This is a genomic window from Shewanella sp. 3_MG-2023, assembly GCF_030548765.1.
Lineage (GTDB): Bacteria > Pseudomonadota > Gammaproteobacteria > Enterobacterales > Shewanellaceae > Shewanella.
In genome coordinates, this window is sequence record NZ_JAUOSH010000001.1 from 57,672 (window position 1) to 173,014 (window position 115,343).

Below are 115,343 nucleotides of genomic sequence, written 5' to 3' on the forward strand. Positions count from 1 at the left end.
GTGGAGCAATTAGCATCAACAGCTTACATGTTTCTGTATTATTGGATTAAAACACAAGACTTGGGTTTATTTAATCAGCTCTGAAAATAGGGCTTTGCCTATAAGTGCGGCCTTAAATCTGGATATGAGTGTCAAACTTAGAAAGATATTTGGAGCCAGTGATGACAAGCAGTATAAACGTTGGCAGCAAACATGGTTTCAATGACGTTGAACCGCTGCATAGAATGGAGTTGGTGAACAAAAATCGTTCAAAACTGGGAGGTAAGCTAGGTTGTTATCCATTCAAATATGCGCCTATTTAGATTGAGTTTCAAGACTTTTTAAGCGGTTTTTTAGCTAAATTGTCTAAGCGATCAAATATGAATCAAACAGTCTAAAAAGGCCTACAAAACGTGATTTAGATCACGATTTTTCTTTCAGAGCTTGGTAATCTGAACTTAAGCAAACAACAGAAGGTTCGAAATATGCTGAAAATCACTAGCAAGCAACTTGAAGTAACTGCACCGATTCTTGAACGTATCGAAGGACAAATTGAAAAACTCGCAAGACATGATCTACAACTCATTAACCCGCATGTAATTATCACTCAGGAAAAGCAGCTCTTTAAGATAGAAGCGTCAGTAGGCTTGCCAAGTGGAGAACTATTCGCCCAGGCGAAAAATGAAAACCTTTACGCAGCAATAACTGCAATGGGTAAAAAGCTGGAAAAACAGCTAAATCGCCTGACTCATAAACCCCAGGCTCAACGTCACGTTTCACCAACAACTGAAACCGATAATGATTTTGAGTATGTCTATAAGGAGGAAACCGCAGCTTGATGTTTTTTATTACTCTTAAACCAAAGCGCGCCCTCGGGTGCGCTTTTTTATGCAAACCATAAACAATGGGCAAACTTGATCATTATTTGATTGACACTGATAGCTTAGCGCTTTAATTTTACAGTATGAAAAATATCACTAGCCGCAATTTTATTTTCTTTTTTATTCAGCCCCCATATTGAGGCCGATTTTTTGTGTAAAAACGAAAATGAAATTTAGAGCCTCCCAACTGGGGGGCTTTTTATTATTAAATATTTAATGCTCGCTGTTCAACACCACGTCAGCTAAGCAGTCGTCATTGAGGCTATTATGAAAAAAGCGCCAGAATTGAGTCAGACCAGAGAACAAATTACCTCACTAGATAAGGACTTATTAGCCTTACTAGCCAAAAGGCGTGAATTAAGCCTTGATGTCGCCAGAAGTAAAGAAGTCGATGTTAGGCCCATCAGAGATACGCAGCGGGAAAAAGAATTATTAGAACGCTTAGTTCAACAAGGTAGAGAGCAAGGTTTAGATGCTCACTTTGTTATCTCACTTTATCAAAGCATTATTGAAGATTCAGTCTTGAATCAACAAGCCTTTTTACATGGCCGTGCTAACCCTGAAATCCAGCAACAACAATCGACCATCGCCTACCTAGGTGCTAGAGGCTCATACTCTTATCTCGCCGCCAGCCGTTTTTGTCAGCGCCGCCAAGTAGAAATGATTGATTTAGGCTGCCAAAGTTTTGATGAAATTATCAGTTCAGTTGAACTCGGCCATGCTGACTTAGGTTTTTTACCTATTGAAAATACCTCATCGGGTTCAATTAATGAAGTGTATGACGTGCTGCAACACACCTCTCTTTCAATTGTCGGAGAAACAACCATTGAAGTGGGCCATTGCTTACTCACCAAAAATAATGCTGAATTAGAACAAATCAAAACCGTATTTGCTCACCCACAGCCCATTAGCCAATGCAGTCAGTGGTTATCACAACATCCAAACTTAACGCTGGCCTATTGCTCAAGCAGTGCTGAAGCCATGCAGCAAGTCATTGACGCAGATGATGACAGTGTTGCCGCTATTGGCAGTGCTGAAGGCGGCGCCTTATATCAATTAAGTGCCACAGAAAAAGGGTTAGCCAACCAAAAAATTAATCAAAGCCGCTTTATTGTGGTTGCACGCAAAGCTGTAGCAGTGCCGTCACAACTGCCGGCAAAAACCACCTTGATTATGGCTACAGGACAAAAGCCCGGCGCGCTAGTTGAGGCGCTACTCGTATTAAAAGCCCATAACATTAATATGAGTAAGTTAGAGTCTCGCCCAATCCCTGGCACCCCGTGGGAAGAAATGTTCTACCTTGATGTTGATGAAAATCTTGCAAACCATGATATGCAGCAAGCCTTAAAAGAATTAGAAAGACTGACACGCTTTATAAAAGTGCTGGGCTGTTACCCTTGTGAAACCGTCAAACCAACTCAACTTAATAGTAGTCAGCTAGTGATTGAGCCAAATAGCTCTAAAGCCCCCAATAAAACTGCCAGTGACAATCTTGATGCCCCTAAGCATTCGAAGTTGTATCGACAAGAGCAGACCATTATTGAAACCAAACAGTGTGCCATTGGTGAAAAGGACTTAGTTGCGCTGCAACAAATGACCCTTACAGACACCGATGACTTATTTGCCGCTAAGGTGAAGCAGGTGAAAGAGTCTGGTTATCAAGGGGTATTGCTACAAGCTTCATCTACAGATAACTTATCGCCGTTAAACCTTAAAAACTATTGTCATATCGTTGAGCAAGCAGGCTTGTTCAGTGCCATTGAAGTTGACTCAGTAAGCAGCTTCGATATCGCAGTAAAGTCGGCCGATATGGTTTATCTTGCCGGTAAGGCGATGTTTGATAAAGAACTGTTAGATGCAGCTGGCGCTATCAGTAAACCGGTATTGCTTGAGCGCAATACTATGGCAAGTACCTCTGACTGGCTTACTGCTGCAGATAGAGTTTTAACCACGGGTAATCAACAACTGATCTTGGTTGAAGCAGGCATTAGAAGCTTTACTAATCCTGAGCAACTGTCATTGGATTTAGCCGGATTAATTGCAATAAAGCATCAATGCCACTTGCCAGTTATTGTTAATACCAGTTACGCGGTTAACAGCCCACTTTTACATCAGCAAGCCATAGCGGTTAAGCAACTACAGGCCAACGGGCTGATTCTGAATGAGCAACAACTGGCAGAGGCAGATGACCAACATCACTTGCTACACGAGCTTCATCAATAAAACCAGCAACCAACCGCATCGTTTATCCAAACCATGCGGTTGCTTTTAGCCCAATAAAAAACCGAACTTTAAGTTCGGTTTTTTATTGGTTAATCAACAATTAATACATGCTGACATTATCATTTAACCCAAGCCATCCTTTAAAAATACGATAACTAAACCAGCCTAAAGCTAATACAAATATCGGGACACTAAGCCATAATTGAGGAGTAAAATAGCCTAAGATCAATAATGGCATCAAACCTGTCATGCTATTACGTTGCCATCTTAAATGAGAGCCCAGCAAAGAGCTTGCTGGAATACGGTTTTGAGAAATATTAATTAATAAACTGAAAAACACTGGTAAAAAAAAGAGTGGAAAGGCGCTCATTAGTGCATATAAAAAATGCCCAAGCGATAAATCTTCTGCGGTGTAAACCTCAGTATTTGTCATTAGATTATCACTCCTATTAGTCCGAAAAAAAGAGCTGCTTAAAAGCAGCTCCCTTTAACCTTAATCCCTGTTTGATGATTTCGCAATATTATTCAGCGTTAACTCGGATTAATTGGTCTTCATATCATTGACAGACTGTAGCATAGCGCGGCTTTCTTGCTGAAATTGTGGCGCAAAATCCCCAAACCATTTTGCAACTTGCTCAAATTGAGACACGAATTCATCTCGATTGCCGGTCTTAAGTAGTTGAAGCGCTTGACCATAGTTATCGAGATAATCACTAATGGCGACTTGGCTACCTTCTTGGGCAAAAATAATATCAGCATACAGCTTTGGATCTTGAGCAAACAAACGCCCCACCATAGCCAACTCTAAACGATAAATAGGCGAACTAAATTGTAAAAGAGTCTCAATATCGGCCTGCTCTTTACATAAGTTCAAACCATAAACAAAAGTTGAAAAGTGACGCATGGCTTGCACTAGTTGCATGGCTTTATCATGCTTTTGTGCATCTTCGTTAACAATGCGTGCACCCCAAATAATAATTTGATCGAGCAACCATTGATAAGCTTGGGGTTCACGGCCATCACACACCACCACAACCTGTTTTGCTAAACTGCCCACATCAGGGCCAAACATTGGGTGTAAACCCACTACAGGGCCATTGTGAGCGGCAAGCATGGCATTTAAAGGCTCAGTTTTAATTGAGGTCAAATCAGCAAGAATACAATCATCAGCTAAATTGTTTAATTGATTGCTGATCACCTCGCAAGTGACATTAATTGGCACGGTAACGATCACCATGCCAGCGCCATCAAATAACTCGTCTGCGCGATGCCAGTCGTTTTTATCAAGGCTTTTTACAGTATAGCCAGACAGCGTCAGCATTTGACTAAATAAACCACCAAGTTGGCCTTCACCACCAACAATGACAATATGACCAAGATCCGTTTTTACTTGCTTAAATCCGACATCTTTTTCATTCAAATAGGACTCACGCATTAAACGACGTAAAATATCTTCAATAAGTTGCGGTGAAACATCCATCTCACTGGCTTCTTTACGGCGTTTCGCCAACATTGACGCTTCACGCTGCGGTGCGTAAATCGGCACCCCAGCAGCATGCTTAACCGCCCCGACTTGAGCAACAAGATCTAATCGCTTACGTAATAAATGCAGTAGTTGCTGATCAACGCCGTCAATGAGCTCACGCAAATTGTCTAAATCTAAAGTGGTTTTTTCATTCATCGCTTAAATCCATCCATCGCCGCGTTTATGCTGCGAATCGATTAGGTAATACTGTTTTAAGTAAATTAGCATTGCTACGCAACAATGTCTCAGTAGTTTGCCAATTTATACAAGAATCGGTTACCGATACCCCATAAGCCAGTTCTGACAGAGGCTTATTGCTGGATTGATTACCTTCATTTAAGTGACTTTCAAGCATCACCCCAATAATTGAACGGTTACCTGCATGTATTTGTTTAAATACATCCTCGCAAACTAGTGTCTGTCTTGTATAGTCTTTTGATGAATTGCCATGACTACAATCAATAATCAATCTGGCATTTAATTTGGCTTGATGTAACTGCGCTTCACACTCTGCCACACTGTCAGCATCATAATTAGGTGTTTTGCCACCACGTAAAATCACATGGCCATCGGGGTTACCTGCAGTTTGCAGTAATGACACTTGCCCTTGCTGGTTAATGCCCATAAAGCGGTGGCTGCTTGCCGCAGATTGCAGTGCATTAATCGCCACTCCAAGTTTACCGTCAGTGCCGTTTTTAAATCCTACTGGCATGGATAAGCCAGATGCCATTTCACGGTGAGTTTGCGACTCTGTGGTTCTGGCACCAATGGCCGACCAAGTCACCAGCTCTGACATATATTGTGGGCTAATGGGGTCTAACGCTTCAGTCGCTACCGGCAGCTCGAGCTCTGCAAGCCAAATCATCAACTCACGCGCCATTCTCAGTCCCTTTTCAACATCGAATGACTCGTCCATATCAGGATCGTTGATAAGGCCTTTCCAACCTACTGTCGTGCGTGGTTTTTCAAAGTAAACCCTCATCAAGATATAAAACTCATCACTGAGATCATCATGTAATTTTTTAAGCTTTAGGGCGTATTCTTTGGCAGCATCGATATCGTGAATAGAACATGGGCCAGTAACGATTAATACTCGATTGTCACGTTTGTGGACAATATCGGCAACGGTTTTACGTGCGTCAAGAATGTACTGATAAGCGTGATCAGACAGCGGCAATGCTTTTTTTAATTCTGCTGGGGTGACCAGTACTTTCTCTGAACTAATATGAACGTTATTAATCGTATCTTGCTGCATGATATTTCTCACTTCTTAAAAAATTATTTCTGTCTTGGGGCTATCGCGTAAACCATGACTGCACTAACTGACCTTACCAAAAAAGTAACACCGTACCGCTACACCATTACAAGGTTGGGCTAACTATGCCTTGGATTAAGCCACTAATCAACCACTAAATTTAATTTTCTCCAAAAACACAAAAACCCGCCATAAAGGCGGGCTATTGTGCGAACACTGCATCTAATTTTTTTAAGCGGGTAACTAGTCTTACTTAGTTGCCAACTTTTCACGGATACGTGCAGATTTACCTGAACGATCACGTAAGTAGTAAAGCTTAGCACGACGAACACGACCGCGACGCTTAACTTCGATGCTAGCTACTAGTTTACTGTGCGTTTGGAAACCACGCTCAACACCTTCGCCATTAGAGATTTTACGTACTGTAAATGCAGAATGAAGACCACGGTTACGCTTAGCGATAACCACACCTTCAAACGCTTGAAGACGTTCTTTGTTGCCTTCAACTACACGTACCTTAACTACTACTGTATCACCAGCACCAAATTCAGGTACATCTGTTTTCATTTGCTCTTCGTTGAGCATTTTAATGATGTTGTTCATAACTTACTCCGTTCTAGAAATAACTGGGCTTATGACTACACAGGTTTGTCTAAATTTTTGACAAACTCCGCTAAAAGAGTCTTTTGTTCGCCAGTCAGAGCTAGATTTTCAAATAATTCTGGTCGTCTTAAAAAAGTCCTACCAAGACTTTGTTGCAACCGCCAGAGTCTAATTTTTTTGTGGTCACCGCTTAAAAGCACTGCTGGTACACCGACACCATCTAAAGTTTCAGGGCGTGTATAGTGTGGACAATCCAATAAGCCATCAGAGAAAGAGTCTTGCTCTGCTGACGCTTGCTTACCTAGTACACCAGGTACTAACCTTGCAACTGAATCAATTAAGGTCATCGCCGGTAATTCTCCGCCCGAAAGCACATAATCACCAATTGACCACTCTTCATCAATTTCAGATTGAATAATACGTTCGTCAACACCTTCGTATCGACCACATACCAACACTAAACTTGTTGATTTACTTAACTCAGAAACGCCTTGCTGATCCAGCTTACGTCCCTGAGGTGATAAATAAATCACCTTTGCACCGTCACCTGCCGCAGCTTTCGCTGCATGAATAGCATCGCGTAACGGTTGCACCATCATCAACATGCCTGGACCACCACCGTAAGGTCGGTCATCAACAGTGTTATGTCGATCATGGGTGAAATCACGAGGATTCCACGTTTGCAACTCTAACAGGCCGTTTTTAACGGCTCGACCCGTGACTCCAAAGTCTGTAACGGCACGAAACATCTCAGGAAACAGGGTTACTACCCCTAACCGCATATGATGTACCTCGACTTAAAAGTCTGGATCCCAATCCACTAATATCTGTTTGCTTTGCAAGTTCACCTCAAGGACGAACTGCTCAGGGACAAAGGGAATCATTCGTTCCGCTTTGCCAAAAGCATCTTTTACGTTAGCTTTAACAAGGAGTACGTCGTTCGATCCTGTTTCCACGATCTGCTCGACTTCACCCATGTTGTAACCTTTGGTGTTAGTCACAGTACAACCAATCAAATCTCGCCAGTAGAATTCATCTTCTGACAAGTTTTTCATTTGGTCTGACTGAATGGCAATCTCACAATTTGTAAGTGCTTGCGCATCCTCTCGTGTATTTACGCCTTCTAAGCAAGCCACGAGTGCTTTACCTTGAAAACGCCACTGAGAGACCTTAACCTCACGCCATTCACCTTGTTCTTTTATGTACCAAGGGGAATATTCAAAAATACCTTCAACAGAATCGGTATAAGAGGTGATTTTCATCCAACCTTTAATACCATGACTAGAACCTATTTTGCCTAGTACGATGGGTTGTTGATTACTACTCATCTTTATACCTTAACGCTATTAAGCAACAGCTTTACGAGCGTCTTTGATCAATTTTGCTACGCGATCTGAAGTTGCAGCACCAGTTGCAACCCAATGATCAACACGATCTAAATCTAAACGTAAAGTTTCTTCTTGACCTTTAGCTAAAGGGTTGAAAAAACCAACACGTTCGATGAAACGACCGTCACGTGCATTGCGGCTATCTGCTACAACGATACTGTAAAATGGACGCTTTTTTGCGCCGCCACGAGCTAAACGAATGGTAACCATGCGTTTTATTCCTCTAATGATTTGCTAGAAGCAAAAATAAAAAACTGGGACTCCGTGTTCGCGAAGGGCCCCAGTAGAAAGCCGGAAGATTTTACCTGACTTTTCAACTATTGCAACCAAATCCGACGATTTTTACATCGAAGGCTAATGCCTGCAATAGGTCAAAATAAATCTAACCGGCGGTATTTGAATAGATATCCATGAAAAACTTAGGCATTAACGTCCTGGAAACTTCATTCCCGGAGGCATCATACCGCCCATACTGCGCATCATTTTTTTCATGCCACCTTTACCTGACATTTTTTTCATCATTTTTTGCATTTGAGTAAACTGCTTCAAAAGACGATTAACATCCTGAATTTGAGTGCCAGAACCTAAGGCAATACGACGTTTTCGTGAACCTTTAATGATATCAGGACGCTTGCGCTCACCTGGTGTCATTGAATTAATAATAGCTTCCATTTGGCCGGTCATCTTGCCATCTTGAACTTGGGCTAACGCTTCGGGTGGTAATTGGCCTACACCTGGCAGCTTTTCAATCATGTTCATCATGCCGCCCATATTCTTCATTTGCAGCAGTTGTTCGCGAAAATCCTCTAAATCAAAGCCGCCACCTGATTTCACTTTTGAAGCAAGCTTCATGGCTTTGTCTTTATCAACGCCACGTTCTACTTCTTCAATGAGTGAAAGCACATCGCCCATACCAAGAATACGTGAAGCAATACGCTCAGGGTGGAATGGCTCAAGGGCATCAATTTTTTCACCGACACCTAAGAATTTAATCGGTTTTCCAGTAATATTACGAATCGATAACGCCGCGCCGCCACGTGCATCACCATCAATCTTTGTCAGGATCACACCGGTTAACGGTAATGCTTCATTAAATGATTTTGCAGTATTAGCTGCATCTTGGCCAGTCATAGCATCGACAACAAAGAGCGTCTCTACAGGATTAACGGCTGCATGAAGGTCTTTAATTTCATCCATCATCGCTTCATCAACATGCAAGCGACCTGCGGTATCGACAATCACAACATCAATGAACTTAAGCTTGGCATGGGCAATCGCGGCAGTAGCAATATCTACTGGCTTTTGGCTCACATCCGATGGGAAAAACTCAACTTCTACTTCGGTGGCTAAGGTTTCTAGCTGTTTGATCGCTGCAGGGCGATAAACATCGGCACTCACTACCAGTACTGATTTCTTTTCGCGTTCACGTAAAAATTTAGCCAGTTTGGCAACACTGGTGGTTTTACCCGCACCTTGTAAACCTGCCATCATTAATACTGCTGGCGGTTGACTAGCGAGGTCTAAGGCTTCATTGGCCTCACCCATTGCAATTTCAAGTTCGTTTTGGACAATTTTAATGAATGCTTGTCCTGGACTTAAACTTTTTGACACCTCTTGACCAACAGCGCGTTCTTTTACACTGTTAACAAATTGGCGTACCACTGGCAAAGCAACATCAGCCTCAAGCAGCGCCATGCGCACTTCACGTAAGGTATCTTTAATGTTGTCTTCGGTTAAGCGACCACGACCACTAATATTCTTGAGGGTGCGTGACAGTCTGTCAGATAGATTCTCAAACATGCGCTGCTGTATACCTTAAACGATTCCATAATTGGCGCCCATTATACCCAAACTACTTCAATATGCGACATCAGCCTGCGCTATCAGATTTGATATTCATCATCTTTCGTAAAGAATTTGCAGTTAAATGATGGAAACTGTTAAATTTTGAGTCTTAGGTCACTCCACTATTGGGGGGCGTTCGTGTTAATCTTAACTAACTAAAGATGTGCTGATTTTATATTGTAAAAAACAACGGCACTCATAACTTGATAGGTTTATTCCAGATGGTCATTTTCCCAGCTTCGGCGATGTTGTTTTATTGCATTGCACTTATTTTAGTGACAAGCCGACTTTTCCACGCAGAAGGTCCCAATCGCAAGCTCGTTGCTATCTTTGCATCTATTGCCGTTGTGCTTCATGGCATTGCATTATCACAAACCATTTTTACCGCTGATGGGCAAAACTTTAGTTTAACCAATGTGATTTCACTGGTTAATTGGATTATTGCCTTTAGCTTTACCATTATCATGCACCGCTTAAAAGTGATTGTTGTGGTGCCTGTGGTTTATGCTTGCTCAGTTATTTCGGTTGCTGTGCTGTGGCTCATTCCCCCTCAATACATCATCCACTTTGATGTTCACCCAGAAATCCTAGCACATATTGTATTATCGCTTATGGCCTACAGTGCCTTGATGATTGCAGCTTTGTACGCTATTCAGTTGTGGCTAATCCAAAATAAATTGAAAAACAAGAAAACCATGATGAGCCCCGGCATGCCGCCATTAATGACAGTTGAAAAACAGCTGTACCATTTGGTGACTATCGGAGTGATGCTACTAACATTATCACTGGCGACAGGGTTTATCTTCTTGGAAGATATGTTTGAAGATGGCAAAGGTCACAAGGCTATTTTATCAATTATGGCCTGGGTGGTTTACTGTGTGATGCTTTGGCAGCATTACAGCATCGGTTGTCGTGTTCGTACAGCTGTAATATATACCTTATCTGGGGCAACGTTACTTTCTCTGGCTTATTTTGGCGCACGAATCGTTACTGAAATTATTTTACGATAACCGTATATTTGGTTGAATAGTATGAACCAAGCTTGACACTCATGACGAATGATTGATACTCATCATTCGTCTTTTTTTTACTACAATAACTGGAGCCATTTTTGGACGCTATTTCTACCAGCGCACTCCTCTTCTCTCTGTTGGTGTTAATTTGTATCTCAGCCTATTTTTCGGGTAGTGAGACCGCCATGATGACCTTAAATCGCTATCGCTTACGTCATTTAGCAGCTAGCGGCCACAAAGGTGCTATTCGTGCACTAAAAATGTTAGAGCGACCCGACCGCTTAATTGGCCTGATTTTAATTGGTAATAATCTGGTTAATATCTTAGCCTCAGCTATAGCAACCATTATTGGCATGCGCTTATTTGGTGACATGGGCGTAGCTATTGCCACAGGTGTTTTGACTTTGGTGGTTCTCATCTTTGCCGAGGTCACCCCAAAAACCATTGCCGCCTTACACCCTGAACGTATTGCCTTTCCGTCAAGCTTGCTATTAAAAGCCTTACTGTCGATATTATGGCCGCTAGTTAAAGTAATTAACTTAATCACTTCTGGTTTTTTACGGGTATTAGGAATTAAAAATGTCAGTGTTAATGATGCCCTTAGCCAAGAAGAATTACGCACGGTTGTTCATGAAGCTGGGGCATTGATCCCGCAGCGACATCAAGAAATGCTTTTGTCGATTCTAGATTTAGAAAAAGTCACGGTTGAAGACATTATGATCCCGCGCTCAGACATTTATGCCATTAACGTTAATGACGAATTCAAACTGATTAATAAACAGGTGACTCAAAGCCCGCACACACGAGTGTTGGTGTATCGCGATAATATCGATGATGCCGTCGGTTTTATCCACCTGCGTGATGCCTTAAGACTGCAGTCAAAAGAAGAATTTAGTAAGTCGACATTATTAAGAGCCGTAAAAGAATTGTACTTCATTCCAGAAGGCACGCCGTTAACGGTACAACTGTCTAACTTTCAGCAGAATAAAGAACGTTTTGGCTTAGTAGTGGATGAATATGGTGATATTCAAGGTTTGGTGACGTTAGAAGATATTCTTGAAGAAATTGTCGGTGATTTCACCACTTCAATGATCACCACTGCCAGTGAAGATATTGATATTCAACAAGATGGCAGTTTCATTATCGAAGCCAGCATCACCATACGTGACTTAAATAAAGAAATGAAATGGGATTTTGCCATCGATGGACCTAAAACCTTAAATGGGTTGATCATCGAACACCTTGAAGAGATACCATCAGCCAGTACTCGCCTTAAAATAGGCCGCTATGACATTGAGGTTTTAGAGGTATCAGATAACATGATTAAAACGGTAAAAGTCATACCGGATGCTGCGCTTACTGAAGTTGAGCAGGATGACTAACATTAGTTAGTTTTAAGCTATTAAAAAGCTAAAAAGGCGCATTGAGCGCCTTTTTTAATACCAAAAATTCAATCAAACTTATGCGGTTTGACGCTTTTTAGCCTCTAACGCTCTGCGTTTATCCCGCGCTATTGGGGTGATTTCTTCTTCAAGTTCTTTGCCAAAGCCAAGCATAAAATACAACTCTGCCATTAAAAAAAACGGCCCTATCAAAAGTTGATTTAAATCGTCAATAAAAGCTGGTTTGGCTTTTTCGTATTTATGGCCGATAAACTGAATCGCCCAACCAACAACAAATACAGCAATGGCCACAAGCCAGCCCGCCCCATGCTGCGCTGCCAGCGTAGTGGTGATAAGCACTGGAACAATAAAAATCGTTAATCCTAACGCTAAACCTTTATGCAAGATGAAGTAGTAAATTAAAGTACCGATAGCAAACGCGGATGCCACATTCACATTGATATACAAATTTGGCAAAGACAGCAAATTCACCGGTATAAAATTTAACATCAAAAATACTGACCAGATAATCAGCGGTACGCCGATGAAATGGGTGCGAATATTATTCGGGTTTAAGTGCACACTTTTATAAGTTGCTAACTGCTCGACCGCTGATTTCATATCACCACCTTTAGTTGTTAGTTTTTGTGAGTAATGGTTAACTCACGTTAACTTACCCTATCGATATCAGCAAACTCAAGTTTCGCCCTAAAAAGACTCAACCACAAAAAAGCGCATTAAGCGCCTTTAGATATTTAATATTAACAATTTCAGTCACTAAGACTCAATAATCACAGTTGCAACGGCATAATGCTGCTCATCAGCAATAGTAATATGGCCGCGGGTCGCGCCTAGTTGCTCAAGCCTTGCTAATGCACCATCAGTAAAGCTAATTAGTGGCGCACCATTGTCATCATTACTGATATGAATATGCTGAAATGAAACTCCGCGGCCAATACCAGTGCCTAAGGCTTTCGCTGCGGCTTCTTTTGCAGCAAAACGTTTTGCTAGGTATCGATGGGCTATTTTTGAAGATTGGTAAATTTCAAGCTCTGTAGGCGTGAGTACACGTTTAGCTAACTTATCCCCTAAACGGGCATATTGCAGCTCAATGCGGTTTATCTCAATAATGTCTGTACCAATACCCACAATGGCCATTATTCGCCTCTACGCCCTTCTAGCATTAATGTTTTCATATCTTTTACTGCAGTCGCTAAACCGTCAATGGCTGCTCTAGCGATAACAGCATGCCCAATATTTAACTCATACAACTCAGGGATAGCTGCAATAGCTTTGACGTTATGGTAATGCAATCCATGTCCTGCATTAACAATCAAGCCTTTACTGTGAGCATATTTGGCCATTTCAGTAATGCGCGCCAACTCTATAGCCTGCTCAGCATCCGTTTCAGCATCGGCATAACAACCGGTATGGATTTCAATATAAGGTGCGCCCGATGCTACAGCAGCATCTATTTGGCTTTTGTCGGCATCAATAAATAAAGATACCTTGATGCCTTCTGCAGCTAACGTCGTGACAGCTTGAGTGATTTTATCAAGTTGACCTGCCACATCTAAGCCACCTTCTGTGGTCAGCTCTTCACGCTTTTCTGGCACTAGGCAGGCATAGGCGGGCTTGACTTCACAGGCTATCGCAATCATTCCATCGGTAACGGCAAACTCAAAATTCATCCGCGTTTTAAGGGTTTTAGCCAACAAATACACATCACGGTCTTGAATATGGCGGCGATCTTCTCGTAAATGAATAGTGATGCCATCTGCGCCAGCATGTTCTGCAACCGCTGCGGCATGGATAGGATCAGGGTAACTGGTTCCACGAGCTTGACGAAGAGTGGCAATGTGATCGATGTTAATTCCTAATAAAATTCCACTCATTGTGGCTCCTTAATTGGCAAAACTGACTCGCTAACTAGCAAATCTAAAAAGTAATATTTCAAACTAGTGGGCCTATTCTAATGTAAACCACTGGCTGCTCATATATTAAAAAGTTATTGTTTAATAAATAACTTACGGCTAAGTAATGGCTTACCGCCTAATAGCGGCGTTAACAGATAGCGCATGAGCCCTTTGGCTTGATTTAGGTGCTCTGGGGTTAATTGTTTTTGCTTGAGCTGAATGAGCATCTCACCAGCGAGCAAGTTACGACTGCTTGTAAAATGCTCTGATGCGGCTTGATTTACGACAGCAAAACCGGCATCAGTAACAAAACGATAGCTGCAACCTGCCATGATCATCTCACCTAAGGTGTCGTAGTCCAGTGATGGCAAAGCACCTAATTCTAAAAGTAGCTCCATCTCAAAATAGCGTAAATGACTGGAACTAAATTGCTGCGCCAAGCCCATTAAACTGCGGTGATAATGCAGGAATAACCCTTCAGCATGTTGGCCTGAATTAAGTACCCTAACCAGCAGCTCATTAAGATACATAGCAGAATATAAACTTTCAGCTTTAAGGGGTAATGCCGGCGCTGCGGGTTCAACTTGGGTAATAAATTTAAGCGAAGAATCAGTAGAGCCTGATTTGCTATTGAACTGGAATATCAGCGGCTGAAATGGCTGAATGATACTTTTAAGGGATTTTTTTCCGCTACCTACTCTGACTAAGGCATCGACCCTTCCTACATCATCAACTAACAGGTTAACGATCACACTGGATTCTCTGTATGGTCGATGATGTAGTATGTACCCCCTTAACATAGCAGGGTTACACAGTCGCTAAAGTCGGTATTAAGTAAAGCATCGGCTTAGTCTTCACCATAGCCTAAGCTTCGTAAAGCACGTTCGTCATCTGCCCAGCCTGACTTAACCTTAACCCAAACTTCTAAGAAAACTTTATTATCAAACAAGGTTTCCATATCAAGTCGAGCTTGGGTGGCGATAGTGCGGATACGCTCACCTTTATTACCGATAACCATACGTTTTTGGCCCGTACGCTCGACCAAAATCAAAGCGTTGATTTGATAAACGCCGTTTTCCATCATTTTGAACTGTTCAATCTCAACGGTGGCATCATAAGGCAATTCATCACCTAAGAAGCGCATTAGCTTTTCACGGACAATTTCTGATGCCATAAAGCGTTGCGAACGGTCAGTGACGTAATCTTCTGGGAAATAAAATCCAGCTTCAGGTAACGACTCACTGGCTAAATCTAAAATTCGTTGAATATTCGTGCCTTTAGTAGCCGAGATAGGCAGAATTTCATCAAATTTAAACTTAGCAGATAACTTTTCAAGATAAGGGAATAAAGACTCTTTATCTTTAATATTATCGACTTTATTGATAGCTAAAACCGTTTTACGCTGACCACTGCCTTGCTCTAATTTCTTGAGCACCATCTCATCATCTTCAGTCCACGTCATGCCATCAACCACAAACACAACCATGCAGACATCAGCAAGCGAACTTGCTGCAGCACGGTTCATGAGGCGGTTAATCGCACGCTTTTCTTCAATATGTAAGCCTGGAGTATCAACAAAAACAATTTGCCTAGCTTCATCGGTATGGATACCCATAATGCGATGACGAGTGGTTTGCGGTTTTTTAGAGGTAATACTGACCTTCTGCCCAAGTAACTTGTTCAGTAAGGTCGATTTACCCACATTAGGGCGGCCGACAATAGCAACCATGCCACAATAGGTGATCTCGTATTTTGCTGTAGCGGCTGGCGCAGCGCCATTCATCCTTGCCAATAATTCATCTAAACTCGGCTCAACTGGTGAGTTCTCTGGCAAGTCTGTTTTTTTGGTCATTTATTAATAAGCTCCAATACCTGAGCGGCAGCTAGCTGCTCAGCTTTTCTTCTTGAAGTACTGACGCCTGTCACTACTTTATTGATTTCTGCTACGCGACATTCAACTGTAAATGTCTGGTCATGGGCCTCACCTTTTACATCAACAACATGGTATTCAGGTAAGGGCTTTTTATAACCTTGCAGATATTCTTGTAAAATCGTTTTCGGATCTTTTTGATTGATGCCAGGTTTGATTTCAGCCAAACGCTGCTGGTACCAGGTCAGTAATAACTTACGACATGTCTCTATGTCAGCATCTAAATAAATCGCCCCGATAATTGCTTCAACCGCATCAGCTAAAATAGACTCACGTCTAAATCCACCACTTTTAAGCTCGCCAGGGCCTAAGTAGAGGTAATCGCCTAGCTTAAATTCTTTTGCGATAACCGTTAAGGTTTCACCTTTGACTAAGGTGGAACGCATACGGCTTAAATCACCTTCAGTAGCCTTAGGGAACTGATGATAAAGGGCATCAGAAATAATGATTGATAAAATCGAGTCACCTAGAAACTCTAGGCGCTCATTATGTTTTGATGCAGCACTACGATGAGTTAATGCCTGAGTTAATAAATCAACATTAGTAAACTCATAACCCAGCGTACGACACAGTCGCGGTAAGTTTTTAATTGGTTCCATTACTTGATCGCACCTACTCTGTCAAAACGCACCCCGGTTGGTACCCATGTTGGTAACCAACTACTTGCAGGTCGTTCAAATTCAAAACTAATCCAAATCGCTACCGCTTTACCTACTAAGTTAGCTTCAGGGACAAAGCCCCAAAAGCGGCTATCAGTGCTGTTGTCACGGTTATCACCAATGGCAAAGTACTGACCTTCTGGCACAATAAATTCACCCACTGCCGTACCCGGTTGCTCAAAGAAATGTGAGCTAAAATCAGGGCGAGATGGGTTGATTAAAATATCATGTTCGACATCAGTTAACTGCTCGGTATAGCGAGATAACGACACACCTTCATGGGTAAACTCACCACGATTAACTGGCGTTAGCTTAATTGCTTTTGCTGGCGGACAATTTGTTGCTGCATCACATTTAGGCTGAATAAGAAATTGCTTATTTTGGTAAATAATACGGTCACCGGGTAAACCAACCACTCTTTTAATATAGTCTATTTCAGGCTGCTGAGGATATTTGAACACAAACACATCGCCACGCTCAGGCTCACCTGTTTCAATTAGCTTGCTGCGAAAAACGGGGTCACGTAAACCATAACTGAATTTTTCTACCAGAATAAAATCACCTACCAGTAAAGTCGGTTTCATTGAGCCTGATGGTATTTGAAATGGCTCATAAATAAATGAACGCAATATCAATACAAATGCGATAACCGGAAAAATTGAATGGGCAAATTCAACCAAGGTTGATTCACGCGTAATGCTGTATTTTGCATCATCACTCAAATTAGGTTGCTTTGCTTCTGCAAGGGCTAAGCTTTCACGACGTTTAGGGGCAAATATCGTTGCATCGATTAACCAAATTAACCCACTCACAAGGGTTATTATGGTTAAAATAAGAGAAAAATGGGCTGCCATTGAAATTTAAGCTCCTGCCTTTAACACTTTCAAATAATAGTTTAATGAATAAACCGCTGAATAATGAGTATCCTATGGAATACATCGTTAAGCACTAACTGTAATGTTACAAATTATACGAATAAACCGTTGTTGCAAAATTAACTTTTGCTAATGACAACGCCGCAAACTGCGGCGTTATCTGAACTCTAATGAAACCTATGCAGGATTAATCATTAAGTTTCAATACAGCTAAGAACGCTTCTTGAGGCACTTCAACGTTACCAACTTGCTTCATGCGCTTCTTACCTTCTTTTTGCTTATTTAGTAGTTTCTTCTTACGCGAGACATCACCACCATAACATTTAGCGGTAACGTCTTTACGCATTGCTTTAATGTTTGAGCGGGCAATAATCTGACTACCCACCGCAGCTTGAATCGCGATATCAAACATCTGTCTTGGGATCAGCTCTTTCATTTTATCAACTAAAGCTAAGCCGCGATGACGAATGTTTGAACGATGAATAACCATTGCTAGCGCATCAACTCTGTCACCATTGATCAAGATATCTAAACGCACCATATCCGCTTCTTCAAAACGAATAAAGTTATACTCTAATGAGGCATAACCACGACTGGTTGATTTCAATCTATCAAAGAAATCCATGACGACTTCAGCCATTGGCAATTCGTAAGTCACAGAAACTTGATTACCGTGATAAACCATATTGGTTTGTACGCCACGCTTCTCGACACATAAAGTGATAACGTTACCCAAGTACTCTTTAGGCACCAACATGTTTGCTTCAACAATAGGTTCACGGATCATGTCGATGTTATTGATTGGCGGTAAATCTGATGGGTTATCTACATACACCACCTCACCATTGTTCAATTGAACTTCATAAACAACCGTCGGTGCTGTGGTAATCAAATCAAGGTTGTATTCACGCTCAAGACGCTCTTGAATGATTTCCATGTGCAATAAGCCAAGGTAACCAATACGGAAACCAAAACCTAATGCTGAAGATGATTCAGGCTCGAAAAACAGCGATGCATCGTTCAAGCTTAGCTTGTTTAATGCATCACGGAAGCTTTCAAACTCATCTGTCGAAATTGGGAATACACCGGCATAAACTTGCGGTGTAACCTTTTTAAACCCAGGTAAAGGCTCTTCGGCACCATGTTTAGCGTGAGTTAAGGTATCACCTACTGGTGCGCCGTGAATTTCTTTAATGCCCGAAATAACAAAGCCAACTTCACCGGCTTTAAGCTCAGGTGTATCTGTTTGTTTAGGCGTAAAGATACCAACACGGTCAGCATTGTAGTTTTGACCGGTAGACATAACTTTAAACTTGTCACCTTTTTTCAAGACGCCATGCTTAATACGTACTAACGAGACAACACCAAGGTAACTATCAAACCATGAATCAATAATCAGCGCTTGAAGTGGTGCATCGATATCACCTTCTGGTGGTGGGATATCCGATACGATGACTTCTAGTACATCTTTAATACCGATACCCGTTTTAGCTGAGCAGCGCACAGCTTCCATAGCATCGATACCAACAATATCTTCGATTTCTGCAGCGACACGCTCAGGATCGGCTTGAGGTAAATCGATTTTATTTAAAATCGGTACCACATCAAGATCCATTTCTAAGGCGGTGTAACAGTTTGCAAGTGTCTGTGCTTCAACGCCTTGACCGGCATCAACTACTAGCAATGCACCTTCACACGCAGCAAGTGAACGGGATACTTCATAAGAGAAGTCAACGTGGCCGGGTGTATCAATGAAGTTCAGCTGATAAGTTTCACCATCATCGGCTTTATAGTCGAGGGTAACACTCTGCGCTTTAATGGTAATGCCGCGCTCACGTTCGATATCCATAGAATCGAGAACTTGAACGTCCATTTCACGGTCTGATAAACCACCACAAAATTGGATAAGGCGATCAGACAATGTTGATTTGCCATGGTCGATATGGGCAATAATTGAGAAGTTTCTAATGTGTTTCATGTGGGTGAAATGGCTACTACTAAAATGGTGGATATAATGAGGTCGAATTGTACCTGATAAAGGGGTTAATACCAATCACAATCAATAACTGGACAAAAAACAATAATAAAATCACCCTTCATATCTGATAAATAATGCTATCTACCCCCGCGAAAGGCTGATCCCTTGGCCTAAATACGCTGTAATGATGGGCGTCGAGGCTTTTTCAAGCGTTAGCGCTTTGCTTTTACCGGCTTTCCAAGCCATGAAACTGCCTATCGCTGCAAGCATCATTGCGCCATGGTCAGTGTTGATATCCAAAAGACCAGCTAAGCCCTGCCCCATAATAGCGCCTAAAAATAACCCAACTAAAGGAGTGATATAAACCAGCATTGCTGCTTTTAATATCACGGATTCAGGCAGAGCAAGTTTCAGTAAATCACCCGCTTCGCAGGCTTGTTCTGCCATCAGAGAGAATTGCTGCTTTTTAATCGAAAAGGCTTTAGCAACCGTTGAGGTGCCACAATTGTCACTGCTTGAACAATGATTACAAGCACTCTTAAGTTCAATCTCAACGGTGACCCACCCTTTGGGATCGTAAGCGATTACCGTCGCCACCTCCTCCAACATCGATTGCGATAATGCTGGAGGTGATTGAGGTTTTTGCGCTGATGTTGAGTCTACTTGTTGAGTCATAGCGAAAGGCGCCCTGTAGGTTAAGTGCTAGTGATTCTAGCACTTATTTTAACGCTTGTTTTATGGCCAGTTACTTTAATACTCGTTATTTCAAGACCATTTATTTCAAGAATCTTTATTTCAACACTAGGCTTTTAGCAATACGATTAAGCGTATCTGCAGGCACTTTACCCACAGCAACTACTTCAACATTGCCCACTTGCTCAACCACCATTGAAAGGCCGTTGCGGGTAATTAGCTCATCAGGCATTGGACTATCACCCATTCTGGCCACATACACTGAAATGTTAACTAAGCCATCGGTTAAAGCGATATATTCAACTGATTCATCACTTCCAAGTAAGCGGTGATGATCTTTTACTACTAAATGAAACCCTGCAGGTAACCAAGTAAATTGCCAATTCTGTCCTTCAATCCGTTCAGCTGGGTTCATCACAGGCGGCAGTTCTTGCTTTTCAGCTTCGACTAAAATGCTCGCTGGCTCACCAAGCTCTATTAGCTCAATGACCATCATTTGCTCAATAAGCTGTTTGTCTTGGTTAATCATGTCATAACGCAGTGGTAAATGGGTTTCCATGTCCACCCAAACTTGTGACATAAAGCGGTGTTCATCTACCGGAATAATGCGGATCATTTGCCCAGGGCGCCCAGCTATACGGCTTCTTCCACCTAAAACAAATTGATACCCCTGCTCTAAAGAATTGATATTAGATGCAAAAATAGCAGGCCAAAGACCTTGAATACGGGGAGCGCTGATGCTGTATGCCGGTTGGTCATGCTCAATAAATGTTACCGTATCAGCAACTCTGACCGCATTTTTAGGGGGGCCATTGAGGTACTCTAGAAAAGCGACTTCTTTATCATTGACCGTACCATGCAGATAAACCAGTGGTCGTATGTGGTCGGCTTGCAGTTGAATAATAGAAGATTTGAATTGTTTGGTTTGTAATGCTTGGCTCATACTTTCAAGCCAAGCTTTCGCTGATTTTTCTTCTTCGGCAATACTAGGGAAAGCCAATACAGCAAGTACTAACAGGATTAGACGCAAGCTAACTCCGAATTAATGATTAAAATCGTTTAGTTCAATTTCGCTATTGTTGTCCACAACCGCACCTGAATTCAACCTTTGTTGTAGCATATGGTCTTGGATATAAGAATTTATACGGCGACGTTGCTCAACCATATTATCGTTACTGATATTAGATTGATTTTGTACAGCCCCAGTTTGGAGACTAACAGGTGACGCAGTCCCAATTAAAGGACGAGTATTTAACACAGGTAATGGTGAGTCGACACTTGGGTCTTGCTCATAATTTTGCACACCAACAATTGCTACCATAGCCACAGTTGCAGCAATTGCATATTGACCAAACTGTTTGAAAAACGGTACCACATTATCTTTCTTAGTCTCGTTCACGGTTTCAGTATCATGTACTGAAGTTGTTTGAGTCTGAGGTGCAATAATGGCTGGCTCTAATTCTATTGCCGCTGCAATATTAGCAGAAAGATCCAAATCAATTGTCTGTGGTAACTCGCCGCGCATTGCATCGCCTATCATGTGATAGTTTTGCCATTTGCTATGTGAGCCTTCGTCTGCTGACAATTCCGCTAATGTTTTTGCATCAACTTCGCCGTCAACTGCTGATGAAACCCATTCTTGACCTGATTTAAGCATTTTTCACCCATGTCATAAAGACTGTTACTGTTCCAGCAAAGGCTGGAGTTTTTTATCGATTGATTCCCGTGCGCGGAAGATCCTTGATCTCACCGTCCCAACAGGACAATCCATGATATTGGCAATATCCTCGTAACTCATACCATCGAGTTCTCGTAATGATATTGCAATTTTCAATTCTTCTGGCAACGTTTCTAACGTTTCAAAAATCACCCGATTAATTTCATCTGATAACACCAAGCGTTCTGGTGAAGCAAATTCCTTTAATGCATCGCTGCCTTCGTAGTATTCAGCTTCTTCGGCGTCAACACTGTTAGCCGGTGTTTTTCTGCTCTGAGAAACCAAATGATTTTTTGCAGTGTTTACTGCAATGCGGTAAAGCCAAGTATAAAAAGCACTTTCACCCCGAAAGTTGGGTAATGCACGGTAAGCTTTAATAAAGGCTTCTTGTGCAACATCTGCTATGTCCGCTTGGTTTCGTATGTATCTCGAAATTAAGCTCATTACCTTATTTTGGTATTTTTGGACTAGCAAATTGAAGGCGTTTTTATCACCACGCTGAACACGTTCAACTAACTGTTGATCACTTATTTGTCCACTCATCCGAGCCGACTACTCCTAAATCTATAATACTGATTTCTCAGTCGCTCGAATCATATTCACATTAAAGTAGACTCGCATGCTTTGAAAAAGTTCGATATTGAATGAAAAAAAATTAATTTAATTAAAAAATTAGCGATTACCCCATCTAATAGTAATGTCTAAGTACCCAAAAAAGCGTAATTGATTTACCATTGAGGAACATATTAAGTACTCCATGATACCTTATGAAACAAGCAGTTGAACACCAGTCTGATATTTTGGTTATAGGTAGCGGTGCAGCAGGATTAACACTTGCCCTGCATCTAGCTGAAAAGTCTAAAGTTATTTTACTTTCTAAAGGCCCTTTGGCGGAAGGTTCGACTTATTATGCCCAAGGTGGAATCGCATCTGTATTCGATGAATCGGACACTATTGAATCACATGTTAACGACACGCTCATTGCTGGCGCAGGACTTTGTGACAAAGAAGTGGTGACTTACACGGCTGAAAATGCCAAAAAGTCGATGCAATGGTTAATTCAATGCGGTGTGGCATTTGATAAAGAAGAAACTGACGGCGATCAAAGCGCAGCACCTTATCATTTGACCCGTGAAGGTGGTCACAGCCATCGACGTATTTTGCACTCTGCCGATGCAACCGGTAAAGCAGTACAATCAACCTTGCAAGAACGCGCAATCGCGCACCCGAATATTAAAGTACTTGAGCGATATAACGCCATTGACCTAATCACCACTCGCAAATTAAACCGCCCCGGTAATCGTGTAGTGGGTGCTTATATTTGGAACCGCGATGCTGAGCACGTTGAAACGGTAACAGCCAAATTTGTTGCTATCGCGACAGGTGGCTGTTCAAAGGTATATCAATATACTTCTAATCCGGATATTGCTAGTGGTGACGGAATCGCCATGGCTTGGCGAGCGGGTTGCCGTATTGCCAACATGGAGTTTAATCAATTTCATCCAACTTGCTTGTATCATGCTGATGCTAGAAATTATCTGCTCACTGAAGCATTACGTGGTGAGGGCGCATATTTAAAACGACCTGATGGTAGCCGTTTTATGCCTGAATTTGATGAACGCGCGGAACTTGCTCCCCGTGATATTGTGGCAAGGGCAATCGATTATGAAATGAAGCGCTTGGGTGCTGATTGTCTGTATTTAGATATCAGCCATAAACCCGCTGAATTTGTCATCAAACATTTTCCCACGATTTACAGTCGCTGTTTAGAATTTGGTATTGATATCACCACCGATCCCATCCCTGTGGTGCCTGCAGCCCATTACACCTGCGGCGGCGTCATGACAGATTTGCATGGTCAAACTGATATCAATGGCCTATATGCCATTGGTGAAGTAGCCTACACCGGCTTACATGGTGCCAACCGACTGGCCAGTAACTCCTTATTAGAGTGCTTGGTTTTTGCTAGAGCTGCTGCTCAAGATATTGAAAGCTTGCTTGAAAAAGTGCCGACACCCGGGCCTGTGCCACTCTGGGATGAAAGTCAGGTTAGTAACTCAGATGAAGAAGTGGTCATTGCCCATAACTGGCATGAACTGCGTTTATTCATGTGGGATTATGTAGGAATTGTTAGAACCGATAAACGCTTGGAGCGCGCGCTACGCCGCTGCGCATTGTTACAACAAGAAATTCAAGAATATTATACTAACTTCAGAGTCAGTAACAATTTACTGGAATTGAGAAACTTGGTTCAAGTAGCTGAGTTAATCATTCGCTGCGCCATGGAAAGAAAAGAAAGTCGTGGCCTACACTATAATGCCGATTACCCAGAGCAAGTCGATAATCCAAAGCCAACTATTTTACAACCTGAACGATAGCGTTAAGATTATTAACGCTTTTGATATGCGATTAATTGACGACACAGGTTTCGGTAACTGCTGTCGTCAAGCATGTCGCTCCAGACAATTAATAACTGCCTTTTTCCCCGAGTTGCAACTCCCCGCTCATCTAAAACGTCAAGTTCAATAAACATCACTGCAGCAAATACAGTGACTATTGAACTGCGCCATAATTGAAATTCTTGCCCTTGGGATAACTTACCTTTACTTGCATCAAGTAAAGAAAATTGGCAACGCCAATGCCTTAACGCCAACAGATGAGCGACAAAAAAAGCCAGATACGAGATAAGAATAAAATAGAATGCCAGTTGATAAGCCCAGTGGCGATAATCTGGCCAAAGAATAAAGCTGCTTAAACACACACAGAGCAATACAATATGTGATAAAAATTGATTAAATGAAGCGCTTAAGCTGAAATGCATCAGTTAAGCACCTTCATCTTTTGCAGTAAGCTCATATCGCTATAAACTAGCTTATGGTTGAGGGCGACCACGAACCGTAACTATCATGTCAGCCATAGCAGCATCAGGGCAAACTTCATGCCCCATAAACCAAGCAAATAACTCAGGGTCTTCACAGGCTAATAAATCAATGAAGGTTTGCTTATCTTTATCAGCTAAAGCTTGGTAATGTTGCTCTACAAAAGGTTGAAAAAGAACATCTAACTCAAGCATCCCTCTTCGACAAGCCCAGCGCACTCTTGCTATATTCATTAATTCCAATGTACTTCTCCTAACATCTCTTCGGATACTTTATAGATGTTGCAAACTTCGATGCTCAACATCTTGAACTTGTGGATCAACACCAGCAAACAAATCATTAAAGTCTGTTTCTAACAAGCGTTGAACCGCAGGGTGTTGAATCATCCTCTCAGCAAACATGACATGATACTCTTCTTTAATATCAGTGGTTTCACCCAGTAATACCATGCCTTGGGAGAGTATATCATGACGATAAATAGAGGGAGCAACAAATATACCGCGCTTAAACAAACCAAATGCTTTCATCATAGCTGCATCATCAAACTCACCTAAAATACTCACATTAAGATTTTTTTCAGCAAACCAGCGATGTAACTGTTGCCCAAGGGAAGTACGCTTGCCTGGGATCAGTAATTTCTCTTGCTCAAGACATGCTGGAAAGTCAGCAGAGGGCTTTGATGAAGAGAAAAAGCTAATACCGCACTCGCCTAACTTTTTGGATAAGATTTCAGGGTATTTAAGTGATACGCCAGCACAATCAGATAAAATCATATCTAATTTATGTTCACGTAACCTTGCTATCAGGCTTTCATGGGTTGATTCATAACAGCTCAAATGCATTGAACCGTCACTTGGGATCACTGTCAGTAAAACGCGACTGGCTAAGGCTTTAGACAGGGCATCAGCAATACCCACTTCAAATAACACTGAGTCATCTTTTTGATAAGAGAGTAAATCGATCATTTCGTAGCTTAGACTAAACATCTTATCAGCATAACGAAATACGATTTCACCAAGTTCGGTGGATTCAAGGTTGCGGCCGACACGTTTAAATAGACTGCCATTGAGGCGTTCTTCTAAAGCGCGAATTTGACCTGTGATAGTTTGCGGGGCTAAACATAAAGCGACGGCAGCCTTGGCTACCGTCCCTTTCTTTCTAACCATCCAAAAATAATATAGATGGTTATAATTTAAATGTTGCATTCATATAAGCCAGCTAATGAAAGATGACTTATTTTAGTCTCTGACAGTTCAACAAGCTATCAATTAATATCGACAACTCATTTAGGTCATTGATGTTTTTATTGGCCGTTTGTTCTTGAATGGCCAAAACAATATCTGCCTTGTCAGGGACTCTTTCTGCACAAAAACTGCGGTTAGCCTCTTGATAGCGTTTACCTGCGCGGTATTTAAGCGCTCGAGACTCATAGCCACTATCAGCGTCTAATCGGCTAGCAGAAGCGTCGTCGTGGTACATCAATGCACCATCAACCACACCATCTAAGTAACTTTTACACTCGCTTGATTCAACATCCTTTTGACAAACATTGAATGACGTTGCTTGGGCAGGAACAACGGCCCCAATAGCAAAGGCTAACATTAGCAGTTTAAGTTTCATTTAATCACTCCAGCTTATTTTGCTTCAGTTTTAGGAAGCACCTTGTTTAACCAGAAATAACCCACTAATGCAGCTAGCATTGAACCGGTTAAAATACCTAATCTTGCAAAATCACCATATTGATCAGGTGCACCATCAAAGGCAAGCGACGAAATAAATACTGACATAGTGAAACCAATACCAGTCATCACTGCCACAGGGATAATTTGACTCCAGCCAATTCCTGGTGGTAATTCAGCTAATTTTAGTTTTACCGCAACATAACTAAACAGTAATACACCTACAGGCTTACCTAATAGTAGGCCTAAGATAATACCGATAGTTACTGGCTCAACTAACGAGGTTACGCTCATACCTGCAAGTGATAAGCCTGCATTGGCAAAGGCGAATACGGGTAGAATGAAGAAGGTGCTCCAAGGGTGTAGGCTATGCTCTAAATGCTCAGATGGTGATGAGCCGTCTTTAGCGCGCAATGGAATACAGAACGCAATAATCACACCTGCTAATGTGGCATGTACGCCAGATTTAAGCACTGCAACCCATAAGATCAGACCAAGTAAACCGTAAGGGATCAGTGAGCTGACACCTTTGCGGTTCAGAGCAACCATTAATACAATTGAAATAGCTGCAACAATCAAGCTTACCATCGATAAATCAGCACTGTAAAATAGTGCGATAATGACGATTACGCCCAAGTCATCGATAATGGCTAATGCAAGTAAAAAGACTTTCAATGCCACCGGAACACGGCTACCAAGTAGCGCCATGATACCGAGTGCAAAGGCAATATCAGTCGCAGCTGGAATTGCCCAGCCCACTTGAGTCACAGGATCTGAGTAGTTGAACGCTAAATAAAATAACGCTGGGAACAACATACCACCAATAGCAGCAAAGGTAGGTAATGATGCTTTTGAAACGCTTGAAAGCGCACCTTCTAGCAGTTCACGTTTAACTTCTAAACCAATTAGTAGGAAGAATAACGCCATAAGACCATCATTAATCCACAACAGTAATGGCTTATCTATATCCAGTGAACCGATACGTACTTGGACTTCTGTATCAAGAAAACCACTGTATAAACCCGCTAATGGCGAATTTGCCATTAACATCGCCAGCACTACAGAGATCATCAAAATGATACCCCCTGCAGATTCTTGACTTAAGAAATTCTTAATTGCACGTTCCATAATTTTCTCCACAAAAAACAATTAATTCGAGTCTAGCGGAATTATTCAAACAATCATAATCGTTAGTTTGGGTCTTATATGTCGGGATTTCCGAGGTATTAAACAAAATAACACGAACAAGATCACATTTAAGTGTATTAACGTGAGCCCAAATTGCCAACATATCGCTTTTTTAAGCTAATCAATTACCAACAAGCTTCTTGAAAAAAATATCAACTGCTGAATAAAAATACAATCAGCTAAATTAATTAATCTTTTATTTACAATACTCTGCAAAATTATTATCACAAGCATTATTAACTAACATTGTCTTTTTAGTCTTAAAAAGCAACTTAGCAATGAGGCTGTTTTGCATACACTGTCCCCATAAAATCATTAAAGGTTAGCTGTTATTTTCATTATCGGGTTTAAAAATCGTCGATACTTTACGCAGTAGAAGACAATGGCTTTGGTTTAGATGTAAACCAAAGCCATTGGGTGAAATGATGGCTGAAATGTGATTTATACGGAGAAGGGATACTTAATTGCTTCGTGATGTTGGTAACCAATCACTTCAAAGTCATCCATGGTGACCCAAGTTTCCAAGTCACGTAAACTTTTTATATCAGGATTAATATTCAACTGTGGCGATGGGAATGGATCACGGACAAGTTGCTCAGTTTTCATCAATTCAAGTTGATCTTCATAAATGTGCGCATTAATGATCTTGTGATAAGCCAGACCTGGCTTATTTCCAGTGATCTGCGCCATTAGTGCTAAAAAGGTGTACACCTGAATTTGATTAAAGTTAAGCCCCAAAGGCACATCACATGAACGCTGATAGCTTGTTAGGTAAAGGGTATCACCGAGAAGCGAAAAAGTATGAGTATGCATACAAGGTCTTAAGCAGCCCATGTCAAACTCACCAGGATTATAGAAAGTGATAATCTCACCACGATCGTCAACCCCTTTAGATAAGTTATCGACAATTTTAGCAAGCTGATCAACGCTTCCACCACAAGGTTTTTGCCAGCGTCTTCCTTGCACTCCGTATACTCGGCCCATATCATCCTCACCTTTGCGGTGTGGATTGTTTAACCAACTTTGGTTGTCATTGGCGTTCATATCCCAGGTTTTAGTGCCGATGGCGCGAAAATCTGCGGCATTATCGTAACCACGAATGTAGCCAATAAGCTCAGCAATTGCAGCCTTCCAGAAGCTTTTACGAGTCGTAATAATGGGAAATTGATTATTAGCAACATCGTATTGTAAATCTGCATTGATCACCGTTAAACAGCGCTTACCTGTACGTTTATTTTCAATCCAGTGGCCGTTTTCAACGATGTGGTTGCAGAGATCTAAATACTGACGCATTTTATTGTCCTATTATTAAAACGTTTATTATTTGCAGAATATTAATTATCAAAACTCGTGGCTAGTGTAATTTTTTTAAGCAGAAAGCGCGAGCTTTAAACCTATTACCATCAGCAAAACTGCGAATATCTTTTTCAGTATCGGCGTTGGCCAAATACTGGCGGCCTTTACCCCTAAAGGTGCAATAAGCATAGAGGTAATGATGATCCCCACTAATGCGGGAATATAAATATAACCGACTGTCCAAGTGGGTAAGTCAGTGGCATTTAATCCGGCAATAACATAGCCCGCAGTACCCGCTATCGCGATTAAAAAACCTGTTACCGACGCAAAGCCAACCGCTTGACGCATTTGTAAACCGCAATAGCACAAGAAAGGCACCAGCAGTACCCCGCCGCCAATGCCCATTAAGCCGGCAACAACAGCTATTAGCATTGAAACGATAAACATCAGCTTAAAACTTGGCACTTTCGCTACGGCTTTGGGTTTTAATGGAAATGCCATTTGTATTGCCATCACTGTGACAAATATCGAGAAAGCCTGCTGTAATACATTGGCTGCTATTTGTTCTGAGATAAAAGCCGATGCTAACGCACCAACCACAATACCCGGCAACATGGGCTTAAAAAGCTCCCAAGGGATATTACCGTGTCTATGATGGGCAATAGCAGAGCTAAACGAGGTCATAATAATTGAGGCTAACGAGGTGGCAATGGCTACATGGGTGAGCTGGCTGGACTCAATGCCTATCCAGGGCAGTAAATAAATCAGTGCCGGTACAATAATAAGCCCGCCACCTATGCCTAACAAACCAGCAAAAAATCCAACCACTGCGCCTAATAACAAGCAAAGTGAAAAAACTAACAATATATTGTCCAACGTACAGCCCTAACAATGAAAAATGTGTAAATTGACTTAGCCAAGTTGCTTTTATCAACTTGTTTAATTAACTAACTTTGCTTCAGTATTTTTATTTCAACTTGCTGATTTTAAATTGCTGATTTGAAATTACTGCAATAAGCGTCACGTTGGCCTGTCATTAGTCTAAAATCGACAGCAAATTACGCTGTTGCAAATATTGATTCAATAATTGCCTGACTTGCTCACCATTAGACAAGCTTAATACCTGGTCTAGTAATCGCTCAAGTTCAGCTTTGTTAATCCGTCTAAGTAGATAGTTTATCCGCGCAATACTGCCTTGGTTCATACTGAGTTTTTCGTAGCCCATAGCCACTAACAATAAGGCGCCCATGGGCTCGCCAGCAAGTTCACCGCAAATACTGGCATCAAGCTGAAAACGGTTACAGTCAGTAATAGTCCATTTTAGCGCCCTTAATACGCCAGGGTGAAAACTATCAAATAATGAACTGACACTGGGGTTATTTCTATCCACCGCAAGCAAATACTGGGTTAAGTCATTACTACCTACAGAAACAAAATCAACTCTTTTAGCCACATCTTCTAATTGGAAAAGCAAAGATGGGACTTCAAGCATTACCCCTATTTTAGGTTTGGGTATTTCTCTTGCGAGCTCTTCAGTCAGCTCTGAATATGCCTGTTCTAGGTAAAGTAATGTTCGATCGATTTCGTCTAAATTACTGACCATAGGCAACAATATCTGCAATTGTGAAGAGTCAGCATTGGCTGTCAACATCGCGCGTAATTGCATTAAAAACAGTTCTGGATGATCTAAAGATAAGCGGATGCCACGCCAGCCTAAAAAAGGATTATCTTCTGTGATAGGAAAATAAGGCAATGGTTTATCACCGCCCACATCAAGGGTGCGCATCACCACAGGTCTGTCTCGCGCTGCCGATAGCACTTGTTTATAAACTTGAACTTGCTCAAGTTCACTGGGAAAGCGTTGATGCAGCATAAAGGGAATTTCAGTGCGGTACAGTCCAATACCATCAGCGCCTTCTGCCATATCGGTGCTTAAACCACTTAATAAACCGGCATTCAAATAAAGCTGTATTCTTTGACCGTCTAAGGTTTCAGCGGGTAAGGATATTTCAGCAGAAAATTGTCGTTGCTGGGCTTTACTCTCAGAAATTAAGCAAAGATATTCATGAATAATGGCATCAGATGGCGAAATTAATAATTGGCCGCTATTGGCATTTAGCACTAACTTTTTATTGTCAACATCTGCAGATAAAACCTGATCAACACCAACAATTGCTGGCACACCCAAGGCTCTTGCCAATATTGCTGCGTGGGCATTTACCCCGCCAAGTTCTGTGACTATTCCTGCAAGTTTTCCTCGAGGAAACTCTGCTAATAATGTGGCATCAACCTCTTTCGCCACCAGTATGACCGGTTTATCAGGTGCGAGTTCTATTTTGTCTGGTTCGATTAATTGGCGTAAAACTTTTTGGCCTAATTCACGAATATCACTGGCCCGCTCTTTTAAATACGGGTCTTCCATCGCGAGAAACTGCTCAATATAGCGTTTAGACACCCGGCTAACGGCAGATTCGGCTTGCCAACCTAAATTCACTTCCCGTAGATACTCGCCACCAAGACTGGCTTCACCTAACAGTAATTGTAAAGCAGAAAAAATAGAGGCCACATCATCTACATTTTCACGATCAAAACGTTGGGATAAAGTGCTGATAATATCACTACAGCGTTGCATAGCAGCTTTTAGACGCTGAATTTCTGTTGCTAAGTCTGTGGCTTGTTCTTCGGGCTGATCGAGAGAGATAGCACCACCAAGCACAAAGCCATCAGCAATGGCGATACCTTTTGACGCTGAAGTACCTTTGAAGACGACTTGTTGTTGAACATTACTGATCGCAGCTTTGTTTTTCAAATTACGTACCACAACCGCTAGTTGGGCCGCCAAAGTCATCAAAAAGGCTTCTTCATTTTCACTAAACTGTCTCGGCTGCGGTTGCTGCACCACAATGACGCCGACAACCTGTTTTTGAAAGATTATAGGTACTGCCAGAAATGCGCGGTACTCTTCTTCTTCAACTTCAGGAAATAGTTTAAATCTGGGGTGTGATTTTGCATCGGCAAGGTTAACAGCTTCTTCTTTTTCTGCCGCTAAGCCCACTAAGCCTTCAGATAAAGGCATTTTGACACGATTGATGGAATTAGGTGCAAGGCCCTCTGTAGCAGAAAGCACCAATTGTTGCTGTTCAAGAATATAAATAGAACAGCAGTGCGTTTGCATTGCCAACTTGGTTTGGGAAACCAATAATGACAATGCCGTCTCTAAGCTATTAGCACTGGCGACAGACTGTGTAATATCCCTAAGCGTATTTAGCACTGCTTCACATCCTTTTTTGATCAGCTAATTTCTATAACGGCCTCTTTTTCGGCTAGGCTCGCGGCCTTGAAATGCCAATGTAATAGAGGAAAACTCCTTCATAACTTTACGGTAAACATCACGCTTAAAAGAAACGACTTGTCTGACTGGATACCAATAATTCACCCAACGCCAATCATCAAACTCTGGATGACCACAGGAATTCAAATTAATCGTGTCGTCACTGCCTTTCAGTTGTAATAGATACCACTTTTGTTTTTGACCAATACAAACTGGTTTACTTTCTTGCCTAATTAACCTCTTAGGCAAACGATATCTCAGCCATGAACGTGTTGACGTTAAAATTTGCACATTTTCAGGTTTAAGACCGACTTCTTCATACAATTCTCGGTACATGGCTTGTTCTGGGGTTTCACCATCATCTACACCGCCTTGAGGAAATTGCCATGAATGTTGTCCAAACCGTCTGGCCCACATTACTTGACCATATTTGTTACAGATAATAATGCCCACATTTGCGCGAAAGCCGTCGCTATCAATCACATGGACTCCAATTTCACTACAAATTAATGACTAGATTGTTTCATAAAGCTCGCCTACGGGCAAACGACTATTTCAATAGAACACTTGGATAAAATAAGCCCTTAGCAACTTTTATCAACAGATGATGACCTTAGTTATCATTATTATCCACAAAATCTGTGGATATCTCTGTTTGAAACTCTAAAATAACTCTAAACAGGCCAAATTACAGTGACAACCACTGTCGTTAACAAAACCAAATCAACAGTAAAAAAACAAACCAATACAACAACTTGACCTTTTGCAGCATTGTTAACTTATAATTAAACCACACAAGAGGTCACTTTTTAAACAGCAAAGGTAATTATTAATTGTGGCCATACAGGCGAAATAAGTTATACACAAAAAACAACATATTTATTTTATAAATATCAAAATAAAGCTATTTTTCACCATTGACTGTCAAAAAAATATCCGCTAAGCATAAACAAATTAAAGTTATTCATTCATTCTGTGGATAAGTGTGTGTGAAATAGTGGAGCAAAAGGAGTGTAACTTTATAAAATGGTCAAACAAACTCACCAACATTCATAAAAGTCGTTAATAAACAGAGCGATATATTACTGCAAAACCTTGGATAACTTTAACCTGCCAAGGCGCTCAAAAAACAACCAGTAGTTGTCATTTTAAAATAATCGATAAAACAGTACACTTTAATACACGCGAACTTTTAAAAGTAAGACATTGCTCCATGATGAATACCCCACCAAACTCAATCGATGAATTGATGCAAAGAGCCTATGACATGGCTGGTGTCAGTTTAGGTGACATAGCAAAAGAGCATGGCGTAAACGTGCCAGAAAACTTAAGAAGAGACAAAGGCTGGGTAGGACAACTGATTGAAATGGAGCTAGGGGCAACGGCAGGCTCAAAACCACAGCAAGACTTTCTTCATTTGGGGATTGAGTTAAAAACCATTCCAATTGATAAACAGGGTAAACCAATAGAAACAACCTATGTCACCGTTGCCCCACTGACCAATATTCAAGGGCTCACTTGGGAAGACAGTGTGGTTTATCATAAATTACAACACGTGCTGTGGATCCCCATTCAGGGTGAAAGAAGTATCCCTGTCGCTGAGCGAAAAATAGGCTCACCAGTATTATGGCAACCCAATCAACAACAATATGTCCAGTTAAAGCAAGACTGGGAAGAGATAATGGAATTAATCGCCATAGGAAAAGTAGAGCAAATCACCGCTCGTCATGGTGAAGTATTACAACTAAGACCAAAGGCAGCCAATAGCCAAGCATTAACTGAGTCAATTGCCGAAGACGGTCTGATTAAGCTCTCTAATCCCCGAGGTTTCTATTTAAAGATCAACTTTACCCACCAAATACTAACAAATGCATTTAGTTAGCGTTACAAACTGTAAATATAAAGGCTTTTTATTAAAACTATTGTAAATACCACTATGACAAGTATGGGAATTTTCTATAAACTAGCCTGTCTTAAAATATCAACGGACTCGATATAATCCTGTGAAAGTACGTCGTCAGACAAGAAAGCTATTATTTGCGATTTTAGCATGGTGTATTGCCATGAGCGCATTTGTCTTTTTCCGATATTCACAAACTCCTGATTTACCTCAATGGGCCATCGGAAAAATAGACTTAGCAACGCTAGCTATTTTTATGGGCTTCGTATTCGGCTGCCTGCATTGGATGTCTAACCTTATTGCCGATTTTAGCGCCATCAGCCGCCTGCCCTATATTTTTTCAGTCATATTTAAAGGCCTATTTTTACTACTCGGTGCCATGACGCTGGCTTATGTCACCCAATTTTTAAACATGTGGGCCATAGAAAACCATTTAGTATCACTAAGGCAAATGCTTACTGCGCATATTTTATACAGCCCAGCATTTCAGGCCTTAGTGATTTATCTCGCCGTGGTACGCGTCGGCTTAGCCTTTATTGAACAAATGGCGCTACTTGTAGGCCCAAGAGTGTTACTTAACATAGGTTTAGGTAAATACCACCAGCCACGTTATGAACACCGACTATTTTTATTTGTGGATATGGTGTCATCTACCGCTCATGCAGAAACATTAGGTGATTACCGTTTCAGTCGTCTAATCCAAGATAGTTTTAGCATGCTGGCAGATACAGTAACCAATAATGAAGCTGAAATTTACCGTTATATGGGTGATGCCGTATTAATTCATTGGCCGTTAGATGAAGGTGTTAAAGAAGATCGCTGTATGAATATCTATTATGAATTCAGCCAACAGTTAAACTGGCATCGCGCTTACTTTGAAGAACATTATGGTTTTGTACCCAAATTTAAAGCTGCTGCCCATTGTGGTCAGGTTGTCGCTGCCGTAGTTGGCGTTCATAAGCAAGAAATTAGCTACTTTAGCGATGTACTCAATACCCTCGCAAGGCTTCAAGATCAGTGTAACCCTTTAGGTCAGAGAATGTTGATCTCCGGTGAAGTCGCCCACCGTTTAGAACGTCAAACCAGCCAATACGATTTAACTGATTTAGGTGCAATGATGCTAAAAGGTAAAAAACACGAAATTGAAGTATTTGGTGTAGCTCCGAAAATAACCCCTTAATGAAACAACACCAAACAAGATAAACCGTTGCCAGCTTGATTACTGCTTTTGCAATAAGCCTTCTAGCATCAAGCCTAAGGTTCTAAAGGTTGAAATACGACTAGTGGTTTGTCGCCAAACCAATCCAATATCACGATATGGCGCTTCACCAGGCGGTGTCATAATCTGAAGTTCAGTGTCATTCAAAATACCAGCATCAATGGCCATTTGCGGTAAAAAGGTCGTTCCTAACTTACTATCCACCATTTGCACCAGAGTATGTAAACTCGTGGCGGCAAAGGGGTTAATCTTAGCACTATTGCCTAATTGGCAAGCCGTAATCGCATGGCCAGTAATACAATGCTCACTTTGCAGTAAGAAAATACTTTCATCGGGCATTTGTTGATAATCAATAGGCACATGGATCCCATTAGATAGTTCCTGATGAACCACCATTTTGAACGGGTCAATGCCCACTTTCATACTATGAAAACCTGTAGTATCCACAGGCAAAGCTAAAATAAGTAAATCCAGCTCACCTTTTCCCAGTGATGCTAACAAACTTTCTGTGGTGTCTTCCCTTAGCAATAAACTCAATTGGGGATAATCAGCTTGGCACTGTTTTACCACTCGACTCAATAAAAAAGGCGCTATGGTCGGAATACAACCTAAGCGGATTTCACCTGTCATTGGTTCACCTTGGTTTTTGACTAATTCGACAAGATCATCAACATCCGTCAATAATTTTCTCGCTCTATCAACCACCTCTTCACCAATGGCTGTGAACATAAATGATTTATGATCACGCTCGATAAGCTGATATCCCAATTGCTCTTCAAGGTTTTGAATCCCACTTGAAAGAGTCGACTGACTAACAAAGCAAGACTTTGCCGCTCGGTTAAAGTTTTGCTCTTGATGCAAATTCACTAAATAAAATAGATTTTTAAGGCTTGGCAGGTTTTTCATTTAATCGATTACCATAAGATGATGTCATTCAAATAATGAATTAACTAAACATAAATAACAATAAATTAAGCTGGATCTAGTCCGCATAATCAGCAAATTTAATGCTGTTACTTTTTTAAAGGCAAAAAAAAGCCCCTTGCGGGGCTTTTAAAAGTCAAAAGCAATTAAGCTTTTGCTTCTAAAAATTCTTTTAATTGCTGTAGATCTGAACCTGCATGCTCAACGATTTGACCTAACCATTTATCATGCTCAGTATCCCAAGCTGGCTCTTCGCCATGTTGAACAAGCTGTGCAAATTGCTGAATACGCTTTAATCCAACAGAACCTGCAGCACCTTTAAATTTATGCGCTTCAGCACAAAGGGTATCTTTGTCATTCGCTTCATTCGCTTTAATGAGGCTTCCTAAATATTCAGGCATTAGCTGCTCAAATAACACGACACTTTTTAATAAAGTTCCAGCACCAATAGCACTACAATATTGCTCTAACGTATTGAGATCCAATACAGACTCTAACTCAACTGTGGCCATCTCGGCACCTCTTAATCAATTCATAACTTTAAAATTGAATTTATAATACTCGCTAAAATCCCCTATGCAACTAAACAAGGCTTTTCAAGTCTAATTTCTGGCAAATGAGCACAGTATTTTAACAAGCTGTTAAAAAAACTTTATAAAGTAAGTGAATAAACTTTCATAAATTGCAGTTAAAGATTGAGTTTTAGTTTTTTTGGGCTGACAAATAGTGCCCTTGTCCACCGTTAGCCGCTAAATTTTGCACGATAGCCACTAAGCCTTCCCATCGATAACCGCACCAATCAGGCGCCAGTAATAGCGGTTTTTTAGCATAAGCTGTGACTCTGTGAAAAATAATATCTTTAGGTGTATGACGAATAAGTTCACTGGCATAGTTGGCGTAGTCTTCTTTTGTGAGTAATGCCATCCCTTTATGACGCCATGCCTTAGCCATTACACTCCCTTCTACTATATGTAATGGATGCAGTTTAATGCCATCAACTCCGGTTTCAATGACACTGATCAAACTGCGCAAGTAATCACTATAGTCTTCACCGGGCAAGCCAAGGATCAAATGAGCACAGACTTTAATGCCACGTTTTCGAGCGCGCTGCACTGTATCTTGATAACAAGCAAAGTCATGACCACGGTTAATGCGCTTTAAGGTGTCATTGTTTGAAGTTTGTAAGCCAAGCTCAAGCCAGACTTCAGTCCCCTTATCTTGATAACTGACTAACAAATCTAAAATATCATCTGGTACACAATCCGGGCGGGTACCAATATGTAAGCCAACAATATCTGAATCTTTAATGGCCTCATCATACTTCGTCTTTAGCACCTGATACTCATCATAGGTACTCGTATAAGCCTGAAAATAAGCAATATATTTGGCACTATCATTTAGCGAGCGCTGCTTACCTTGCTTTAATTGCTCAGAGATACTGGCTTCAGTGCCTTGCTCATAACTAAATGACGACACATTACAGAAAGTGCAGCCGCCTTTACCTAAGGTTCCATCTCGATTTGGGCAAGTGAACTTAGCATCAATTGTCAGCTTTTTAATTCTGCCGCCATATTGCTGCTTACATACTGCACCGAAGGTATTTACAAAATCATCTAAACCCACAATTGCTCCTGACGGCAAAAAGTGGCAGACAATACAGGCTCTGACAGATAAAAACTTAGTGCCACATCAAAAAAACAGTAAATAAATCGATTAATTTATATTCACACAGTGACAAAGGGCACATTTTTGAACTTGGCAGTTACAACTCTTAGTCAAATTAATTGAATAAATAATCATTTAAGGCAATTTACCTGTTCAAACTGTACTTGAAAATAAATTCACTATCCATAAATCAATATCAATCAACAGCAAATGTTAACCAAAAGTAAAAGTGACAATTTTGTAATTTTAAAATTCTTTTTATTCATAAGGTTATACGAACAAAAAAACATCTTACGTTAACGTAAGGTAGCTTTTTTATAACATTTGTAATAACAGTAACAATTCATTTTGTTGAGTAATTTAAGTTTGACCTTTATCCATTATCAAGCTAATTTGGGTGGTTCGGGTGCATATCTATGAGAACTTCTCCGCATTATCCGAGTCGTATTAAGTTAGGTTTAGGGAGTTTTTGTATGAGCTTATATCATCCCAGTTTTGAGCGGGACAATTGTGGATTTGGTTTAATAGCCCAAATGGATGGCGATGCTAGCCATCGTATTGTCCGTACTGCTATTCACGGTTTGGATAGAATGAAACACCGTGGTGGGATAGCATCAGACGGTCGCACAGGTGATGGCTGTGGACTATTAATGTCGATGCCGAAAGACTTTTTTGCAGCCATTGCAACTGAAAATGATTGGCACCTTAGCCGCAAGTTTGCAGTGGGCATGCTATTTCTCAGCCAAGATCCAGTCAAAGCTGAAACCGCAAAAGCCATTTTAGAAAAAGAACTCCAGCGTGAAACCTTAAGTGTTGCCGGTTGGAGAAAGGTGCCTGTAAACCCTGATGTACTGGGTGAGATTGGCCGCAAAAGCCTGCCACAAATTTACCAAGTGTTAATTAATGCCCCTGTGGGCTGGCGTGAAAAAGATTTAGAACGTCGGCTTTATATGGCCAGACGCCGTCTTGAACAGCAAATCATCGATGATAGCGACTTCTATGTTGCCAGCTTATCGGGTGAGGTTATTGTCTATAAAGGCTTAATGATGCCTGCAGACTTGCCAGCATTTTATTCTGACTTAGCCGATATTCGTCTCAAAAGCACCATTTGCTTATTCCATCAGCGCTTTTCAACTAACACCTCGCCGAAGTGGCCATTAGCGCAGCCATTTAGATTTTTAGCACATAATGGTGAAATCAATACCATTACCGGTAACCGCCAATGGGCCAGAGCCCGTGCTTATAAATTTAATTCACCGCTATTGCCTGATTTACAACAAGCCGCGCCTTTTGTTAATGAAACTGGCTCTGATTCATCATCATTGGATAATATGCTGGAAATGCTATTAGCCGGTGGCATGGATTTATACCGTGCTATGCGCTTACTTATACCACCAGCCTGGCAAAGTAATCCTGAAATGGATGATGAGTTGAAAGCATTTTATGATTTCAACTCGATGCATATGGAGCCGTGGGACGGCCCTGCTGGCATCGTAATGAGCAATGGCCGCCATGCTGCCTGCGCCGTAGACCGTAACGGCCTACGCCCTTCTCGCTACGTTATAACCAAGGATCGCATCCTAACACTGGCATCAGAAGTGGGTATTTGGGATTATTCTGCCGATGAAGTGGTAGAAAAAGGCCGTGTTGGCCCTGGCGAATTATTAGTACTCGATACCATGAATGGCCGTTTGTATTCGTCATTTGAAATCGATAATGACTTAAAACGTCGCCACCCATACAAAGAATGGATGGCTAAAAATAGCCGCACCTTAAAACCTGCGACCAAAATTGATGCCGCTCAACAAGGCGCCAGTAATTTTAGTGCTGATGTGTTACTTCAGTATCAAAAGCAATTTGGTTACAGCCGTGAAGAGTTAGAGCAAGTTATTTGGGTGCTAGCAAGTAAAGGTGAAGAAGCTACTGGCTCAATGGGTGATGATACTCCAATGGCGGTATTGTCGAAAAAATCTCGCTCACTGTATGACTATTTCCGTCAAAAGTTTGCACAAGTCACCAACCCGCCTATTGATCCATTACGTGAAAAACATGTGATGTCGTTAACCACCTGTATTGGGCGCGAGCAAAACTTATTTTGCGAAACAACCGGCGTGGCTTATCGAGTGATGTTTGAATCACCCGTTTTACTTTTTAGTGATTTTAATCAGTTACTTGGTCTTGATAGCAGTTACTACCGTGCGAATACTATTGATTTAAACTACGACGCCCACGAAAACTTAAAGCAAGCTATCGAGCGCATTACCGATGAAGCTGAGCGTTTAGCAAGAAGTGGCACAACCTTACTAATCCTGTCAGACAGAGCCGCCGCTAAAAATGTTCAAGTGATCCCTGCCGCTATGGCTGTGGGCGCGGTGCAGCAACGCCTTGTTGATCAAAGCTTACGTTGTGACACCAACATTATTGTTGAAACTGCATCAGCGCGCGACCCACATCACTTTGCCGTGCTATTAGGTTTTGGCGCGACAGCGATTTACCCTTATCTGGCTTATGAGTCTATTTCAGCCATGGCAAAGAAACATCAAGTAGAAGATGACAGTATCTTGATGTTGAACTTCCGCCAAGGTATTGAAAAAGGCCTGCGTAAAATCATGTCGAAAATGGGGATCAGCACTGTAGGCTCTTACCGTTGTAGCCAGCAATTTGAAGCCATTGGTTTATCTTCAGATGTAATTGAATTGTGCTTTAAAGGCGTGATTAGCCGTATTGAAGGTGCAAGCTTTGAACATTTAGCTAACGATCAAAAAGTGCTTCATACCGCAGCGTTTCGCGCTCACATACCACTGCCACAAGGCGGTTTATTAAAGTATGTTGAAGGCGGCGAGTATCATAGTTTCAACCCCGATGTCGTCAATACGTTACAGCAAAGTCTTAAAGATCAGGATTACCCTAAATATAAGAAATTTGCAGCGTTAGTCGATGACCGCCCTATTGCGACCTTACGTGACTTAATTGGCATTAAAGGCACAAATGCGGCCATTGACGAGTCAAATGTTGAAGCTGCCGGAAACTTATTCCCACGCTTTGATAGCGCTGCAATGAGTATCGGCGCATTAAGTCCGGAAGCCCATGAAGCCTTAGCCGTTGCTATGAACCGCATTGGTGGCCGTTCAAATTCTGGTGAAGGTGGTGAAGACCCAAGTCGTTTCAATAGCGAACGTAACTCAGCGATTAAGCAAATTGCCTCTGGCCGTTTTGGCGTTACAGCCCACTACCTTGTTAATGCTGATGTATTGCAAATTAAAGTCGCTCAAGGGGCAAAACCCGGTGAAGGTGGTCAGTTACCTGGCCATAAAGTGAGTGTTGAAATCGCTGGTCTTCGTCATGCGCGCCCTGGGGTTACCTTAATTTCGCCACCGCCGCATCATGACATTTATTCTATCGAAGATTTAGCCCAGCTGATTTTCGATTTAAAGCAAATCAACCCTAAAGCTTTAGTGTCAGTGAAACTGGTATCTGAGCCGGGCGTAGGCACCATCGCAACGGGTGTTGCGAAAGCTTACGCCGATATGATCACCATATCAGGTTACGATGGCGGTACTGGTGCCAGTCCAATTACGTCAGTTAAATATGCTGGCTCACCATGGGAGCTTGGCCTTGCGGAAGTGCATCAATCACTGGTTGAGAATGGTTTGCGTCATAAAATTCGCTTACAGGTCGATGGCGGCTTAAAAACCGGTCAAGACATCATTAAAGCCGCGTTGTTAGGTGCAGAAAGCTTTGGCTTTGGTACCGTACCTATGATTGCTTTAGGTTGTAAATACCTGCGTATTTGTCATCTAAACAACTGCGCAACCGGTGTTGCAACCCAAGATAAAAACTTACGTGACAAGCATTATCATGGCTTGCCAGAGCGAGTAATTACTTACTTTGAGTTTGTCGCTCAAGAAGTCCGTGAATGGATGGCAAAATTAGGCGTTGCTAAATTTGAAGATTTAGTCGGCCGTACTGATTGGTTATATGCCCTTGAAGGCCAAACAGCCAAGCAGTTAGGACTCGATTTAGCGCCAATTTTATATCAGCCAAAAGTCGCTGACGGAAGTGCTATAACTTGGAAAGAGTTAAACCCGCCTTCTGATAAAGGTGAGTTAAATCTACAAATTGTTTCAGACACAGCCCAAGCGGTATTAGCCGGTGAGGCGTTAACCAAGCAATATGCCATTAACAATACCGACCGCTCAATCGGCGCGACATTATCAGGTTTTATTGCCACCAACATTGGTAAAGAAGGCACTAAATCACCTATCACACTGCAATTTAACGGCAGTGCAGGTCAAAGCTTTGGGGTATGGAATAGCCCGGGGTTAGATTTAGAGCTAATTGGTGATGCTAATGACTATGTCGGTAAAGGCATGTCTGGCGGTAAGATTATTATCCATCCTCCTGTTGGCAGCCCATTCCAAAGTGAGCGCAGTGCCATTATGGGTAATACCTGTCTATATGGTGCAACTGGCGGCCGAGTTTATGCTGCAGGTCAAGCTGGCGAGCGTTTTGGGGTGCGTAACTCTGGCGCCGTAGCTGTGGTTGAAGGTGTGGGTGACAACGGTTGTGAGTACATGACTGGCGGCATCGTAGTTGTTCTTGGTAAAACAGGGGTTAACTTCGGCGCAGGTATGACGGGTGGTTTTGCTTATATCTTTGATCGCTTTAATCACTTTAGTCGCCGAGTTAATACTGAGCTTGTTGATACCCAAAAACTAGAATCAACAATACAGCAGCAACACCTTAAAGGCTTGATTGAAGAGCATGCAAGCGCCACTGGCAGTGAGCATGCCAAAATGATCTTAAGTGATTTTGAGAACTGGTTAGATTGTTTTGTATTAGTGAAGCCGAAGAACATTGCCGTTGCTGACTTGCTCAAAATTGAGCAAAAAAGCCCGGAACTTGCAGTAAAGGCGGGGTAAATTAAGATGAGTAATGATTTTCAATTTATAGAAGTCGATCGTAAAGATCCAACTAAACACGCCGCTTCGAAACGTTCAACTCAATTTATTGAGATTTATCAGCCGTTTTCTCAGCCTCAAGTGGCTGAGCAGGCAGACCGTTGTTTAGATTGTGGTAATCCTTATTGCGAGTGGAAGTGTCCACTGCATAACTACATTCCTAATTGGCTAAAACTGGCCGAACAAGGTCGTATTCTAGAAGCGGCAGATTTGGTTCATGAAACCAATACCTTGCCAGAAATATGTGGCAGAGTGTGCCCTCAAGATCGTCTATGTGAAGGGGCTTGCACCCTCAATGATGATTTCGGCGCAGTCACCATTGGTAATGTTGAAAAATACATTACCGATACTGCAATCAGCCAGGGATGGCGACCCGATATGACAAAAGTGAAGCCACGCAAAGAGCGCGTGGCAATTATTGGTGCAGGGCCAGCGGGCCTTGGTTGTGCTGATATCTTAAGTCGTAACGGTGTTAAAGCTGTGGTATATGATAAATACCCACAGATTGGTGGTTTGCTGACTTATGGCATTCCATCTTTCAAGCTTGATAAAGAGGTTATGGCCACCCGACGTAGTGTACTTGAAGGTATGGGCATTGAATTTAAAATGGGCGTTACCGTTGGTAAAGACATTCCCTTTCAAAGCCTGCTAGATGGTTATGATGCTGTGTTCCTCGGCATGGGTACCTACACAGCAATGAAAGCTCGCCTACCCGGTGAAGACAGTCAAGGTGTCATTCAAGCACTGCCTTACTTGATTGGTAATACTCATCATTTAATGGGCACTGAATGCTCTGAAAACCCATATTTAAGCCTTGAAGGTAAAAACGTGGTGGTATTAGGCGGTGGTGATACAGCTATGGATTGTGTCCGCACTGCTGTGCGCCAAGGGGCTAAAAGCGTCACTTGTGCTTATCGTCGTGATGAAGCAAACATGCCAGGCTCTCGCCGTGAAGTGCAAAATGCCCGCGAAGAAGGCGTCAACTTCTTATTTAACCGTCAACCGGTGGCAATCAAAGAGCAAGATGGCATAGTCACAGGCATTGAGAGTGTAGAAACTCAAATGGGCGAAGCCGATGAATCTGGTCGTCAAAAAGCTGAAGTCATTGCCGGTAGTGAGCAAACCCTTGAAGCTGATGCCATTATCATTGCCTTTGGTTTCCAAGCCAGCCCTGCAGCTTGGTTTAGCGACTTTGGCATTGAAACCAATGAATGGGGTTTAGTAAAAGCCAGTAAGTTTGACGATAACCCTTTCCAAACAACCAACCCGAAAGTGTTTGCCGGTGGTGATATGGTACGTGGTTCAGACTTAGTCGTTACCGCTATTGCTGAAGGCCGCGATGCAGCTCAAGGGATTTTAAACGCTTTTGAAGACGCATAACTCACTTTTGCAGCCACTGACAAGCCGCGGTCAATAACACAGCTTGGGCTGATTAATAGCAAAACTTGTGATAGCAAAGCTCTTAAAGCGCATCTTTTGATGCGCTTTTTTATTTGCTGAAATTGCTACTACAGTGCTCATTCCCTGTTTGCTTTTGTGCTATATTAGCCGCCATTATTTAAATGAACTGTTTGAGACGCTAATTATGAAAATCGCTATTATCGGTGCAATGGAACCTGAAGTTGCTCACCTAATTGAATCAATGACCAATCCAGTACACTCAACTGTAGCGGGAATCGAATTCGTTGAAGGACAACTTTCAGGTAAAGATGTTGTCGTCACCCGTTCAGGCATTGGTAAAGTCGCTGCCAGCGTTGCAACCACATTAGTTATCAACAACTTTAAGGTTGACGCTGTGATTAACACTGGCTCTGCAGGTGGATTTGTTGACAGTTTAAATATTGGCGATATTGTTATTTCATCTGAAGTACGTCATCACGATGTTGATGTAACCGCCTTTGGTTATGAAATTGGTCAAATGGCATCGCAGCCTGCTGCTTTCATCCCTGATGAAAAGTTAGTCACTGCCGCAAAAGCGGCTATTTCATCATTAGGTGAAGCTAAGGTGATTGAAGGTTTAATCGCCACAGGTGATAGCTTTATTTGCGATCCTGAACGCACAAAAGTGATGCTGGCTAACTTCCCAACTATGGCGGCATGTGAAATGGAAGCCGCTGCGATTGCGCAAGTTTGTCATCAATTTAAGGTGCCGTTTGTTGTCATCCGCTCATTATCAGATAATGCTAACAACGACTCGCCTGTTGATTTTGATTCCTACATTGTAAAAGCAGGTCATTACTCAGCACTAATGGTCATTGCATTACTAAAAAACCTATAAAGAAGCCCAAGGTAATTTAATTTAGCCGTTATTGGCAGCAAAATGATGTCGTTCTGCCAATAGGGTTAACACTGTGGATGTGGACTAATAAGGTGCTATGACATTGTTTGATAGTTCTTTTTACCAACAGCTCATTACGGTTGATGGTAGTTTTCTAGCCAACTGTCTGGTGCTTTTTATGGCGTTGCTCATTTCTAGAGTGGCGCCAATACCTAGACATTTGCAGCCAATTGTTTTTTTTCAGCTACTGGCTAATAAATTAAGCGCGAAAGTTAACCATCCACAGCGTTCTTCTCAACAGCAAGTTACCGCCGGCCTACTCGCAACACTGTTACTGATTTTACCACTGTGGTTTAGCGTCTACTTTATCTTGTCGCTGGCAGTGTACCCTTGGTTTTTTGACTTTTTATTAGTGTATTTTTGCATCAGTGACGCAGGCTTCAGACCCGTCGCGAATGACGTTGTAAACTCCCTAAAGCTTAATGATAAACAACGAGCCAAAAAGTTACTGAGCCCATGGCTAATTCAGCAAACTGATAGTTTGTCAGAAGTCGGTATTTGTAAAGCCACCATTGAAAGGCTATTAATCAGCCCAAGTTATGGCACTGTCGCCACCATCTTATTTTTTGCCATTGGCGGTGCCCCCTTGGTGTTATTTATCCATTTGCTACGTCAATTAGAACATTGCTGGCCTAATTACGTGCCGCAATACCGCTACTTCAGCGCCCCTATTTATGCCCTCAACCAAATAATTTTTGCTCTCCCCAGTTTACTGTGGAATCTGACTTTAATTTTGCAAGGCAAATTAAAAAACGTATCAGCATTAGTTAAACAGCCAGCTCATACAGCTGGAGTGTTCGGTTACTCAAGCTTATACATTGGCAGTAAAGTGTTGGAAGTGGAGTTAGGCGGGCCGCAAAAATTTATCTTAAAACACCAATTGCAACGAGTTGAATTAAGCAAGATAAACCCATCAAGAATGCCGCTTACTCAAGATATCCGCAACGCGATCAGCTTGACATCATGGGCAATCAGCTTTTGGATTTGTTTTACCATTGCCATTCCGATTTTGTGGACCGCATTAAGGTGGTTTCAAGCGATGTAACTTTATTATAAAAAGGTTATTATACCCAGCTTAGTCATTTTTTGTTGTTTGATGTAGAGGCGACTCCTTTTGTTAGATAATCTGCAAATATCTTTAACGACCCCAGGTTTGTTATTCCCAGCTATTTCATTATTGCTGTTAGCTTACACTAACCGTTTTTTCGCATTAGCAGCTTTAATCAGAAACTTAAGCTCCTCAGGTAAGCCAATTAATAGCGAACAAATTAAAAACCTTCGTCAGCGCATTAAGATTATTAGACGCATGCAAGAAGCAGGCGTCATCAGTTTTGCCATCTGTGTCATTAGCATGATTTTTATTTATTTGGGGCTGTTTGATATCGGCTCAATGGTATTTGGGGTGAGTTTATTATTTTTACTTTATTCACTGATTTTATCTGTAGTTGAAATCCGTATTTCGGTCGATGCACTCAATATCCACTTAAAAGAGCTTAGCAATGATTGAGTGGATTTACTTTTTTGACTTGTGTGGCACCGCGGTCTTTGCCTTATCAGGCGCATTAGCCGCAGGTAAGCATAAAATGGACCCATTTGGGGTAATTGTTTTGGCCTCAGTGACCGCCATTGGTGGCGGCAGTATTCGTGATGCGCTTATTGGCTCAACACCGGTGTTTTGGATCAGTAACCCCAGTTATGTGGTGGTCATTTTGGCAACCGTGATTGCCTGTTTCATTTTAGTTCGTAAACCTCATAAATTACCTAAGTTAACCCTCCCCATAGCCGATGCCTTTGGCTTGGCTCTGTTTACCGTGATTGGTGCAGAAAAAGCATTGCAACTAGGGTTATCTGGCATGTCTGCGGTGATCTTAGGTTTAATCACCGGTGTCGGTGGTGGTATTATCCGAGACTTATTATGCCAGCAAGTGCCTATGGTACTGCGCACCGAAATATATGCCACAGCCTCTATTGTTGGCGGTATCTGTTATACCTTGAGTATTGCAGTGGGTATGGATAGCACTTACGCGCTGTTTTTGGCCATGTTTAGCACCTTGATTATTCGCTTAAGTGCAATTCGCTGGCATTTATCATTACCTGCATTCGATTTAAAAACTAAGGGCCATTAGATGCGACTCATTTTATTAGTATGCTGTTTATTGAGTAGTATTTGGAGCACTTCAAGCCTGGCTAATAGCGGCGAAATGCCAAAACAGCAGCAGCTTGCAGTGCAATACATGCAAGCATTAACCAGCCATGATTACCGCACTTTAAAGAAGTTTTATAATCGTGAAAGCGTCTTTTTTGATAAAACCGCCAATGTAAAATACACCGGCGGTCGTCATATTATCGAGTTTTTCCAGCGCGCCCATGATGGCGTTCTTGAGTATAAATTGAATATTGAGCACATGTTTAATACTGGCTCTTTAGTGGTACTCATTGGTAACTATCACCTTAGAGGCCCAGGTGATCAATTTGGCAAACCCGGCAAGATTATTGAAATCGCCGTGCCTGGTGTTACCACCTTAAAGTTCGATATGAAAACCGAGCGGGTGACAGAACAAGTTGACTTAATGGACTATCAAACCATGTCCGATCAACTTGAGTCACAATAAAGTTAACTCGCGCTAAAAACCTGTGTAGATTGCCATTATTTGGTAAATTTTACCCATAAAAAAACGGCTCATTGAGCCGTTTTTTGCTTTTAGGGATTAAGCCCCATCAGAATTTATTGTCTGCCTATACAAGCGAAACTTTAGCAAACTTGCGCTTACCTACTTGGAATACCGCGGTCATACCCGCAGTAAATACCTGACGAGTATCAGTGAGCTTTTCGCCATCCATTTTAACCGCGCCTTGCTTGATCATGCGCATGCCATCAGATGTTGAAGCAACCAGTGCCGCACTCTTAAGTAAGTTAGCAATCGCTAAGCCTTCGCCAGCTTCAAGCTCAACTTCTTCGATATCATCAGGAATAGCGCCCTTCTGGAAACGATCAATAAAGGCTTGATGTGCTGAGTCTGCTTGAGCTTGATCATGAAAACGGGCGATGATTTCTTTTGCTAAGGCAATTTTGATATCACGTGGGTTCTGACCGTTTTCAACATCTTGCTTAAATTGTGCAATTTCAGCCAATGGGCGGAATGACAACAATTCAAAGTAGCTCCACATTAGGTCATCTGAGATTGACATAATTTTGCCAAACATCTCATTTGCAGGCTCGCTAACGCCAATGTAGTTATGTGCCGATTTAGACATTTTCTTCACGCCGTCTAATCCCACTAATAAAGGCATCATAATAACGGTTTGTGGCTTTTGCCCTTCTGCTTTTTGTAGCTCACGGCCCATTAATAGATTGAACTTTTGATCGGTTCCGCCTAATTCAACGTCGGCTTTTAATGCGACTGAATCGTAGCCTTGCAGTAATGGATACATAAACTCGTGAATAGCAATTGACTGTCCACCAGCATAACGCTTTTTAAAGTCATCACGTTCCATCATGCGTGCAACGGTTTGTTGTGATGCTAAACGGATCATACCAGCAGCGCCCAGTGACTCTAACCACGATGAGTTAAACTCAATGCGGGTTTTTGCCGGGTCAAGAATTTTAAATACCTGCTCTTTGTATGTTTCAGCATTGGCCAGTACATCTTCACGAGTTAATGGCGGGCGCGTGGTGTTTTTACCACTAGGATCACCAACCATACCGGTAAAGTCACCAATAAGGAAAATCACCTCATGACCTAACTCTTGGAAGGTACGTAGCTTATTTAAGATCACCGTGTGACCTAAATGAATATCTGGAGCGGTTGGGTCTGCACCTAGTTTAATTCTTAAAGGACGACCTTCTTTAAGTTTTTCTAGCAGATCAGACTCAACTAAAATCTCGTCAGTACCGCGTTTAATTTCTGCTAACACTTGGTCTAAATCAGCCATTTCGGCACCTACTCCTGCAGCTTGGATAAAAAATAAGACGCCTATGTTACTTGTTAGCCACAGTAATTGAAAGTGTGTACACTAAGGGGATTACAACGAAAAAGAGAAATTGGTACCTAGGTCAATGGCAAAGTTTATCACTTTATTTAAATTGCTCCCTAAAGTGCACCAAATTGCACTGTGTTCATTAGTTATTCTCACGATAGTTATCGTGTTATTCCCATCAGATAATGCCCAAGCATCCAAACAAGCTAACACTGGTACAGTTGATATTTCCGATAGAATTGGCATCCAAGCCCCTTCGTCTGAAGAAGGTCATGTCAGTAACAATGACAAACAAAGCCAATACTCTGTACCGCTGGCCTTTAGAACCCCAACTCCGCCTGGAGGCAGCGCCCCAGCAAACACTATAACGGCAAGCAATAATGATGCTCAGCTTCGCCCTTCGCAAGAAAGTAATCCTATTGCTGATTTAAACCCATTAATGACAGCCTCAGACGGCTTATTAGCCACCCAAGCAGATGTTGAAAATGCCGTACCCTATCGTGAAGCAGATTTACTGTCACATAAAACCTTTAAAGTCGCTAAAGGTGACACTTTTGGTGGCTTAGCCAATAGAGCAGGCTTAAGTCCAAAAGATGTTTATCAAATTACCCGTTTGCCTGTATCTAAGAAAAATTTACTCAAAATCATGCCCGGTGAAGAGATTATTGTCTCTAAAGATGCCCAAGATGAAGTGACTCAAATTAGTTATCAAATGGACAAAGTCTCTACCCTATTGATTTCAAAGTTTGATGATAAATTCGAAGAAAAGGTCAATGTTAAGTCCATTACCTTAGAAACGAAGTTCATCACCGCCAATATTAGTACTAATTTTTGGAGCGCTGCAGCCAGCGCCGGTTTATCAGCTAACCATATTATGCAACTTGCCAACATTTTTGGTTGGGATATCGATTTCGCTCTAGATATACGTAAAGACGATCATTTCTCATTGATGTTTGAAGAAGAGTTTGTTGATGGCCAATTTATTGGTACCGGCAACATTTTAGCCGCCGAATTTGTTAACCAAGGTGAGCGCTACACAGCTGTACGTTATACCGATGGCGAATATTACTCAGAAACAGGCAGTAGCATGCGAAAAGCCTTCCTTCGCTCACCTGTTGACTTTAAATATGTCAGCTCAAGCTTTAATCCGCGTCGCTTACACCCAGTCACAGGCCAGGTTAGAGCACACCGTGGGGTAGATTATGTGGCTGCTATTGGTACCCCTATTAAAGCTGCAGGTCGCGGTAAAGTGATTGAGTCAAGTTATAACAAATACAATGGTAACTATGTCTTTATCAAGCATAACGATACCTACACCACTAAATATCTGCATCTAACAAAACGCAAAGTAAAACGTGGCGAAACCGTTAAGCAAGGGCAGATTATTGGTACTTTAGGAAAAACAGGTCGCGTTACTGGCGCTCACTTACATTACGAATTTATCGTTAATGGCGTGCATCGCAATCCAAGAACCATCAAGTTACCGCAATCTAAGCCAATTGATAAAAAAGAAAAAGCGCAGTTTGATATACTCAGCAAGCAAATAATGGCTAAAATTGAGCAAAACAAGCAGCAGCATTACGCCAGTAATTAACCTGTGATGCCGCGATTGAACTAGCGTTTCTCTAGTCACCCATTCCTTTGTTGGGCTAGTTTCATACAGAATCTAGCCCGCTTCATAAATGAGCCAATACCATGGATAAACCTCAGTATTATATCGGTTTAATGTCAGGCACCAGTATGGATGGTGTCGATGCTGTTTTAGTTGATTTTAGCAATAACCAAACCCGCTTAATCGCTACCTATACGGTAGCAATTCCAGAGCATGTTCTGCATCAATTACACCGTCTATGTAGTCCTAATAATGATGAACTGAACATTATGGGCCGCATGGACAGAAGTATGGGCTTACTGTTTGCACAGGCGGTCAACGAATTATTAGCAACCACCACTATTAATAAAGCCGATGTCATAGCCATTGGTAGTCACGGCCAAACCATTCGCCACATGCCCAATCTTGAGCATGGTTTCAGCTTACAAATTGGTGATGCGGATACCATAGCGGTTACCACGGGTATTAACGTCATTGCAGACTTTAGGCGCAAAGATATTGCCTTAGGCGGTCAAGGGGCGCCGTTAGTACCAGCATTTCATCAAGCGTTATTTGCTAAAGCTCACACACCACGGATTATTTTAAATATTGGCGGCATTGCTAATATCACTTACTTGCCAGGGGAATCTGATCAGGTTATTGGATTTGATACAGGCCCAGGTAACACCCTCATGGATGCATTCATTCTGCAACAGCAGCAGCTCAGTTTTGATGAATCAGGTCAATGGGCCGCATCAGGTAACACCAATGCCGAGTTATTAACTCACCTGTTAACTCACCCGTACTTTGCCATGGCCTATCCTAAAAGCACTGGTAGAGAGCTATTTAATCATGCTTGGCTTGAACAGCAATTGGCTGATTTTTCTCATCTAGCACTAGAGGATATTCAATCCACGCTACTTGATCTTAGCTGTCAGACAATCGCCAATGATATTAATCAACTCACGGATGCTGGCGATATTTTTGTTTGTGGCGGCGGCGCTTTTAACACTGAGTTGATGCAGCGTTTAGCCATGCTGGTGCCTAACTTTACCCTGTCAAGTACCACAGCAATCGGTATGGACCCCAAATGGGTTGAAGCCATCGCCTTTGCCTGGCTTGCTATGAGACATCACCACGGCTTAACGGCCAACTTACCCGCTGTGACTGGCGCAAGTAGAGCGGCGATCCTTGGCAGCTTTTACAGCGCTATTTAGTAAGTGAATAGATAGCAATACTAGTACCTAAACTCGCTATCAAAACTCGATATCAAAGCGATGCATATAACTGAACAAAAGTGAGTGGGGTTTCACCCACAAGCTTTGTTCAGCGTTAATACTTTTTCTTTAAATTCCCTCTCTTGTACAAAGTCACATTGTAATAACGGTAAATTACTGCTTAACTCTTTGTAGTGATTAATTTTTGTTCGCACAGCAGTATTCAATTTAAATTAAGGAAGGTTAAATGAGTATTTCGCAAAAAATGTTTGCAGAGTTTCTAGGAACCTTATGGTTAGTGTTAGGCGGCTGTGGTAGTGCGGTATTGGCCGCGGCTTTTCCTGAAGTAGGTATTGGGCTATTGGGCGTATCCTTAGCTTTTGGTTTAACCGTACTCACCATGGCATTTGCCATTGGTCATATTTCTGGCTGCCATCTAAATCCAGCAGTTTCATTTGGTTTATGGGCTGGGGGTCGCTTCCCCGCATCTGAGCTAGCGCCCTATATTATTGCCCAAGTGGCTGGCGGTATTGCTGGCGCAGGTATTTTATACCTTATTGCCACAGGTCAAGATGGCTTTAGTTTAGCAGGCGGTTTTGCCTCAAATGGTTTTGGTGAGCACTCTCCTGGTGGCTACAGTTTAACGGCGGTATTAATTACTGAAGTGGTAATGACGTTATTCTTTTTATTAATCATCTTAGGTGCCACAGACTCTCGTGCTCCTACGGGGTTTGCCCCGATTGCGATTGGTTTAGGGCTAACGTTAATTCATTTGATCAGTATTCCAGTATCAAATACCTCAGTTAACCCTGCTCGTAGCACTGGGCCTGCATTATTTGTCGGCGATTGGGCGGTATCTCAGCTGTGGTTATTTTGGCTTGCACCCATTGCAGGGGCGATTATTGCAGGTTTGATTTATCGCTTTTTTGAAAAGCCAGCTGACAATACATAAGCACACTCATTAGCCACTGAGTCACGAATAAAAGAGCACCTTGAGTGCTCTTTTCTTTTTCAATCTAAAAGTCGATGTTATCATGAGCCACCGACGGGATTTGGTAACGCTAAAGCTTGCTCTTTAGCTGCTCAATTTAGCCAATACCGCAACCTATTTACTTATTTTATTGAGAATACACCATGAGTAGCAAATCAAAATCTATTGCCGACCAATTAAACATGACCCCAGAAGCAAGATACGATTACCTTGTTGAGCAAGTTAAGCAAGAGCAGCAAATCTGGAGCCTACAAGATCAAGATGGCTGCGTGATGCTCACCACTGAAGATGAAGATTGTATTCCAATGTGGCCTTCTGAAGATGCGGCAAAATTATGGGCTGTTGATGAATGGAGTGATTGTGAACCATTATCAATTCCACTTAATGAATTTCAACAGCGTTGGGTAAGCGGTATGGAAGAAGATGATTTATTCATTGCCGTATTCCCAGTTCATGAAGATTTGGGTGTAGTGATCCCACCATTTGAACTTGATTCACGTTTAACGCCGAAAAAGCAATCAAAGCACTAACTCTTAAGCAAAACATAATTCTTAAGCACAAACATAATACTTTAATACAGATATAAACCATGACAGATAAAAATGTGACCACAAGCGAGATATGCCCTGATAAAGATAATACTCCCGCAATGGAGCAAAGCGCTGAAAGCCAAACTAAAGCTGTTTTCCCTAAAAGGTTAATGGCTTTATTGGCGGTCTACGTTATCTCGTCCGTCAGCGGTTTAATGGCCCAGCAAGGTGTATTGCTCTGTATATTGACCTTAATGATGGTGCTCGGTATTACAGGACGTCAAAAAGCGGCTTTATACATGCTTCGTGGCTACGGGATCTTGCAGCTGGCCTTATATAGCATGCTACCTGTCATTATGTATGATCCTGACAACTTAGTCGCTGGGCCGACTACTTTTGATTTTGGCTTTATGCAAATGGTACTGCCTGATTGGATTATCTTTACAGCGCTAATTATTTTGGCATTAATCCAAGTGTGGATTAGCTTTAATGCAAAAGTGCTGAAGTGGTTTAAGCCGCGGATGAACTTCAATATTATTAGTTGATTTGATAGTCAATTTAAGACACAAAAAAGCCGTCACATGACGGCTTTTTTATTGGTCTCAGTTTAGCTATTAAACTGAGAAACTGGCCCCACAACCACAGGTTGTTGTTGCATTTGGGTTTTTCACGAAGAAACGTGACCCTTCTAAGCCTGAAGTGTAGTCAACTTCACCGCCAACAAGATATTGAAGACTCATAGGATCAACAACCAGTTGTACCCCTTGCTTTTCAATAGTGAAGTCACCTTCATTCACTTTTTCATCAAAAGTAAAACCATACTGGAAACCTGAACAACCGCCTCCAGTTACGTATACTCGAAGTTTTAATTCAGGATTCTGCTCTTCTTCTAGCAGCCCTTTAACTTTAGTTGCCGCAGCATCGGTAAATTGGATTGGCATTGCTGCATCTGTTTGTTCAGTCATTACTACCTCTAACTTCAGTTTCAGATCGGGATTATCTATTACCTGACTAATTTGTTCAAGTATTACCCTTAGTTCTTTTTTAGCTTTCTAGTAACTCTGCGATATCGAACGTTTGCTCAATACGTCCACCTCGTACCCCGCGGGCAGCTGAGACTAGCACTACCGCTTTTACACGTTGTAAAGCAAAGCCTTCAGGCAGGTTCATTTCAGTATCAAATATTTGAAAGTAGCGAAAACCAAATGCAAATTTTTCAACATCAATGTCAGATAATGAAATTTCAACTTGCTGTTCATGTTGTAAACCCACCAACACAATATCTGCAACCCCTTTAACGCTGGTTTTACGCTTTTGGTTTTGGGTCAAAATTAATCTTAATTGATAACTATTGGCGACTAAGCCTTTTGACAGTTCGAGACCATGGATAGCAATGCCATCCACCTCTTTTTCTGGTGACACTAAGCTGCGATAAAATGCTAACTCTTGTTCGATAGTTTTTTGCTGTTGCAGTTGTTCTTTGAACATGGTTTGCATGTTGCTATTGGCTTTTTCAGCAATTGATACTGCCATTTCAAGCCGTGAAATCACCAGAGATTGTTTCTGGTAAGCCGTTTGTAATGCCTGAATTTCTTCCGCATTAAGCTCGGGTTCTATCACTTCTGACATAACAAAATGTTGGCTCAGCACCCCAATGGTGAAACTAATCACAATCAGCCCAAATAAATACAGACCTGAAGTGCGCTTTTTTCGTTCTAAAACTTGCAAGCGGTTCAGCAAGCGACGATAATTTAACATTAGGTAACAAGCCTTTAATAAAATACAATGCTAACAATATGCCCACAGATGGAAGTTAGGCAATAAAGTGCAATTCAAGTTTAGTAAAGCCGCTATTATTCACACCAAAGCAGTTACACGCAAATATCTTCGTAACGATTTGAGAGATAAACTTTCTCAAGCGAAAATTAGTGTGCAACTTTGTGCGTTAGCGCTTCTATTTGCTCTCATTACCTCCGGTGTGATCATCTTATTTCGCTTAACCTTGAACTGGGCACAAGTGTATACCCTTGCTGAAGCCACCCATTTCACTGACACAGTCAGTGATTGGCGCACTTACTTACCCATTTTAGGCGCATTACTTATTTGGTTGGTGGCTGGTATTGGTTCCAAACGCTATCGCCGTATGGGCATTGCCTATGTCTTACACCGATTCAAATTACATTACGGCAAAGTGCCGTTACCATCGGCTGCGGGTCAGTTTTTTCAAGCATTAATTGCGCTAGTGGCAAATTTTTCAGTGGGTAAAGAAGGCCCAGCTATTCACCTTGGCGCGGTGAGCGCGAGCTTTTTAGCTGAAAAATTTAAATTGCCTGACAACAGTGTTCGCATTATGTGTGCCAGTGGCATTGCTGCAGGTATCGCCGCCATTTTTAACGCGCCATTAGCCGCTGTATTATTTGTATTTGAAGTGATTGTGCGCGAATACAAGATTCATTACTTCTTTCCGATCATGCTTTCAGCCATATGTGGTGCATTATCAAGCCAGTTAGTTTTCGGCAATATTCATGAATATGACTTAATCAACGTCACTCGTATTCCGTTAGATCAATACCCAATTCTTGCCATAGGCGGTATCGTTTTAGGCTGCACTGCGGCGCTGTTTAATCACTCATTACTTAAAATGACCGCCATTGGTCAGCATTGGCCTTTAATTTATCGATTAATGATTGCCGCGGTCATCACCACCTTAATCGGCTTAATACTGCCACAAGCACTAGGCTCTGGTGATTTAGCCATTGAAGCCGCCATTAGCGAGCATCCAAGTTTATGGTTTTTAGGCGCATTGCTTGTGGCTAAAATAATCGCCACCATTGCTGCAATCAGTTTTGGCATTCCTGGTGGCTTAATTGGCCCCTTGTACGGAATAGGGGCATTAATTGGCGCCATGTTAGCCCTTGTTAGTGCGATTTTTTTCCCGTCAATTGCGCCTTATGTTGGCCTTTATACCGTGATCGGAATGACGGCGATGATGGGGGTGTGTTTAAGTGCGCCACTAGCCGCATTAGTGGCACTATTAGAGCTCACCAATGACGCTGCGATTATTTTACCTGCCATGTTTGTCACTATCCCCGCCTTTTTGATTGCCTATCAGGGCTTTAATACCAATTCGGTTTTTTTAAAACAATTGGACATTATGGGGCTTGGCTATAAAGTGCCGCCGGTTAATCTTGGGCTGCAAAAGAAAGGCGTACGGGCGCTGATGGATAAACGCTTTGTGATCGTTAATGACGATAATGACTTACTGCTTGAAGTCATGAAACGTGCGCAAGGCCGCCCAGTGATGGTACGTAATGCTGATAACCAAATTGAAATGCTCAGCCTTGAGATGCAGTCCTTTGAAGATAAAACCACCCTTTCACGGCATTTGATGCACGGCGTTGCTGATACCGCAACCTTAAATGAAGTGTACGAGCTATTGTCACTAAAACGCAGTGGTGAAGTGTATATTTATCAGAATAATACCAATAATGTCGTTGGGGTCATTAGCTGGGCTAACCTATGGCAAGAAATCCGTTCTGGGCAAGTATAATTGGCGTGAGATCTTAAATAACAGAAATAATCATTAGCATGATTTAATATTGGTTCACTCTCTGTTAAAATCTCGCCTCAGCCACCCTACATAACCACTGAGTAGATAGTTCTATTTACTCGCCTAATAATTGGAAATCAGGCTGATGACACAGTTTACAGGTTCTCACATCCTTTCAGTTAACCAACTGAATATTGATTCAATCAACACTATTTTCAACGTTGCCAATGATATGACCCCTTATGCACTTCGTGAAAAACGAACCAAAGTGCTTGATGGCGCCATTTTAGGTAATTTATTTTTCGAACCTAGTACTCGCACTCGAGTCAGCTTCGGTTGCGCATTTAATTTACTTGGTGGCAACGTAAGAGAAACCGTCGGCATGGGCTCATCCTCATTGTCTAAAGGTGAATCACTTTACGATACAGCAAGAGTATTATCGACTTATTCAGATGTTATCGCTATGCGCCACCCGGACGCTTTTTCAGTTAAAGAATTCGCACAAGGCAGCCGCGTTCCTGTGATAAATGGCGGTGATGGCGCTAACGAGCACCCGACACAGGCTTTATTGGATTTATTTACCATTCAAAAAGAATTGGGGCATCACGGACAAGATATCAGCGGCATGCACATTGCCATGGTCGGTGATTTAAAACATGGTCGCACGGTACATTCCTTGTCACGTTTGTTATGCATGTATAAAGATGTGAAGTTCACATTAATTTCACCAACTGACTTAGCAATGCCTGACTATGTGATCAGTGACATTGAAAATGCTGGTCATCAGATCACAATTACAGATCAGCTAGAAGGTAATTTACATCAGGCTGATATACTCTATTTAACTCGCATTCAGGAAGAGCGATTCCCTTCACAAGATGAAGCGGATAAATATCGCGGAAAATTCCGTTTAAATCACAGTATTTACACCAAACACTGTAAATCTAACACTGTGATAATGCATCCATTGCCAAGAGACTCTCGTGCTCAAGCCAATGAATTAGATAATGATTTAAATAGCCATCCTAGTCTGGCAATTTTCAGACAAGCTGATAATGGCTTACTTATAAGAATGGCACTTTTTGCTCTAACACTTGGGGTTGAAAATCAACTACAACAATACGAGTGCCCCGTTAATTGGTATTCACGCAAAGCCGATAAATAATTGGCTAACGACTTAAAAGGATTACACATGACCCGCTCAGAAGCGCTTTTTGAACAGGCTAAACAAACCATCCCTGGTGGCGTTAACTCTCCAGTCCGTGCATTTAATGGTGTCGGTGGCTCGCCACTGTTTATCGAAAAAGCCGATGGTGCATATATCTTTGACGCTGATGGTAAAAAATACATCGATTACGTTGGTTCTTGGGGCCCAATGATCCTTGGCCACAATCACCCACAAATTCGCCAAGCAGTATTAGACGCTGTGGAAAATGGCCTTTCATTTGGTGCGCCGACTGAACTTGAAGTCAAAATGGCTGAAAAAGTGATTGAGATGGTGCCATCAATTGAACAAGTTCGTATGGTAAGTTCTGGTACTGAAGCGACCATGAGTGCGATTCGTTTAGCACGTGGCTTCACTAACCGTGACAAAATCCTTAAATTTGAGGGTTGTTACCATGGCCATGCTGACTGTTTATTAGTAAAAGCAGGTTCTGGCGCGTTAACTTTAGGTCAACCTAGCTCACCAGGTATCCCTGAAGATTTTGCAAAGCACACACTTACCGCGGTTTATAACGACCTAGATTCAGTACGTGCTATCTTCGAGCAACACCCTGAAGCGATTTCTTGTATTATTCTTGAGCCAGTTGCTGGCAACATGAACTGTATTCCTCCGGTTGCCGGCTTCTTAGAAGGCCTGCGAGCAATTTGTGATGAATTCGGCGCATTGATGATCATTGATGAAGTAATGACAGGCTTCCGCGTGTCTAAAAGCGGCGCTCAAGGTCACTACAATGTGAAACCAGATCTTACTACCCTAGGTAAAGTAATCGGTGGCGGCATGCCAGTGGGCGCTTTTGGTGGTCGTAAAGATGTGATGCAGTTTATTGCACCTACTGGCCCAGTTTACCAAGCAGGTACTTTATCAGGTAACCCAATTGCGATGACTGCAGGTCTTGCACAAATGGAAGCCCTTTGCCAAGACGGTCTTTATGACGAGTTAGCAGCAAAAACTAAACGTATTGCAGAAGGCTTTAAAGCCGCTGCAGACAAGCACGGTATACCACTTAACATTAACTATGTTGGCGGCATGTTTGGCTTCTTCTTCACTGAAGACACCAGCCCTATTACTAGTTTTGATCAAGTGACTAAGTGCAACATGGAGCATTTCCGTAACTTCTATCACCTTATGCTAGATGAAGGCGTTTACTTAGCACCAAGTGCTTATGAAGCAGGCTTCTTATCAATGGCTCATGGCGAAGAAGAACTTGAAATGACCCTAGCGGCAGCAGATAAAGCTTTTGCGGCGTTAAAAGCACTGTAATCGCCCGATAAAATAAAAGGGGTTGATAGCATTGCTATCAACCCCTTTTTTAACCAAATAAGAACAAAGTTGCAACAACCCTGTTTATGTGATGAAATTCCGCGCACTGAAACAAACCAATATTAACTTGGTTTGCCTACTTTCATTTTAGCAATCTAGCTTTGCTAAGCAGCAATGGAAATATCAATATGTTTGAAGTCTTTCTCATATCGCTGGCAGTACTTGCCTTACTCAGTATTGTGTTTGAAGAAGTCACTCATATTAACAAAGCCAAAACCACGCTATTTCTCGGCTGTATTGCTTGGATTAGTTTATTCATCTCTGCTGCTGGCACCGACAAAACCCCATTCATTGCCGCAGAGTTAAACGACAATTTACTGGAAATTGCCACCTTGTGGTTATTTCTCATGTCGACAATGACCTTTGTGGCTTATCTCAACGCCAAAGGCATGATCCAGCTGTTAGTACAAAAAATCTTTCCGCAGCAAGTTTCTGTCAGAATGCTGATGCTGCAAGTCGGCCTTTTTGCACTGGTACTATCCACCTTCTGTGACAATGTCACTGCCACCTTGGTGTCCTTAGGCTTATTAACCACATTTAATTTAGCAAGTCGAATGCGTCGCCGTATGGCAGTATTAATTATCTTCGCGGTTAACTCAGGCGGAGTAGCCTTGATAACGGGTGATGTCACCACCTTAATGATATTTCTTGCCGGTAAAGTGCAAATGTCACAACTACTGATTTTGTTTTTACCTGCCGGCATTAGTGTGATGCTATTAGCGCTGTTGTTCTCTCTAAACGCTGAAGGTCATGTCAGTACCACACCGGTAGATAAACAACTAAACCCTATTGATATCATTATCGGACTGATTTTCTTAGTCACGATTGTTCTGACAATGCTATTTAATATCTTATTTGATATTCCGCCCGTGCTTACCTTTCTTGCTGGATTATCGGTGATGTTTTTAGTTGGGCGTACCAGTCACACTAAAAAAGAAGAAATTCAAATTTTAGAGTACATTCGCCAAGTAGAATTTGACACTTTACTATTCTTTTTAGGGATTTTATTGCTTGTAGGCATGCTCAAGGAAATTGGCACTTTGGAGCTACTGACGCAGGCTTATGGGCTGTATAACCCAGCGATATCGAACTATTTTGCCGGAGTAGGCTCAGCAATTTTAGATAACGTACCACTGACTGCGGCGCTACTTAAAGCAGAGCCAGTACTCACCACAGCCCAATGGTTAGGTTTAACCTATTCTGTCGGTGTCGGAGGCTCACTACTAGTCATTGGCTCTGCTGCGGGGATTATTGCCATGAGTAAGATAAAAGAGCTCACCTTTGTGAGTTACTTAAAATACTTTCCTGCATTATTACTGTGTTACTCCGTGGGTTATGGCTTAACGATTTTAATCGCTAATCAGATCCATAGCTAAGGTGTTAGCTTTCAGACTAAGCGCTAAAATAATCAGAGCTAATAACTAAGCGCTAATAGTCTGTGCAGGCCCGATACTCTGCGCTAGTAGCACACATAAAACAATAAAGGCGCCATTGGCGCCTTTATTAAAATCAGAGATTAACTAAAGAAGTTACCCAAACTAAATTGCTGGCACTTTAAACTCTGAGCCATCGATTTCAAGTACCACATCTCTGGGTCTAATTTCGATAATTTTAAGCTTACCACTGATCACATCGCCTTCTTGAAGCTCTGCACCATCAATGTTTAACCAGCGATTATTTGCATCAGAAGAATAGACATGAGCCTGAATATTAAACTCTGGTACTTGTAATTGCACACTGGCAGGTAGCTCACCGTATTTAGGGATGCTATCTGATTTCGGAGTAGGGATTGGGTCAAACTCAGCTTCAGTCACAGGTTTATTGGCTGATTCTTCATATTCAACATCTTTAAGAGCGGCTTGAAAAGCGGCCATTAAATTATTCGATTGCTCAGCAGTTAACTGATTTTTTTCTGGGGTGTTTTGGGTAGCGGTCACTTCATTGCTCACGCCTTGCTGCTCAAAATTGACGTTTTCAGCTGCGGTTGCCACTTTCATCTGCAGTGCAGTTAAATCCGATGTTTGCTTGTAGTTAGAATTGGCCCCTAAAATAATCGCATCTTCGCCATAGAGCGCGGTTAACTCAGCGGCAGTTAACTGCCTTTGGGAGTTATTCGAGCTAGCATTTGCAGTACCTGTTGAACTTACAGCGGTGGCTGCAAGCTCATTTTGCGATAGTGAGCTTACTTGACCTCGATTACTCTCATTCAAGCGATATTCATACTGGGTATTATCACCACTATTTGATGGACTCTTTGCAGGTGAATCACTTGAAGATAAGCTATTTAAAGACGAGTTATTTGAAGATAAGTCATAGCCAGCAACAGCTTGTGGTTTTGCCAAGGGCAAAGCCACTTTATTGGCAATTCTTATCTCACCACTATCTGCTTGAGCGGTATTGGAACTCTGGCTTTGCTGCGATGTGGCTTGCTTAACAGCTTCATTTTCCTGACTAGAACTTACCCCTGAATTCGCCGTTAAAGTCGGTTTCACTAATCTCGCTAAGCCCCAAGCAGATAACACACCTAATAAGATCACTGAGATTAACACCAGCGCCTTGCCCCAAAGCTGACGTAACCAATGCTGGTTAGTCGCTGGTTTATAACCAGCCCTTGGGGTTAATACCGCATCAGGTAATTCGCCCATCTGTTGCTGTTTTTCTTTGGTCACGGCATCTAATAAAATAGACATTAGCTGCGCCCTACTTTAGTTAATCTTGGGCCTTGCTTGCTGAGGTATAAGTTAAGCTGCACCAAGGTTTGGTTCCCTGCTATGCCATCAGATTTAAGTCCATGTTGACGCTGAAAGGCCATTAAATCTTGCTCTAAGGTATCATCGAAACGGTTTAATAATCTCGGCGCTCGTTGTTGCACCAAGGCTAAGTTATTTTCTAACCATTGAATTTGCGACAAACTGGATGTTTGACCAATTTCACTTGGCATTACTCCATCGGTTTGCCATAAAATTTCAAAGGTGCCGCTAAAATGACGGTTAAACCAATCCTTGCTGACCCAAAGCTGCTGCTCATTTAATTGCAGTAAGACTTGCTCACCTTCGCGAGCTACCACAACCCCATAGAATTGCTTAGCTTGCTGATCTTCTAAATACACCACCGCCGGGTAATTAAGCCTTGCAATACTGTTCCAGTTCCCCTGCTGCTGATGGCACAACAGCCCTTGCTCAGTCGCTGCTTGGCAAGAAGATAAACCAATAATGGGTTGTTTTCCCCATAAGGCAAACAGTCCAGCAAATGCATTATCAATGCTGCGACTTTTCGCCATTGCGGCGCGGACAATGCTTTGATTGCGATTAGCTTGTGTTGATGCCACAGAGGCAACATCTTCAATAACAGCTACTTTATCAACCGCTTGTTTATTGACTAAAGCACTCGCCTGCTCTGAGCCGACCTGTTGAGGAAAAAAGCCATAAAAAGACACCCCAAAGGTAATCACTAATGTCGCAGCAATGGTTAAAGGCCAATGGGAGCGAGTCTCAACCGGCATTTCCCCTAATACTTCAGCAGCAGCTTGCTTAACCATATGCTGATCGATTGGCACTTTTGATTGGCCATAACCGGCCATTAAGGCTCGTTCACACAACAGGTTAGTTAAGCGTGGAATACCGCCACTGTACTTATGTAATGCTTTGCAGGCTTTTTTAGAAAATAACGGCTCAAAACGCCCAGCGACTTGTAATCGATGTTGAACATACAAGGCTATCTCTTCAACGGTCAAAGGCAACAAATGATATCTTGCGGTAATTCGCTGGGCTAACTGACGTAGCTCTTGACGCTTAAGCAGTTGCTGTAATTCTGGCTGGCCAATAAGAATCACTTGCAGCAGTTTTTTGGTATCTGTTTCAAGGTTAGTCAGTAATCTTAGTTGCTCTAACACCTCAGGGCGCAAATGCTGCGCTTCATCGATAATTAATACGGTATTGCGGCCATTTTTATGATTATTGAGTAAATACTGGCTGATTAAGTCGGTCAGTTGTTTAATTGATGGAGCATCACCATAGCTAATGGCAAGTTCATCACACAAGGTTGCCAGTAACTCTTGTTCAGTTAATGAAGGATTAAGTATAAAAGCAGTATCCGTGTGCTCAGGTAATTGCTTTAATAAACAACGTGACACAGTGGTTTTGCCAGTGCCAACCTCACCAGTTAATAACACGAAGCCACCGGTCTCGCCCAGACCATAGGTTAAATGCGCTAATGCTTCTCGGTGACGGTCGCTTAAGAACAAATAATGTGGGTTGGGTGCGATTGAAAATGGATTATCATTTAATCCATAAAATGCTTTATACATCGGGCCAAAAATCCTTATCTATAACTGACGGCTCAAGTTATATCTTGCCGTACTGCTTGTCAAAATTTAGCAGCAGAAATGTTAGTCGTGCTAAGATTTATCTTAAGATACTTAAGATAAAGCTCCTTAGGCAAAAACATTTATGAAAATCTATTTAGTGGGTGGCGCTGTACGTGACGGCATTTTATCACTTCCAGTCAAAGATAAAGACTATGTGGTAGTGGGCGGTTCAACCGAGGAGATGTTCGCCCTTGGCTATAGTCAAGTTGGCCGTGATTTCCCCGTTTTTTTGCACCCTAAAACCCAACAAGAATATGCCTTAGCACGTACCGAAAGAAAAAGCGGCCAGGGGTATTCTGGTTTTAGCTGCGATGCCAATAAAGAGGTAACACTGGAACAGGATTTACTGCGTCGCGATCTAACCATTAATGCCATGGCCCAAGATGACCAAGGCAATCTATACGATCCCTATGGCGGCATGGCGGATATTGAAAGTCGCCAATTACGCCATGTGTCGGATGCATTCATTGAAGATCCATTACGGGTTCTGCGGGTTGCCCGATTCGCGGCGCGTTTTGCCCACCTTGGTTTTACTATCGCCCAAGAAACAATAGCACTGATGCAAAGTATCTGTGACTCAGGCGAGTTAGCGTATTTAACGCCTGAGCGCGTGTGGCAAGAGCTAGATAAAGCTTTAAGTAGTCAGAACCCTGAAGTCTTTTTTGAGCAGCTGCGTAGTTGTGGGGCGCTTAAGGTGCTATTTCCAGAGATAGATGCCTTGTTCGGCGTACCTCAACCTGAAAAATGGCATCCAGAAATTGACTCAGGCATTCATACCATGATGGTATTGCAAGCCTCGGCTAAGCTCACTGATAAAAAAACCATTCGTTTTGCCGCTTTGCTTCATGATTTAGGTAAGGCCATCACCCCTACAGAGCTTTGGCCAAAACATCATGGGCACGGCCAAAAGGGCTTACCGATAATCAAAAAGCTAGTACAAAGAATTAAAGCCCCAAATGAATACAAGGAATTGGCACTGCTGTGCAGCGACCAACATCAAAATATCCATAATGCGCTAGAGTTACGCGCTGAAACCATTATAAAGATTTTTGATAAGGGTGATTTTTGGCGCAAACCGCAACGCTTAACAGACTTACTATTATGTTGTCAGGCCGATATTCAAGGTCGAACAGGTTTTGAGCAAGCGCAGTATCCTCAAAGCGAGTTTTTAACCCATTGCTTTAACATTGCTAAAGAGGTCGATGTGCAACAGGTGATTAGTGATGGGTTTAAGGGCGCAGAAATTAAACAGCAGTTGAGCATACGCAGAGCTGAGGCCATTAGCCTGTATAAAAAAAGCCAAGTACAATAAGCGTTGCAATTGTAACGTTTAAGCATTCGTGATGCACTAAACGAAACCTTAGCACTACTTCAATATCAGAGTGATTAACCTAATACTAACGCCGTAGATTATGCCTTTTTACAAATTTCTACAGATGAATATCCTTATATTAATTGGGTTTACGCTGTTTTTTATGATTTTTTTTGCCATTTTGTGTAGCAAAATACAATAGCTGTGACATAATTAAAAGGCTGTTGGGTATTACGCCTCAGCAACTTATTACAACCTATAATGAAGGGATTTTCCATGAACAAGAAAGTATTAATGATTGCTGGTGTTGCTATGACTGCTCTTATCGGTGGTTGTGCAAACACTACTGCTTTAGAAGAAAGTGTTGCTAACCTAGGTAACAAAGTTGATCAACTATCTTCTGAAGTTAGCTCTTTAAAATCAGAGCAAAGCAAATTATCTGCTGATGTGAAAGATTCTAAAGCAGCTTCTATGGACGCTCAAGCTGAAGCTAAGCGTGCAAACGATCGCATCGATAACATGGCTTCTTCTTACAAAAAGTAAGAAACCATGAAAATTAGCTTATTTTTATAGGTTGATTATTAAGGCTTGAACATAGTAAACAGACTTAAGTCGTTTACCATTTCAAGCCTTAATTGTATCTGCAGGATTAAATCAACATAAGGGCATGCCGCGCAAACGTTAACTCTGTAATAAACTTACTTGGCTTCTGCTAGCTTTGCAGTAATCAATACATAATCAAATTCTAACCCTGTCACAGGATGACTCTTAATTTGATGCTTTAATTGATCATTAACCCGCCATGCAAGGTGGTTCATCTCCAACAGTGTCATCGCTTGTTCGCCGCTCACATCACCAGTAAAGCTAATCGATTTTGTATTAACCACTTCAATCTGCTTGGGTAAATTCAACTGCAATGGCTTTTCCGCTAAATTGTCATATACCTGCTGCTTCAGTTGCCATAAATGCCGAGGACCGGGCACTAACATTAATAATCGACCGCTGTCTTTTAACACCCTTAGGCACTCTTTACCTTTTAAAGCCACGTCAAATAGCGACACGATATCTAAACTGTTATCAGCAAAAGGTAACTTCTTATAAGGGGTAAGGATTAGACTAGCTGGGGTATTTTCTTTGCTGGCTGCAAATAGTGCGTTCTCAGCTTCTGAAACGCCCCAATGGCTAACATCAACATTAGTGCTGGTAGCAAGGTGTCGCAAATATAGACCATCTGCACAGCTAAAATTCAGGTGCTGTAGTTCGGTGCGCCCATCAATCAATTGATTAAATGACTCACTCAGTTTATCCATTAACGGTTTAAATAAGTCTTCAGCCATAAGAAAGCGTTTCGAGCGCAGTTGCTGACGTGACTCATTCGCGCCCTTGAACTTGGTTGAGGTAACAAAGGATAAATAGCCTTGGGCATTTTTATCAATATGATGCTTATTATCACAATAGTAGCCTGCTGAGGCCTGATGATAATGCAATGCTGTCGCACACTTAGGGCAGATCAAAATTGAGTTCATTACAGAAAACGTCCTAGACTTTACAGCTAAATTTAAGGAATAAAAAACGGGTGATAACACCCGTTTTTTATTTTATTAATCATTGATGATTTTGTCTCTCATAATGATTAATCTATTGTGGTTTATATTACAGGAATATAAAGCCACATAATACTGCGCCAAGAGTTAGGCGATACAGCACAAATGGGGTCATGCCAATCTTGCTGATAATTTTCAAGAAAAAGTAAATACAAGTATAGGCTGCAAAAAACGAAACCACGATACCCAGTAGCACCTCACCGTAATTAATCACCAAGTCACTTGAAACGGCATCTTTAGTCATTAAAATCGCCGCACCTAAAATCACCGGTATTGACATTAAAAATGAAAAGCGTGCTGCAGCTTCTTTGTTTAGACCTAACATCAAAGCGGCGGTGATGGTAATACCTGAACGTGACGTGCCTGGAATAATCGCCAACGCTTGAGCAAAACCAATTAATAGCGCCTTTCTCCAACCGGTTTGATACTCGGTTAGCTCATTACGGGCCATTTTATCACCGACCCACAACAGCAAACCAAATATAACTGTTGTGATAGCAATTACCCCAGGGCCACGAAGGTAGGTTTCGATTAAATCTTTTGCCATAAAGCCAAAGAACACCGCCGGTAATGTCGCTAAAATGATCCACCAAGCTAATTTACTGTCTTGGGTATGAACACCTTTAACCATGCTCGCTATCCACGCATTGAGCATGAGCCATATTTCTTTTCTAAAATAGATCACTACCGCTAATAATGAACCAATATGAACAGCGACATCAAAGAAAAGACCTTGATCTTGCCAGCCTAAAACTTGCGCCGGCAAAATCAGGTGAGCGGAGCTTGAAATCGGTAAAAACTCTGTTAGCCCTTGAATGATGGCAAGTATAATAACCTGAATGGTTTCCATGATTGTCCTTTATAATATTAACGTGTCAGTGTTGCAGGGAAGTCAAACTCAATCGGCCAAATATGCTGGCTAGATTTATCGTAATTATCCCAAAGTAATTGATAGGGTTGATGCGTTATTGGGTGAGTTAATTGCGGCGCAATTTCTGCCAGCGGCCACAATACAAAAGCATTAAATAAAATCTCACCTCGAGGCAGTTCAACCGGTTGCTGACAAATTTCATTATCATAAAGCAGTAAGTCGATATCTAAACTTCGTGGACTAAATTTTTTTTCACCGCGAATGCGGCCATTTTGCTTTTCTATTCGTTTAAAGCTGGCAACCACCTCAGCAATACTCATATCGGTATCAGCTGCGGCCACCATATTTAAAAAATTGGTACCTTGAAACCCAACTGCTTCACTTTCAAACATCCTTGATAACTGTAATGGGCCAAATTGCTGCTGCAAATCAATTAATCCTGACTGCATGTGTGCAACAGGGTCAATATTAGTGCCTAGACTGATATAAATACGTGCCATTAACTCACTCTGTAATATAAAGAACAAACATGAAAAGATGATTAAATAGTGCTAAAACATGTTACTAAAATTGACCGCGCTCAATAACCACACCAACAGAGACTGCAGTAGGTACCGCACCAGGTTTCATCACTGTCACTTTAACGCCTTCAACCTTAAATTCAGTCATCAAACACTCGGCAATCATTTCTGCGACAGTTTCAATTAGCTCAACGGGTTTTTGAGTGATTAATGCAGTGAGGCGATTAGACACACTTTCGTAGCACAAGGCATGTTGATAATCATCAGTGGCAGCAGCCATTTTATTATCCCAAGCCATATCTAAATCGATGAGCAATATTTGCTGTATTTGTTTTTCCCACTCGTAGATCCCTATTACAGTTTCAATTTTTAGCTCGCGAATAAGTACTTTATCCATGCTTTCTCCGAGTTTTACTCATTTTTTTAAAAAAACAGCCTAAAAAAGCTGATAATGACATCAATTAACCGTTATCATGATTTTTGTCTTTTTCCTGAGCAACTAAAGCAGTAGGATAATGGCTAGCTATTTATGAATGATAACCATTCTAAATAGCGTTTTAAAAGCTGATAATAACCATTAAGATCAAGTGATATAAATTAATGGGCGATGATACCCTAAGAAGACTAAGGACACCAATTTGAGCGCTGTTACAATCACAATATTGATGATTATAACCGCCTACCTAGCCGGTTCTATTTCAAGTGCCATTTTGGTTTGTAAATTAAGAGGTTTACCCGACCCTCGCACTGAAGGCTCAGGCAACCCTGGGGCAACCAACGTACTTCGTATCGGTGGCGCAAGCTCTGCTGCCTTAGTTTTATTTTTCGACATGCTTAAAGGTGCCGCGCCCAGCTATTGCAGCTACTTACTCGGTCAAGATGCGGTGTCATTAGGGCTCATTGCCATCGCAGCTTGTTTAGGCCACATCTATCCGCTCTTTTTTAACTTTCAAGGCGGCAAAGGCGTAGCGACTGCCTTTGGCGCGATGGCTCCTATTGGCGGCGATTTAGCCGCCATGTTAATTATTACTTGGTTAGTATTTGTAATTATTACTCGCTATTCATCATTAGCCGCCATTTTAACTGCAATACTTGCACCAGTTTACACATGGTGGTTAGACGAGCGCTTTGTCATTCCAGTGGCAATGCTCTCTTTATTAATTGTCATTCGCCATAAAGATAATATTAAGCGCTTGAGAGTGGGCGAAGAAAGCAAGCTTTCCCGTAAGAAAAAACAAGCTAACTAGTTTTAACTCAAACTATCTAACTGATTATATTATTGATATAAAAAAACCTAAGCCATGGCTTAGGTTTTTTCATATCAGGTAATGACTTAATTACACAGCAGACAAGGTATCTAATGGCCAGCGCGGCTTGCCTTCTACCTCTAACGACTCCACCTGCCCAGCTTTTAAGCGCTGTAAGCCAGCAAAAGCGATCATTGCACCATTATCGGTACAAAACTCACCTCTTGGATAAAACACCTCACCATTTAACTTAGCCATCATGGTCGCTAAATTTTCTCTTAACCGAGTATTAGCGCTCACTCCACCTGCTACAACTAAGCGATTATAACCTGTTTGTTTTAATGCGCGTTGACACTTAATCGCTAAAGTATCCACCACTGCCTCTTCAAAAGCGCGGGCAATATTGGCTCTTGTTTGCTCATCATCAGGCTCTTTAGCGATGGTATTCGCGGTAAAGGTTTTTAAGCCTGAAAAGCTAAAATTAAGCCCTGGTTTATCTGTCATTGGTCGAGGGAATTTATAACCTGCCTCAACACCTTTTGCTGCTAACTTAGCTAAACGTGGCCCACCAGGGTAATCAAGCCCCATCAGCTTAGCGGTTTTATCAAATGCTTCACCAGCAGCATCATCAACCGATTCACCTAACACCTGATAACGGCCAATGCCTTCTACTTGCACTAACATTGAGTGACCGCCAGATACCAGCAGAGCAAGAAAAGGGAACTCAGGCGCATCATCTTCAAGCATTGGCGCTAATAAATGCCCTTCCATATGGTGAACTCCAATTGCAGGCTTGTCCCACGAATATGCCAATGAACGCCCAACACAAGCGCCGACTAATAGCGCGCCAATTAATCCAGGTCCTTTAGTAAAAGCGATGCCATCAATATCATCAACAGTAGAGTTAGCCTCTTTAAGCGCCTGCTTAATCAATGGAATAATTTTACGCACATGATCACGAGATGCTAATTCAGGCACAACACCACCATAATCTGCATGTAATTTCACTTGGCTATATAAAGCATGGGATAATAGTCCCTGCTCATCATCATAAACAGCGATTCCAGTTTCATCGCATGATGTTTCAATACCTAAAACCCGCATAGCATCTCGTCTTGATAAATTTGTAAGGGCGGCAATTCTACCTGTTGAGAAGATTTTATTCCACCAAGCATAATCATCAGTCTCAAAAAAATGACACCTTGATTGTCATTTGCGATTAACAAAGGGGTTTACAAAAGCATCGTAATCGATGTAGAATTCGGCACCATTTTAAATAGCCTTGGTTAATCTACCAAAACAGGTAGTGCCAAATTAACTACACCTAAGGGGTGATGGCGTATGCCAATTATTAAAGTACGTGAAAACGAACCATTCGACGTAGCTCTTCGTCGTTTCAAGCGCTCTTGTGAAAAAGCAGGTATCTTAGCTGATGTTCGCGCTCGTGAATTCTACGAGAAGCCAACTTCTGCACGTAAGCGCGCAAAAGCTGCCGCTGTTAAGCGTCTAGCTAAGAAGCTTTCTCGCGAAAACGCACGTCGCGTACGTTTATACTAATCTCACTATGAGCCTAGTCGAACAGCTAAAAGACCAAATGAAAGAAGCTATGCGTGCCAAAGATAAGGCGCGTTTGGGGACAATTCGTATGGCACTGTCTGCCATTAAACAGATTGAAGTGGATACCCGCGAAACTCTGACTGATGAACAGACAATAGCCGTTTTAACCAAAATGGTAAAACAACGTCGCGATTCTATAACTCAGTATGAGTCAGCAAATCGCCCGGAGTTAGCAGCAGCTGAAGCAGCAGAGATTCAAGTCATTGAAACTTTCTTGCCTTCTCCTTTAACAGAAGAAGAAGTTGCCGCAATCATTGATGAAGCTATCTCTCAGGTAGGTGCATCAACCATGGCGGATATGGGCAAAGTAATGGGAGCATTAAAATCTAAGGTTCAAGGTCGTGCAGATATGGGTGCCATTGGCAGTCTAATCCGTGCTAAATTAAACTAACAGATCGTTAATGTGTGAATAAGCCGTGCACCTTGCACGGCTTGTTTGTTTTATCTATTTGGTAATGCGAGACCTATAGCATTTATGGCGATACCTCGTGACTTTATCAATGAGCTAATAGCTCGAACTGACATTGTTGATCTAATTGATCACCGTGTACCTTTGAAAAAAGCAGGGAAAAATCACTCTGCATGTTGTCCTTTTCATAGCGAAAAATCACCTTCTTTTACCGTCAGTCAAGACAAGCAATTTTACCACTGCTTTGGTTGTGGTGCTCATGGCAACGCCATTGATTTTATCATGGAATATGATCGACTAGAATTTGTCGATGCCATTGAAGAGCTTGCCGGTAAACTCGGACTCGAGGTACCAAGAGAGCAAGGTACTGGTCCTAAAAAAGATCAAAGTTTAAGTCGTGACTTATACCAATTGATGGAAGAAGCGAATCTTTATTATCAAAATCAATTGCGTCAACACAGCGACAAACAAAAAGTTGTAGATTATTTAGAATTCAGAGGGCTCTCCAGTGATGTTGTAGAGCATTTTGGAATCGGTTTTGCGCCAGATGGTTGGGATGGACTATTAAGTCGATATCGCCAAAACCCTGCAGCACAAGACAAATTACTCACCGCCGGAATGCTAATTGCCAACGATAATGGCAAGCGATATGACCGCTTTCGCGATCGGTTAATGTTTCCTATTCGCGACCGCAGAGGCCGAGTTGTTGGCTTTGGTGGTCGAGTTTTAGGCGATGGAACACCAAAGTACTTGAATTCGCCAGAAACGCCCATATTTCATAAGGGAAATGAGCTTTACGGTCTTTACGAACTCAAGCAAACCCATAGAGACCCACAACAAGTATTAATTGTTGAAGGCTATATGGACGTTGTGGCACTTGCCCAATTTGGTGTTGATTATGCCGTTGCATCACTTGGCACAGCAACAACCGCTGAACAATTTCAGCTGTTAGTGCGTAGTGCTAAAGAAGTCATTTGTTGTTACGACGGTGACCGAGCAGGTAAAGAAGCCGCTTGGCGTGCACTAGAAACCGCACTGCCTTTATTAAAGCCTGGTGATGTCGTTAGGTTTATGTTTTTACCTCAAGGCGAAGATCCAGATACCATGGTTCGCCAAGTAGGCAAAGACGGTTTTGAAGAGTTAATGGTCAGCGCCCTCGACTTACCGGCGTTTTTATTTGAGACCTTAACCAGTAAATTCGGTAGTGATAAAAGCTCATTGGCTAAACAAGCTATGTCGCTAATCGAACGTGTTCAAGACACTGTGTTACAGAATTTATTATTAGAAAATCTCGCCCATAAAATTGGTATGAATAGCGCAGATGATCTAAAGAAAAAGTTAGGTTTTGCAGTAAAACAGCAACAACCTATGAATAAAAAAGGTTTACAAGGGCGTGGTACCCCACTGCGATTAGCCATTGCATTATTAGTACAACGTCCAGAGTTAGGATATGGCTTAGCTGTACAACCCTCACTTGCACATTTAAAGATTGCTGGCATCGAATTGCTCAGTGATTTATTGAATTTAACTCGAGACCGAAAGTTAAACAGCGCACAACTACTTGAGATTTATCGTCAGCATGAACAAAAAAATGCGTTGATAAAATTGGCCCAATGGGACCACCAAGTGGCGGATGAAAACCTAGTTCAAGAGTTTAAACAATCCCTGATCTGGTTGAACAATCAATATATTGAACAACGCTATCAGGAACTGAGTCTTAAACAAACTCTAAATAAAGCTGAAAAAATTCAGCTCACGAAGCTTATTTCTATAATGAAAGGCATTGCTAAATAACATCTTTTATTAAAAAAATGTTCCCTTAAGTCATGTCATGGACTAGCGTACTTTAGTTCATAGAGCTATAATTGACGATTTGCTTGACACTTTGCCTCGGCAGGTGTCCAGTCGTTATTTCAGTTACCAACTTGGATGATATCTATGGAGCATACTCCGCAGTCGCAACTTAAATTGTTGCTTGCTAAAGGTAAAGAGCAAGGTTATTTAACCTATGCTGAAGTCAATGACCACTTGCCAGCTGACATGGTCGATTCTGATCAGATTGAAGATATTGTCCAGATGATCAATGACATGGGCATCCGCGTGTTTGAACAAGCGCCAGATGCCGATGACATGATGATGTCTGAGGACAACACCGACGAAGATGCAGCAGAAGAAGCTGCAGCAGCGCTTGCAACGGTAGAAAGTGAATTAGGTCGTACCACTGACCCAGTACGTATGTATATGCGTGAAATGGGTACAGTTGAGTTATTGACTCGCGAAGGCGAAATCGTCATCGCAAAACGTATTGAAGAAGGCATTAATACGGTTCAAAGTTCTGTCTCTGAATATCCGCAAGCGATTGCGATGATTTTAGAGCAGTTTGATAAGTATGAAGCTGACGAAATACGTTTAACTGACATTATCGCAGGTTTTGTTAACCCTGATGATGATGACGTAGCACCAACAGCAACACACGTTGGTTCTGAGTTATCAGAAGAAGAGTTAGAAGACGAAGATGATGCCGAAGATGCTGAAGACGAAGAGGAAGGCCCAAAAGGTCCAGATCCTGAAGAAGCTAAAGAGAAGTTTACTCAATTACGCGAAGTGTTTGAAAAAGGCTTAGCTGTTATTGAGAAAAAAGGCCGTGATCACCCTGAAGCCATCGGTGCTTTATTTGTCATTGGCGAGCTTTTCAAAGAATTCCGTTTAGTACCAAAGCAATTTGATCGCTTAGTAAAAAGCATGCGTTCTATGATGGATCGCGTACGTGTACAAGAGCGTTTAATCCTTAAGCTTTGTGTTGAACAAGCTAAAATGCCAAAGAAAAACTTTGTTAAGTTCTTCACCGGTAATGAAACTGACTTAACTTGGTTCCATGCTGAAATGAGCAGTAATAAGCCTTATGCTGAAGGCTTACGTATGGTTAAAGACGATGTGATTCGTTGTAGCACTAAACTTGCTGCTATCGAAGAAGAAACCGGCTTAGTCATTCGCGCAATTAAAGACATCAACCGTCGTATGTCAATCGGTGAAGCAAGAGCTCGTCGTGCGAAGAAAGAAATGGTTGAAGCGAACTTACGTCTAGTAATTTCTATTGCTAAAAAGTACACCAACCGTGGCTTGCAGTTCTTGGATTTGATTCAAGAAGGTAATATTGGTTTGATGAAAGCTGTAGATAAGTTCGAATACCGTCGTGGTTATAAGTTCTCAACTTATGCAACCTGGTGGATCCGTCAGGCGATTACTCGTTCAATTGCTGACCAAGCACGTACCATTCGTATTCCAGTACACATGATTGAAACGATTAATAAACTTAACCGTATTTCACGTCAGATGTTACAAGAAATGGGCCGCGAACCAACACCTGAAGAATTATCAGAGCGCATGTTAATGCCAGAAGATAAGATCCTTAAAGTGCTGAAAATCGCTAAAGAGCCTATTTCAATGGAAACACCTATTGGTGATGATGAAGATTCGCACTTAGGTGACTTCATTGAAGATAACACGCTTGAGCTACCATTAGACTCAGCAACAAGCGAAAGTCTTAAAAATGCCACTCATGAAGTGCTAGCAGGCCTAACAGCCCGAGAAGCTAAAGTGTTACGTATGCGTTTTGGTATTGATATGAATACCGACCATACCCTTGAAGAAGTGGGTAAACAGTTTGATGTAACGCGTGAACGTATTCGTCAAATTGAAGCAAAAGCACTACGTAAATTGCGTCACCCTTCTCGCTCAGAAATCTTGAAGTCTTTCTTAGACGAATAGAGTCTCACTAAGAAGTTGCAACAATAATGAAAGCCCGTTAATTCGGGCTTTTTTTTGCCTCAAAATTACTTTATTTAATATAAAAAACCTCATGATTGCTTAACAGATAACCAATTGAATCTTTTAGTCACAATTCTCAGCAATTGGCGGGTGACAACCGTGAATAAACTTCGTATACTTCTTTCCGCTTTCGATAGTGACGACTATCTTAAGTCGGCCCCTTAGCTCAGTTGGTTAGAGCATACGACTCATAATCGTCAGGTCCCCAGTTCGAGTCTGGGAGGGGCCACCAATTTATTGATAGGCCGCTTGGATTTATTCAAGCGGCTTTTTCATGTCTAAAATTTTAACTTTAGCGAAATACCAACAAATATCAACATCATCATTCCACGTAGATAGCGGCTGAAAACTCACAAATGATGTAAGTCACTAAATAGTTCTAGCAGCTTTATCATGACTTTAATTCCACTGTGAGCCTAAAGACATCAAACTAACATTCCATTGATTGCAAATAACACTCAAAGCGTTTTTATATTTGGCTGCCTTACTGAAATTTAACAAAAACACATACCCCAAATGATAACTTCACAAAAAATTGATCTAAAACACAGTTTATTTGTATTATTATATTAAATTAAACCTACTACTGTTACATCGCTGTTTGCCATGACATTTTGGCTCAAGGTTTTCGTTAAAAGGAATAAAAATGAAAAAAATAAAACTGTTACCCTTAGCGCTTATTGTTAGTAGTTTACTGGGTGGTTGTGCATCAAGCTCCGAAACGCCAACACCTTCAAATATCGAGATGAAACCAGCAACAGGTGAGCAAGTAGCGCCTGCTGATTATGCAAAATTTTCATCAATATTAAGTGCCTCAAAACTGCAAATATCAACACCAAACGCAAAACCCGGCAGTAAATATGAATTAGCTCAAGACAGCAATTTTAGCGGTATCGTTAATGAGCACTTTTATGTAGATAAAGGCTCTGAAGCCCTGGTCATGAATATGGAAGGTTATAAGTTACGTAACGAACTACGCGTCTTAGAAAACTTCAAATCTGATGAAAGCCAAACTTTTTATCGTCTATCTGCTGATTTAATGCCTATCAATCCACGAGAAGCCGTAGAAAACAGCCCTTCGAAAAATGATGCGATGACCTTCTTACAGGTACACAACAAAGGTACTTTTGACGATGGCAAGCATGGTGTGGGTTATATCCCTCACCCATTACTGCGTGTCGTTTACGAAGCCGACCGAAAAGGCATAAAAGATCATTACTGGGCTATCATCAAAAATAACAATGTGAATTGTGGTAAAGACAGTGGAAACCGCGATACGCCTGTTTGTAAAAATTCGTATGTGAGAATGAATTTAGGGAAGTTTACCCCTGATGTGCCAACGCATTTTGACATCATTGTTGGCGATCAAAAGCTGGTCATTAAAGTTGATGGTGTCACTAAAGTGAAGCATGACATTAGCTACTGGAAAGACATGCTAAGCTACTTCAAAGCTGGGGTTTATAACCAGTTCGAAAACGGTAAAAGCGAAGCTCATTTCTACAATTTAGAATACGCCAAAGACACAAAACAAGCGCAATAAGCTCTCTTTAATTGCTGAGTAATACACCGCATTACAAACCAATGTAAACCGTTCTTATAAACACACGGATTACATTGGTTTTTCCATCTTACCTTGCCATTGAAATAGCTCTAACGGCCCTTAAACAGGTACTTAGTTCTTACTTTCACGTTCCTGTTGAGCGATTTCCAAATAATTTTGCGCCGCAGTAATGGCTTTAACAGCCCGAGAGTTAAACTCTCGATGATAGAGAATATAAACCACCAGCAAGCTGGCTATTATCAGTAAGATGGGGTTCCAAAACCAACAAAGCGCTGCCATGGAAAAGTAATAACTTCGTAAGCCATAATTGTAAGAGTGAGCGGCCTGATCGCCCACCGTGGCCATTTGGCGCGAATACTTTGCCAAGTTTTTATTGCTTCGTGTGCGATCAATGGGCGCTGCGCCAATCATCACATTTAAAAAGCCATATTGACGCATTGACCAAGTAAATTGAAAAAAGGCTAATACAAAAATACTTGCCAGCATAGCCAACTTCACCTGCACTAAGGCATGATTAGGTTCAGCGGCAAAGGGAATAGAGCTGATCACTTCTTCAAGGCGCTCAACTTGAGCAAATAAGGTCAATACACCCGCCAACACCAGTAAGGTGGTTGAGGCAAAAAAAGCGATATTACGTTCTAAGTTTGCCAACAATGCTGCCTCACCCACACGGATCTCCTTGGTCATCACTTCGGCCATCCAATAGATACGATGCTGATGCAAACAGCGGGCGATACAGTTCGTTGTTTTGGCCTTTTTACGGGCAAAAAAAGTGTAACCCACCCAGCATGAGAAGAAACACGCTAAAGCGATAAAATCGATAAAAGAGAAAAGCATAAGACTCAAGCTATTATGGAATTAATGGTTAATTATGCAACACATTACTCTTGCCTTAAATAGCCTTCATGTTATTAACCGCTAAATAATCAAGTTTAATAACAGCTAGGCAGTTATCTGCTTGATTGAAGCGTATATTTACGACCAAGGCAGCCTTTAAACCGCTAAGCAAATATATTTCATTTCAAGATACTCATCGATACCATGATGGGAGCCTTCGCGGCCAAGCCCTGAAGACTTCACTCCGCCAAAGGGGGCGACTTCATTCGAAATTAACCCGGTATTAACCCCAACCATACCGTACTCAAGGGCTTCTGATACTTGATATACGGTAGAGATATCTTTGGCGTAAAAGTAAGCCGCTAAACCAAACTCGGTATCGTTGGCTTGTTTGATCACTTGTTCAACTGAATCAAATTCAAAAATCGCCGCTAACGGCCCAAAGGTTTCTTCTTTGGCCACTTTCATCGACTGCTTTAGATTAACCAATACTGTCGGCTTAAAAAAGTTAGCGCCTAAAGCATCGCCCTTACCACCCAATACAATTTGACCGCCTTGTTGTAGCGCATCATCAATATGAGCTTGCACCTTTGCTACTGCGGCTTGGTTTATTAGTGGTCCAATAGTGACGCCATCATCTAAGCCGTTACCCACTTTGAGCTGCGCTGCTGCTTGGGTAAACTTTGCCACAAATTGCTGATATAAGCCTTTTTGAACATAGATACGATTAGCGCAAACACAGGTTTGTCCGGCATTACGATATTTGGCTTGAATAGCCCCTTCAACTGCCGCGTCAATATCAGCATCATCAAAGACAATAAACGGCGCATTACCACCAAGCTCAAGGGATAGCTTTTTAATACTTGGCGCGCATTGCTGCATCAGCTTTACGCCTACAGCGGTTGAGCCAGTAAAGGACAACTTTCTCACTATGGGGTTAGCACAAAGCTCTGCACCGATGGCGATGGCATCGCCGCTGATCACGTTAAATACCCCAGCAGGAACACCGGCTCGACTTGCAAGCTCAGCTAAGGCTAAGGCGCTAAAGGGGGTTTGCGGCGCAGGTTTAAGCACCATAGTGCAACCCGCTGCTAATGCAGGTGCAGCTTTACGGGTTATCATCGCAAGCGGGAAATTCCACGGCGTAATAGCAGCGGTAACGCCTACGGCCTGCTTAATCACCATAATACGTTTATCAGCTTGATGGGCTGGAATGGTCTCACCATAAACCCGTTTGGCCTCTTCAGCGAACCATTGCACAAAGGAGGCGGCATAAGCGACTTCAGCTTTGGCTTCGGCTAATGGCTTACCTTGCTCTAAGGTCATAATCAGCGCTAAATCATCGCTATGGGCTAATATCAGCTCAAACCAAGTCATTAATATTATTTGGCGCTGTTTAGCTGTGAGTGCTTGCCATGCTGCTAAGGCACTATTGGCGCTTTCAATGGCTTGCTGGGTTTCAGTCTGGCCCATTCTTGGCACTGTACCTAGCTCTTTATTGGTGGCAGGATTAATAATCGTGTCGCAATGGGTCGATATGGCATCACGCCATTGCCCATTGATATAACATTGATGACGTAACAAACTGGGGTCTTGTAAATGCACAATCGTATCCTTTAGCAGCAAAATAGCAGACACTACTATCTTAGCTAAGTTTGCGAAGGTTAACGAGCTAACGATTTAGCAACTGGCTGACAACCAAGCTGTGCCCCCATTTCGCCCTTTATAATCGCCGCTTAAATGCCCTGTAAATGTGAGCTAGATTACAAAGCGTTAAAAATAATTGCATTCCTCAACTAGCAGAGTATTTTAATCAGTAAGACATTGAAAATTTTGATTTAACCTACTGAGTCATTTCAATTAATATTCAAGGCACTCAGGCTGTAAATACAAGGATATTGTTATGGTAGATACACTATTTAAAATATTATTTGTGCTGTTATTTCTGGTTATCGCTTACAAGCTCATTTTTTCAGGCAGCAGAGGATTGAAAGTCTTTGAAATGCATTTTAAAAACGGCAAACTCGATAAGCACTCGGGGAAAATCCCTGAAGCATTTCTGCGGGAATGTAAAAATATAGCCAAACACGAAAAGCTCACTTGTACTGTCAGAGCTGAAAAACTGAACGGGGTAAGATTACATGTCTCTGCCAATGTCGGTGACAAAATCACCCAACGGATCAGAAACGTTTTTCCATTTGAGTATTATGATAAGAAGCAACAGGACAATTCAAAGCTAAAGGGTTAAGGAAGCCAGAGGCTTTAGCGGTCAATATAAGTTGTATTAGTTGACCGCTACTGTAATGCCTTCAATCTGCCTTCAGCCATTGATATTTGAGTTACTCTTTGCTGATGACTAACGTAACCTGAGCAACCGTAACCCCAAATTTGATGATATCGCTTTTGTTTATAATGGTGCTTTCATCCACTAAAAACATCCAGTCATCAAAATGCACCTCATATTCTGAGTCATCAACCTCTAAAATCATGTCATAAGCCCAGCGCAGCGCACTGCCTCTGGCCTCACCGGTCGCAGTGCCTAAAATATCATTCGCCGTACCTTCATATTGGCCATTACCTAAATCGGTTATATGCCAAATTCGGGTTTGCTTTTCGCCATCATCATAAATAAACCACTCGTTAATAACCCCTTTATTACCTTGCCAACTGGCTTCCATAGTGACGATAAATTTTCGGGTCACTGTGCCAGAGAAGTCTTGTACGATACCCGCCGCAGTTAACTTGCCGTCAAAAAAGCTACGTAAATTAAGTTCCGGAGTGGTTTTATCATAATCTTCAATAGATGCTGATGAACACGCTGTCAATAACACTAACGAAATGACCAGCAAAGATGACTTCTTAGCCATAGCGTAAGCGCATTGCAACTGTCGCCACGTACTGTTTAATGCCGTTAACGCTAAACTTGCTTTAATCATTTCTTAACTCCAATTAACTGCTGACGTAATTTAGGTCTACTGGTATTTTCTGATAACCAAATGCCAAGAAATGCGTCTGCAAACCCCGGTTCTAAGATCATCGCCAAAGGCTGTTCGTTATAAAAAAACTGGCCTTTATTTTGCTCGTGCATCATAAAGCTTAGAGTGTCACCTTGCTTAACATCAGGCCATATACCTTCTAGATGAGCCTGCAGTTGAGGGATGCGACTTTGCTCGATACCAATGTGCTGCCACTGCTCTACGGTAGCTTCAATTAAATCTTCTGCATCAATATCTCTATGGTATTGGATTTCAAGTTTCAGTGGATATTGCTGATTTTTGTATTCACCATCTACTGACATTAGCTTGGCGCTGTAAACCGAAAACCACAATAAATCCAGATCGGCTTGGCCTACCAGTTTAAAATCTGTCGTGGCTAATGCTGTCGAAGCTGGTGTCGTTGGCACTGACGAAGATTGCACTGATGAAATTAGTTCTGCTGCGGGAGTTGGCTCAGTATTTAACTCTTGTGCGTTAGCCAATACGTTTGTACTCATAACAGCTAAGATACAGGCACTAAAAAAAAACCTAACTAAGCTCAAAACAACTAAGTGAAAACTTGCACGTGTATTTACACCAAGCGCATTAGGAACTGCTAACGAGCTTATCCGAGAATAACTATTCATCATATTGAGTTCCTCTATTGAGCCAATATAATCAGCCAACCACAGCCTGATAATTGCACCGCCGTTAGGTACACAAAGCTGGGTTAATTAAATAAGCTGGGCAATTTGTTTCACTTCGTGTTTGTGGCGAATGAACTTGGCAATGTGAAAAAATAACGGCATCAACAAGGCCCAAATAATGGCTAGAATTGCAGTGGTAAACAAATCGCCGTGAGGGAAATCGACCGCGCCAAAGTTGGCTCCAGCAAGGTAACTTAAACTACCAAATACGCCACCAACTAACACTTGAACAATAATGGGTAAGCCGCTAAAAATGCTTAAACTGTAATTAAGTGAAATCGCAAAATAACACCACAGCAGTAATAACCATATAGGCACAACCGTAAAATCAAAAAGCCCCGTTAAGGTAAGCGTTAAGTCAACTAGTACCCCGATAATGGTGCAACTGAGCATCACTTTGATATCTAAAACCCGTTGACGGCTGACGATAAAGTGCCAAATCAACAATAATCCTGGGATATATAGCAGCTGATTGCCAGCTAATACCCCTGCCCACCAGATAATCTGAAAGGCAATAACATTGATAATGATATTATGATTAACCCAGAGCATATACGTTATGCGCCACTGGCTAATGCAGTACGATATTGCGGCCTTACTGCCACTAAATGAACTGTGCTGGTAGTTCTTTCTAAAAATCCACCTTCACAATAACTCAGGTAAAACTTCCACATTCTGATAAAGTCTTCGCCATAGCCCATCTCTTTGATTCGGTCTTGGGCTTTATCAAATTTTTCATGCCAATGGTTTAAGGTTTGAGCATAATCTTTACCCATATCATTGATGGACCACACCACCATGTCAGTTTTATTGGCAATGTGCTTATTCATTTCACTGATAGACGGTAAACAACCACCAGGGAAAATATAGCGCTGGATAAAGTCGACACTTTTACGGTAACTGTCATAGCGCTGATCAGCTATGGTAATGGCTTGAATTAACATGCGCCCATTTGGCTTAAGTAAACTTTCTAACTTCTTAAAGAAGCCCGGTAAATATTCATGACCTACCGCTTCAATCATTTCAATGGACACCACGCGGTCATACTCACCGGTCAAAATACGGTAATCGTCTTTTAACAAAGTTATTTTGTCAGTTAAGCCTTCTTGCTCTACCCGCTCTAGTGCGTAATCATATTGGGCATCAGAGATAGTTGTCGTGGTCACGGTGACATCAAAGTGCTTGGCCGCATATATCGCCAACGCCCCCCAACCAGTACCGACCTCAAGAACGGTTTGCCCCGCTTGTAAATCAAGACGCTCACAAATGGTTTGCAGCTTATGCTGCTGGGCTTGTTCTAAACTGGCATCGTGGTGCGGGTATAGCGCGCTTGAATAGAGCATTTCTTTATCTAGAAACTGCTCATACATCGGGTTGCCTAAATCATAATGCGCCAGAATATTGCGCTTTGAACCCGTTGATGAATTGCGGTTAAACAAATGACCGATACGATTAATACCAACACTAAACCATGAAAAGTAACGCTCAATTTTATCCAGTAATGAGAGGTTTCGGGCAAAAAGCTGCACCACTTTAGTTAAATCAGGGCTCGACCAATGACCTTGAATGTAGGCTTCGCCAGCGCCAATTGAACCACCCCAAATGATCTGCTTGTAAAAACTGGGGTGAGACACCTGCATAGTGGCATGCAAGTCAGAATCGACATTACCAAAGCTTAAGCTTTGCTCTGAGCTGCCAATTGCAGAGTTATCAGAACTAACAATGGTAAGATGGCCATCTGACAAGTGGGCTAATGCCTTAAGCAAAATCTTCTTCGCAAAGCTGTCAGAAATAGTCTCTTGCACTAAGCTGGTGTTGGTTGCCGCATTTTCCATAACTCTCTCCGCTGACTACTTTTTATATGCAATTTTTTGTGCGCTATTAGTATTTTAGCTGTAAATTTTATTTTTACTCATAAACAACAGGTTAGATTTCAATACACTAAAACTCTCGCTAGGCAAAAATTATTTGTTATGAGTTGAACATTACTAAACCAATACGCATCATTTCATGATTTGGTTTAATTTAAGTTTGTGGATGAGAGATAAAAGGGATCCGTTTAATAAATAACTTCAGCGCTTGCCAATAAATTCCAAACATAATTTTCAATGTCATTAGCGGAAAACTGAGCAACATACTGCGAATATTTTTGGCGGTAAAATCCTTTTTATTGAGCAACAAACTGGCATCGAACAGCTTATTGTCGGCATCATCCCTGTTTTGTATGGTCACATTTAAGCGCTTGCTTGGCGCGATGACCTTCCAAAAATAATGCATCTCAAGATCCATAAATGGCGAAACATGAAACACTTTATCTGTGGTGGTGGTTTTAGTGAGATTGACTAAGTAACAATGGCGCTGATCCCATGGCGTATTACTTACCTCCGCCAGCATATAAACCGCTTCGTCACCTTGATAGCAAAAATAGAAATTCACCGGGCTAAAATAAAAACCGAAGTGTCTCACTTGGCCAGCAAACACCACCCTATCGCAATCAACGTCAGCCCCAAGCTTTGCTATCGTCCATAACACTCGCTGCTTTAGCGCTTGCTGCGGGCTCATTTTATCTATCAAGGCTGCATGAACAGGGGAGCAATTAAACTGGCTTTCAAGGGCATTTAAATAATCATCAGGATTAAATCGTAGTACTGAGCGCTCAACTGCGCTAAATAAACGGCTAACCTTAGACAACTGGGCCACTTCATCTAAGTCTAATGCCAGCATGGCTATCTGATAACTGAAGCTGTGCTGCTTGGGCGTAAAACGTCGATGAATAATATCGCCACTGTATATTCCACTGCTGAATTCACTCATAGGCTAATGCCAAAATCATTGCACACATCAAGTGCACTGTGAACGCCATCTTCATGAAAACCGTTATACCAATAGGCGCCAGCAAAGTGAGTATGGTTAACGCCGCAAATGCGTTTACGTTCGCCTTGGGCTTTCATGCTCGACTCATTAAACACTGGGTGGGCATAGTTAAATTTTCTGAGAATTTTAGACTCATCAATTAAATCCGTTTGATTTAAAGTCACACAAAAAGTCGGCGCATCTTTAGGTAAGCGCTGTAAAATGTTCATGTTATAAGTCACGCTGGCAGGTCTGTCGGCAATTTCAGCTGCATCCTTGCCTTCTAGGCGGTAATTCCAACTAGCCCATGCCGCTTTGCGTTTTGGCAGTAGATTAGTATCTGTGTGCAAAACTACTTCATTATTTTGATATGCCATAGCCCCTAAGACTTGTTTTTCATCGTCAGTTGCATCGGTAAGCATCGCCAACGCTTGGTCACTGTGACAGGCTAAAATGACTTCATCAAAGCGTTGAACTTCGCCATCATTAATACGTAAGTTAACCCCATCGTCGCTGCGTTCAATGGAGGTCACTGCAGAGTCTAAAAACAATCGCTGTTTGAACGGAGCAATAAGCGCAGGAATATAACTGCGAGAGCCACCTTTTAATACATACCATTGTGGGCGGTCACTGATATTAAGTAAGCCATGATTATGGAAGAACTGGATAAAGAAGCGCAGTGAGAATTTGCGCATATCATTGATACTGGCAGACCAAATTGCAGCGCCCATTGGCAAGATATAATGTTCGCTGAAAAAGTCAGAGAAACCTTCAGCATCTAAAAATTCCCCTAAGCTATTACTCGGGTAATTCTTAGCTTCAAAAATGGCCTTACATTGATTATTAAACCGTACTATCTCGGCTAAAAACTTATAAAAATCAGGTTTTAATAAATTACGTCTTTGGGCAAACATGCTCCACAAGGTGTGGCCATTGTATTCCAATCCCGTTTGCACATTACGTACACTAAAGCTCATTTCAGTGGGTAATGATTCAACGTCTATTTTTGCCATTAGCTTTTGAAATCGTGGATAAGTTCTATCATTAAATACAATAAAGCCACTGTCGATAGCATAGGGCTTACCGCCTACTTCAACATCAATGGTCGCGGTATGGCCGCCTATATAATCATTAGCTTCAAATACGCTAACTTGATGAAGTTCACTGAGCAAATGCCCACAGGTCAGCCCTGATATACCCGAACCCACAATTGCTATTTTTTTCATATTATTCCTTCAACTCATTATTATTATTTTTGCTATGACTACAGTTAATGGCATTTCAATTATTGTTAATTTTTCAAGCAGGCTTAACTTATTTTCGGCGCTAAAATTTTATTAATCAGTGCCGATGGTAAACATGATAAGCCCTTAAGCAATAAGGTAAATCGCTTCGGAAAATGAATTTCATCCTTAGCTTTTTTTAATTCTGTAAATATTGTTATTGCCGCTTTTTCAGCAGTAATTTGCATGGGCATAGCAAAGTCATTTTTATCGGTCAAAGGCGTTTTAACAAAGCCTGGGCAAATAACACTGACTCCAATACCAAATGCTTTTAAATCAAGGCGAAGACTGCTAGCGAGGTAATTTACCGCCGCTTTTGAGGCGCCATAAGCTTCCGCTTTTGGGAAAGGCAGGTATGTCGCACTTGAGCTCATTAATGCCACTCTGCCGTTAATGGCCACTAGCGGTAAAAAATGCTCTAAACAATAACCCATCGAGATGACATTAGTTTGAATCACTCGCTCAAATAAAGCGCCATCAAAACGCAGCGGATTTTCAATGTATTCACAACTACCCGCATTAAGAATAACCAGCTGTAATTTCGCGTTAGATGCGGCTAATTTATCTGATAATGTTTGCGCTGCGGTTTGAATTTGCGCTTTATCGTTAATATCAAAAGCAAGCGGCACAACGCCACTTATGGCATTTAAGCGCTCCTCATTACGGCCACAAGCAAATACCATGTAGCCTTTTTCAACATAAAGCATCGATAGTGCTAAACCGATACCAGAACTGGCCCCGGTGATTAACACTGCAGGTCTTGCTACTGATTGATGAAGGTTTCCCTGATGAGAGTTAGCTTGTTCCATTATGCTGACGCCTTGTTTTTGATGAACTTAATCAACCGACCTACTAACGGGAGTTGTTCATACAGCATACTGCCAAGATCAAAATAATCGCGATGGGCTGTAATTTTATCGCTAAATTTAAGCTGGCTCATTCCTTCAACAGTGATGAGTTGGCCGTTGTTTAATTTAGGGTGGCGGTAGTGCATTGCCCAGAAAACGGCGGCCTGCTGATGGCTACAGCTCACCTCTTTGATATCAAATTCAATATGGTCAACGTTGGCATAAAGGTTAGCAAAGTACAGGCTGAGATGTTCAATACCTTCAACTTTGTGTAATGGATCTTGAAAGATAATCTCATCGCTATACACCTGATTGAGCAAGTGTAAGCTGTCTTTATTTAGCTGCTGATACATGCCGATAAAGTCATCAATTATTTGTGGTCTGGCAAGATCATTATTGCTGGCTGGCTCAGTTAAATGACTTACGGTATTGGCAGTACTTGGCATTATGTCTCCTTTACCACCTCAAATAACGATTAGCTGATTAACTAATAGCAATCTAGGTGGCGCTTAGCTAAACCTTGCAAACTTTGGTAATCAAATCGAGCTGTCATATTGCGACTGCAAGATTAATAGTAAGCTTAGTTGCACGTTTTGTCCTATGTTTAACCGATAAATAACTTAAATAATCATTGATTTTCAATAAGTAAATAATGCTACTTAATCGGATTGTTAATGATTAATACGCAACGATAGTCGCTGCAGATCACAATAAAAAAGGCGCTTAGTTTTCACTAAGCGCCTTTAATAAACACAATAATCAGCTTTGGCGATATCAGTCTCTATCGCTATTTTAAGCTAATAAATTTAGCTCACTGGTAACCTCTTGCAGCAATTGGGTCCCAGTTTTTCTCAACTTCTTCTTTGATGAATTTTTGCTTCTCTTCGCTTAACTTAACTTCATCAATTCCAACCGCAGCATGAGCAGATTCTTTACTGCTAATGTCAGGGTATTGCACCTCGGTAACCTTAAGCAATCTAAGGACTCCCGCAATAGACTCACGCGCAGCGGTTGCTTGCTCAATAGCTTTAGTTAATAACTCACGACCTTCATCTGGGTTATGGGCATATAAACCATGTGAAGCCATGGCAAAATCCCAGCGCCACTGTCCGTGACGAATCCCCATGATGCCTTCATTCATTTGATGCCAATTTGCACCAGCATCCCAAGCCGCTTTAGCTTCGTAATGCGCCTTAACCAATAGGCCCTCAACCTTACGTGCCATGGCATCAATTTCTTGTTTATCACTGTTCAGTTTAGCTGTGATTTCGTCTTTACTTTGATGACAGCCTTTACAGGTTTGATCAAAATACGGTAATGCTTTATCAACCTTATGGCTGGTAAATGTCTCACCTTGTTCATTTTCTTCCGCAGGCATATGACAAGTAATACAGGTTACGTTATGTTCAGCATGCTTACTTCGGCTCCAATGCTCAAATTCTGGATGACGCGCTTTGAGTATTGGCGTTTTAGAAATAGGGTGAATCCACTCGAAAAAACGGCGGGTATCATAGTACTTCTCAATATCATCAGCTGTACTACCGAAGATCCAAGGCATGTTTACTACGTTACTTTTTTCAGGCTGGAAATAATAAGTCACGTGGCACTGGCCACAAACTTGTGCACCCTGCATAGAAACTGATTGTTCCGCAAATGGCAGACCCACTTTATTCATCGCATTCTGAGCATGAGGCCTTGGTAGGGCTAATTTTTCAGAACCGTTTTCATGGCAATCACTACAATAAACCACGCTTTTAATTTCAGTACCTAAATCGGTAAAGTTTTTTGCTGAATAACCTTCAAAGCCTAACTCATTAATTAGTCTTGGTGCATCAGGGGTTTTACAGGTCCAACAACTGGCAGAGGTGCCTTTCTCGCCTTCTTTTGGTGGCACACCAGTACGTAATGTTTGCGTCACATCCGCAACAGCAAATTGATGACCTCTAGGGCTGTGATATTCTTTGGCAAATGATGAACCAGCCCATAAGATGATGTTAGCTGGATACTGGGCTAACATATCTTCACGTTCAGACTGCTCTTCAGTTGCCGCCCATGACTCATAATGTTCAGGAAATTTAGTTTCAAAAATATCCTTGGCTTGTGACGCCACCGCGCCGCCAAAAAAACTCAAGCTTAATAATACCGATACTGCTTTTACTGCCTTTGATTTAACCACTAAATCTCGGGCAACTAGGGATAAACGTTTGTTCACTGTGCTTCCTTAATATTACAAACTGACATAACTGACTAGTATAAATTCTATAGTTTTAACGACTTAAATTGCTTAAAACGGTGACTTCACTTTTAGCTGACCCAGCTTAGCCAGGCCTGCCATCAATACGAGGTCGAGTAAGTATTGGGCTGTAATGCAGCACAAATAACCCAAATGCCATAAACCAAAAACCACCAGCTAACCACAACCACATCTGGGTTTGAGCGGGTAAAAGCAAAGGCATAATGGCACGAAATATTGCAGCTATGGGTAAACAGGCAAACGCCAATACCATGCTAGGCCCTTGATAAATATTTCTACTGGTGTGACCCAGTGACACTCTTGAAATCATGGCTAAACATAGAGATGCGACACAACCAATAGCAAATAAGTGCAACATGCTTCGATAAGCATAGTCATCATTGATAAACCAACCTAACCCCAGTAGCGATAGTGGCAGTGACAAATAAGACACATGTAATGACCACAACATCGGCTCAGACAGGGTTTTGTGGGGTAACCAACGGCTAAATCGAACTAAATGCAGCGTACCTGCTAGCAATAACAACACTTGCTCAACAGCTACAGGCAGTAACTTAAATATAGCTTGAACCACCAAAAGTACCATTATTACTAATAAGCTCTTTTCCAGCATGTTAATTGGCTGAGCTTTGGTGACCTTTAAACGCATAGCGGTAAAAAACGGAATAACCCGCCCACCCACAATAGTGATAAGCAGAGCCAGCCAAAATAACATTCCCTGCCAAATTTGATTAGCTAAAATAAAATTGCGTTCGTTTAATGCGTAATAACTCACAAGATTAACTATAAGCGCAACAGTTAACATGATTGAAAAACCAATGTTTTGCCATTGCCTCACTCGATAAACACAACGCCACATGGTGAACGCTGCAATCCCTAAAAACACGCTATCAAAAAATGCCGGTAACAGCAGTGGAATATCCATCGGCAATAACAACAATAATCGAGCTATTAGCCAACTGGTAAAAGTAATCGCCAGAGGGATGCCTTTAAGGCTAGGTTGATTGGTCCAGGTTTGTACTGCGGTTAATAAAAAACCGCATACAATGGCCATGGCAAAGCCAAACAATAATTCATGGGGATGCCACCATAAAGGCAATACATTTGCCCAAAAATTACTATTAAATAGGCTGTATTGCGGGGTAAACCAGCCCATTAACCATAATGGGATATACAACATTGCCAGTGCTGCGCCACCTAAGAAAAAAGGCCTAAAAGCTAAGCGCCAAATAGCAGCGGTTTTTTCTATTTCTGCTGGGTCGTCAATATTGAGCATAGTAATCAAGCCTTTTTGTGGACGCACTTAACATGCATTTTAAATATATGTTTATGATATGTTGTTCTGCAGCAAGCAGCAATCTTTAAAGTCATCGATGTTAAAAACCGATTTAAAATTGTGATCCCACGCAAAAAAGATTGCTCTCAATGACCAACAAACTTACCTGATTTAAATTTAGCTTAAGAAACGATTAACAGTCGAAATTGCTCTAACATTTAATCAGTGCATTGAGATGGTGTAAATGAATATTATAAAACAGTGACTTATGAAGGGATATTATCTGGGAGTGATATGACAAATTTCAGCGAGTCCTGTTTGAAACAGGACCCAACTTGAAAAGTTTAACGGGGTTAAATTTACTCGTTTGCAAAATAAAAACCAACAGCGGTCTTCATTGAGCGAGTTATCGCTTTAGCGAACTAAGCACTTCAATCGCCCTTTTGCGTGCCATACTGTGCTCGACAATGGGAGTCGGATAATCTGACATTGTCGGCACTGCAAACAAGTCATCACCGTTTGTGAAGCTAGGTTGGTGAATTTGCTTTAAACTTGTCGCGGCCAATTCTGGAATATAGTGTTTTATAAAGCTCGCATCTGCATCAAATTTGCTGCTTTGATTCATAGGATTGAACACCCTAAAATAGGGCTGAGCATCGCAGCCCGTACCAGCAGACCATTGCCAACCGCCATTGTTGGCAGCCAAGTCACCATCGATAAGGTGCTGTCGAAAATAGCGCTCGCCCCAACGCCAATCCACCAACAAATGCTTAGTTAAAAAGCTCGCCACCACCATGCGCAAACGATTATGCATCCAACCGGTTTGATTTAACTGCCTCATTGCGGCATCAACAATGGGAAAGCCGGTTACGCCGTCACACCAAGCTTTGAACTCTTGGGGATGATTACGCCAATTTACTTTGCTGCCATTTTCATTAAAGTTTTTGCCTTTAGACAAATCAGGAAATGCCACTAACAGGTGCCGATAAAACTCACGCCAAGCCAACTCATTCACCCAGGTTTTAGCAGGACTAGTATCATCCACTAATGCATCTGGAAAACGGTTCAATACTGAGGCGAGACATTGGTTAGCACTAATCACCCCGATGGCTAAATAAGGCGATAAACGGCTGGTACTGTCTAAGGCAGGAAAGTCTCTTTCTGCTAAATAATCCTGTAAATTATTAGCGCAGAAACGGTCTAAAATGCCTTTAGCGGCAGCCTCGCCTGCAAGCCAATGCTGACTAGAGACTTTGGGGTAATCAAATGCAATTGTCTTTGGAGCCTTAAGCGCAGGCCCCATAGCCGCTGGCACTGCCACAGGGGCAATTCGCCTAGATGACACTATCTCACGCCAGGTTTTAGAAAAAGGGGTAAACACCTTGTACATCTTGCCTGCAAGATTAGTGACCTCCCCTGCAGCAACAATGCAATCTTGAGCGATAAACTGGATAGGTACACCAATATCAATAAGCTGTTGATCGCGTTTACGTTCATTAAACTCGGGTTCCTGGGTGGCAAATACCTGATCTATTTGATTATCGATTAGGTATTGCGGCATCCAGTCCATAACATCGTCGAACCAAGGTAAGGTTATCACCTCCAACTCAACCCCTAATGCAGCTAGACTTTGGGCTAATAGGTTGACATGGCGCTCAATAAAATCCACTTGAATCGGCGCGACATCATGACTTTTCCACTGCTCAGTGCTGGCAATAAAAATCGCTTTAACTTGACCATTTGTTTGACGAGCCAGCTCAAAAGCTTCAACAACACTATGGTTATCAGCAAGACGCAAGTCTTGCCTAAACCAAATTAAGCTATTCATTAATACAACCTCTTAGCTAAAATCTTGTCTGGTTTACACCAACCGCAGGGTTAATACGACCACGTTTATTACAACTTAGTAAGCGTATCGCAACCTCAGTTCTTCAGGATGCGGATTTAGGTATACCTGCCCTTCAATATATGGCGTAGGGTATTCACGTAAATAATGGTTAATCAGGGTTATTGGTACCAATAATGGTAATAGCCCTTCACGGTATTTCATTATCGACTCGGTAAGCTCTTCTTTTTGATCTTTAGACAGATGCTTTTTGAAATAGCCCTGAATGTGCTGCAAGGTACTGGTATGGTTTTTTCGCGTCGCTTTGATCTTTAACGCCGTCATAAAGCCTTCAAAATAGGTTTGTGCTGTGGCCTCAAGATCATCAATCTGCGCTAAGATTGGCCCTAAATCACGATACCATTGTGGGCTGTGAGCCATTAATAGGTATTTATAACGGGCATGAAACTGCATGAGTTTGTGCTTAGTCCAGCCTTCAGCTTGCAAGCAATGCCACTCATGGTAAGCATAGACGCGGGTAATAAAGTTCTCTTTTATCAAAGGATCATGTAGCCGCCCTTCTTCTTCCACGGGTAAATGGGGATAGGTCTCCATTAATTTTCTGGCATAAACTCCCACACCAGATTTAGTGCCATTATTGGTACCGTATTTATACTCAATCACCCGCTCCATACCGCAGGTTGGCGATTTAGCGCAGAGAATATAGCCACCAATAAAGTTGAGTTCCTTAACCCGCTTTTCACTAAACTCAGCAAGTTTGTCGGTAACATCGATACTACCATCTGCACTTTTAACAAAAATTTTATCACCATCAATTTCTTGGCGAATACTTTTGCGTGGCGCGCCCATACCTATGGCCATTTCAGGGCATACGCTGATGTAATCAAAAAATGGCGCGAGATCTTTATTACAATAATTTGAGTTTTTATGGCCGCCATCAAATCTTACTTTTTGCCCTAACAGGCAACTACTGATACCTATCTGAATTCTCTCAGGTTTAAAGATTTTTTTATTCACTATACAACTCCTTGTGGCGACTACTTATGGCGTAGAAATATTTACGATTACTATCATTAAATAGATCATCTTTTTTTATTGATATTAGTCCTGAACTCAATTTAAGCAATCACTCTTTTGCAGTTAATTTTCAAGAAGTTCTGACTAAGGTTAACAATGCTAAGGTAAACATAGAAGTATTGTCCCACCCCATAAAAAAAGGGCTACGCAATATCTGCATAGCCCTTCTAAAAATGTTTTTCGCTTGAGTTAATACGCCTCGCTTTAAGCCGAGTGTTTTTGCCCAAACTTCTCTAAGCCCCAAACTAAGCTGATACCAACAATTAGACAAATAATCGCAGCGGTTAATTGAGATGGCTCACCAGTTATTTGCTCAAACTGCATTGGTGATAAGTTTTGCTCTGTGAGTGCCACCAGCTCACCACTGGAATTTTCACGCCAAGTGAGGACTTCTTTCCATGGCCAGATTTTACCTAAGGTGCCTAACATTAACCCAGTTAAAAACATCAGTGTTTGATCATGAAACTTACGTAGCATGGCTGAAAGCACATGACTAAAGCTCAGTAAGCCCACAACACAACCACAGGCAAAACAAGCCAGCATTAAAATATCAAAGCCTTTGGCTGCAGCTAATACGGCTGGATACATACCTAATAGCAACAGAATAAAACCACCTGAAATACCTGGTAAAATCATCGCGCAAATGGCAATGCAGCCAGATATAAAGAAGGTAAAATAACTCACTTCAAGCTCAATGGGATTAAGCACTGTGATAGCCCAAGCAAAGGCGACACCTAAGATAAATAATGCCACTTGGAGCAAGTTAATCCCTTTCACTTGCTTAAGCATATGAACAACAGAAAATAAAATCAGCCCGAAAAAGAACGACCATACCGGTATAGGATGATTAGTTAACAACCAAGAAATGAGTTTTGCCAGCGTGAAGATACTGGTTAGGATCCCGCCAAACACACAAACCAAAAAAGGGCCATTAATGTGCATGAAAGCCGCTTTAAAACCTTGCTGCTTAATAATGCCAAAAAGTGAAGGATTAATTTTACGAATCGCATCTAATAACGGGTCTAAAATGCCCGTAATAAAAGCAATTGTGCCGCCAGAAACGCCAGGTACAACATCGGCTGCGCCCATCGCCATGCCTTTGAAGTAATTTAATAAATGATGCAAAACCAATCCTTATTAATAAAATGAACACACCTTAGAGGTGAGAAATACAAGCTTAAATACCTGATAAAACCTTATCTTAAAGCCAGCCGATAAACATCTTATGTTGGACGTTTATAAACTGAAAGTCATGTGACTTGGTTAGCAGTAAGACAATATAAAACAAATTATACCTGCACTAAGCTCAGTGAAGGAATATATCTTTTATCAATATCATTCGCTTATGTGCAAGCCGTTACAAGGATGTTAAACTCAAGCCCCAAAAACTCATCTGACCAGATAAAAATAAAACCAGATGGCTGAAAACAACATTAATCCTACGTTTAGAATCATTAAAGGACTGCTATGAGTCACGATAAACCCAATCACGTATTAGCCTTGTATCACAAAGTCACTAAATACCCTTTCGGTAATAAAATATTCTCAATGATGGTATCAAGAACAGCGCCCTACTTTGCTACCGTGCGCCCTCTCGTGACCGCATTAAGAGTGAACCACTGTGCTGTTTTAGTTAAAAAACGTCGCGCGGTACACAACCACATAAAAACCGTGCACGTTATTGCTATTTGTAATGGTTTAGAGATGGCCATGGGCGTGATGGCAGAAGCGTCTATTCCAAAGCATTTACGCTGGATCCCAAAAGGCATGTCGGTTGATTACAGCGCCAAAGCAGGCACAGATATTTTATGTGTTGCCGAAGTCACCCCAGAGCAATGGCAAGTGGGCGATATGTTAGTACCGGTTAATGCCTATGATACTGAAGGCAAAGTGGTTGTTCGTGGCAGCATCAAATTATGGATTTCAGAAAAACCCGCTAAGTAGTCTCAGCTAACAGTCTGTATCAATTTTAACCGCAGGCTGTTAGTCTTTTATTACAATAATTAATCAACAAAGATATGAACTCGAAATGGATCCTTCAACTCATATTAATCGCCCTAATGCATTAACCTCAGATACACTTCAACAGCCACCACCAGCGTCATTAACCATTAATGAAAGTCACGGTAATCGCAATGCCAATATGGATGCCCTCAGAGGCATCGCCATTATTGGTATTTTGTTCATGAACATTTTTTTTATGAACAATAGCTTTTATGGCTATGCGCAGCATTACCCTCAAATTCAATCAGACATCATTTTAGAAGTCTTTAGTAATTTCTTCCTTGAAGGGCGCTTTATTTCGCTGCTATCTATCCTATTTGGCGCTGGATTATATATTCAATATAAGCGCTACGAGGCGGCTAGTTTAGTGGCCTACCCATTATTAAAACGGCGCATAATATGGCTTGCAGTATTTGGTTTACTCCATGGCATTTTTATTTGGGGCGGCGATATATTACTCAGTTATGCCTTTAGTGCATTTTTAGCCCTGAATTACCTCAACGGCGATATCACCCAGTTAAAAAAACGGGCTAATCAATTTATTGTTGGCTCGCTGCTCGTTATGGCCTTGCTGAGCTTGTTAGTAGAGCCAGAGTATTATTATCGCGGCTCTGAATTCCACCTTCAGCAGCTGCAAGCATGGTCTGCAAATTATAGTGACATAGTGTTATTACAACTTAACCAAGTCGGTTACATGTTACTGATTATACCGTTAACCTTAATGTGGTTTTTAGGGGGGCTAATGATGTGGGGAATGGCACTTTATCAACAAGGGGCATTTGAACATGGATTAGAGCGGACAACCTTAATCAAGTGCGCTATTGCGGCCATTATATTATCAAGCCTAGATAGCCTGTTAAGCTTCAGTTCAAACGCTATTTTAGTTGAGTTTTCAGCAATAGTGATGATGCTAAGTGCAATTCCTATGGCGTTGATTTACTTACACCTTATAGTAAAAGTCTGTCAAAATTCCACTCAAGTGCTCGCGCCTTTTCAAGCTGTGGGAAAGCTGGCTTTTAGTTGTTATATTTTACAATCCATCATAGGTGTCAGCCTATTTCGTTATCTTATGCCTGAGCTTAACGCCAGCCTTGATAGAGTTGACTATATCTTAATTGCACTTGGCTTAAGTGGGCTGCAATTGCTGTTAGCGCCGCTTTATTTGCGCTATTTTAGCCAAGGCCCGCTAGAGTCACTTTGGCGTAAGCTGGTTTCAAAAAAATGACTGGGTTAAAAACTAGCTGTTAAGCTGATATTTAAAATGAAAGTTGATACTTTGGAATAAAAGGATTCATGACACTGATGAAAATATTTGCACTAATCAGCTTATGCTTGATGGCACTCTTTAGTTATAGCATTTGGCCATTTTTGGCAATTTATGTTGCCGCGATAAACCTGTTAAGCTTTTTGATTACATGGCTTGATAAACGCGCAGCAGCAAAACAAACATGGCGAACACAAGAGCGCACTTTACACCTTTTTGCGTTACTTAGTGGCTGGCCTGCAGGGCTTTTGGCTCAACAAACATTTAGGCACAAAACCCAGAAAACACCTTTTAAGTGGATTTACCTCTGCAGCATAGTTATCAATATATTGGCTTTGGCGGGCTTGGCTTACCTGCAATATCAAGGGCTTTAACTGTGCTAAAACTTATGTGGTATGTTTCTAAACCGCTAACTAAGCTCTTTGGGTTAAAAATCATGATTTAGCCGTTAAAAAAACGCCGCTGCACTTTACCCACTGCACTTGGGTGAGTACCATTCATTTATTGCTAGCAACCATAAGAAGAAGTTATGAAAATCATTTTGTCCGTTTGTGTGATCGCAGGGATCATCTTTTACTTTTACACGCAATCAAACAATGAAAAAGCCTCGAAAGAGAACATCATTAAAGGCAATGCTTTCTTATTAGAAAATGAAAAAAATCCAGATGTCGTTACCACCTTGTCAGGGCTACAATATGAAATAATGCATAAAGGTGATGCAACTGAGCATCCAAAAGCGACTGACACAGTGACCGTTCATTATCACGGCACACTTATCGACGGTACGGTATTTGATAGTTCGGTTGAACGTGGTGAAAGTATCGACTTCCCACTAAATCGGGTTATTCCTGGCTGGACTGAAGGGGTGCAATTAATGTCAGTGGGCGATAAGTTCCGCTTTTTTGTTCCTAGCAGCTTAGCTTATGGCAATCGCTCAGCAGGTAAAATCCAAGGCGGTTCAGTACTCATTTTTGAAGTTGAGCTATTAGCAATAAACTAAGAATGAAATCAGCTAAAAATCTACTCTGACTAAAGATCACAATTTAAGTGGCTAAGTTTAGACGGCTAAGTTTAGACAACTAAGTTTTAGCGACTAAGTTTAAGCCTCTAGGTTTAAGGTTTAAGGTTTAAGGTTTAAGGTTTAAGGTTTAAGGTTTAAGGTTTAAGCGCCAGAAAATAAAAATCCCTTATAGCCAAGCTACAAGGGATTTTTTATTGGTTCATCTATATTGTTTATCGCAACTCACTAAATAGTGATGTCGATATCTAGCTTAGCCCAAATGGATCATCAATTGATTTAGCCGGCTGGGTGAACCACACAGCGCCAGATTCAGTCATATAAAAATGATCTTCGTGTCTAACGCCAAACTCACCTGGTACACATAACATCGGCTCGTTACTAAAGCACATTCCTGCTGCTAGCTGGGTGTGATCGTTTAGCACTAAATAGGGCCATTCATGAATATCTAAGCCAATTCCGTGTCCGGTGCGATGGGGTAAGCCTGGCACATCATAACCTGGGCCAAAACCTGCATTAACGATTACTTCTCGAGCCGCTTTATCAACACTTGCACACGTTGCGCCAATAGTCGCAGCAGCAAACGCCGCCAGTTGCGCTTGTTGCTCTAAATTCCATAATTCACGTTGGCGCTCACTTGGCTCACCAAATACATAAGTGCGGGTAATATCTGAGTTATAGCCGCCTAGCTGACAACCGGTATCAATCAATACCGTGTCGTTTAAATCCAGTGTTTTAGGCGACTTAACCCCATGGGGGTAAGCGGTATCTTCGCCAAACAATACAATGCAAAAATATGAACCTGCTGGCGCGCCAACCTTGATGTGGGCTTGATGGATAAAATCTTCCACTTCTTTGGTGCTAATGCCTTCACGTAAGATACTGGCGGCAGCAATATGAACCGCTAAGGTCATGTCCTTAGCTCGTTGCAACAAGGCCAGCTCCGCTGGCGATTTAATCATTCTACAACCGGCAGTGATGCTTTTGGCATTCACATAATTGAGTTGTTCATTGGCGCTGCGAATACCATCAAAAATAAAGAAAGCGCTGGCTTCATCAATGCCCACCTTGCCAGCATTAATGCCTTTATTTGCTAGCATGTCGGCAAATAACTGAAAAGGGCTTTCATCTTCTTGCCAGGTATTCACCTTGCCCTTGACGGCCATATAACCTTGTAAGGTATCAAGCTCAAATGCAGGGGCAATATATTCAAGCTCACCGCAGGCAGGAATAATCGCCCCAACCATACGCTCGCTAGCATACCAGCGAGTACCGGTAAAATAGTACAGGTTAGTGCCAGCATTAATGTAGATGGCTTCAATGCCTTGTTGCTGCATTAATTGCTGTGCTTGGCTAATTCGCTGTTCAAACTCTCCTACCCCAATAGCAGCCACATCATGGGTCATATCTGACAAACTCGCTAATGCTTGTTGTGGGGTTTGGGTTCCGACTCCGACTGTCATAGTACGCTCCGATAATTAATGCTAGATAAGCAAATTTTATTCTATTAGTGATCCGATAATCCGCATAGTGTAAACTTCAACCACAAAATGTATACAATATAAATTATCAATTGTATTTCAACATTACACTCGCTGCGGTTACCCTGCAGATGATGACTATCGTCAGCGCTTTGTTTGAAAATAAACCGCCGTTGCGATAATCGCTTTACCTTAATAAGACTGAATCAATCAGCCACCTCCAATGGAGCAACCATGCCAGATACGATCACTCAGCGCCTTGACGCCATTCGCCAAACCATGTCGCAACAAAATCTCGATGCTTTTATTATTCCCCGAGCAGATGAATACCTCGGTGAATATGTCCCTGAGCGCAATGAAAGGCTGCATTGGGCTACTGGTTTTACCGGCTCGGCGGGCATGGCTATTATTTTAAAAGACACGGCCGCTATTTTTGTTGACGGTCGTTACACAGTGCAAGTGGCACTGCAAGTTGATGCGCAGTTGTTTAGTTATGAAAGCCTAACGGATACGCCGCAAATTCAATGGCTGATTGATAAGTTAGCTCAAGGTAAACGTGTTGGCATAGATAGCCGATTACATACCTTAGCTTGGTATCAACAAGCACAGCATCAATTAACAAAAGCTGATATTAGCTTAGTGTCAGTTGCTGAAAACCCAATTGATATCCATTGGCAGCAACGCCCAATGCTACCAACAGAGCCCATTACCTTATTTAGCCATGAGGGCGCAGGCCGTAATAGCCTTGATAAACGTCAACAAATTGGTGACATCATTGCCAAGCAAGGCGCCGATATGGCATTAATTGCCGCTTTAGACTCATTCTGTTGGTTACTTAATATTCGTGGCAACGATGTGCCAAGATTACCCGTCACCTTAGGCTGCGCGTTACTCAATGCCAACGGTGATATGACCTTATTTGCTGATAGCAACAAACTGCCCCAAGGCTTTGCTGAGCATGTGGGCGCTGGCGTTGAATTTAAAGATGAATCATTATTAGCTGAAGCGCTTAAGCAACTTAACGGTGTAAAACTGCTGGCAGACCCTAATACCAGCAATGCTTGGACCCAGCTAACCGCAGAGCAAGCGGGCGCCATATTAGTTGCGGGCTCAGATCCTGTCGCGCTGCCAAAAGCACAAAAGAATGCCGCCGAGCTTAGTGGTATGCGAGCATGTCATATCCGTGATGGTGCAGCAGTAAGCCGTTTTCTTGCTTGGCTTGATATGGAAGTTGCCGCCAACCGTCTTTATGATGAAGCCCAGCTTGCCGATAAACTGGAATCATTCAGATTAATTGACCCACTGTATCGTGAGCCAAGCTTTGATACCATTTCAGCCACCGGTGCTAACGCCGCTATGTGTCATTACAATCATAATGACGCCACGCCAAGTCAAATGACCATGAACAGCATTTACTTGGTAGATTCTGGGGCGCAATACCTTGATGGCACCACAGATGTCACCCGTACTATTGCCATTGGTGACGTCAGCGCTGAGCAACAAAAAATGGTCACCTTAGTATTAAAAGGTCATATTGCCCTTGATCAAGCCAAATTCCCTAAAGGCACATCAGGCCAGCAGTTAGATGGCTTTGCTCGTCAGTACTTGTGGCAACATGGTTTTGATTATGACCATGGCACAGGCCATGGCGTAGGACATTTTTTAAGTGTTCATGAAGGCCCGCAGCGCATTGGTAAAAACGTGAATGGCGTGCCATTATTGCCAGGTATGGTGTTATCCAATGAGCCGGGGTATTACCGCGCTAATGAATTTGGTATTCGCATTGAAAACCTAGTGGCTGTGCTCCCATCACCAAGCCTAGTTAATGCTGAGCGTGAAATGCTGGAGTTTGATGCCTTAACACTAATCCCTATTGATAAGCGTTTAATTGATAAATCCTTACTCACTCAAGCTGAAATTGATTGGTTAAATCGCTACCATCAAAAAGTGTTTACCACCTTATCAACTATGCTCACAGGTGATGACCTTGCATGGTTAACTGAGGTAACGACTGAGCTTTAATATAACTCAGTCATTATCCCCATACTTGCCCAATTTTAAGCCATTTAAATTGGGCATTTTTGTTTTCAGAGCCCGTTTCTAATTGCCATAACGTCGCCATAATCATGCCCTAAAAACTGACCACAAAACTTAGTTAAGAATTAATCAAAAAACTTTGTTATACTCCGCCGCCGCTGATCCATTAGCGAACTTTAAAACCCATGTTAAAATGACATGCTAAGTCGTTTTGGTACTAGCACGATGAACTATACTCAGGCAGGTTGAAAACTAATATTTTTAGTTAACTAGCCACTGAACTGTTGAATGACGTGATAATGATAGGAACAAGATACCAATGAAATTTGAATCTTTTAGCTTCGCCCCAGAAATATTAAGTGCGATCGCTGATTGCGGGTATAAAACTATGACACCCGTTCAACAACAAGCTATTCCAGCAATTCGTCGTGGCCAAGATGTACTTGCCAGCGCCCAAACCGGTACTGGTAAAACAGCCGCATTTGCATTACCTATGCTGCAAAAAATGGTTGAAAACCCACGTGAGTTACAGCATTCAAATACCCGCGCGTTAATCTTAACCCCGACGCGCGAGCTAGCTGCTCAGGTTGCTGACAATATTGCTGATTACAGCAAGAACATCAACATGGAAGTACTGACCATTTATGGCGGCGTAAAGCTGACTAGCCAAGCGCAAAAGCTTAAACGTGGTGCTGACATTATTGTAGCAACCCCAGGGCGTTTACTTGAGCATTTAAACGCATGTAACTTAAGCCTTTCAAATGTTGAGTTTTTAGTCCTTGATGAAGCTGACCGTATGCTGGATATGGGCTTTAGCACCGACATTCAAAAAATTCTTCAAGCCGTGAATAAGCAGCGTCAAAACTTATTATTCTCAGCCACCTTCTCAACCTCAGTTAAGAAGCTTGCTAACGAAATGCTTGAAAAGCCAGTGGTCATTACTGCTGACAAACAAAACACCACCGCAGATACCGTAAGCCAAGTGGTTTATCCCGTTGAGCAGCGCCGTAAGCGTGAATTACTATCTGAATTGATTGGCACTAAAAACTGGCAACAGGTGTTAGTCTTCACTGCCACCCGTGATGCTGCAGATAAGCTAGTGAAAGAACTTAACCTTGATGGTATTCCGTCAGCTGTGGTTCATGGCGAAAAAGCCCAGGGCAGTCGACGCCGTGCATTACGTGAATTTGTTGAAGGTAAAGTACGTGTGCTAGTTGCAACCGAAGTTGCCGCTCGTGGATTGGATATTCAAGATTTAGGCTATGTTGTTAACTATGACTTACCATTTCTTGCTGAAGATTATGTGCACCGTATCGGCCGCACCGGACGTGCAGGTAAATCAGGTACCGCAATTTCATTTGTGAGCCGCGAAGAAGAGCGCACCTTACATGATATTGAAAAATTAATCGGTCAACCAATTCGCCGAATTACTGCGCCAGGTTATGAAGTTGGCAGCCGTGAATTACTGTTAAAGCAAATTCAAAAGCGTCGTAGCTTTGCGAAGAAACAACAACGTGCTGATAGCGCGGGTGAGCAAGTTGTCGGTGAGCGTAACATGCAAGGTCGCCGCGTAACGGTAGGTAAATCAACCAGTACCGTTAAGTACAAAAAACTGAAGTAATCATCCCTTTATTATTTCAATATTAAGGCGCTATTAGCGCCTTTTTTTATGCCTAAAAATCAATAAGTAACTCATTATTCGCTTTAAGTAAGTTCGATGAAATAAAAACTGTGGTGATCAGGTCTAATCATTGTCGCCGTAACAGCGAATATTATAACCAGTATAACTCGGCGATAAGAAGTGCCAATTAGGGCGCTCACTAAGATCATCACTTTAATTGAATATGGATTTCAGCATGTTAAAAAAACTTATATTAGTCGTCGCAATGGCCTTATTTAGCTTACCTTCAATGGCTAAACCTATTGCTAGCGATGAATACCACGTCATGCCATTAATGAATGGACAACAAATCCCGAACCTTGACCTTAAAGATGTTGCCGGCAGTAAGGTTAACCTACTAGCATTAACCGCAGCTAAGCCCACTATCTTCTTTTTCTATCGTGGCGGTTGGTGCCCATTTTGTAATGTTCAAATGGGCCAACTTAAAGCTATTGAGCCTAAATTAATTGAAATGGGTTTTCAGTTAGTGGGGATTTCACCTGACTCACCCGCTAAACTTAAAGCCTCAATGAATGACAATAAACTGGATTACCTATTGCTATCAGATGAAAATATGACCGCATCCCAAGCATTTGGTATTGCCTTTTATACCAGTGAAAAAGTCACTAGTATGTACCGCGCCAAGCTCAGTGTTGAAAATACTCTTTGGACCACACCTGCAGGTGAGCAGCGCTTAGTCTTACCAGTGCCTGCAGTTTATCTGGCAGATAAAACCGGCTTGGTACACTTTCAATACATAAATCCAAATTATAAAGTGCGCCCCGCACCTGAGCTTATCTTAACCGCGGCTAAATTACTGCAAGGGCAATAATTTGCAGCAGCAATAACTCGCCTTTGCTACAATAGCCTCGCCGCACTTCCCATTTTTCTGCGGCGGAGTTATTTATGCAAAATACAACACAAGCACCAACATACAACCAAGCGATTTTGGCCCTAGCTGAAGCAGGGATTAAAGCCTTGCAAGAGTCTGCATTAAAGCAAAAAGCCAAGCGAACCCCAGCCCAAGAAAGTCATTTTCTGTGTGCATGGATGGTGGAGTCATTACGGGATAAGCGCTTTCCTAAAATGGTTGCAGATGATCTCAATAGCTGGATCCGTATGGCTCGCAGCCAAGGCGCTGGCGCCATGTTACCGCAGCTACTGCAACGTATCGCAACTCAATACCAACAAGTGCTCACCACCACCTTATCTGAAAAAGGCGCAATCGATGCGCTTATCGAGCATTTAGATAGCAACGAATGGTTTGTTATTACTGATACTGCGTTTTCAGACTCAGGTGCCAAAAAGCTCAAACTGGCGGGTAATGGTCAATCGAGTATGGTGATTTGTGAACATCAGCTGTCGCACTATTTTGATGTAGATAGACTCATTAAGCCTTTAGCTATCTATGTGCGTGGTGATGAGCAATATTTTGCCGAGCAAGCGCTCAATAAAGGGCTATTGGTTAGCCAAGGTAATAAAAAAACCAGTCTTATCAAACATCATAAAACCTATTTGGTATACCCAAACAACCAGTTATCAGAGTTATGTTTATTAGTAGAGTCGCTGGCTTAACTCGCTAATTAACTGCTGTAACGAAAAGCGCTAACTTAATGTCGGCGCTTTTTTTTGTTTCTGGTTGGGTTTCTTAAAGAATTTTAAGATGATGTTTAGCCAAACATTTTAGAAAAGGTTTTAGAAACGGCTTTAGAATGGGTTAAGGCTATAGCCTTGCTCCGCCAAAATAGCATGGGCCGTCATTGCTGATAACGCCATTTCAACTCCAGGCAATAATGCTTGATTACTAAGGTTGTAATACGCTGCGCTTTGACCACAAATATAGACCTTCACCCCATATTCAGTTAATTGCTGTACCAAGGCTTTATTGGCATTTTCGATGGGCGCAGCTAAGCCGTGTTGCTGGCGATAATAGCCATCATCAGCTAAGTCCCCAACGGCACTGCCATGTACGACCATAGCTAAATTAATATCTTTAGATTTAACCCCTGCAGCCTCATGCATATTAATAAATCTAGCAAGGGTATTTAAACTGCGATTAACCTCACCAACCTTAGCCGCTTTGCTCATATCAAAAGCGATATTAAATTGCATGCCTTTTGGCAAGGCCAGTTGGCTGTCAATTGTCGCGATTTCGCCATAGCCTTTTATCACAGTTCCAGCTTTAAAGGCCTCTTTTCCTGCCATAGCAGCACTAGAGGTTACCAATAGTAAGCTAACCATCAGCAATTTGAGACTTGATATTTTGTGCATCTTTTATCCTTATTGATTGCATTATGACAAAGCTATCTTGAAACGCTGCATTTAGCTATAATAGCCCTCAAATTTTTACCCCTGTAAATAAATTGCTCAGGGGTATCAATCTCAAAAGCTGCGTAATCAAGTATCAATGCTTAACCGCCAGCTTATCTTAGTCGTATGTGTTGCTTAGCAAGCTAATGTTAAGCCGCCAAACTCAGGAGTTTCCATGGCTCGCCAAGTCATTTATACCTTTAAAGGTAAAACCAAAACAATCGCATTCAGTTACGATATACATCATGACCTATACGAAGCTGCGGCTGAAGCTGAAGGTATTGATTTAACCAACTTCTTGGCTATGGAACAGCAAATTGCAATGACCTCTAAAAAAGGGGCTAAAGCAGAAAAAGATTACCGTAAAACCGAGTTTGCCCGTTTCGGTTTTAGTAGCATCAAATTTGTTCGTGATGATGACGAGCAAAGCTAACAGTCAAAAACTAACCGCTAAGAGTTAAGAGTTAAGAGTTAAGAGTTAAGCGCATTTGTATTAGTGGCATCACCAATTATTAGTGACAACAACAATAAAAGGATTTACATGATAAATTCAGACCACGCTAATTTCCCTAGAGCCAGCTTTATCCGCCGCTGTGGCGCCATAATATATGACTCATTATTGGCTGTAGCCGTATATATGGTTGCCGGTGCCATTGGTTTTGGCCTGTTTGTCGGCCTTACCAGCAGCGGCGTTATTTCAATGGATGGTTACGAGCACATTGCAGATGCACTGCATCAAACCCCACTGTATAAAGGTATTTATCAGTTATGGGTCGTACTTTGTGTCGTCGCTTTTTATGCCTTATTTTGGAGCCGCGGCGGTCAAACATTAGGGATGAGAGCATGGCGCTTAAAAGTGCAGCACCCTAATGGACAAAACTTAAGTTTTGTTACTGCGCTTGCCCGCGTGGTGTGGTCACTGGCTGGTATTGGTAACTTATTTATTCTTATCAATCCTGATAAACAGGCCCTACAAGATAAAATGACCCAATCAGAAGTCGTAGTACTGTCGGTTGAAGCGAACCAAATGCGCAATTGGCGCGGCGCTTAAACTAGCGGCACAAACTAGCGGCACAAACTAATGCCATAAACTAGTGCCATAAACTAGTGCCATAAACTAGTACCATCAAAGAACACGCCGTAATCCTATGGGTTACGGCGTTTTTTATTGGTGCTGTAGAACATCAAGCCGCTAACATGGCGCAGCGATTTGGGCTAAGGCTCAAACTAAAAGCAGAACTAGAGGTAGAGGTAGAGGTAGAGGTAGAGGTAGAGGTAGAGGTAGAGGTAGAGTACAGCAATAAAACCCTGGTTGATGTGGTCAAGTAAATTGATGTGGTCAAGTAAATATAAAAAAATCCCAACAACTAACGTCATTGGGATATTTATTATTGCAGACTTGCCAGAAGCAAGCGCCCTATCAGGCAAAGGCTATTTTCTGATGAAATATAACGCGCCAATACTAAAGAGTAGTGGTGGCATACCTGCACCTATATAGGCGGGTAAGCCATAAACAATACTCATAGGGCCAAATATCTCACTACAAATATAAAAGCTAAAGCCAGCGACCACGCCAAGCAAGACTCTTGCGCCCATTGTCACGGTTCTTAAGGGGCCAAATACAAATGACAGTGCCACTAAAATCATCACTGCTACAGTAATTGGCTGCATAATTTTACGCCACAAAGCCAGCTCATAACGACTCGGATCTTGCTGATTAGCTTCAAGGTAATCTAAATAACCCACTAGACCTTGAATGCTTAACGCTTCAGGTTTTACTGACACCACACTTAATTTATCAGGGGTTAAGGTAGAGTTCCAAATTCGCTCTTCTTGGTATTCGAAGCTAATCTTGTTATCAGTAACTATGGTATTTTTAACATCAAATAAGCGCCATACATCATTAGAAAATTTAGCGCTTTGAGCCTGAGTCATGGTGGTTAACTCTAACTGATCATTAAACTTATAAAAGGTCACTTTATTTAAGGTGTTTATGGTTTCAACTTCACCAATATTGACAAATAAGTCACCGTCTCTTGCCCACACGCCTCGATGAGATTTGATCAGGCTACCACCAGAAACTTTGGTTGCTTGTAGCTCTTTGGCCGTTCTTTCTGCAACAGGTGCACCCCACTCGCCTAAGGCCATTACAATGATCATCAATGGAATGGCAGTTTTCATCGCTGAAATCGTAATTTGCAACCGAGACATACCGGACGCCTGCATTACTACTAATTCAGAGTTCGATGCCAACATTCCCATACCAATCAGCGCCCCAAGTAATACTGCAATGGGGAAAAACAACTCAATATCACGGGGGATTAAGTAAATAACATAGATAATCGCATCAAACATAGTGTAAGCACCGCGGCCAACTACACGTAGCTGATCAACCCACTTAATGATGCCCGACAAGCCAGTTAAAATAAGTAAACATAACGCCGATGTGCCAATAATCACTCGGGCAATATAGAGATCGAGTATCTTCATACTGCCACCTTCTTACGTTTAAGTAATTGCAGTAACTTAGCACCACTTGGACGCTCTTTACCCAGTAAGAGTATACCGATAATAAATGCGGAGCCATGGATCCACCACATGCCTAATACTTGTGGGATGACTTCATCCTCAAGCGCTTTACGGCCGGCAACCATTAAGCCGAAATAGCCTAAATAAAGTAAAATCGCTGGGAACATTTTGGCAAACTTACCTTGCCTTACATTCACCCGAGCCAGTGGCACTGCAATTAAGGTCATGAGTGGAATCGCTAAAGGCAGCGCTAAACGCCAATGGAATTCTGCTGCTGCTTCAGGGCCTGGCGTAGCAAGTAACTGATCAACCGGTAAAGCTGAAAGCTTACGACGACGTTCATCCACTTCTTGCTCTTTAATTTCCATCTTATAACCACCAAACTCAATCATTTGATAGTCAAGATTATTCGGGCTACCTTGATAACGGGTACCATTATCAAGTTGTAATTGCTGGCTACCAAACTTATCTTCCACTACGCGGCCATTTTCTGAAACCACAATATTAGTTAAGCCTTTTTCGTCTTCAGGATCAGGTAACTGAGCCACAAACACTTTTTGTAATTCGTTAGATTTAGTGATTTTTTCAACAAACAACACAGCTCGGCCATTAGGGCTAGCTTGAAAGCGGCCTTGGGTAATTGCTGCTAAACCGGCTTCTGACTGTGCCTGTTCTAGCACTTGATTTTGTCTTTCTTCCGCCCATGGACCTACATAAACCGATAAAATACCAGTAAACACTAAATTTGCTACCGCCAAAAGCAAGGTCACACGGGTGACATACCACTCACTGATCCCGACGCCATGAAGCACCACCATTTCATTTTCGGCATACATTCGCCCATGGGCGAGCAATATCCCTAAGAAAAAGCTCAGCGGCAACACCAAAACGGTTAATTGCGGTAAATTTAGCCCCAATAACGTCAGCACTAAAGACGCAGGGAAATCACCATCAGAGGCATCTCCCAGTACTCGCACAAATTGCTGGCTAATAAAAATAGTTAACAGCACCAAAAGTATCGCAAATTGGGCTTTTAAAACTTCAACGATCAAGTATCTAAATACAATCACAGGTAGGATCCACAGTCTAAAACTTGTCTTTTTGCTGGTATCAGAGTAACTTCACTATTAAATGTCTGCTTTTAGCAGTTATTGATAGTTTTCTGACCAGCGCGTGAGCTTCTTTAAGTGTAATTCATTTAGCTGATATAGCAGAAAATTACCAAGGATTTATTTCCTTAAAGGTTTGTAAATATGGCCTAACAGGCCGAATTAAAACATTATCTAATAAATATAAAAATTTGTCTTTAATAATCTAGGAGTGCTCATGGAGTTTAGCGTAAAGAGCGGCAGCCCCGAGAAACAACGTTCAGCTTGTATCGTTGTCGGTGTATACGAACCACGTCGTTTGTCAGGTATCGCAGAGCAGTTGGATAAAATCAGTGAAGGTTACATCAGTAACTTGCTTCGACGCGGTGATTTAGAAGGCAAACCTGGACAGATGTTATTATTGCATCATGTTCCCAATGTGCTCAGTGAGCGTGTTTTGTTAGTCGGTTGTGGCAAAGAGCGTGAACTTGATGAGCGCCAATACAAACAAATTATCACAAAGACTATCAATACCTTAAATGAAACGGGTTCAATGGAAGCCGTTTGCTTCTTAACTGAATTACACGTTAAAGGCCGCGATACTTATTGGAAAGTACGCCAAGCAGTTGAAACCACTTATAACAGTTTATATAGCTTTGATGCTCTGAAAACCCGTAAAGGCGAAACCCGTCGTCCGTTACGTAAAATGGTATTCAATGTCCCGACTCGTCGCGAGTTAACTCTTGGTGAACGCGCTATCGACCATGGAATGGCAGTATCATCAGGTATGCACTTATGCCGTGATGTTGCCAACATGCCGCCAAACATTTGTAACCCTGCATACTTAGCCTCTCAAGCACGTCAAATTGCTGAAGTTCATGACAGCCTTACGGTTTCAACTGTGGGCGAAGAGCAAATGGCAAAACTCGGTATGCATTCATACCTTGCTGTAGGGCGTGCTAGTGCCAATGAATCTATCATGACAGTAATGGAATATAAGGGCGCAGTTGATGAGACTCAAAAGCCAATCGTCCTTGTTGGTAAAGGCCTTACCTTCGATTCTGGTGGTATTTCATTAAAGCCGGGCGAGGCCATGGATGAGATGAAATACGACATGGGCGGCGCTGCCGGTGTTATTGGCGCCATGAAAGCCTTATGTGAAATGAAGCTGCCAATTAACGTTATCGGTATTCTTGCAGGTTGTGAAAACATGGTTGCGGGTAATGCTTATCGCCCTGGTGACATCTTAACCACTATGTCAGGTCAAACTGTTGAAGTGCTTAATACTGATGCCGAAGGCCGCTTAGTATTATGTGACGTGCTGACTTATGTTGAGCGTTTTGACCCAGAATTAGTGATTGATACTGCCACATTAACTGGTGCTTGTGTCATTGCTCTGGGCAAACATGCTTCAGGTTTATTCTCATCTCATAATCCACTTGCCCATGAAATACTCAATGCCGGTGAGCAATCAGGTGATCGCGCATGGCGCATGCCGATTTGGGATGAGTATCAAGAAATGCTTGAAAGCCCGTTTGCTGATATGACTAACCTAGGTGGTCGTCCAGCAGGGTCAATCACTGCAGCTTGTTTCTTAGCGCGCTTTGCTAAAAAATATAACTGGGCACATCTTGATGTTGCCGGTACAGCTTGGAACAGTGGCGCTAATAAAGGCTCTACAGGTCGTCCAGTACCAATATTAAGCCAGTTCTTATTGAACCGCGCAGGAGTTGAGCAAGGCGAGTAATTGACTTTTGTTGCAAATAGTTTGTTGCTAATAGTTTACTGTAAATAACAGGCAGTAACCTAATAAAAGGCGAAGTAGTTACTTCGCCTTTTTTATCCCTCTTGTTCGAAGGTTTACATATTTTAAAACCGCAAAAACAGCTCCCTTTGAGTAGCAAGCAAACCGATAAGCCTGACAAATAAATGCGAACACAAGGATTGCTAAAATTTCAGCAGATTTCTATTCAATTAAGCAAAATTAACTCTCCTGCACCCTAGCCCCAATCGATGCTTTTAGTGTAAAATTCGCCTTTACTTCATCAAAATTTAAAATAATGTCAAAGACTCTGTTTTACTTAATGCCAGCAATCAATACCCAAGCCAGTGCGCTTGAAAGCGTATACCTTGCAGCATGTCAGATTGCAGAACGGCATTATCGCCAGCAGCAGCTTGTTTATATTCACTGTCAGAATAAGCAACAAGCCTATGCCATTGATGAATTATTATGGCAATTTGAGCCAACAGCATTTGTTCCCCACAATTTAAAAGGGGAAGGACCGATAACAGGTTCACCTGTCGAGATTGGTTTTGATAAATTAGGCGCCAATAAAAGTCGCCAATTACTGATAAACCTTGCAGACCAAGTGCCAGCATTTGCGGTTAACTTTCCGCATATTATCGATTTTGTTGCTAATGATGATGCGCTTAAACAGATTGCCCGTATTCGCTACCGTGAATACAAGCAATTGGGCATTGAGCTTACTACCACTGAGTTCACTGGCGTTTAAGTCAGTTGATTCGTTAACAATACCAACTATTAATTTAGATTGAGAAAACAAAAATCCCATGGAAAAAACATATAATCCGCAGTCAATTGAGCAATCTCTATACCAAAATTGGGAAGAGCAAGGCTACTTCAAACCACATGGCGATGAGTCAAAAGGTAACTATTGCATCATGATCCCGCCACCAAATGTGACGGGTAGTTTGCACATGGGTCATGCATTCCAAGACACCATCATGGATACGTTGACTCGCTACCAGCGCATGAAGGGCAAAAACACCCTTTGGCAAGTGGGTACCGATCACGCAGGCATTGCAACCCAAATGCTGGTTGAGCGTAAAGTCTTTGCAGAAGAAGGTTTAGGTCGTCACGACCTAGGCCGTGATAACTTTATCGAGCGCATCTGGGATTGGAAAAATGAATCAGGTGGCACCATCACCAAACAGCTACGTCGTTTAGGCGCTTCTGTTGATTGGGATCGTGAACGTTTCACAATGGACGAAGGTATGTCTGAAGCCGTACAAGAAGTATTTGTACGCTTATATGATGACGAGTTGATTTATCGTGGTAAACGCTTAGTCAACTGGGATCCAAAACTGCACACTGCTATTTCAGATCTCGAAGTAGAAAACAAAGAAAAGCAAGGTAGCATGTGGCATTTCCGCTACCCGTTAGCTGATGGCGCATTGACAGCCGACGGTAAAGACTACTTAGAAGTGGCCACCACGCGTCCAGAAACCATGTTAGGTGACAGCGCCGTTGCGGTTCATCCAGATGATGAGCGTTATCAATCACTTATTGGTAAGTTCATTCTTCTGCCAATCGTTAACCGTCGTATTCCTGTTGTGGCAGATGACTATGTTGACATGGAGTTTGGTACCGGCTGTGTGAAAATCACTCCAGCTCATGACTTTAACGATTATGAAGTCGGTAAGCGTCACGCCCTACCTATGTTCAACATCTTAACCATCAATGCTGACATTCGTAGCGCTGCAGAAGTGGTAAATACTGATGGCACCGCAAACACCGAATTAGATAACAGCTTACCTGAGCGTTATGCCGGTCTTGAGCGCTTTGCTGCACGTAAAGCCATTGTTGAAGAGTTCGACACCTTAGGTTTATTAGGCAAAATTGATCCTCACGGATTAAAAGTGCCATACGGCGACCGCTCTGGCGTGGTTATTGAGCCACTACTTACCGACCAATGGTATGTGTCAGTTGCGCCTATGGCTAAAACAGCCATGGAAGCGGTTGATAACGGCGACATCAAGTTTGTGCCACAGCAATACGAGAACATGTACAACTCTTGGATGCGCGACATTCAAGATTGGTGTATCTCACGTCAACTTTGGTGGGGACATCGTATCCCAGCTTGGTATGACGAAAGTGGCAAAGTCTATGTGGGTCGTGACGAAACTGAAGTTCGCACTAAACATAAGCTAGATGACTCGGTTGTTTTACGTCAAGATAACGATGTATTAGATACCTGGTTCAGCTCAGCGTTATGGACATTCTCAACACTTGGCTGGCCAAAAAATACTGAAGAATTGAAAGCTTTCCACCCAACTGACGTGTTGGTCACTGGTTTTGATATTATCTTCTTCTGGGTGGCGCGCATGATCATGATGACCATGCATTTCATCAAAGATGAAAACGGCAAGCCGCAAGTGCCTTTCAAAACGGTATATGTCACTGGACTTATCCGTGATGAAGCCGGTAATAAGATGTCCAAATCTAAAGGTAACGTATTAGATCCTTTAGACATGATTGACGGTATCGATCTTGAATCACTTGTTGAAAAACGTACCGGCAATATGATGCAGCCCAAAATGGCCGCTAAAATTGAAAAAAGCACTCGTAAAGAATTCAGTGAAGGTATTGAAGCACATGGCACCGATGCACTGCGCTTTACTTTAGCTTCAATGGCATCAACCGGTCGTGACATTAACTGGGACATGAAACGCCTTGATGGTTACCGCAGCTTCTGTAACAAGATCTGGAACGCATCACGTTACGTGTTGATGAACACTGAAGTGCAAACTGAAGATGCAGCTGACGATGCTATCGGCGAAGCATTAGATTGCGGCCAAATCTTGGTTGATGGCAAGCCAGGAGCAATGGAATTGTCGCTAGCTGATCGCTGGATTATCGGTCTGTTTAACGAAACCGTTAAAACCTACGATGAGCACATGGCCAATTACCGTTTCGACTTAGCGGCTAATACTATTTATGAGTTCACCTGGAACCAATTCTGTGACTGGTACCTAGAGCTCACTAAGCCGGTAATGCAAAACGGCACCGATGCACAACTGCGTGGCACACGTCATACGCTGGTTAATGTACTTGAGCAAATGCAGCGCCTAATGCACCCAATGATGCCTTACCTCACTGAAACTATCTGGCAGCGCGTTAAGCCGCTAGCAGGTGTTGAAGGTGATACCTTAATGATTGCGCAATTCCCTGAGTATGACGCAACTAAGGTAGACGCGCAGGCAATGGAAGATCTTGAGTGGGTTAAGCAAGTCATTACTGCTGTGCGTAACATTCGCGCTGAACTAAACATTGCCCCATCTAAGCCACTTAACGCCCTACTTCGCGGCGTGAGTGAGCAAGATAAGGCACGTTTAGAGGCTAATCAAACTTTCTTCAAGACACTAGCTAAGCTTGAGTCTATGACAATTCTTGCTGATGGTGAAACTGCCCCAATGTCGACTACCCAACTTGTCGGTGACATGGAGCTATTAATCCCAATGGCAGGGTTGATTGATGTGGCTAAAGAAGTAGCCCGTATCGACAAGCTACTTGAAAAAGCAGCTGGCGAGTTCAAGCGCATTGAAGGCAAGTTATCTAACCAAGGCTTTGTGGCTAAAGCCCCTGCCGCCGTGATTGAAAAAGAACGTGCTAAGCAAGCTGAATATCAACGTGATATGGATAAGCTTGCAGAGCAAAAAGCAGAACTTGCTAAGCTAGAAGGCTAAGTAACAAAGCTTGGTTTATTTGCCATCTCGCTAAATAAACCCAAACTAAAAAGGCTATCAAGGTATTTGATAGCCTTTTTTAATGGCTAAAATTAACCCAAGCGATGAAAAGTATGATTGTTGAGCAGTTACAATAGATTGTAAAAACTTATCTCCATTAAGTTAATTACAACGCCACTGGCGGCTTATTCAGGCAAATAATACCTAAAAAAATGGTCAAAATGGCTTAGATACTGTATAAGCTTCGCCTCTAGATATTTTTCATCCATTTTAAGAGTCTTGAAGCTTTAGCTTATAATCACTTATCAACCTTAAGTTAGCTTCAAATGCCTTGGTTTACCACCTTGGTTCAAATACTCGACATTTAAAACGATAGGCAGGCACAACACATGTCAGATAAATTCTTTTTCAAAGGCCGTCAAACGCCAAAACCTGCCTATGGCGAAAGTGGTTACAACACCAAACGCCAAGCTAAACCTGGCACTGCAGCGCTTCCTTTACAGTTATCAGTTCAAACTGATAAGCGTAAGCTTGAAGTTGAAGCATTAGTTGCAGAGAGCAAACTAGTCGCAACTATTACTGTTAACAGTGACGTCGCTGAAGATATATTTGAACTTCTGGGTATTTTAAACAAGCCAACGGCAGTCACCGCAGAAGCCAAAATTAACCGTAATGACCCTTGTACTTGTGGTAGCGGTAAGAAATATAAAAAGTGCTGTGGCTAAGTCCTTTAAGTGACATCAGATTAATTAAAGCGAGCGATTAGCTCGCTTTTTTGTATAAAAAATCCCCCTCCGAAACGCAATTATCACATTCCTGCTCAGTAACTTTGGTAAATTTGGTTAATTTAGGTAAAGTGTCTGCCGACCTATTGTTAATAATAATAATCATAAGGGTGATTTATGAGTGAAAGTTCACACTCAGGCAACGACCTAAGAGAAGTGAAACAGCTGGGCATGTGGGCATCTATTGCCAGCTTAAGTTATATATTTTGGATTGTCGGCGGCATGGAGCTGGTGGAACGTATTGCCTACTATGGGGTAAAAGCCAGTGCCGGTTTATATGCTAAAACCCCTGCCTCAGAAGGCGGGCTGGGTATTAGCCTTAGTGATTACGGTGTCATTATTGCCATTTGGGCATTTATGCAAACCTTCATTCCAGTATTTACTGGCGGGATATCTGATCGCGTAGGCTACAAAGAAACCATCTTTGCCTCAACAGTAATCAAGATCATGGGTTACTTGGTGATGGCGATGTTTCCAAGCTTTTATGGCTTCTTGATTGGTGCAATATTATTGGCCGCAGGGACAGGGATCTTTAAACCCGGTATTCAAGGCACCTTAGTGCTTTCAACCGGACGGCAAAACACCTCAATGGCGTGGGGCATATTCTATCAAGTGGTCAATATTGGTGGCTTCCTTGGGCCTTTAGTGGCTGTACATATGCGTCAGTTATCATGGGATAATGTGTTTTACGCTTGTGCTGCCATCATCTCTTTTAACTTCCTATTTTTACTAGCTTATAAAGAA

The 115,343-nt window shown here is 41.9% G+C and carries 109 protein-coding genes, 1 tRNA gene and 1 other annotated feature (1 of these 111 only partly in view); of the genes, 49 read left to right on the forward strand and 61 right to left on the reverse strand.

Going from position 1 to position 115,343, the window contains the following annotated elements; genetic code table 11:
• Positions 1-161: 161 nt before the first annotated feature.
• The 3 genes from Q4591_RS00240 (at position 162) to pheA (ending at position 3,083) form a co-directional block, all read left to right on the forward strand.
• Positions 162-302 carry a hypothetical protein gene (locus tag Q4591_RS00240; protein WP_157936104.1) on the forward strand — a complete coding sequence of 47 codons (141 nt, stop codon included), beginning with the start codon at positions 162-164 and terminating at the stop codon, positions 300-302.
• 162 nt (positions 303-464) lie between these two features.
• Positions 465-818 (forward strand): ribosome-associated translation inhibitor RaiA, encoded by a 354-nt coding sequence (gene raiA, locus Q4591_RS00245; protein ID WP_102439283.1) that lies wholly within the window; start codon positions 465-467, stop codon positions 816-818.
• 131 nt (positions 819-949) lie between these two features.
• Positions 950-1,065 (forward strand) — a sequence feature (Phe leader region).
• A gap of 62 nt (positions 1,066-1,127) precedes the next feature.
• On the forward strand, positions 1,128-3,083 hold the full coding sequence (pheA, locus tag Q4591_RS00250) for a prephenate dehydratase (RefSeq protein WP_102531399.1): 1,956 nt from the start codon (positions 1,128-1,130) through the stop codon (positions 3,081-3,083).
• A gap of 100 nt (positions 3,084-3,183) precedes the next feature.
• Here pheA and Q4591_RS00255 read toward each other — a convergent pair whose 3' ends face one another.
• From Q4591_RS00255 to ffh, 8 genes are all read right to left on the reverse strand, one after another.
• The gene (locus Q4591_RS00255; protein WP_102439222.1) at positions 3,184-3,516 is read right to left on the reverse strand and encodes a hypothetical protein; all 333 of its coding nucleotides are present in this window, start codon (positions 3,514-3,516) and stop codon (positions 3,184-3,186) included.
• Positions 3,517-3,624: 108 nt separating this feature from the next.
• Positions 3,625-4,764, reverse strand: coding sequence for a bifunctional chorismate mutase/prephenate dehydrogenase (gene tyrA, locus Q4591_RS00260; RefSeq protein WP_102439223.1), 1,140 nt, complete (start codon positions 4,762-4,764; stop codon positions 3,625-3,627).
• 25 nt (positions 4,765-4,789) lie between these two features.
• Positions 4,790-5,863, reverse strand: coding sequence for a 3-deoxy-7-phosphoheptulonate synthase (locus tag Q4591_RS00265; protein ID WP_076542582.1), 1,074 nt, complete (start codon positions 5,861-5,863; stop codon positions 4,790-4,792).
• Between the two features lie 249 nt (positions 5,864-6,112).
• Positions 6,113-6,466, reverse strand: coding sequence for a 50S ribosomal protein L19 (gene rplS / locus Q4591_RS00270; protein WP_076542580.1), 354 nt, complete (start codon positions 6,464-6,466; stop codon positions 6,113-6,115).
• A 35-nt stretch (positions 6,467-6,501) separates the two neighbouring features.
• A complete protein-coding gene (trmD, locus tag Q4591_RS00275; protein WP_076542576.1) occupies positions 6,502-7,248 on the reverse strand; it encodes a tRNA (guanosine(37)-N1)-methyltransferase TrmD in 747 nt (248 codons plus the stop codon).
• Positions 7,249-7,263: 15 nt separating this feature from the next.
• Entirely contained in the window at positions 7,264-7,794 is a 531-nt protein-coding gene (gene rimM / locus Q4591_RS00280) for a ribosome maturation factor RimM (protein WP_303445534.1), read from the reverse strand.
• Positions 7,795-7,812: 18 nt separating this feature from the next.
• Positions 7,813-8,064: a 30S ribosomal protein S16 gene (gene rpsP / locus Q4591_RS00285; protein ID WP_102439225.1), complete on the reverse strand. Its 252-nt coding sequence runs from the start codon at positions 8,062-8,064 to the stop codon at positions 7,813-7,815.
• 216 nt (positions 8,065-8,280) lie between these two features.
• A complete protein-coding gene (ffh, locus tag Q4591_RS00290; protein WP_102439226.1) occupies positions 8,281-9,654 on the reverse strand; it encodes a signal recognition particle protein in 1,374 nt (457 codons plus the stop codon).
• Between the two features lie 266 nt (positions 9,655-9,920).
• Here ffh and Q4591_RS00295 point away from each other — a divergent pair, with 266 nt between their 5' ends.
• Together Q4591_RS00295 and Q4591_RS00300 are read left to right on the forward strand one after the other, a co-directional pair.
• The gene (locus tag Q4591_RS00295) at positions 9,921-10,709 is read left to right on the forward strand and encodes an inner membrane protein YpjD (protein ID WP_076542568.1); all 789 of its coding nucleotides are present in this window, start codon (positions 9,921-9,923) and stop codon (positions 10,707-10,709) included.
• A gap of 101 nt (positions 10,710-10,810) precedes the next feature.
• Positions 10,811-12,094, forward strand: a complete 1,284-nt coding sequence (locus Q4591_RS00300; RefSeq protein WP_102439228.1) for an HlyC/CorC family transporter — start codon at positions 10,811-10,813, stop codon at positions 12,092-12,094.
• A gap of 78 nt (positions 12,095-12,172) precedes the next feature.
• Here the strand turns inward: Q4591_RS00300 and Q4591_RS00305 are convergent, their stop codons facing one another.
• From Q4591_RS00305 to rpoE, 12 genes are all read right to left on the reverse strand, one after another.
• Positions 12,173-12,715: a DUF962 domain-containing protein gene (locus Q4591_RS00305; RefSeq protein WP_102439229.1), complete on the reverse strand. Its 543-nt coding sequence runs from the start codon at positions 12,713-12,715 to the stop codon at positions 12,173-12,175.
• Positions 12,716-12,871: 156 nt separating this feature from the next.
• Positions 12,872-13,252 (reverse strand): holo-ACP synthase, encoded by a 381-nt coding sequence (gene acpS / locus Q4591_RS00310; protein WP_102439230.1) that lies wholly within the window; start codon positions 13,250-13,252, stop codon positions 12,872-12,874.
• Positions 13,252-13,989, reverse strand: a complete 738-nt coding sequence (pdxJ, locus tag Q4591_RS00315) for a pyridoxine 5'-phosphate synthase (RefSeq protein WP_303458803.1) — start codon at positions 13,987-13,989, stop codon at positions 13,252-13,254. Before pdxJ ends, acpS begins: the two co-directional genes overlap by 1 nt.
• 113 nt (positions 13,990-14,102) lie before the next feature.
• Positions 14,103-14,810 (reverse strand): DNA repair protein RecO, encoded by a 708-nt coding sequence (gene recO, locus Q4591_RS00320; protein ID WP_102439232.1) that lies wholly within the window; start codon positions 14,808-14,810, stop codon positions 14,103-14,105.
• Between the two features lie 47 nt (positions 14,811-14,857).
• Positions 14,858-15,862, reverse strand: a complete 1,005-nt coding sequence (era, locus tag Q4591_RS00325) for a GTPase Era (protein WP_102439233.1) — start codon at positions 15,860-15,862, stop codon at positions 14,858-14,860.
• The gene (gene rnc, locus Q4591_RS00330; protein ID WP_102439234.1) at positions 15,859-16,539 is read right to left on the reverse strand and encodes a ribonuclease III; all 681 of its coding nucleotides are present in this window, start codon (positions 16,537-16,539) and stop codon (positions 15,859-15,861) included. Before rnc ends, era begins: the two co-directional genes overlap by 4 nt.
• Entirely contained in the window at positions 16,539-17,453 is a 915-nt protein-coding gene (gene lepB / locus Q4591_RS00335) for a signal peptidase I (protein ID WP_102519297.1), read from the reverse strand. Before lepB ends, rnc begins: the two co-directional genes overlap by 1 nt.
• A 208-nt stretch (positions 17,454-17,661) precedes the next feature.
• Complete coding sequence (lepA, locus tag Q4591_RS00340; RefSeq protein ID WP_102475611.1) at positions 17,662-19,452, reverse strand: translation elongation factor 4; 1,791 nt, start codon at positions 19,450-19,452, stop codon at positions 17,662-17,664.
• Positions 19,453-19,593: 141 nt separating this feature from the next.
• Positions 19,594-20,061 (reverse strand): SoxR reducing system RseC family protein, encoded by a 468-nt coding sequence (locus Q4591_RS00345; protein WP_102439284.1) that lies wholly within the window; start codon positions 20,059-20,061, stop codon positions 19,594-19,596.
• 181 nt (positions 20,062-20,242) lie between these two features.
• On the reverse strand, positions 20,243-21,175 hold the full coding sequence (locus Q4591_RS00350; RefSeq protein WP_102439237.1) for a MucB/RseB C-terminal domain-containing protein: 933 nt from the start codon (positions 21,173-21,175) through the stop codon (positions 20,243-20,245).
• A gap of 12 nt (positions 21,176-21,187) precedes the next feature.
• Positions 21,188-21,802, reverse strand: a complete 615-nt coding sequence (locus tag Q4591_RS00355) for a sigma-E factor negative regulatory protein (protein ID WP_102439238.1) — start codon at positions 21,800-21,802, stop codon at positions 21,188-21,190.
• Between the two features lie 24 nt (positions 21,803-21,826).
• The gene (gene rpoE, locus Q4591_RS00360; RefSeq protein WP_102439239.1) at positions 21,827-22,405 is read right to left on the reverse strand and encodes an RNA polymerase sigma factor RpoE; all 579 of its coding nucleotides are present in this window, start codon (positions 22,403-22,405) and stop codon (positions 21,827-21,829) included.
• 224 nt (positions 22,406-22,629) lie between these two features.
• On the opposite strand from rpoE, the gene nadB reads away from it, so the two are divergent.
• Positions 22,630-24,240 carry an L-aspartate oxidase gene (gene nadB / locus Q4591_RS00365; RefSeq protein ID WP_303458808.1) on the forward strand — a complete coding sequence of 537 codons (1,611 nt, stop codon included), beginning with the start codon at positions 22,630-22,632 and terminating at the stop codon, positions 24,238-24,240.
• 11 nt (positions 24,241-24,251) lie between these two features.
• Here nadB and Q4591_RS00370 read toward each other — a convergent pair whose 3' ends face one another.
• The 9 genes from Q4591_RS00370 to rppH form a co-directional block, all read right to left on the reverse strand.
• Positions 24,252-24,683, reverse strand: coding sequence for a protein YgfX (locus Q4591_RS00370; RefSeq protein WP_102475608.1), 432 nt, complete (start codon positions 24,681-24,683; stop codon positions 24,252-24,254).
• A gap of 51 nt (positions 24,684-24,734) precedes the next feature.
• A complete protein-coding gene (locus tag Q4591_RS00375) occupies positions 24,735-24,983 on the reverse strand; it encodes a succinate dehydrogenase assembly factor 2 (RefSeq protein ID WP_102439242.1) in 249 nt (82 codons plus the stop codon).
• Between the two features lie 30 nt (positions 24,984-25,013).
• On the reverse strand, positions 25,014-25,946 hold the full coding sequence (gene nhaR / locus Q4591_RS00380; protein ID WP_076542538.1) for a transcriptional activator NhaR: 933 nt from the start codon (positions 25,944-25,946) through the stop codon (positions 25,014-25,016).
• A 28-nt stretch (positions 25,947-25,974) separates the two neighbouring features.
• Complete coding sequence (locus tag Q4591_RS00385) at positions 25,975-26,361, reverse strand: hypothetical protein (RefSeq protein ID WP_102439243.1); 387 nt, start codon at positions 26,359-26,361, stop codon at positions 25,975-25,977.
• A 14-nt stretch (positions 26,362-26,375) separates the two neighbouring features.
• Complete coding sequence (gene nhaA / locus Q4591_RS00390) at positions 26,376-27,548, reverse strand: Na+/H+ antiporter NhaA (protein ID WP_102439244.1); 1,173 nt, start codon at positions 27,546-27,548, stop codon at positions 26,376-26,378.
• Between the two features lie 501 nt (positions 27,549-28,049).
• Complete coding sequence (locus Q4591_RS00395; protein WP_102439245.1) at positions 28,050-28,901, reverse strand: thymidylate synthase; 852 nt, start codon at positions 28,899-28,901, stop codon at positions 28,050-28,052.
• A 75-nt stretch (positions 28,902-28,976) separates the two neighbouring features.
• The gene (locus tag Q4591_RS00400; RefSeq protein ID WP_102439246.1) at positions 28,977-29,780 is read right to left on the reverse strand and encodes a sulfite exporter TauE/SafE family protein; all 804 of its coding nucleotides are present in this window, start codon (positions 29,778-29,780) and stop codon (positions 28,977-28,979) included.
• Positions 29,781-29,940: 160 nt separating this feature from the next.
• Positions 29,941-32,175: a phosphoenolpyruvate--protein phosphotransferase gene (gene ptsP / locus Q4591_RS00405; protein WP_303458812.1), complete on the reverse strand. Its 2,235-nt coding sequence runs from the start codon at positions 32,173-32,175 to the stop codon at positions 29,941-29,943.
• A 24-nt stretch (positions 32,176-32,199) separates the two neighbouring features.
• Positions 32,200-32,718, reverse strand: coding sequence for an RNA pyrophosphohydrolase (rppH, locus tag Q4591_RS00410; RefSeq protein ID WP_076542529.1), 519 nt, complete (start codon positions 32,716-32,718; stop codon positions 32,200-32,202).
• Positions 32,719-33,451: 733 nt separating this feature from the next.
• Here rppH and mutH point away from each other — a divergent pair.
• Both mutH and Q4591_RS00420 read left to right on the forward strand, forming a co-directional pair.
• On the forward strand, positions 33,452-34,117 hold the full coding sequence (gene mutH, locus Q4591_RS00415) for a DNA mismatch repair endonuclease MutH (RefSeq protein ID WP_102439285.1): 666 nt from the start codon (positions 33,452-33,454) through the stop codon (positions 34,115-34,117).
• Positions 34,118-34,238: 121 nt separating this feature from the next.
• Positions 34,239-35,315 carry an adenylate/guanylate cyclase domain-containing protein gene (locus tag Q4591_RS00420; protein ID WP_102439248.1) on the forward strand — a complete coding sequence of 359 codons (1,077 nt, stop codon included), beginning with the start codon at positions 34,239-34,241 and terminating at the stop codon, positions 35,313-35,315.
• Between the two features lie 39 nt (positions 35,316-35,354).
• Here Q4591_RS00420 and oxyR read toward each other — a convergent pair whose 3' ends face one another.
• The 3 genes from oxyR to Q4591_RS00435 form a co-directional block, all read right to left on the reverse strand.
• Positions 35,355-36,260 (reverse strand): hydrogen peroxide-inducible genes transcriptional activator OxyR, encoded by a 906-nt coding sequence (oxyR, locus tag Q4591_RS00425; RefSeq protein ID WP_102439249.1) that lies wholly within the window; start codon positions 36,258-36,260, stop codon positions 35,355-35,357.
• Between the two features lie 164 nt (positions 36,261-36,424).
• Positions 36,425-36,790, reverse strand: coding sequence for an Hpt domain-containing protein (locus tag Q4591_RS00430; protein ID WP_076542524.1), 366 nt, complete (start codon positions 36,788-36,790; stop codon positions 36,425-36,427).
• 190 nt (positions 36,791-36,980) lie between these two features.
• The gene (locus tag Q4591_RS00435) at positions 36,981-37,901 is read right to left on the reverse strand and encodes a TIGR01212 family radical SAM protein (protein ID WP_303458815.1); all 921 of its coding nucleotides are present in this window, start codon (positions 37,899-37,901) and stop codon (positions 36,981-36,983) included.
• A gap of 515 nt (positions 37,902-38,416) precedes the next feature.
• Between Q4591_RS00435 and gltB the strand changes: the two genes are divergently transcribed.
• The 7 genes from gltB to Q4591_RS00470 all read left to right on the forward strand — a co-directional run bounded on the left by gltB (position 38,417) and on the right by Q4591_RS00470 (position 47,854).
• Positions 38,417-42,865 carry a glutamate synthase large subunit gene (gene gltB / locus Q4591_RS00440; RefSeq protein ID WP_303458818.1) on the forward strand — a complete coding sequence of 1,483 codons (4,449 nt, stop codon included), beginning with the start codon at positions 38,417-38,419 and terminating at the stop codon, positions 42,863-42,865.
• Between the two features lie 6 nt (positions 42,866-42,871).
• Positions 42,872-44,284, forward strand: a complete 1,413-nt coding sequence (locus Q4591_RS00445; RefSeq protein ID WP_102475604.1) for an FAD-dependent oxidoreductase — start codon at positions 42,872-42,874, stop codon at positions 44,282-44,284.
• 205 nt (positions 44,285-44,489) lie between these two features.
• On the forward strand, positions 44,490-45,182 hold the full coding sequence (locus tag Q4591_RS00450; RefSeq protein ID WP_102439253.1) for a 5'-methylthioadenosine/adenosylhomocysteine nucleosidase: 693 nt from the start codon (positions 44,490-44,492) through the stop codon (positions 45,180-45,182).
• A gap of 103 nt (positions 45,183-45,285) precedes the next feature.
• Positions 45,286-46,287, forward strand: coding sequence for a cobalamin biosynthesis protein (locus Q4591_RS00455; protein WP_157936105.1), 1,002 nt, complete (start codon positions 45,286-45,288; stop codon positions 46,285-46,287).
• Between the two features lie 81 nt (positions 46,288-46,368).
• Entirely contained in the window at positions 46,369-46,749 is a 381-nt protein-coding gene (locus tag Q4591_RS00460; RefSeq protein WP_102439286.1) for a DUF2721 domain-containing protein, read from the forward strand.
• Positions 46,742-47,368 (forward strand): trimeric intracellular cation channel family protein, encoded by a 627-nt coding sequence (locus tag Q4591_RS00465; RefSeq protein ID WP_102439255.1) that lies wholly within the window; start codon positions 46,742-46,744, stop codon positions 47,366-47,368. The genes Q4591_RS00460 and Q4591_RS00465 overlap by 8 nt, the downstream gene beginning before the upstream one ends.
• Positions 47,369-47,854, forward strand: a complete 486-nt coding sequence (locus Q4591_RS00470) for a nuclear transport factor 2 family protein (RefSeq protein ID WP_102439256.1) — start codon at positions 47,369-47,371, stop codon at positions 47,852-47,854.
• A 124-nt stretch (positions 47,855-47,978) separates the two neighbouring features.
• Here the strand turns inward: Q4591_RS00470 and tyrS are convergent, their stop codons facing one another.
• A complete protein-coding gene (gene tyrS / locus Q4591_RS00475) occupies positions 47,979-49,175 on the reverse strand; it encodes a tyrosine--tRNA ligase (protein WP_102439257.1) in 1,197 nt (398 codons plus the stop codon).
• A gap of 124 nt (positions 49,176-49,299) precedes the next feature.
• Here tyrS and Q4591_RS00480 point away from each other — a divergent pair, with 124 nt between their 5' ends.
• The 5 genes from Q4591_RS00480 to Q4591_RS00500 all read left to right on the forward strand — a co-directional run bounded on the left by Q4591_RS00480 (position 49,300) and on the right by Q4591_RS00500 (position 54,094).
• Complete coding sequence (locus tag Q4591_RS00480; RefSeq protein WP_102475601.1) at positions 49,300-50,814, forward strand: peptidoglycan DD-metalloendopeptidase family protein; 1,515 nt, start codon at positions 49,300-49,302, stop codon at positions 50,812-50,814.
• A 101-nt stretch (positions 50,815-50,915) separates the two neighbouring features.
• Positions 50,916-52,028, forward strand: coding sequence for an anhydro-N-acetylmuramic acid kinase (locus Q4591_RS00485; RefSeq protein ID WP_303458821.1), 1,113 nt, complete (start codon positions 50,916-50,918; stop codon positions 52,026-52,028).
• 247 nt (positions 52,029-52,275) lie between these two features.
• Complete coding sequence (gene aqpZ, locus Q4591_RS00490; RefSeq protein WP_303458824.1) at positions 52,276-52,980, forward strand: aquaporin Z; 705 nt, start codon at positions 52,276-52,278, stop codon at positions 52,978-52,980.
• Positions 52,981-53,162: 182 nt separating this feature from the next.
• Positions 53,163-53,549 carry a DUF2750 domain-containing protein gene (locus Q4591_RS00495; RefSeq protein WP_102519304.1) on the forward strand — a complete coding sequence of 129 codons (387 nt, stop codon included), beginning with the start codon at positions 53,163-53,165 and terminating at the stop codon, positions 53,547-53,549.
• A 119-nt stretch (positions 53,550-53,668) separates the two neighbouring features.
• Positions 53,669-54,094 carry a hypothetical protein gene (locus tag Q4591_RS00500; protein WP_102439287.1) on the forward strand — a complete coding sequence of 142 codons (426 nt, stop codon included), beginning with the start codon at positions 53,669-53,671 and terminating at the stop codon, positions 54,092-54,094.
• Positions 54,095-54,163: 69 nt separating this feature from the next.
• Here Q4591_RS00500 and erpA read toward each other — a convergent pair whose 3' ends face one another.
• Complete coding sequence (gene erpA, locus Q4591_RS00505; RefSeq protein ID WP_055024237.1) at positions 54,164-54,514, reverse strand: iron-sulfur cluster insertion protein ErpA; 351 nt, start codon at positions 54,512-54,514, stop codon at positions 54,164-54,166.
• A gap of 79 nt (positions 54,515-54,593) precedes the next feature.
• Positions 54,594-55,307 carry a DUF6776 family protein gene (locus tag Q4591_RS00510; protein ID WP_303458825.1) on the reverse strand — a complete coding sequence of 238 codons (714 nt, stop codon included), beginning with the start codon at positions 55,305-55,307 and terminating at the stop codon, positions 54,594-54,596.
• A gap of 67 nt (positions 55,308-55,374) precedes the next feature.
• Here Q4591_RS00510 and Q4591_RS00515 point away from each other — a divergent pair, with 67 nt between their 5' ends.
• The 4 genes from Q4591_RS00515 to nhaD all read left to right on the forward strand — a co-directional run bounded on the left by Q4591_RS00515 (position 55,375) and on the right by nhaD (position 61,020).
• Positions 55,375-57,099 carry a chloride channel protein gene (locus tag Q4591_RS00515; protein WP_102439263.1) on the forward strand — a complete coding sequence of 575 codons (1,725 nt, stop codon included), beginning with the start codon at positions 55,375-55,377 and terminating at the stop codon, positions 57,097-57,099.
• 145 nt (positions 57,100-57,244) lie between these two features.
• Positions 57,245-58,264: an aspartate carbamoyltransferase gene (locus tag Q4591_RS00520; protein WP_102439264.1), complete on the forward strand. Its 1,020-nt coding sequence runs from the start codon at positions 57,245-57,247 to the stop codon at positions 58,262-58,264.
• A gap of 27 nt (positions 58,265-58,291) precedes the next feature.
• The gene (hemL, locus tag Q4591_RS00525) at positions 58,292-59,584 is read left to right on the forward strand and encodes a glutamate-1-semialdehyde 2,1-aminomutase (protein WP_102439265.1); all 1,293 of its coding nucleotides are present in this window, start codon (positions 58,292-58,294) and stop codon (positions 59,582-59,584) included.
• A gap of 188 nt (positions 59,585-59,772) precedes the next feature.
• Positions 59,773-61,020, forward strand: a complete 1,248-nt coding sequence (gene nhaD / locus Q4591_RS00530) for a sodium:proton antiporter NhaD (RefSeq protein WP_102439266.1) — start codon at positions 59,773-59,775, stop codon at positions 61,018-61,020.
• Positions 61,021-61,182: 162 nt separating this feature from the next.
• Here nhaD and Q4591_RS00535 read toward each other — a convergent pair whose 3' ends face one another.
• Positions 61,183-62,334 (reverse strand): general secretion pathway protein GspB, encoded by a 1,152-nt coding sequence (locus Q4591_RS00535; protein WP_102531388.1) that lies wholly within the window; start codon positions 62,332-62,334, stop codon positions 61,183-61,185.
• Positions 62,334-63,950: an ExeA family protein gene (locus Q4591_RS00540; protein ID WP_303458828.1), complete on the reverse strand. Its 1,617-nt coding sequence runs from the start codon at positions 63,948-63,950 to the stop codon at positions 62,334-62,336. Before Q4591_RS00540 ends, Q4591_RS00535 begins: the two co-directional genes overlap by 1 nt.
• 142 nt (positions 63,951-64,092) lie before the next feature.
• Here Q4591_RS00540 and Q4591_RS00545 point away from each other — a divergent pair, with 142 nt between their 5' ends.
• A complete protein-coding gene (locus Q4591_RS00545; protein WP_303445541.1) occupies positions 64,093-65,322 on the forward strand; it encodes a multifunctional CCA addition/repair protein in 1,230 nt (409 codons plus the stop codon).
• 276 nt (positions 65,323-65,598) lie between these two features.
• Positions 65,599-65,865, forward strand: coding sequence for an Lpp/OprI family alanine-zipper lipoprotein (locus Q4591_RS00550; RefSeq protein WP_076542485.1), 267 nt, complete (start codon positions 65,599-65,601; stop codon positions 65,863-65,865).
• A gap of 155 nt (positions 65,866-66,020) precedes the next feature.
• Here Q4591_RS00550 and Q4591_RS00555 read toward each other — a convergent pair whose 3' ends face one another.
• The 4 genes from Q4591_RS00555 to folB all read right to left on the reverse strand — a co-directional run bounded on the left by Q4591_RS00555 (position 66,021) and on the right by folB (position 68,715).
• The gene (locus Q4591_RS00555; RefSeq protein ID WP_102439270.1) at positions 66,021-66,848 is read right to left on the reverse strand and encodes a methyltransferase domain-containing protein; all 828 of its coding nucleotides are present in this window, start codon (positions 66,846-66,848) and stop codon (positions 66,021-66,023) included.
• Positions 66,849-66,975: 127 nt separating this feature from the next.
• A complete protein-coding gene (locus tag Q4591_RS00560; RefSeq protein WP_102439271.1) occupies positions 66,976-67,776 on the reverse strand; it encodes an undecaprenyl-diphosphate phosphatase in 801 nt (266 codons plus the stop codon).
• A gap of 17 nt (positions 67,777-67,793) precedes the next feature.
• Entirely contained in the window at positions 67,794-68,297 is a 504-nt protein-coding gene (folK, locus tag Q4591_RS00565) for a 2-amino-4-hydroxy-6-hydroxymethyldihydropteridine diphosphokinase (RefSeq protein ID WP_102439272.1), read from the reverse strand.
• A gap of 64 nt (positions 68,298-68,361) precedes the next feature.
• Positions 68,362-68,715 (reverse strand): dihydroneopterin aldolase, encoded by a 354-nt coding sequence (gene folB, locus Q4591_RS00570; RefSeq protein WP_102439273.1) that lies wholly within the window; start codon positions 68,713-68,715, stop codon positions 68,362-68,364.
• Between the two features lie 241 nt (positions 68,716-68,956).
• Here folB and plsY point away from each other — a divergent pair, with 241 nt between their 5' ends.
• Positions 68,957-69,565 carry a glycerol-3-phosphate 1-O-acyltransferase PlsY gene (gene plsY, locus Q4591_RS00575; protein ID WP_102439274.1) on the forward strand — a complete coding sequence of 203 codons (609 nt, stop codon included), beginning with the start codon at positions 68,957-68,959 and terminating at the stop codon, positions 69,563-69,565.
• 90 nt (positions 69,566-69,655) lie between these two features.
• On the opposite strand, the gene tsaD is transcribed toward plsY, so the two are convergent.
• Positions 69,656-70,669, reverse strand: a complete 1,014-nt coding sequence (tsaD, locus tag Q4591_RS00580) for a tRNA (adenosine(37)-N6)-threonylcarbamoyltransferase complex transferase subunit TsaD (RefSeq protein ID WP_076541076.1) — start codon at positions 70,667-70,669, stop codon at positions 69,656-69,658.
• Between the two features lie 237 nt (positions 70,670-70,906).
• Here tsaD and rpsU point away from each other — a divergent pair, with 237 nt between their 5' ends.
• The 6 genes from rpsU (at position 70,907) to Q4591_RS00610 (ending at position 76,959) form a co-directional block, all read left to right on the forward strand.
• Entirely contained in the window at positions 70,907-71,122 is a 216-nt protein-coding gene (gene rpsU, locus Q4591_RS00585) for a 30S ribosomal protein S21 (RefSeq protein WP_055024252.1), read from the forward strand.
• A gap of 7 nt (positions 71,123-71,129) precedes the next feature.
• Entirely contained in the window at positions 71,130-71,573 is a 444-nt protein-coding gene (locus Q4591_RS00590; RefSeq protein ID WP_102439276.1) for a GatB/YqeY domain-containing protein, read from the forward strand.
• Between the two features lie 84 nt (positions 71,574-71,657).
• The gene (gene dnaG / locus Q4591_RS00595; protein WP_102439277.1) at positions 71,658-73,385 is read left to right on the forward strand and encodes a DNA primase; all 1,728 of its coding nucleotides are present in this window, start codon (positions 71,658-71,660) and stop codon (positions 73,383-73,385) included.
• Between the two features lie 144 nt (positions 73,386-73,529).
• On the forward strand, positions 73,530-75,359 hold the full coding sequence (gene rpoD, locus Q4591_RS00600) for an RNA polymerase sigma factor RpoD (RefSeq protein WP_102439278.1): 1,830 nt from the start codon (positions 73,530-73,532) through the stop codon (positions 75,357-75,359).
• 215 nt (positions 75,360-75,574) lie between these two features.
• Positions 75,575-75,651 (forward strand) — tRNA-Ile (locus Q4591_RS00605).
• Positions 75,652-76,065: 414 nt separating this feature from the next.
• Complete coding sequence (locus tag Q4591_RS00610) at positions 76,066-76,959, forward strand: polysaccharide lyase family 7 protein (protein ID WP_303458830.1); 894 nt, start codon at positions 76,066-76,068, stop codon at positions 76,957-76,959.
• 132 nt (positions 76,960-77,091) lie between these two features.
• Here Q4591_RS00610 and Q4591_RS00615 read toward each other — a convergent pair whose 3' ends face one another.
• Together Q4591_RS00615 and Q4591_RS00620 are read right to left on the reverse strand one after the other, a co-directional pair.
• Positions 77,092-77,817, reverse strand: a complete 726-nt coding sequence (locus Q4591_RS00615) for a DUF599 domain-containing protein (RefSeq protein ID WP_102438751.1) — start codon at positions 77,815-77,817, stop codon at positions 77,092-77,094.
• Between the two features lie 156 nt (positions 77,818-77,973).
• Positions 77,974-79,422: an NAD-dependent succinate-semialdehyde dehydrogenase gene (locus Q4591_RS00620; RefSeq protein WP_303410451.1), complete on the reverse strand. Its 1,449-nt coding sequence runs from the start codon at positions 79,420-79,422 to the stop codon at positions 77,974-77,976.
• Between the two features lie 298 nt (positions 79,423-79,720).
• Here Q4591_RS00620 and Q4591_RS00625 point away from each other — a divergent pair, with 298 nt between their 5' ends.
• Positions 79,721-80,065 carry a DUF3634 family protein gene (locus tag Q4591_RS00625; protein WP_102438755.1) on the forward strand — a complete coding sequence of 115 codons (345 nt, stop codon included), beginning with the start codon at positions 79,721-79,723 and terminating at the stop codon, positions 80,063-80,065.
• A 91-nt stretch (positions 80,066-80,156) separates the two neighbouring features.
• Here Q4591_RS00625 and Q4591_RS00630 read toward each other — a convergent pair whose 3' ends face one another.
• From Q4591_RS00630 to Q4591_RS00690, 13 genes are all read right to left on the reverse strand, one after another.
• On the reverse strand, positions 80,157-80,684 hold the full coding sequence (locus Q4591_RS00630) for a DUF3833 domain-containing protein (RefSeq protein ID WP_303458943.1): 528 nt from the start codon (positions 80,682-80,684) through the stop codon (positions 80,157-80,159).
• A gap of 65 nt (positions 80,685-80,749) precedes the next feature.
• The gene (locus Q4591_RS00635; RefSeq protein WP_303458833.1) at positions 80,750-81,442 is read right to left on the reverse strand and encodes a chalcone isomerase family protein; all 693 of its coding nucleotides are present in this window, start codon (positions 81,440-81,442) and stop codon (positions 80,750-80,752) included.
• Positions 81,443-81,526: 84 nt separating this feature from the next.
• On the reverse strand, positions 81,527-82,051 hold the full coding sequence (locus Q4591_RS00640) for a DUF2878 domain-containing protein (RefSeq protein WP_102475539.1): 525 nt from the start codon (positions 82,049-82,051) through the stop codon (positions 81,527-81,529).
• Positions 82,052-82,056: 5 nt separating this feature from the next.
• Positions 82,057-83,334 carry a cyclopropane-fatty-acyl-phospholipid synthase family protein gene (locus tag Q4591_RS00645; protein WP_102438761.1) on the reverse strand — a complete coding sequence of 426 codons (1,278 nt, stop codon included), beginning with the start codon at positions 83,332-83,334 and terminating at the stop codon, positions 82,057-82,059.
• A gap of 190 nt (positions 83,335-83,524) precedes the next feature.
• Positions 83,525-84,313, reverse strand: coding sequence for a DUF1365 domain-containing protein (locus Q4591_RS00650; protein WP_303458838.1), 789 nt, complete (start codon positions 84,311-84,313; stop codon positions 83,525-83,527).
• Positions 84,310-85,578, reverse strand: a complete 1,269-nt coding sequence (locus tag Q4591_RS00655) for an NAD(P)/FAD-dependent oxidoreductase (protein ID WP_303458840.1) — start codon at positions 85,576-85,578, stop codon at positions 84,310-84,312. Before Q4591_RS00655 ends, Q4591_RS00650 begins: the two co-directional genes overlap by 4 nt.
• Before the next feature lie 83 nt (positions 85,579-85,661).
• Positions 85,662-86,444, reverse strand: coding sequence for an SDR family NAD(P)-dependent oxidoreductase (locus Q4591_RS00660; RefSeq protein WP_303458843.1), 783 nt, complete (start codon positions 86,442-86,444; stop codon positions 85,662-85,664).
• Positions 86,444-86,836: a nuclear transport factor 2 family protein gene (locus Q4591_RS00665; protein ID WP_303458946.1), complete on the reverse strand. Its 393-nt coding sequence runs from the start codon at positions 86,834-86,836 to the stop codon at positions 86,444-86,446. Before Q4591_RS00665 ends, Q4591_RS00660 begins: the two co-directional genes overlap by 1 nt.
• A gap of 458 nt (positions 86,837-87,294) precedes the next feature.
• Positions 87,295-88,614 (reverse strand): ammonia-forming cytochrome c nitrite reductase subunit c552, encoded by a 1,320-nt coding sequence (locus tag Q4591_RS00670; RefSeq protein WP_303458948.1) that lies wholly within the window; start codon positions 88,612-88,614, stop codon positions 87,295-87,297.
• 187 nt (positions 88,615-88,801) lie between these two features.
• Entirely contained in the window at positions 88,802-90,013 is a 1,212-nt protein-coding gene (locus tag Q4591_RS00675) for an NnrS family protein (RefSeq protein ID WP_303458950.1), read from the reverse strand.
• A 406-nt stretch (positions 90,014-90,419) separates the two neighbouring features.
• On the reverse strand, positions 90,420-91,841 hold the full coding sequence (phrB, locus tag Q4591_RS00680) for a deoxyribodipyrimidine photo-lyase (protein ID WP_303458848.1): 1,422 nt from the start codon (positions 91,839-91,841) through the stop codon (positions 90,420-90,422).
• A 75-nt stretch (positions 91,842-91,916) separates the two neighbouring features.
• Positions 91,917-92,876 carry a DUF523 and DUF1722 domain-containing protein gene (locus Q4591_RS00685; RefSeq protein ID WP_303458851.1) on the reverse strand — a complete coding sequence of 320 codons (960 nt, stop codon included), beginning with the start codon at positions 92,874-92,876 and terminating at the stop codon, positions 91,917-91,919.
• A 264-nt stretch (positions 92,877-93,140) separates the two neighbouring features.
• Complete coding sequence (locus Q4591_RS00690) at positions 93,141-94,061, reverse strand: DUF368 domain-containing protein (protein WP_303458854.1); 921 nt, start codon at positions 94,059-94,061, stop codon at positions 93,141-93,143.
• A 342-nt stretch (positions 94,062-94,403) separates the two neighbouring features.
• Between Q4591_RS00690 and Q4591_RS00695 the strand changes: the two genes are divergently transcribed.
• The 4 genes from Q4591_RS00695 (at position 94,404) to Q4591_RS00705 (ending at position 97,204) form a co-directional block, all read left to right on the forward strand.
• Positions 94,404-94,880 carry a hotdog fold domain-containing protein gene (locus Q4591_RS00695; protein ID WP_102438779.1) on the forward strand — a complete coding sequence of 159 codons (477 nt, stop codon included), beginning with the start codon at positions 94,404-94,406 and terminating at the stop codon, positions 94,878-94,880.
• 85 nt (positions 94,881-94,965) lie between these two features.
• Positions 94,966-96,165, forward strand: a complete 1,200-nt coding sequence (locus tag Q4591_RS00700) for a DUF418 domain-containing protein (RefSeq protein WP_303458858.1) — start codon at positions 94,966-94,968, stop codon at positions 96,163-96,165.
• Positions 96,166-96,275: 110 nt separating this feature from the next.
• Positions 96,276-96,578, forward strand: a complete 303-nt coding sequence (locus tag Q4591_RS20115; RefSeq protein WP_368501184.1) for a DUF1294 domain-containing protein — start codon at positions 96,276-96,278, stop codon at positions 96,576-96,578.
• A gap of 155 nt (positions 96,579-96,733) precedes the next feature.
• Entirely contained in the window at positions 96,734-97,204 is a 471-nt protein-coding gene (locus tag Q4591_RS00705) for an FKBP-type peptidyl-prolyl cis-trans isomerase (RefSeq protein ID WP_102475551.1), read from the forward strand.
• Positions 97,205-97,470: 266 nt separating this feature from the next.
• On the opposite strand, the gene Q4591_RS00710 is transcribed toward Q4591_RS00705, so the two are convergent.
• Positions 97,471-98,685 (reverse strand): Xaa-Pro peptidase family protein, encoded by a 1,215-nt coding sequence (locus Q4591_RS00710; protein WP_303458860.1) that lies wholly within the window; start codon positions 98,683-98,685, stop codon positions 97,471-97,473.
• 252 nt (positions 98,686-98,937) lie between these two features.
• On the opposite strand from Q4591_RS00710, the gene Q4591_RS00715 reads away from it, so the two are divergent.
• From Q4591_RS00715 to Q4591_RS00730, 4 genes are all read left to right on the forward strand, one after another.
• Positions 98,938-100,725 carry an aminopeptidase P family protein gene (locus Q4591_RS00715; protein WP_102531565.1) on the forward strand — a complete coding sequence of 596 codons (1,788 nt, stop codon included), beginning with the start codon at positions 98,938-98,940 and terminating at the stop codon, positions 100,723-100,725.
• 334 nt (positions 100,726-101,059) lie between these two features.
• Positions 101,060-102,361: a DEAD/DEAH box helicase gene (locus Q4591_RS00720; RefSeq protein WP_076541129.1), complete on the forward strand. Its 1,302-nt coding sequence runs from the start codon at positions 101,060-101,062 to the stop codon at positions 102,359-102,361.
• Positions 102,362-102,596: 235 nt separating this feature from the next.
• On the forward strand, positions 102,597-103,232 hold the full coding sequence (locus tag Q4591_RS00725) for a peroxiredoxin-like family protein (RefSeq protein WP_303458862.1): 636 nt from the start codon (positions 102,597-102,599) through the stop codon (positions 103,230-103,232).
• Between the two features lie 74 nt (positions 103,233-103,306).
• A complete protein-coding gene (locus Q4591_RS00730) occupies positions 103,307-103,975 on the forward strand; it encodes a DUF2913 family protein (protein WP_102438790.1) in 669 nt (222 codons plus the stop codon).
• 132 nt (positions 103,976-104,107) lie between these two features.
• Here the strand turns inward: Q4591_RS00730 and Q4591_RS00735 are convergent, their stop codons facing one another.
• Positions 104,108-104,671, reverse strand: coding sequence for a DsrE family protein (locus Q4591_RS00735; RefSeq protein WP_102438792.1), 564 nt, complete (start codon positions 104,669-104,671; stop codon positions 104,108-104,110).
• A 214-nt stretch (positions 104,672-104,885) separates the two neighbouring features.
• Between Q4591_RS00735 and Q4591_RS00740 the strand changes: the two genes are divergently transcribed.
• Positions 104,886-105,143 carry a DUF2960 domain-containing protein gene (locus Q4591_RS00740; protein ID WP_102438794.1) on the forward strand — a complete coding sequence of 86 codons (258 nt, stop codon included), beginning with the start codon at positions 104,886-104,888 and terminating at the stop codon, positions 105,141-105,143.
• Positions 105,144-105,251: 108 nt separating this feature from the next.
• Positions 105,252-105,761 (forward strand): RDD family protein, encoded by a 510-nt coding sequence (locus tag Q4591_RS00745; protein WP_102438796.1) that lies wholly within the window; start codon positions 105,252-105,254, stop codon positions 105,759-105,761.
• A gap of 380 nt (positions 105,762-106,141) precedes the next feature.
• Here the strand turns inward: Q4591_RS00745 and lptG are convergent, their stop codons facing one another.
• Both lptG and lptF read right to left on the reverse strand, forming a co-directional pair.
• Positions 106,142-107,200 carry an LPS export ABC transporter permease LptG gene (lptG, locus tag Q4591_RS00750; RefSeq protein WP_102438797.1) on the reverse strand — a complete coding sequence of 353 codons (1,059 nt, stop codon included), beginning with the start codon at positions 107,198-107,200 and terminating at the stop codon, positions 106,142-106,144.
• Positions 107,197-108,309: an LPS export ABC transporter permease LptF gene (gene lptF / locus Q4591_RS00755; RefSeq protein WP_102438799.1), complete on the reverse strand. Its 1,113-nt coding sequence runs from the start codon at positions 108,307-108,309 to the stop codon at positions 107,197-107,199. The genes lptG and lptF overlap by 4 nt, the downstream gene beginning before the upstream one ends.
• 256 nt (positions 108,310-108,565) lie before the next feature.
• On the opposite strand from lptF, the gene pepA reads away from it, so the two are divergent.
• The 5 genes from pepA to Q4591_RS00780 form a co-directional block, all read left to right on the forward strand.
• A complete protein-coding gene (pepA, locus tag Q4591_RS00760; protein WP_102438801.1) occupies positions 108,566-110,074 on the forward strand; it encodes a leucyl aminopeptidase in 1,509 nt (502 codons plus the stop codon).
• A 313-nt stretch (positions 110,075-110,387) separates the two neighbouring features.
• On the forward strand, positions 110,388-110,840 hold the full coding sequence (locus tag Q4591_RS00765) for a DNA polymerase III subunit chi (RefSeq protein WP_102438803.1): 453 nt from the start codon (positions 110,388-110,390) through the stop codon (positions 110,838-110,840).
• 58 nt (positions 110,841-110,898) lie between these two features.
• Entirely contained in the window at positions 110,899-113,814 is a 2,916-nt protein-coding gene (locus Q4591_RS00770) for a valine--tRNA ligase (protein WP_102475554.1), read from the forward strand.
• A gap of 389 nt (positions 113,815-114,203) precedes the next feature.
• Positions 114,204-114,539, forward strand: a complete 336-nt coding sequence (locus Q4591_RS00775) for a PBPRA1643 family SWIM/SEC-C metal-binding motif protein (protein WP_102438807.1) — start codon at positions 114,204-114,206, stop codon at positions 114,537-114,539.
• A gap of 177 nt (positions 114,540-114,716) precedes the next feature.
• Positions 114,717-115,343, forward strand: the beginning of a protein-coding gene (locus Q4591_RS00780) for an MFS transporter (protein ID WP_303458865.1). The gene runs 900 nt beyond the window's last position; the window shows 627 of its 1,527 coding nt (coding positions 1-627); the start codon lies at positions 114,717-114,719; its stop codon lies off the right edge, out of view.

Coding starts and splice junctions, on each gene's coding strand:
- Q4591_RS00480 (WP_102475601.1), top strand. CDS start 49,300: ATGGCAAAGTTTATCACTTTATTTAAATTGCTCCCTAAAGTGCACCAA.
- pheA (WP_102531399.1), top strand. CDS start 1,128: ATGAAAAAAGCGCCAGAATTGAGTCAGACCAGAGAACAAATTACCTCA.
- Q4591_RS00550 (WP_076542485.1), top strand. CDS start 65,599: ATGAACAAGAAAGTATTAATGATTGCTGGTGTTGCTATGACTGCTCTT.
- Q4591_RS00445 (WP_102475604.1), top strand. CDS start 42,872: ATGAGTAATGATTTTCAATTTATAGAAGTCGATCGTAAAGATCCAACT.
- Q4591_RS00775 (WP_102438807.1), top strand. CDS start 114,204: ATGTCAGATAAATTCTTTTTCAAAGGCCGTCAAACGCCAAAACCTGCC.
- rpsP (WP_102439225.1), bottom strand. CDS start 8,064: ATGGTTACCATTCGTTTAGCTCGTGGCGGCGCAAAAAAGCGTCCATTT.
- Q4591_RS00765 (WP_102438803.1), top strand. CDS start 110,388: ATGTCAAAGACTCTGTTTTACTTAATGCCAGCAATCAATACCCAAGCC.
- Q4591_RS00305 (WP_102439229.1), bottom strand. CDS start 12,715: ATGAAATCAGCGGTCGAGCAGTTAGCAACTTATAAAAGTGTGCACTTA.
- Q4591_RS00700 (WP_303458858.1), top strand. CDS start 94,966: ATGGATCCTTCAACTCATATTAATCGCCCTAATGCATTAACCTCAGAT.
- Q4591_RS20115 (WP_368501184.1), top strand. CDS start 96,276: ATGGCACTCTTTAGTTATAGCATTTGGCCATTTTTGGCAATTTATGTT.
- Q4591_RS00255 (WP_102439222.1), bottom strand. CDS start 3,516: ATGACAAATACTGAGGTTTACACCGCAGAAGATTTATCGCTTGGGCAT.
- lptG (WP_102438797.1), bottom strand. CDS start 107,200: ATGAAGATACTCGATCTCTATATTGCCCGAGTGATTATTGGCACATCG.
- rimM (WP_303445534.1), bottom strand. CDS start 7,794: ATGAGTAGTAATCAACAACCCATCGTACTAGGCAAAATAGGTTCTAGT.
- Q4591_RS00615 (WP_102438751.1), bottom strand. CDS start 77,817: ATGCTTTTCTCTTTTATCGATTTTATCGCTTTAGCGTGTTTCTTCTCA.
- Q4591_RS00470 (WP_102439256.1), top strand. CDS start 47,369: ATGCGACTCATTTTATTAGTATGCTGTTTATTGAGTAGTATTTGGAGC.
- Q4591_RS00450 (WP_102439253.1), top strand. CDS start 44,490: ATGAAAATCGCTATTATCGGTGCAATGGAACCTGAAGTTGCTCACCTA.
- dnaG (WP_102439277.1), top strand. CDS start 71,658: ATGGCGATACCTCGTGACTTTATCAATGAGCTAATAGCTCGAACTGAC.
- aqpZ (WP_303458824.1), top strand. CDS start 52,276: ATGAGTATTTCGCAAAAAATGTTTGCAGAGTTTCTAGGAACCTTATGG.
- Q4591_RS00385 (WP_102439243.1), bottom strand. CDS start 26,361: ATGAAACTTAAACTGCTAATGTTAGCCTTTGCTATTGGGGCCGTTGTT.
- phrB (WP_303458848.1), bottom strand. CDS start 91,841: ATGAATAGCTTAATTTGGTTTAGGCAAGACTTGCGTCTTGCTGATAAC.
- Q4591_RS00730 (WP_102438790.1), top strand. CDS start 103,307: ATGCAAAATACAACACAAGCACCAACATACAACCAAGCGATTTTGGCC.
- Q4591_RS00720 (WP_076541129.1), top strand. CDS start 101,060: ATGAAATTTGAATCTTTTAGCTTCGCCCCAGAAATATTAAGTGCGATC.
- Q4591_RS00715 (WP_102531565.1), top strand. CDS start 98,938: ATGCCAGATACGATCACTCAGCGCCTTGACGCCATTCGCCAAACCATG.
- trmD (WP_076542576.1), bottom strand. CDS start 7,248: ATGCGGTTAGGGGTAGTAACCCTGTTTCCTGAGATGTTTCGTGCCGTT.
- Q4591_RS00265 (WP_076542582.1), bottom strand. CDS start 5,863: ATGCAGCAAGATACGATTAATAACGTTCATATTAGTTCAGAGAAAGTA.
- Q4591_RS00555 (WP_102439270.1), bottom strand. CDS start 66,848: ATGAACTCAATTTTGATCTGCCCTAAGTGTGCGACAGCATTGCATTAT.
- Q4591_RS00655 (WP_303458840.1), bottom strand. CDS start 85,578: ATGAAAAAAATAGCAATTGTGGGTTCGGGTATATCAGGGCTGACCTGT.
- Q4591_RS00500 (WP_102439287.1), top strand. CDS start 53,669: ATGGAGCAAAGCGCTGAAAGCCAAACTAAAGCTGTTTTCCCTAAAAGG.
- rpoE (WP_102439239.1), bottom strand. CDS start 22,405: ATGAGTGGACAAATAAGTGATCAACAGTTAGTTGAACGTGTTCAGCGT.
- Q4591_RS00240 (WP_157936104.1), top strand. CDS start 162: ATGACAAGCAGTATAAACGTTGGCAGCAAACATGGTTTCAATGACGTT.
- rnc (WP_102439234.1), bottom strand. CDS start 16,539: ATGGAACCAATTAAAAACTTACCGCGACTGTGTCGTACGCTGGGTTAT.
- Q4591_RS00650 (WP_303458838.1), bottom strand. CDS start 84,313: ATGAGTGAATTCAGCAGTGGAATATACAGTGGCGATATTATTCATCGA.
- Q4591_RS00395 (WP_102439245.1), bottom strand. CDS start 28,901: ATGCGTCAGTATTTAGATCTCTGCAACCACATCGTTGAAAACGGCCAC.
- nhaD (WP_102439266.1), top strand. CDS start 59,773: ATGTTTGAAGTCTTTCTCATATCGCTGGCAGTACTTGCCTTACTCAGT.
- recO (WP_102439232.1), bottom strand. CDS start 14,810: ATGTTAAGGGGGTACATACTACATCATCGACCATACAGAGAATCCAGT.
- tyrS (WP_102439257.1), bottom strand. CDS start 49,175: ATGGCTGATTTAGACCAAGTGTTAGCAGAAATTAAACGCGGTACTGAC.
- tyrA (WP_102439223.1), bottom strand. CDS start 4,764: ATGAATGAAAAAACCACTTTAGATTTAGACAATTTGCGTGAGCTCATT.
- era (WP_102439233.1), bottom strand. CDS start 15,862: ATGACCAAAAAAACAGACTTGCCAGAGAACTCACCAGTTGAGCCGAGT.
- Q4591_RS00590 (WP_102439276.1), top strand. CDS start 71,130: ATGAGCCTAGTCGAACAGCTAAAAGACCAAATGAAAGAAGCTATGCGT.
- Q4591_RS00710 (WP_303458860.1), bottom strand. CDS start 98,685: ATGACAGTCGGAGTCGGAACCCAAACCCCACAACAAGCATTAGCGAGT.
- Q4591_RS00545 (WP_303445541.1), top strand. CDS start 64,093: ATGAAAATCTATTTAGTGGGTGGCGCTGTACGTGACGGCATTTTATCA.
- acpS (WP_102439230.1), bottom strand. CDS start 13,252: ATGGCCATTGTGGGTATTGGTACAGACATTATTGAGATAAACCGCATT.
- Q4591_RS00630 (WP_303458943.1), bottom strand. CDS start 80,684: ATGGCTAAGAAGTCATCTTTGCTGGTCATTTCGTTAGTGTTATTGACA.
- Q4591_RS00735 (WP_102438792.1), bottom strand. CDS start 104,671: ATGCACAAAATATCAAGTCTCAAATTGCTGATGGTTAGCTTACTATTG.
- hemL (WP_102439265.1), top strand. CDS start 58,292: ATGACCCGCTCAGAAGCGCTTTTTGAACAGGCTAAACAAACCATCCCT.
- mutH (WP_102439285.1), top strand. CDS start 33,452: ATGAATACCCCACCAAACTCAATCGATGAATTGATGCAAAGAGCCTAT.
- tsaD (WP_076541076.1), bottom strand. CDS start 70,669: ATGCGGGTTTTAGGTATTGAAACATCATGCGATGAAACTGGAATCGCT.
- oxyR (WP_102439249.1), bottom strand. CDS start 36,260: ATGAAAAACCTGCCAAGCCTTAAAAATCTATTTTATTTAGTGAATTTG.
- Q4591_RS00675 (WP_303458950.1), bottom strand. CDS start 90,013: ATGCTCAATATTGACGACCCAGCAGAAATAGAAAAAACCGCTGCTATT.
- nadB (WP_303458808.1), top strand. CDS start 22,630: ATGAAACAAGCAGTTGAACACCAGTCTGATATTTTGGTTATAGGTAGC.
- Q4591_RS00370 (WP_102475608.1), bottom strand. CDS start 24,683: ATGCATTTCAGCTTAAGCGCTTCATTTAATCAATTTTTATCACATATT.
- erpA (WP_055024237.1), bottom strand. CDS start 54,514: ATGACTGAACAAACAGATGCAGCAATGCCAATCCAATTTACCGATGCT.
- Q4591_RS00465 (WP_102439255.1), top strand. CDS start 46,742: ATGATTGAGTGGATTTACTTTTTTGACTTGTGTGGCACCGCGGTCTTT.
- ffh (WP_102439226.1), bottom strand. CDS start 9,654: ATGTTTGAGAATCTATCTGACAGACTGTCACGCACCCTCAAGAATATT.
- Q4591_RS00740 (WP_102438794.1), top strand. CDS start 104,886: ATGGCTCGCCAAGTCATTTATACCTTTAAAGGTAAAACCAAAACAATC.
- Q4591_RS00430 (WP_076542524.1), bottom strand. CDS start 36,790: ATGGCCACAGTTGAGTTAGAGTCTGTATTGGATCTCAATACGTTAGAG.
- folB (WP_102439273.1), bottom strand. CDS start 68,715: ATGGATAAAGTACTTATTCGCGAGCTAAAAATTGAAACTGTAATAGGG.
- Q4591_RS00510 (WP_303458825.1), bottom strand. CDS start 55,307: ATGTTAAATTATCGTCGCTTGCTGAACCGCTTGCAAGTTTTAGAACGA.
- Q4591_RS00645 (WP_102438761.1), bottom strand. CDS start 83,334: ATGGAAAATGCGGCAACCAACACCAGCTTAGTGCAAGAGACTATTTCT.
- Q4591_RS00295 (WP_076542568.1), top strand. CDS start 9,921: ATGGTCATTTTCCCAGCTTCGGCGATGTTGTTTTATTGCATTGCACTT.
- Q4591_RS00610 (WP_303458830.1), top strand. CDS start 76,066: ATGAAAAAAATAAAACTGTTACCCTTAGCGCTTATTGTTAGTAGTTTA.
- pepA (WP_102438801.1), top strand. CDS start 108,566: ATGGAGTTTAGCGTAAAGAGCGGCAGCCCCGAGAAACAACGTTCAGCT.
- Q4591_RS00345 (WP_102439284.1), bottom strand. CDS start 20,061: ATGTTGGAGGAGGTGGCGACGGTAATCGCTTACGATCCCAAAGGGTGG.
- Q4591_RS00660 (WP_303458843.1), bottom strand. CDS start 86,444: ATGGAACAAGCTAACTCTCATCAGGGAAACCTTCATCAATCAGTAGCA.
- Q4591_RS00495 (WP_102519304.1), top strand. CDS start 53,163: ATGAGTAGCAAATCAAAATCTATTGCCGACCAATTAAACATGACCCCA.
- rpoD (WP_102439278.1), top strand. CDS start 73,530: ATGGAGCATACTCCGCAGTCGCAACTTAAATTGTTGCTTGCTAAAGGT.
- Q4591_RS00520 (WP_102439264.1), top strand. CDS start 57,245: ATGACACAGTTTACAGGTTCTCACATCCTTTCAGTTAACCAACTGAAT.
- lepA (WP_102475611.1), bottom strand. CDS start 19,452: ATGAAACACATTAGAAACTTCTCAATTATTGCCCATATCGACCATGGC.
- Q4591_RS00640 (WP_102475539.1), bottom strand. CDS start 82,051: ATGCTCTGGGTTAATCATAATATCATTATCAATGTTATTGCCTTTCAG.
- Q4591_RS00355 (WP_102439238.1), bottom strand. CDS start 21,802: ATGCTTAAATCAGGTCAAGAATGGGTTTCATCAGCAGTTGACGGCGAA.
- rpsU (WP_055024252.1), top strand. CDS start 70,907: ATGCCAATTATTAAAGTACGTGAAAACGAACCATTCGACGTAGCTCTT.
- Q4591_RS00485 (WP_303458821.1), top strand. CDS start 50,916: ATGGATAAACCTCAGTATTATATCGGTTTAATGTCAGGCACCAGTATG.
- raiA (WP_102439283.1), top strand. CDS start 465: ATGCTGAAAATCACTAGCAAGCAACTTGAAGTAACTGCACCGATTCTT.
- Q4591_RS00745 (WP_102438796.1), top strand. CDS start 105,252: ATGATAAATTCAGACCACGCTAATTTCCCTAGAGCCAGCTTTATCCGC.
- Q4591_RS00625 (WP_102438755.1), top strand. CDS start 79,721: ATGGTAGATACACTATTTAAAATATTATTTGTGCTGTTATTTCTGGTT.
- Q4591_RS00725 (WP_303458862.1), top strand. CDS start 102,597: ATGTTAAAAAAACTTATATTAGTCGTCGCAATGGCCTTATTTAGCTTA.
- Q4591_RS00665 (WP_303458946.1), bottom strand. CDS start 86,836: ATGTATCAGCAGCTAAATAAAGACAGCTTACACTTGCTCAATCAGGTG.
- pdxJ (WP_303458803.1), bottom strand. CDS start 13,989: ATGAGTGGAATTTTATTAGGAATTAACATCGATCACATTGCCACTCTT.
- lepB (WP_102519297.1), bottom strand. CDS start 17,453: ATGGCAGCCCATTTTTCTCTTATTTTAACCATAATAACCCTTGTGAGT.
- nhaA (WP_102439244.1), bottom strand. CDS start 27,548: ATGGAACGTGCAATTAAGAATTTCTTAAGTCAAGAATCTGCAGGGGGT.
- Q4591_RS00560 (WP_102439271.1), bottom strand. CDS start 67,776: ATGGAAACCATTCAGGTTATTATACTTGCCATCATTCAAGGGCTAACA.
- Q4591_RS00540 (WP_303458828.1), bottom strand. CDS start 63,950: ATGTATAAAGCATTTTATGGATTAAATGATAATCCATTTTCAATCGCA.
- Q4591_RS00535 (WP_102531388.1), bottom strand. CDS start 62,334: ATGTCTATTTTATTAGATGCCGTGACCAAAGAAAAACAGCAACAGATG.
- Q4591_RS00705 (WP_102475551.1), top strand. CDS start 96,734: ATGAAAATCATTTTGTCCGTTTGTGTGATCGCAGGGATCATCTTTTAC.
- Q4591_RS00695 (WP_102438779.1), top strand. CDS start 94,404: ATGAGTCACGATAAACCCAATCACGTATTAGCCTTGTATCACAAAGTC.
- Q4591_RS00635 (WP_303458833.1), bottom strand. CDS start 81,442: ATGATGAATAGTTATTCTCGGATAAGCTCGTTAGCAGTTCCTAATGCG.
- rplS (WP_076542580.1), bottom strand. CDS start 6,466: ATGAACAACATCATTAAAATGCTCAACGAAGAGCAAATGAAAACAGAT.
- Q4591_RS00770 (WP_102475554.1), top strand. CDS start 110,899: ATGGAAAAAACATATAATCCGCAGTCAATTGAGCAATCTCTATACCAA.
- nhaR (WP_076542538.1), bottom strand. CDS start 25,946: ATGCAACATTTAAATTATAACCATCTATATTATTTTTGGATGGTTAGA.
- folK (WP_102439272.1), bottom strand. CDS start 68,297: ATGGCACGTATTTATATCAGTCTAGGCACTAATATTGACCCTGTTGCA.
- gltB (WP_303458818.1), top strand. CDS start 38,417: ATGAGCTTATATCATCCCAGTTTTGAGCGGGACAATTGTGGATTTGGT.